General features: G+C 68.5%; 103 protein-coding genes, 1 tRNA gene and 5 pseudogenes (1 of these 109 only partly in view). 65 read left to right on the forward strand and 44 right to left on the reverse strand.

What is annotated here, in order from left to right; all coding sequences use genetic code 11:
• From MFF26_RS03280 to MFF26_RS03290, 3 genes and pseudogenes are all read right to left on the reverse strand, one after another.
• Window positions 1–283: pseudogene (locus MFF26_RS03280) on the reverse strand (polysaccharide biosynthesis/export family protein); the annotation flags it as partial.
• A gap of 185 nt (window positions 284–468) precedes the next feature.
• Entirely contained in the window at window positions 469–1,932 is a 1,464-nt protein-coding gene (locus MFF26_RS03285; protein ID WP_137828520.1) for an LTA synthase family protein, read from the reverse strand.
• 4 nt (window positions 1,933–1,936) lie between these two features.
• A complete protein-coding gene (locus MFF26_RS03290) occupies window positions 1,937–3,898 on the reverse strand; it encodes a capsular polysaccharide export protein, LipB/KpsS family (protein ID WP_238307461.1) in 1,962 nt (653 codons plus the stop codon).
• A 257-nt stretch (window positions 3,899–4,155) separates the two neighbouring features.
• Here MFF26_RS03290 and MFF26_RS03295 point away from each other — a divergent pair, with 257 nt between their 5' ends.
• The 3 genes from MFF26_RS03295 to MFF26_RS03305 are packed head-to-tail and all read left to right on the forward strand — an operon-like array spanning window position 4,156 to window position 7,137.
• Window positions 4,156–5,463, forward strand: coding sequence for a capsule polysaccharide biogenesis protein (locus MFF26_RS03295; protein ID WP_137828521.1), 1,308 nt, complete (start codon window positions 4,156–4,158; stop codon window positions 5,461–5,463).
• Between the two features lie 52 nt (window positions 5,464–5,515).
• Window positions 5,516–6,286, forward strand: a complete 771-nt coding sequence (locus MFF26_RS03300; RefSeq protein WP_137828522.1) for an SDR family NAD(P)-dependent oxidoreductase — start codon at window positions 5,516–5,518, stop codon at window positions 6,284–6,286.
• Window positions 6,286–7,137: a formyl transferase gene (locus MFF26_RS03305; RefSeq protein WP_137828523.1), complete on the forward strand. Its 852-nt coding sequence runs from the start codon at window positions 6,286–6,288 to the stop codon at window positions 7,135–7,137. The genes MFF26_RS03300 and MFF26_RS03305 overlap by 1 nt, the downstream gene beginning before the upstream one ends.
• On the opposite strand, the gene MFF26_RS03310 is transcribed toward MFF26_RS03305, so the two are convergent.
• Entirely contained in the window at window positions 7,126–8,406 is a 1,281-nt protein-coding gene (locus MFF26_RS03310) for an O-acetylhomoserine aminocarboxypropyltransferase (RefSeq protein WP_137828524.1), read from the reverse strand. The genes MFF26_RS03305 and MFF26_RS03310 overlap by 12 nt on opposite strands.
• Before the next feature lie 354 nt (window positions 8,407–8,760).
• On the opposite strand from MFF26_RS03310, the gene petA reads away from it, so the two are divergent.
• The 8 genes from petA to MFF26_RS03350 all read left to right on the forward strand — a co-directional run bounded on the left by petA (window position 8,761) and on the right by MFF26_RS03350 (window position 16,650).
• On the forward strand, window positions 8,761–9,330 hold the full coding sequence (gene petA, locus MFF26_RS03315; protein WP_137828525.1) for a ubiquinol-cytochrome c reductase iron-sulfur subunit: 570 nt from the start codon (window positions 8,761–8,763) through the stop codon (window positions 9,328–9,330).
• A 34-nt stretch (window positions 9,331–9,364) separates the two neighbouring features.
• A complete protein-coding gene (locus tag MFF26_RS03320) occupies window positions 9,365–10,657 on the forward strand; it encodes a cytochrome b (protein ID WP_137828526.1) in 1,293 nt (430 codons plus the stop codon).
• Between the two features lie 20 nt (window positions 10,658–10,677).
• Complete coding sequence (locus tag MFF26_RS03325; RefSeq protein WP_137828527.1) at window positions 10,678–11,571, forward strand: cytochrome c1; 894 nt, start codon at window positions 10,678–10,680, stop codon at window positions 11,569–11,571.
• A gap of 338 nt (window positions 11,572–11,909) precedes the next feature.
• Window positions 11,910–12,785 carry an S-methyl-5'-thioadenosine phosphorylase gene (locus tag MFF26_RS03330; protein WP_137828528.1) on the forward strand — a complete coding sequence of 292 codons (876 nt, stop codon included), beginning with the start codon at window positions 11,910–11,912 and terminating at the stop codon, window positions 12,783–12,785.
• 298 nt (window positions 12,786–13,083) lie between these two features.
• Window positions 13,084–14,217: a transglycosylase SLT domain-containing protein gene (locus tag MFF26_RS03335; RefSeq protein WP_137828596.1), complete on the forward strand. Its 1,134-nt coding sequence runs from the start codon at window positions 13,084–13,086 to the stop codon at window positions 14,215–14,217.
• A 200-nt stretch (window positions 14,218–14,417) separates the two neighbouring features.
• Window positions 14,418–14,939 carry a response regulator gene (locus MFF26_RS03340; protein WP_137828597.1) on the forward strand — a complete coding sequence of 174 codons (522 nt, stop codon included), beginning with the start codon at window positions 14,418–14,420 and terminating at the stop codon, window positions 14,937–14,939.
• A gap of 97 nt (window positions 14,940–15,036) precedes the next feature.
• Window positions 15,037–15,843 carry a transglutaminase-like domain-containing protein gene (locus tag MFF26_RS03345; protein WP_238307462.1) on the forward strand — a complete coding sequence of 269 codons (807 nt, stop codon included), beginning with the start codon at window positions 15,037–15,039 and terminating at the stop codon, window positions 15,841–15,843.
• Between the two features lie 138 nt (window positions 15,844–15,981).
• Entirely contained in the window at window positions 15,982–16,650 is a 669-nt protein-coding gene (locus MFF26_RS03350; RefSeq protein ID WP_137828530.1) for a L,D-transpeptidase, read from the forward strand.
• A 67-nt stretch (window positions 16,651–16,717) separates the two neighbouring features.
• Here the strand turns inward: MFF26_RS03350 and MFF26_RS03355 are convergent, their stop codons facing one another.
• Together MFF26_RS03355 and MFF26_RS03360 are read right to left on the reverse strand one after the other, a co-directional pair.
• Window positions 16,718–17,038 carry a hypothetical protein gene (locus MFF26_RS03355; protein WP_137828531.1) on the reverse strand — a complete coding sequence of 107 codons (321 nt, stop codon included), beginning with the start codon at window positions 17,036–17,038 and terminating at the stop codon, window positions 16,718–16,720.
• 174 nt (window positions 17,039–17,212) lie between these two features.
• Complete coding sequence (locus MFF26_RS03360) at window positions 17,213–17,698, reverse strand: phasin (RefSeq protein ID WP_238307463.1); 486 nt, start codon at window positions 17,696–17,698, stop codon at window positions 17,213–17,215.
• A gap of 370 nt (window positions 17,699–18,068) precedes the next feature.
• On the opposite strand from MFF26_RS03360, the gene MFF26_RS03365 reads away from it, so the two are divergent.
• The 4 genes from MFF26_RS03365 to MFF26_RS03380 all read left to right on the forward strand — a co-directional run bounded on the left by MFF26_RS03365 (window position 18,069) and on the right by MFF26_RS03380 (window position 25,107).
• Window positions 18,069–20,612, forward strand: coding sequence for a sensor histidine kinase (locus MFF26_RS03365; protein WP_308447726.1), 2,544 nt, complete (start codon window positions 18,069–18,071; stop codon window positions 20,610–20,612).
• Between the two features lie 250 nt (window positions 20,613–20,862).
• On the forward strand, window positions 20,863–22,815 hold the full coding sequence (gene acs, locus MFF26_RS03370) for an acetate--CoA ligase (RefSeq protein ID WP_137828534.1): 1,953 nt from the start codon (window positions 20,863–20,865) through the stop codon (window positions 22,813–22,815).
• Between the two features lie 220 nt (window positions 22,816–23,035).
• On the forward strand, window positions 23,036–23,422 hold the full coding sequence (locus MFF26_RS03375; RefSeq protein ID WP_137828535.1) for a DUF485 domain-containing protein: 387 nt from the start codon (window positions 23,036–23,038) through the stop codon (window positions 23,420–23,422).
• Complete coding sequence (locus MFF26_RS03380) at window positions 23,419–25,107, forward strand: cation acetate symporter (RefSeq protein ID WP_137828536.1); 1,689 nt, start codon at window positions 23,419–23,421, stop codon at window positions 25,105–25,107. Before MFF26_RS03375 ends, MFF26_RS03380 begins: the two co-directional genes overlap by 4 nt.
• 245 nt (window positions 25,108–25,352) lie before the next feature.
• Here the strand turns inward: MFF26_RS03380 and purH are convergent, their stop codons facing one another.
• The 3 genes from purH to sseA all read right to left on the reverse strand — a co-directional run bounded on the left by purH (window position 25,353) and on the right by sseA (window position 29,849).
• A complete protein-coding gene (purH, locus tag MFF26_RS03385) occupies window positions 25,353–26,951 on the reverse strand; it encodes a bifunctional phosphoribosylaminoimidazolecarboxamide formyltransferase/IMP cyclohydrolase (protein ID WP_137828537.1) in 1,599 nt (532 codons plus the stop codon).
• Between the two features lie 122 nt (window positions 26,952–27,073).
• Window positions 27,074–28,783 carry a heparinase II/III family protein gene (locus MFF26_RS03390; protein ID WP_137828538.1) on the reverse strand — a complete coding sequence of 570 codons (1,710 nt, stop codon included), beginning with the start codon at window positions 28,781–28,783 and terminating at the stop codon, window positions 27,074–27,076.
• Between the two features lie 214 nt (window positions 28,784–28,997).
• The gene (gene sseA / locus MFF26_RS03395) at window positions 28,998–29,849 is read right to left on the reverse strand and encodes a 3-mercaptopyruvate sulfurtransferase (protein WP_137828539.1); all 852 of its coding nucleotides are present in this window, start codon (window positions 29,847–29,849) and stop codon (window positions 28,998–29,000) included.
• 216 nt (window positions 29,850–30,065) lie between these two features.
• Between sseA and MFF26_RS03400 the strand changes: the two genes are divergently transcribed.
• The 8 genes from MFF26_RS03400 to gyrB all read left to right on the forward strand — a co-directional run bounded on the left by MFF26_RS03400 (window position 30,066) and on the right by gyrB (window position 36,942).
• The gene (locus MFF26_RS03400) at window positions 30,066–30,302 is read left to right on the forward strand and encodes a hypothetical protein (protein ID WP_137828540.1); all 237 of its coding nucleotides are present in this window, start codon (window positions 30,066–30,068) and stop codon (window positions 30,300–30,302) included.
• Window positions 30,303–30,549: 247 nt separating this feature from the next.
• Window positions 30,550–32,055, forward strand: coding sequence for a DEAD/DEAH box helicase (locus MFF26_RS03405; RefSeq protein WP_137828541.1), 1,506 nt, complete (start codon window positions 30,550–30,552; stop codon window positions 32,053–32,055).
• Window positions 32,056–32,127: 72 nt separating this feature from the next.
• On the forward strand, window positions 32,128–32,313 hold the full coding sequence (locus MFF26_RS03410) for a YegP family protein (protein ID WP_137828542.1): 186 nt from the start codon (window positions 32,128–32,130) through the stop codon (window positions 32,311–32,313).
• A 117-nt stretch (window positions 32,314–32,430) separates the two neighbouring features.
• Window positions 32,431–32,718 (forward strand): hypothetical protein, encoded by a 288-nt coding sequence (locus tag MFF26_RS03415; RefSeq protein ID WP_137828543.1) that lies wholly within the window; start codon window positions 32,431–32,433, stop codon window positions 32,716–32,718.
• Between the two features lie 181 nt (window positions 32,719–32,899).
• Window positions 32,900–33,043: a hypothetical protein gene (locus MFF26_RS03420; RefSeq protein ID WP_171015432.1), complete on the forward strand. Its 144-nt coding sequence runs from the start codon at window positions 32,900–32,902 to the stop codon at window positions 33,041–33,043.
• A 102-nt stretch (window positions 33,044–33,145) separates the two neighbouring features.
• Complete coding sequence (locus MFF26_RS03425; RefSeq protein ID WP_137828544.1) at window positions 33,146–33,550, forward strand: acyl-CoA thioesterase; 405 nt, start codon at window positions 33,146–33,148, stop codon at window positions 33,548–33,550.
• Window positions 33,551–33,622: 72 nt separating this feature from the next.
• Window positions 33,623–34,267 (forward strand): MBL fold metallo-hydrolase, encoded by a 645-nt coding sequence (locus MFF26_RS03430; protein ID WP_238307464.1) that lies wholly within the window; start codon window positions 33,623–33,625, stop codon window positions 34,265–34,267.
• A 227-nt stretch (window positions 34,268–34,494) separates the two neighbouring features.
• On the forward strand, window positions 34,495–36,942 hold the full coding sequence (gene gyrB, locus MFF26_RS03435) for a DNA topoisomerase (ATP-hydrolyzing) subunit B (protein WP_137828546.1): 2,448 nt from the start codon (window positions 34,495–34,497) through the stop codon (window positions 36,940–36,942).
• 196 nt (window positions 36,943–37,138) lie between these two features.
• Here gyrB and MFF26_RS03440 read toward each other — a convergent pair whose 3' ends face one another.
• Together MFF26_RS03440 and tam are read right to left on the reverse strand one after the other, a co-directional pair.
• Complete coding sequence (locus MFF26_RS03440; RefSeq protein WP_137828547.1) at window positions 37,139–37,846, reverse strand: sigma-70 family RNA polymerase sigma factor; 708 nt, start codon at window positions 37,844–37,846, stop codon at window positions 37,139–37,141.
• A gap of 412 nt (window positions 37,847–38,258) precedes the next feature.
• Window positions 38,259–39,038, reverse strand: a complete 780-nt coding sequence (gene tam / locus MFF26_RS03445) for a trans-aconitate 2-methyltransferase (RefSeq protein ID WP_137828548.1) — start codon at window positions 39,036–39,038, stop codon at window positions 38,259–38,261.
• A gap of 134 nt (window positions 39,039–39,172) precedes the next feature.
• On the opposite strand from tam, the gene mscL reads away from it, so the two are divergent.
• Window positions 39,173–39,604, forward strand: a complete 432-nt coding sequence (mscL, locus tag MFF26_RS03450; RefSeq protein ID WP_137828549.1) for a large conductance mechanosensitive channel protein MscL — start codon at window positions 39,173–39,175, stop codon at window positions 39,602–39,604.
• 17 nt (window positions 39,605–39,621) lie between these two features.
• Here the strand turns inward: mscL and MFF26_RS03455 are convergent, their stop codons facing one another.
• The 7 genes from MFF26_RS03455 to MFF26_RS03485 form a co-directional block, all read right to left on the reverse strand.
• Window positions 39,622–39,906, reverse strand: a complete 285-nt coding sequence (locus tag MFF26_RS03455) for a hypothetical protein (RefSeq protein ID WP_137828550.1) — start codon at window positions 39,904–39,906, stop codon at window positions 39,622–39,624.
• Window positions 39,907–40,119: 213 nt separating this feature from the next.
• Window positions 40,120–40,533, reverse strand: coding sequence for a DUF1236 domain-containing protein (locus tag MFF26_RS03460; RefSeq protein WP_137828551.1), 414 nt, complete (start codon window positions 40,531–40,533; stop codon window positions 40,120–40,122).
• Window positions 40,534–40,739: 206 nt separating this feature from the next.
• On the reverse strand, window positions 40,740–41,939 hold the full coding sequence (locus MFF26_RS03465; protein ID WP_137828552.1) for a pyridoxal phosphate-dependent aminotransferase: 1,200 nt from the start codon (window positions 41,937–41,939) through the stop codon (window positions 40,740–40,742).
• A gap of 63 nt (window positions 41,940–42,002) precedes the next feature.
• Window positions 42,003–42,194, reverse strand: coding sequence for a hypothetical protein (locus tag MFF26_RS03470; RefSeq protein ID WP_137828553.1), 192 nt, complete (start codon window positions 42,192–42,194; stop codon window positions 42,003–42,005).
• 170 nt (window positions 42,195–42,364) lie between these two features.
• Window positions 42,365–43,771 (reverse strand): ATP-binding protein, encoded by a 1,407-nt coding sequence (locus tag MFF26_RS03475; protein ID WP_373324342.1) that lies wholly within the window; start codon window positions 43,769–43,771, stop codon window positions 42,365–42,367.
• Between the two features lie 8 nt (window positions 43,772–43,779).
• Complete coding sequence (locus MFF26_RS03480; RefSeq protein WP_137828555.1) at window positions 43,780–44,520, reverse strand: response regulator; 741 nt, start codon at window positions 44,518–44,520, stop codon at window positions 43,780–43,782.
• Window positions 44,520–45,032, reverse strand: a complete 513-nt coding sequence (locus tag MFF26_RS03485; RefSeq protein ID WP_238307465.1) for a MarR family winged helix-turn-helix transcriptional regulator — start codon at window positions 45,030–45,032, stop codon at window positions 44,520–44,522. The genes MFF26_RS03480 and MFF26_RS03485 overlap by 1 nt, the downstream gene beginning before the upstream one ends.
• Window positions 45,033–45,286: 254 nt before the next feature.
• Here MFF26_RS03485 and MFF26_RS03490 point away from each other — a divergent pair, with 254 nt between their 5' ends.
• From MFF26_RS03490 to MFF26_RS03500, 3 genes are all read left to right on the forward strand, one after another.
• Complete coding sequence (locus MFF26_RS03490) at window positions 45,287–46,174, forward strand: branched-chain amino acid aminotransferase (protein ID WP_137828557.1); 888 nt, start codon at window positions 45,287–45,289, stop codon at window positions 46,172–46,174.
• 110 nt (window positions 46,175–46,284) lie between these two features.
• Window positions 46,285–46,530: a DUF3072 domain-containing protein gene (locus tag MFF26_RS03495; RefSeq protein WP_137828558.1), complete on the forward strand. Its 246-nt coding sequence runs from the start codon at window positions 46,285–46,287 to the stop codon at window positions 46,528–46,530.
• 288 nt (window positions 46,531–46,818) lie between these two features.
• Window positions 46,819–47,037, forward strand: a complete 219-nt coding sequence (locus MFF26_RS03500; RefSeq protein ID WP_137828559.1) for a Flp family type IVb pilin — start codon at window positions 46,819–46,821, stop codon at window positions 47,035–47,037.
• Between the two features lie 12 nt (window positions 47,038–47,049).
• Here MFF26_RS03500 and MFF26_RS03505 read toward each other — a convergent pair whose 3' ends face one another.
• The 3 genes from MFF26_RS03505 to MFF26_RS03515 form a co-directional block, all read right to left on the reverse strand.
• Entirely contained in the window at window positions 47,050–47,850 is an 801-nt protein-coding gene (locus MFF26_RS03505) for a DUF937 domain-containing protein (RefSeq protein WP_238307466.1), read from the reverse strand.
• 152 nt (window positions 47,851–48,002) lie between these two features.
• The gene (locus MFF26_RS03510; RefSeq protein WP_238307467.1) at window positions 48,003–49,454 is read right to left on the reverse strand and encodes an MATE family efflux transporter; all 1,452 of its coding nucleotides are present in this window, start codon (window positions 49,452–49,454) and stop codon (window positions 48,003–48,005) included.
• Complete coding sequence (locus tag MFF26_RS03515) at window positions 49,447–51,345, reverse strand: monovalent cation:proton antiporter-2 (CPA2) family protein (protein ID WP_137828562.1); 1,899 nt, start codon at window positions 51,343–51,345, stop codon at window positions 49,447–49,449. The genes MFF26_RS03510 and MFF26_RS03515 overlap by 8 nt, the downstream gene beginning before the upstream one ends.
• A 324-nt stretch (window positions 51,346–51,669) precedes the next feature.
• Between MFF26_RS03515 and ispH the strand changes: the two genes are divergently transcribed.
• On the forward strand, window positions 51,670–52,689 hold the full coding sequence (gene ispH, locus MFF26_RS03520; protein WP_137828563.1) for a 4-hydroxy-3-methylbut-2-enyl diphosphate reductase: 1,020 nt from the start codon (window positions 51,670–51,672) through the stop codon (window positions 52,687–52,689).
• Between the two features lie 89 nt (window positions 52,690–52,778).
• The gene (gene thrB / locus MFF26_RS03525) at window positions 52,779–53,744 is read left to right on the forward strand and encodes a homoserine kinase (protein ID WP_137828564.1); all 966 of its coding nucleotides are present in this window, start codon (window positions 52,779–52,781) and stop codon (window positions 53,742–53,744) included.
• A gap of 52 nt (window positions 53,745–53,796) precedes the next feature.
• Here the strand turns inward: thrB and MFF26_RS03530 are convergent, their stop codons facing one another.
• Window positions 53,797–54,279 (reverse strand): peroxiredoxin, encoded by a 483-nt coding sequence (locus MFF26_RS03530; protein WP_137828565.1) that lies wholly within the window; start codon window positions 54,277–54,279, stop codon window positions 53,797–53,799.
• Between the two features lie 155 nt (window positions 54,280–54,434).
• Between MFF26_RS03530 and MFF26_RS03535 the strand changes: the two genes are divergently transcribed.
• Window positions 54,435–55,043: a YqgE/AlgH family protein gene (locus tag MFF26_RS03535; protein WP_137828566.1), complete on the forward strand. Its 609-nt coding sequence runs from the start codon at window positions 54,435–54,437 to the stop codon at window positions 55,041–55,043.
• Between the two features lie 150 nt (window positions 55,044–55,193).
• Here MFF26_RS03535 and MFF26_RS03540 read toward each other — a convergent pair whose 3' ends face one another.
• The 5 genes from MFF26_RS03540 to MFF26_RS03560 all read right to left on the reverse strand — a co-directional run bounded on the left by MFF26_RS03540 (window position 55,194) and on the right by MFF26_RS03560 (window position 59,435).
• Window positions 55,194–56,237, reverse strand: coding sequence for a sulfate/molybdate ABC transporter ATP-binding protein (locus MFF26_RS03540; protein ID WP_137828598.1), 1,044 nt, complete (start codon window positions 56,235–56,237; stop codon window positions 55,194–55,196).
• 4 nt (window positions 56,238–56,241) lie between these two features.
• The gene (gene cysW, locus MFF26_RS03545; protein WP_137828567.1) at window positions 56,242–57,138 is read right to left on the reverse strand and encodes a sulfate ABC transporter permease subunit CysW; all 897 of its coding nucleotides are present in this window, start codon (window positions 57,136–57,138) and stop codon (window positions 56,242–56,244) included.
• Complete coding sequence (gene cysT / locus MFF26_RS03550) at window positions 57,131–57,985, reverse strand: sulfate ABC transporter permease subunit CysT (protein WP_137828568.1); 855 nt, start codon at window positions 57,983–57,985, stop codon at window positions 57,131–57,133. Before cysT ends, cysW begins: the two co-directional genes overlap by 8 nt.
• Before the next feature lie 4 nt (window positions 57,986–57,989).
• Window positions 57,990–59,033, reverse strand: a complete 1,044-nt coding sequence (locus MFF26_RS03555; protein WP_137828569.1) for a sulfate ABC transporter substrate-binding protein — start codon at window positions 59,031–59,033, stop codon at window positions 57,990–57,992.
• A gap of 255 nt (window positions 59,034–59,288) precedes the next feature.
• Window positions 59,289–59,435 (reverse strand): hypothetical protein, encoded by a 147-nt coding sequence (locus tag MFF26_RS03560; protein WP_171015433.1) that lies wholly within the window; start codon window positions 59,433–59,435, stop codon window positions 59,289–59,291.
• Window positions 59,436–59,705: 270 nt separating this feature from the next.
• Between MFF26_RS03560 and MFF26_RS03565 the strand changes: the two genes are divergently transcribed.
• Window positions 59,706–59,999: a hypothetical protein gene (locus MFF26_RS03565; protein WP_137828570.1), complete on the forward strand. Its 294-nt coding sequence runs from the start codon at window positions 59,706–59,708 to the stop codon at window positions 59,997–59,999.
• Window positions 60,000–60,314: 315 nt separating this feature from the next.
• Here the strand turns inward: MFF26_RS03565 and MFF26_RS03570 are convergent, their stop codons facing one another.
• The 4 genes from MFF26_RS03570 to MFF26_RS03585 form a co-directional block, all read right to left on the reverse strand.
• A complete protein-coding gene (locus MFF26_RS03570; protein WP_137828571.1) occupies window positions 60,315–60,518 on the reverse strand; it encodes a hypothetical protein in 204 nt (67 codons plus the stop codon).
• 190 nt (window positions 60,519–60,708) lie between these two features.
• Entirely contained in the window at window positions 60,709–61,335 is a 627-nt protein-coding gene (locus MFF26_RS03575) for a cyclic nucleotide-binding domain-containing protein (RefSeq protein WP_137828572.1), read from the reverse strand.
• Window positions 61,336–61,400: 65 nt separating this feature from the next.
• Window positions 61,401–62,723 (reverse strand): flavin monoamine oxidase family protein, encoded by a 1,323-nt coding sequence (locus tag MFF26_RS03580; protein ID WP_137828573.1) that lies wholly within the window; start codon window positions 62,721–62,723, stop codon window positions 61,401–61,403.
• A gap of 122 nt (window positions 62,724–62,845) precedes the next feature.
• The gene (locus tag MFF26_RS03585; protein WP_137828574.1) at window positions 62,846–63,799 is read right to left on the reverse strand and encodes a Kelch repeat-containing protein; all 954 of its coding nucleotides are present in this window, start codon (window positions 63,797–63,799) and stop codon (window positions 62,846–62,848) included.
• A gap of 145 nt (window positions 63,800–63,944) precedes the next feature.
• Here MFF26_RS03585 and MFF26_RS03590 point away from each other — a divergent pair, with 145 nt between their 5' ends.
• The gene (locus MFF26_RS03590; protein ID WP_137828575.1) at window positions 63,945–64,673 is read left to right on the forward strand and encodes a sulfate transporter family protein; all 729 of its coding nucleotides are present in this window, start codon (window positions 63,945–63,947) and stop codon (window positions 64,671–64,673) included.
• A 324-nt stretch (window positions 64,674–64,997) separates the two neighbouring features.
• On the forward strand, window positions 64,998–65,267 hold the full coding sequence (locus MFF26_RS03595; RefSeq protein ID WP_137828576.1) for a hypothetical protein: 270 nt from the start codon (window positions 64,998–65,000) through the stop codon (window positions 65,265–65,267).
• Between the two features lie 416 nt (window positions 65,268–65,683).
• On the opposite strand, the gene MFF26_RS03600 is transcribed toward MFF26_RS03595, so the two are convergent.
• The 3 genes from MFF26_RS03600 to MFF26_RS03610 all read right to left on the reverse strand — a co-directional run bounded on the left by MFF26_RS03600 (window position 65,684) and on the right by MFF26_RS03610 (window position 69,525).
• A complete protein-coding gene (locus tag MFF26_RS03600) occupies window positions 65,684–67,315 on the reverse strand; it encodes an ABC transporter permease (RefSeq protein WP_137828577.1) in 1,632 nt (543 codons plus the stop codon).
• 14 nt (window positions 67,316–67,329) lie between these two features.
• Window positions 67,330–68,355 carry an extracellular solute-binding protein gene (locus MFF26_RS03605; protein ID WP_137828578.1) on the reverse strand — a complete coding sequence of 342 codons (1,026 nt, stop codon included), beginning with the start codon at window positions 68,353–68,355 and terminating at the stop codon, window positions 67,330–67,332.
• Between the two features lie 96 nt (window positions 68,356–68,451).
• A complete protein-coding gene (locus MFF26_RS03610) occupies window positions 68,452–69,525 on the reverse strand; it encodes an ABC transporter ATP-binding protein (RefSeq protein WP_137828599.1) in 1,074 nt (357 codons plus the stop codon).
• A gap of 186 nt (window positions 69,526–69,711) precedes the next feature.
• Between MFF26_RS03610 and MFF26_RS03615 the strand changes: the two genes are divergently transcribed.
• Window positions 69,712–69,785: transfer RNA gene (locus tag MFF26_RS03615), tRNA-Gly, on the forward strand.
• A 511-nt stretch (window positions 69,786–70,296) separates the two neighbouring features.
• Here the strand turns inward: MFF26_RS03615 and MFF26_RS03620 are convergent.
• The 4 genes from MFF26_RS03620 to MFF26_RS03635 are packed head-to-tail and all read right to left on the reverse strand — an operon-like array spanning window position 70,297 to window position 71,672.
• The gene (locus MFF26_RS03620) at window positions 70,297–70,536 is read right to left on the reverse strand and encodes a hypothetical protein (RefSeq protein ID WP_238307468.1); all 240 of its coding nucleotides are present in this window, start codon (window positions 70,534–70,536) and stop codon (window positions 70,297–70,299) included.
• Window positions 70,533–70,769, reverse strand: a complete 237-nt coding sequence (locus MFF26_RS03625) for a hypothetical protein (protein ID WP_238307469.1) — start codon at window positions 70,767–70,769, stop codon at window positions 70,533–70,535. Before MFF26_RS03625 ends, MFF26_RS03620 begins: the two co-directional genes overlap by 4 nt.
• On the reverse strand, window positions 70,766–71,275 hold the full coding sequence (locus MFF26_RS03630) for a hypothetical protein (RefSeq protein WP_238307470.1): 510 nt from the start codon (window positions 71,273–71,275) through the stop codon (window positions 70,766–70,768). The genes MFF26_RS03625 and MFF26_RS03630 overlap by 4 nt, the downstream gene beginning before the upstream one ends.
• Window positions 71,265–71,672: a hypothetical protein gene (locus MFF26_RS03635; protein ID WP_238307471.1), complete on the reverse strand. Its 408-nt coding sequence runs from the start codon at window positions 71,670–71,672 to the stop codon at window positions 71,265–71,267. The genes MFF26_RS03630 and MFF26_RS03635 overlap by 11 nt, the downstream gene beginning before the upstream one ends.
• A 382-nt stretch (window positions 71,673–72,054) precedes the next feature.
• Here MFF26_RS03635 and MFF26_RS03640 point away from each other — a divergent pair, with 382 nt between their 5' ends.
• The 14 genes and pseudogenes from MFF26_RS03640 (at window position 72,055) to MFF26_RS03705 (ending at window position 89,595) form a co-directional block, all read left to right on the forward strand.
• Window positions 72,055–72,591, forward strand: a complete 537-nt coding sequence (locus MFF26_RS03640; RefSeq protein WP_238307472.1) for a hypothetical protein — start codon at window positions 72,055–72,057, stop codon at window positions 72,589–72,591.
• 98 nt (window positions 72,592–72,689) lie between these two features.
• Window positions 72,690–75,275, forward strand: a complete 2,586-nt coding sequence (locus MFF26_RS03645) for an AAA family ATPase (RefSeq protein WP_238307473.1) — start codon at window positions 72,690–72,692, stop codon at window positions 75,273–75,275.
• A gap of 13 nt (window positions 75,276–75,288) precedes the next feature.
• A complete protein-coding gene (locus MFF26_RS03650; RefSeq protein ID WP_238307474.1) occupies window positions 75,289–75,531 on the forward strand; it encodes a hypothetical protein in 243 nt (80 codons plus the stop codon).
• Between the two features lie 37 nt (window positions 75,532–75,568).
• Window positions 75,569–75,943, forward strand: coding sequence for a hypothetical protein (locus tag MFF26_RS03655; RefSeq protein WP_238307475.1), 375 nt, complete (start codon window positions 75,569–75,571; stop codon window positions 75,941–75,943).
• Between the two features lie 138 nt (window positions 75,944–76,081).
• Window positions 76,082–76,453, forward strand: coding sequence for a L5-gp82 domain-containing phage-derived protein (locus MFF26_RS03660; RefSeq protein ID WP_238307476.1), 372 nt, complete (start codon window positions 76,082–76,084; stop codon window positions 76,451–76,453).
• Complete coding sequence (locus tag MFF26_RS03665) at window positions 76,450–76,893, forward strand: hypothetical protein (protein WP_238307477.1); 444 nt, start codon at window positions 76,450–76,452, stop codon at window positions 76,891–76,893. The genes MFF26_RS03660 and MFF26_RS03665 overlap by 4 nt, the downstream gene beginning before the upstream one ends.
• Window positions 76,894–76,931: 38 nt before the next feature.
• A complete protein-coding gene (locus MFF26_RS03670; RefSeq protein WP_238307478.1) occupies window positions 76,932–77,282 on the forward strand; it encodes a RodZ family helix-turn-helix domain-containing protein in 351 nt (116 codons plus the stop codon).
• Between the two features lie 847 nt (window positions 77,283–78,129).
• Window positions 78,130–80,259 carry a hypothetical protein gene (locus MFF26_RS03675; RefSeq protein WP_238307479.1) on the forward strand — a complete coding sequence of 710 codons (2,130 nt, stop codon included), beginning with the start codon at window positions 78,130–78,132 and terminating at the stop codon, window positions 80,257–80,259.
• Window positions 80,260–80,300: 41 nt separating this feature from the next.
• Window positions 80,301–80,816: a hypothetical protein gene (locus MFF26_RS03680; protein ID WP_238307480.1), complete on the forward strand. Its 516-nt coding sequence runs from the start codon at window positions 80,301–80,303 to the stop codon at window positions 80,814–80,816.
• Between the two features lie 1,217 nt (window positions 80,817–82,033).
• Complete coding sequence (locus MFF26_RS03685; RefSeq protein WP_238307481.1) at window positions 82,034–85,039, forward strand: N-6 DNA methylase; 3,006 nt, start codon at window positions 82,034–82,036, stop codon at window positions 85,037–85,039.
• Window positions 85,039–85,698 carry a hypothetical protein gene (locus MFF26_RS03690; protein ID WP_238307482.1) on the forward strand — a complete coding sequence of 220 codons (660 nt, stop codon included), beginning with the start codon at window positions 85,039–85,041 and terminating at the stop codon, window positions 85,696–85,698. The genes MFF26_RS03685 and MFF26_RS03690 overlap by 1 nt, the downstream gene beginning before the upstream one ends.
• A gap of 632 nt (window positions 85,699–86,330) precedes the next feature.
• Complete coding sequence (locus MFF26_RS26695; protein ID WP_505744331.1) at window positions 86,331–88,682, forward strand: TerB N-terminal domain-containing protein; 2,352 nt, start codon at window positions 86,331–86,333, stop codon at window positions 88,680–88,682.
• Window positions 88,657–88,908: pseudogene (locus MFF26_RS03700) on the forward strand (TerB family tellurite resistance protein); the annotation flags it as partial. The gene MFF26_RS26695 and the pseudogene MFF26_RS03700, both read left to right, overlap by 26 nt.
• 36 nt (window positions 88,909–88,944) lie before the next feature.
• Window positions 88,945–89,595, forward strand: coding sequence for a tellurite resistance TerB C-terminal domain-containing protein (locus MFF26_RS03705; RefSeq protein ID WP_238307704.1), 651 nt, complete (start codon window positions 88,945–88,947; stop codon window positions 89,593–89,595).
• Here the strand turns inward: MFF26_RS03705 and MFF26_RS03710 are convergent.
• The 3 genes from MFF26_RS03710 to MFF26_RS03720 form a co-directional block, all read right to left on the reverse strand.
• The gene (locus MFF26_RS03710; protein ID WP_238307484.1) at window positions 89,552–90,904 is read right to left on the reverse strand and encodes an FUSC family protein; all 1,353 of its coding nucleotides are present in this window, start codon (window positions 90,902–90,904) and stop codon (window positions 89,552–89,554) included. The genes MFF26_RS03705 and MFF26_RS03710 overlap by 44 nt on opposite strands.
• Before the next feature lie 140 nt (window positions 90,905–91,044).
• A complete protein-coding gene (locus MFF26_RS03715; protein WP_238307485.1) occupies window positions 91,045–92,034 on the reverse strand; it encodes a zinc-dependent alcohol dehydrogenase family protein in 990 nt (329 codons plus the stop codon).
• An 89-nt stretch (window positions 92,035–92,123) separates the two neighbouring features.
• Window positions 92,124–92,759: an NADPH-dependent F420 reductase gene (locus tag MFF26_RS03720; protein ID WP_238307486.1), complete on the reverse strand. Its 636-nt coding sequence runs from the start codon at window positions 92,757–92,759 to the stop codon at window positions 92,124–92,126.
• Between the two features lie 116 nt (window positions 92,760–92,875).
• On the opposite strand from MFF26_RS03720, the gene MFF26_RS03725 reads away from it, so the two are divergent.
• Window positions 92,876–93,769, forward strand: coding sequence for a LysR family transcriptional regulator (locus MFF26_RS03725; protein ID WP_238307487.1), 894 nt, complete (start codon window positions 92,876–92,878; stop codon window positions 93,767–93,769).
• A 39-nt stretch (window positions 93,770–93,808) separates the two neighbouring features.
• Here MFF26_RS03725 and MFF26_RS03730 read toward each other — a convergent pair whose 3' ends face one another.
• Complete coding sequence (locus tag MFF26_RS03730; RefSeq protein ID WP_238307488.1) at window positions 93,809–94,966, reverse strand: NADH:flavin oxidoreductase/NADH oxidase; 1,158 nt, start codon at window positions 94,964–94,966, stop codon at window positions 93,809–93,811.
• Between the two features lie 170 nt (window positions 94,967–95,136).
• Here MFF26_RS03730 and MFF26_RS03735 point away from each other — a divergent pair, with 170 nt between their 5' ends.
• Window positions 95,137–95,787, forward strand: coding sequence for a TetR/AcrR family transcriptional regulator (locus tag MFF26_RS03735; RefSeq protein WP_238307489.1), 651 nt, complete (start codon window positions 95,137–95,139; stop codon window positions 95,785–95,787).
• A 43-nt stretch (window positions 95,788–95,830) separates the two neighbouring features.
• Window positions 95,831–96,538: a LysR family transcriptional regulator gene (locus MFF26_RS03740; protein WP_308447727.1), complete on the forward strand. Its 708-nt coding sequence runs from the start codon at window positions 95,831–95,833 to the stop codon at window positions 96,536–96,538.
• Here the strand turns inward: MFF26_RS03740 and MFF26_RS03745 are convergent.
• Window positions 96,521–97,501, reverse strand: coding sequence for a GlxA family transcriptional regulator (locus MFF26_RS03745; RefSeq protein WP_003601689.1), 981 nt, complete (start codon window positions 97,499–97,501; stop codon window positions 96,521–96,523). The genes MFF26_RS03740 and MFF26_RS03745 overlap by 18 nt on opposite strands.
• Window positions 97,502–97,621: 120 nt before the next feature.
• Between MFF26_RS03745 and MFF26_RS03750 the strand changes: the two genes are divergently transcribed.
• The 5 genes and pseudogenes from MFF26_RS03750 (at window position 97,622) to MFF26_RS03770 (ending at window position 101,654) form a co-directional block, all read left to right on the forward strand.
• Window positions 97,622–98,029 (forward strand): putative quinol monooxygenase, encoded by a 408-nt coding sequence (locus MFF26_RS03750; protein ID WP_444543613.1) that lies wholly within the window; start codon window positions 97,622–97,624, stop codon window positions 98,027–98,029.
• A 156-nt stretch (window positions 98,030–98,185) separates the two neighbouring features.
• Window positions 98,186–99,147, forward strand: a protein-coding gene (locus tag MFF26_RS03755) for an IS630 family transposase (protein WP_238307706.1) whose coding sequence is annotated in 2 segments (ribosomal slippage) — window positions 98,186–98,537 and window positions 98,537–99,147 — 963 coding nt in all. Because the reading frame shifts where the segments join, the coding sequence is not laid out codon by codon here.
• Window positions 99,148–99,195: 48 nt separating this feature from the next.
• On the forward strand, window positions 99,196–99,441 hold the full coding sequence (locus MFF26_RS03760; protein ID WP_283207390.1) for a MarR family winged helix-turn-helix transcriptional regulator: 246 nt from the start codon (window positions 99,196–99,198) through the stop codon (window positions 99,439–99,441).
• Between the two features lie 139 nt (window positions 99,442–99,580).
• Window positions 99,581–99,948: pseudogene (locus MFF26_RS03765) on the forward strand (antibiotic biosynthesis monooxygenase family protein).
• Window positions 99,949–99,977: 29 nt separating this feature from the next.
• Window positions 99,978–101,654: pseudogene (locus MFF26_RS03770) on the forward strand (FAD-dependent monooxygenase).
• A gap of 493 nt (window positions 101,655–102,147) precedes the next feature.
• Here the strand turns inward: MFF26_RS03770 and arsH are convergent.
• Complete coding sequence (gene arsH, locus MFF26_RS03775; protein ID WP_238307491.1) at window positions 102,148–102,894, reverse strand: arsenical resistance protein ArsH; 747 nt, start codon at window positions 102,892–102,894, stop codon at window positions 102,148–102,150.
• Window positions 102,895–102,944: 50 nt separating this feature from the next.
• Between arsH and MFF26_RS03780 the strand changes: the two genes are divergently transcribed.
• From MFF26_RS03780 to MFF26_RS03820, 9 genes and pseudogenes are all read left to right on the forward strand, one after another.
• Window positions 102,945–103,304, forward strand: coding sequence for an ArsR/SmtB family transcription factor (locus MFF26_RS03780; protein WP_238307492.1), 360 nt, complete (start codon window positions 102,945–102,947; stop codon window positions 103,302–103,304).
• Entirely contained in the window at window positions 103,297–103,734 is a 438-nt protein-coding gene (gene arsC, locus MFF26_RS03785; protein WP_238307493.1) for an arsenate reductase (glutaredoxin), read from the forward strand. Before MFF26_RS03780 ends, arsC begins: the two co-directional genes overlap by 8 nt.
• A gap of 7 nt (window positions 103,735–103,741) precedes the next feature.
• On the forward strand, window positions 103,742–104,809 hold the full coding sequence (gene arsB / locus MFF26_RS03790) for an ACR3 family arsenite efflux transporter (RefSeq protein ID WP_238307494.1): 1,068 nt from the start codon (window positions 103,742–103,744) through the stop codon (window positions 104,807–104,809).
• A pseudogene (locus MFF26_RS03795) lies at window positions 104,799–106,002 on the forward strand (MFS transporter). The gene arsB and the pseudogene MFF26_RS03795 overlap by 11 nt, the downstream one beginning before the upstream one ends.
• 77 nt (window positions 106,003–106,079) lie before the next feature.
• A complete protein-coding gene (locus MFF26_RS03800) occupies window positions 106,080–106,289 on the forward strand; it encodes a heavy-metal-associated domain-containing protein (RefSeq protein ID WP_091950456.1) in 210 nt (69 codons plus the stop codon).
• A gap of 92 nt (window positions 106,290–106,381) precedes the next feature.
• Window positions 106,382–106,840 carry a hypothetical protein gene (locus MFF26_RS03805; protein ID WP_238307495.1) on the forward strand — a complete coding sequence of 153 codons (459 nt, stop codon included), beginning with the start codon at window positions 106,382–106,384 and terminating at the stop codon, window positions 106,838–106,840.
• An 85-nt stretch (window positions 106,841–106,925) separates the two neighbouring features.
• Window positions 106,926–108,656: an efflux RND transporter periplasmic adaptor subunit gene (locus MFF26_RS03810; protein WP_238307496.1), complete on the forward strand. Its 1,731-nt coding sequence runs from the start codon at window positions 106,926–106,928 to the stop codon at window positions 108,654–108,656.
• 12 nt (window positions 108,657–108,668) lie between these two features.
• The gene (locus MFF26_RS03815; RefSeq protein WP_238307497.1) at window positions 108,669–111,818 is read left to right on the forward strand and encodes an efflux RND transporter permease subunit; all 3,150 of its coding nucleotides are present in this window, start codon (window positions 108,669–108,671) and stop codon (window positions 111,816–111,818) included.
• 21 nt (window positions 111,819–111,839) lie between these two features.
• Window positions 111,840–111,873, forward strand: the 5' end (the start) of a protein-coding gene (locus MFF26_RS03820) for a hypothetical protein (protein WP_238307498.1). Its footprint extends 332 nt past the window's final position; only the first 34 of its 366 coding nucleotides appear in the window; it begins with the start codon at window positions 111,840–111,842; its stop codon lies beyond the right edge, outside the window.

A 111,873-nucleotide genomic window follows, 5' to 3' on the forward strand; every position in this document is an offset into this window, starting at 1 on the left:
CGGCCACGGAATCGCCGACGCCGATGAGCGGCGTGGCGGCGGGGCGGTTGTCGCCGAAGGTGACGAGGAGGCTGTCGAGCGGGCGGGTGCGCAGGGCCTCGACGATGGCGGAGTCGACGTCGATGATCTCGTAGCGGGCCAGCACGCCCTCGGCGGTGGCGATGTCGGCGCCCCCGTCGATCGCCCGCGCCGTCGGCCCCGAGGTCGGAAGCACCGAGCACCCCGACACCGCGAACGCGGTCAGGATCGTGAGGGCGGTAGCGCGGGAAGCCGCACGGGTCATGGAACTCTCCATCCGGCTCTTGGCAGACCGGCTGCCCGGTTCCTGCCGACCGAGCTTGGCCGGAGATATGCTTCGATCCATTTAACGGTGCCTTGACCAGCCGCGTCGGCGCGCGGGGGCGCCGACGGCGGCGAGCGGTCCGGCACCAATGCGTCACCACCGTGGCACGGTTACGCTTGACGGTTTCATCCCGGTCGTTTTGCGGCGAGTGCGTCCCGCAGGAGACAGCCGAGCTGCGCCGCCGTGACGTCCACGCGCTCCGGCTGCCGGTCCGCCGCATTCGGGAAGCGGAACACGGCGTAATCGGTCGCGACAGGTCCCTCTGGACGGGGACGGCATTCGGGAAGCGAGGGAGCGTGGTCGCCGAACACGCAGAGGGTCGCGCGACGCCCTCTCAAACCGTCGATCAGGCGCTCGACCGCACGGCCCGTATCCGCGACATGGTGGAGGTATTGCGCAAGTCCCGGCGCGATCCCGGGCAGACGCCCCTCCGTCCAGGGACCGTGATTTTCCATCGTCACGGCGAAGACGAAGCGTCGCCCGCCGCCTTCCACTTCGGCGAGGATGCGCTCCGCAAGGGCCTCATCGGCGATGTAGGGGCCGATCCGAGGCGCGCCGGCGAAATCGTCTTCCATGATGAGACGACCGAAGCCGAGGCGGCGGAACACCCGCGCCCGGCTGAAGAAATCCCGATGGAAGGGGTGAACGAAGATCGTGGCGAAGCCGGCGGCGCGGGCGATCCGGGCCAAGCTCGTCGGCTCGTCGCCGCCGCGGGCGAGATAGGGATCGTAGCGGCCGAAGCCGAGGCTGTCCGGGTCGCGCCCCGTCAGCACCGCGTGCTCGGTCCGCATGGTGTAGGCGCCGTGGGCCGGCACCGCGAGCTGTCCGTACTGCGCCGCCTCCATGCGAATGCGGTTCATAAGGGGAAGGGCCGCACCGCCGAGACGCACGGGGTCGAGGAAGGATTCGAGCTGGACGACCACCAGAAGCTCGGTCTCCGTGTCGCCGGGGGCGAGGACGGGAATGGCCGGAGGCGGTTCAATGGCCTCGTCGGCCCGGCGCAGGGCGTAGCCCATCATCGTGGCGACGACCCCGTAGCGTGCCACGTCCGCCATCAGGTCGGGACGCGGAAACAGGGGGCGCAGGAAAGCGCGCCCGAGCGGCGTCCGGAATGCCGCCACCACGGCCAGGAACCCCATGGGCAGGGCCGCCGCCGCCGCGAGGGCGAGGACTCCATCCGGCAGGACGGTCGGTTCGAGGGCGTACCACGCCGCGATGACACCGAGCCCCAGGAGAAGGGGTACGGCCATGCGGGGATCGGTGGGGGAGCGCGTATAGTATAGCTCGGGATGACGCGGCACCTGCGCCAACAGGGCGAGATCGCTGAAAACCGGCGGCTCGCCGATCACCCGCCGCTTGAGCCGGTCCACGCCCGCCAGGATCGCGACGGTCAGAAGGCAGGAGGCGGCAGCGAGCCAGGGCCGCCACGAGAACTGGAACCAGAACACCGTCAGAAGGGCGTAGCCGAGACCGCGCACGGTGAGATCGCCGGGCCGCAGGCTCGGGCGACGCGCGCCGAACACGGCCTCCACGGTGAAGGAGGTGGCGATCGCGATGGCAAGCGGCACTAGCAGGGGGGCGAAACCCATCGCGTCAGCGCCCCGGCCCGACGCCGCGGCGGGCTCGCAGGCGGCGCAGGATCGGGTTGAGCAGAGCGTAGCGGGCCCGCATCATGGCATGGGGCAGGGCCTTGAGCGCGAGCGCCGTCGCGGGAGCCTGGGCGCGAGCCTCGCTCAGACGGTCGAGCAGCTGCTCCGGCGTGCACGGCTTCATCGCCACCGGATCGAGGTAGAGCGGATAGAGGATGAGCGCCCCGGCCACCAATGCGTCGAGGTCGAGTGTTCGGCCGCGATCCGCCCCCGGTGCGAGGTCTTCGGTCAGACCCCAGCCGGCATAGAATGGACGCCCATGCGTCGCCACGGTGAGGCCCCGGATCAGCGCCTCGAAGCCGGCCAGCGACGTCATGGTCTCGACATGGTGGACCCGGTCGAGGAGGTCGACGATCGACAGGCCGGTGACGACACGGTCGGCCAGCTTGCGCGTCTCGATTTCGGGGATCGCGCCCGGCCGGAAGCCCGCCTCGACATCGGGATGCGGCTTGTAGACCAGGAAGGCATCCGGGTTGCGGGCGCGGGCGACCTTGAGGAGCGCGAGGTTGCCACGCACCTCCGGCGAGCCGGTCAGCACCGAGGCGTCGTCCTCGACCTGGCCCGGCACCAGAACGATGCGCCGTCCTTCGGGAAAGCCGTCAGGGGCGGCAAGCCCGACATTGTACTTGCTCAAGCGCCGCGCCACGATCGCCGCGCGAAGCCTCGCCGCCCGTTCGACGAGGTCCGGCGCGAACACCGTCTGCTTGAGGAGATGCGCCAACCGGCTCTCGACCCGCGGATCGTAATAGATGCCGCGATCATCCACGACGATGGATGCGCCGGGTTTGAGGCTCGCCCCGAGGCCGACGGAGCGGAGGAAGCCGTCCTCGACGCGGGCAAAGGGCAGCCCGGCCTCGGCGCAGAGCTGCGGCAGGGTCTCCGGACAGCGCGTCGCCCAGGCCCAGACCGCGCCATCGTGGCGGCGGGCGAGGGCCACGGCCTCCTCCGCCCGCATGCTGTGCAGGGGCGGCCCACCGGGGCCTGCCGCGAAGCAGTCGAGGGCCTCCCGCTTCCAGCCCGAGACGCCGACGAGAACGACCCGGCGACCGTTTCCGCGAAAGCGCTCGCGCAGCCACGCAACGCGCTCGACCGCCTCGAGGAGGGGGATCGGCCGACGGGTCCACGGATCGAAGGCATGCACGCCGGGGCCGAAGCGAAGGGCGAGCGATCCGGCGGCATCCGCCGGGACCGGACCCGAAGCGGGATCGGTGCACAGGGTCGGGTAACCGCACAGATGCGCTTCGCAGGCGGCGGCCGTCGACGCGACGTGGATCCGTGCGGCGAGCGGAAACAGCGTGAATGGATCGACGGGGTCGGCGAGCACCGTGAGGCGCGGATCCTCGGGCAGGCCGGCGGGGGCACACCCTTCAGGACCGGCGGCGAGGAAGCGCTCGTCGGGGAACGCCTTCAGCAACCGCCCGACGAAGGTCGCCGCGCGGCGGGACGCGGCAAGATCGGGGTCGATCAACGCGAGGGATCGCGGAACGCCGTCTCCAAACAATCCGGCCGCCGCACCGGGCGGAAAGCGATTGAAGCCGCTCAGGCCCGCGCCACGCAGGGCATTCGCGAGATCCGGCGAGAGTGGACTCCCCCCGAGCGGGCGACCCCCAAAGCTCAGGCGCAGGCTCGCGAAGCCGGCGGCGGGGGAATCGTAGGGGCTGAGCAAGGGGCCCGGTGCAACGCGCAGAAGAGCGGTCCGGCGCGCGGAGGGGAAGGCTGTGCCAGGCGTCCAGAAAGCCGGGGCGCCGAGCCGGTCGAGGCGCAGCGCTAGACCCGTGCAGGCTTCGATCTCGGCGCCGAGGCGACGCAGCGGCCGGCCGAACGGCAGGAAGGAGCGGGGCAGGGCGGAAGCCCCGCGCGGCTCAGGATGGAGCGCATCGGCCATGGCGGGCTCGCCATAGCCCATGGGGTGCTCCGGCGCGAGGACCGATCGGAATTACGGGGATTGCGGGGATGCTCCTCGAATCGGACATAAGCGAGCCGCATTCGGGCGGGAGAGAGAAACGGTTCCGGCCGCGGATGTGGCGGGCCGGCAACGGAGACCGTGAATTGTGTTTGGGTCCCGGCGCCGCGGTTGCGGGCAGCCGAGACGACATGCGACGCGTCTGCTTTCAGACGCCGTCACCCCGCTGCCCCCCGCGATCAGGGACCCCGCGCCTCGGAATGACGCAGCCTCGCGCAGACGCTTCGGGCAGCCATGCTGCCACGTTCCTGTTCCTGCAGGGAATTGCGTCTCCGTTCTTCTCCGAGCTCGGTCGGGCCCTGCGCCAGCGCGGATACAATGTCCGCCGGATCAACTTCTCCGCCGGCGACTGGCTGTTCTGGCGTTTGCCGGCCGACCATTACCGCGGCAGTCGCGACGGCTGGGACGCTCACATCGAGACCTATATTCGCGAGCACGGCGTCACCGACATCGTGCTGTTCGGCGATTGCCGGCCCTATCATCAGGCGGCCATCCTCGTGGCCAAACCGATGGGCGTGCGCATCCATGTGTTCGAGGAGGGCTATATCCGTCCCTACTGGATCACCTGTGAGCAGGGTGGGGTGAACGGCAATTCCCCGATGCCCAAGACGGCCGAGGAGATCCGGGCCATCGCGCGCCGGCTGCCGCAGGCTGGGCGCGCGATGCCCCTGACCGGCGACATGGCCCGCCGCAGCCTCTGGGATATCGGCTTCAACATCGCCAATATCGGCTTTCCGTATCTCTATCCGGGCTTCCGCAGCCACCGGCCGAACCATATCGCCGCGGAATATGGCGGCTGGATCAAGAAGTTCGTCCGCCGCCAGCGCACCCGCCGCGAGGCGGCGCGCATCGGCGAGTCCTACGAGGCCATCAACGCCGACTATTTCCTCCTGCCGCTGCAACTCGACAGCGACTACCAGATCCGGGTCCATTCGCCGTTTCTCGGCGTCGAGGGCTTCATGGACCGGGTGATCGCTTCCTTCGCCCGACATTCGAGCGCGCCGACGCGCCTGCTGGTGAAGCTGCATCCGCTCGACAGCGGGATCATGAATTGGCGCAAGCGGGCCCGCCAATCCGCCAAGCGTCACGGCTGCAACGACCGCCTGGACTTCATCGACGGCGGCGACCTGCCCAAGCTCATCGACGGCAGCCGCGGCGTCGTGCTGGTGAATTCGACGGTCGGCATGCTGGCGCTGGAGCGTGGCCGCCCGACCCTGGCTTTCGGGCAGGCGGTCTACAACATGCCGGGCCTGACGCACCAAGGCGACATCGACACCTTCTGGGGAGACCCGAAGGCGCCCGACCGGGAGCTGATGGAGGATTTCCGTCGGGTCGTCATGCATCGAACCCAGATCAATGGCGGCTACTTCTCGCCCTCCGCCATCGAACGGGCCGTCGCCGGAGCGGTGCCGCGGCTCGAAGCGACCTTGCCGTCCGCATCGCTCGCCTATGCCCGCGACCGACGGGAGGGTTCCGACGAGGCCGGGCGGCTGTCGCCCGCCTACTGATCGCGAGCCCGGCGGGGTTTACAAGCGAGAACCGCCGCCTCATCCCCTCCCCATGCCCGTCATCCTCATCACCGGAGCCTCCAGCGGCATCGGCGCCGCCCTGGCGCGCTGTTACGCGCAGCGCCCCGAAACTCGCTTGATCCTGACCGGTCGCGATGGCGCACGCCTCGACGCGGTAGCCGCTGCGTGTCGGGGCTTTGGCGCGGACGTGCGCACCGGCCTGTTCGATGTGCGCGAGCGGGAGACGGTCGGCGCATGGCTGCGGGCGCTCGATGCCGAGAGCCCGCTCGACCTCGTGATCGTCAATGCGGCGGTCAATGGCGGCCATCCCTCCGGCGATCTCGAATCCGAAGAAACGGCGTTCGAGACCGCCGACATCAACTATGCCGGTGCCCTCAACATCATGCTCCCGAGCGTCACGGCGATGGCGCGGCGCGGACGCGGGCAGATCGCCCTGGTCTCCTCGCTCGCGGCCTACGCGCCGCTGCCGGACGCGCCGGCCTATAGTGGGGCGAAGGCCGCGCTCCTCGCGCATGGTCTGGCGCTGCGAGCCAAGCTCAGGCCGCTCGGCGTCTCGGTCAGCGTCGTGACGCCGGGCTATGTGAAGACGCCGATGGGCGGCGTGATCAAGGGGTGGCGCCCCCTGGAAATGAGCGCCGACGAGGCCGCTCGGCGCATCCTGCGGGGGCTGGAGCGCGACCGCGACGTGATCGCCTTTCCCTGGCCGCTGGCGGCGCTCGCCCGCGGAGCGCTGCTGGTGCCCGAACGCGTGCGCAGCCTCGGCCTGCACGGCCTGCGCTTCCGCAACCGGCCGCGACGCTGATGGGGCTGCCGCGGCTCGCCGTCTTCGCGCTGGAAGCGCTGCCGAACGCCCGGGCGCTCCGCCGTTTCGTGGCCGACCACGCCGACCACATTGCCTTCGTCGGTCTCTCTCACGCCGAGCGGCCTTCGGCTGGTGGCCTCGTCGCGCAGGTGCGCCGTCATCTGGTCCGCTCGGGGCCGCGCGTCCTGCCCTATCTCGCGGTCAATTTCGGCCTACCGGACCTCGTCAACGGCGCGGCAAGCAGGTTGGCGCGTCACGGTCCCCCGGAAGCGACGCCGCTCGCGCCGCTCTGTCGGCGGCTCGGCATTTCGGTAATGCGGGTCGATGACGTGAACGGACCGGAGATCGCCGCCGCCTTCGCGACGCATGCGCCCGATCTGATCGTCTCGTTCCACTTCGATCAGATCTTCTCACCGGTGACCCTCGGCCGGGCTCCCCTCGGCGGGGTCAACGTTCATCCGAGCCTGCTGCCGCTCCATCGCGGCCCGACCCCGACGCTGCACGCGCTCGCCGACGGGGAGGGGGCTTTCGGCGTCACCGTCCACCGGCTCGCCGCAGAGATCGACGCTGGGACGATCCTGGCGCAGGAGGCGGTGACCCTGCCGCCCGGAACCAGTGCCACCCGTGCCGCGCGATGGCTGCACGAGCGCGGGCGCCCTTTGCTCGAAGGCGTCCTCGCCGACATCGCCGTGCGGGGCGCCGTACCGGAGGGCCGGCGCGTGCCGGTCCTGCCCTATCGCGGCTTTCCCGACCGGCAGCAGCTCGCCCGGATGCATCGGGCGGGCCTTCGCCTCGTCGATGGCGGCGACTGGCGGGATGCGTTCCGCCTCGCCAGCCCCTCAGGCGCGTAGGGCGCCGTCGAGATCGTCGATCAGGTCCTGCGGGTCCTCGATGCCGACCGACAGGCGCACCACCTCGGGGCCGGCACCGGCGGCGGTCTTCTGCGCGTCGGTCAGCTGGCGGTGGGTGGTCGAAGCCGGGTGGATCACCAATGAGCGCGTGTCGCCGATATTGGCCAGATGGCTGAAGAGCTGCAGGTTCGAGACGAGCTTCACGCCCGCCTCGTAGCCGCCCTTCAGGCCGAAGGTGAACACCGCACCCGCGCCCTTCGGCGTGTAGCGCTGGGCCAGCGCATGATACTTGTCGGTCGGCAGGCCCGGATAGCTCACCCACTCGACCTGATCGTGGCCAGCGAGGAAGGTCGCGACCTTGAGCGCGTTGTCCGAGTGGCGCTGCATGCGCAGCGGCAGCGTCTCGATGCCGTTGAGGATCAGGAAGGCGTTGAAGGGCGACAGCGCCGGCCCGAGGTCGCGCAGCGACAGCACCCGCACCGCGATGGCGAAGCCGAAATTGCCGAAGGTCTCGGCGAGGACCATGCCGGCATATTCGGGACGGGGCTGCGAGAGCATCGGGTAGCGCTCGTCACCCTGCCACTGGAACGTGCCGCCGTCGACGATAAGGCCGCCGATGGAATTGCCGTGGCCGCCGAGGAACTTGGTGGCCGAGTGGACCACGATGTCGGCGCCGTGCTCGAACGGCCTGATCAGGTACGGGCTCGCCATCGTGTTGTCGACGATGAGCGGGATGTTGTGGCGCTTGGCGATGACGCTCAGCGCCGCGATGTCGGTGATGACGCCGCCCGGATTGGCGATGCTCTCACAGAAGATCGCCTTGGTGCGCGGCGTGATGGCCCGCTCGAACGAGTCCGGATCGTCGGTGTCGGCCCAGACGACCTGCCAGCCGAAGTTCTTGTAGGAATGATTGAATTGGTTGATCGAGCCGCCATAGAGCTTGTTGGCCGCCACGAACTCGTCACCGGGCTGCATGAGGGCGTGCAGCGTCAGGAACTCCGCCGCGTGGCCTGACGCGACGGCGACGGCCGCAGTGCCGCCCTCGAGTGCCGCGATGCGCTCCTCCAGCACCGCGTTGGTCGGGTTGGTGATGCGGGTATAGATGTTGCCGAAGGCTTGCAGCCCGAACAGCGAGGCGGCGTGATCGACGTCGTCGAACACGAAGCTCGTGGTCTGGTAGATCGGCGTCGCCCGCGCGCCCGTGGCCGGGTCGGGGGTCGCGCCCGCGTGGATCGCGAGGGTGTTGAACCCGGGCTGGCGGTCGGTCATCGCGGAAACTCCTCTGCGAGGCGTCGTTTACGCCCCCGGTCTCCGGCGGTGCAAGGGGTGGTCAGGGCGCACCCGAGCGGGGGTGAGGCGAGTGACGATCATGGGGGATCGTTGCCGCACCGCACCGCACGATAAGCTCTGCAGTCTGGACACGTTCGCATCTGACGTGTCAGAGAGCCCAACGAAACAAAGACGGCAATCCGGTGACGGCGGGTCGCATTGATTGCCGCCCTGCGATGGTGTCTGCCATTGCATCAGGTTCAAATTTGAAAGCCTCCAGGATCGTGCGCGGGGATCTACCCCGCAGCCCGGCATGAGAGGCTTCGGCGCGGCGACTGACGGGAGAGTTGCACCTTGGCGGACACGACAGCCACGCTCGCAACCGCGGGGACCGAGGGCACCAAGCGCGATTTCCTGTTTCTCGCGACCGGAGCAGGATTGGCCGTCGGAGCCGGCGCCGTGGCATGGCCCTTCGTCGCTTCCATGGCCCCCGACGCCGCGACCGTCGCGGCCGGCGCCCCGCTCGAAGTCGATCTCAGCCCGATCCAAGATGGGCAGATCGTCAACGTCTTCTGGCGCGGAAAGCTGATCTTCGTGCGCAAGCTCACGGAGAAGGAGATCACGGACATGAAGGCCGTGCCGCTCTCGCAGATGATCGACCCGGCGCCCTTTGCCGATCGGGTCAAGACCGGCCACGACCAATGGCTCGTCACCTACGGCAATTGCACCCATCTCGGCTGCGTGCCGATCGGCCATTCAGGCAATTTCGAGGGCTGGGCCTGCCCTTGCCACGGTTCGCAGTTCGACGCTGTCGGACGTGTTCGCCGCGGGCCCGCACCGACCAACCTGCCGCTGCCTCCTTACACCTTTGCGAGCGACACCAAGCTCACGATCGGTGAAGAGGGCGGCAAGGCGGCCGCGTGAGAAACAGGACACGAGAAGCCGGAGCGGGCACCCGATGAGCAGCGCACACGCGACTTCGACCTACGTCCCGAAGAGCCACATCGCGAAGTGGTTCGAGTCCCGCCTGCCGCTCGTCGGCCTGGTGCACTCGTCCTTCGTGGCCTTTCCGGTTCCGCGAAACCTCAACTACTTCTACACCTTCGGCGCGATCTTGATCGCGTTCCTCGGCATTCAGATTATCACCGGCGTCTGGCTGGCGATGCACTACGATCCGAGCGCCGCCAACGCGTTCGAGAGCGTCGAGCATATCATGCGCGACGTGAATTACGGCTGGCTGCTGCGCTACGCGCACGCCAACGGCGCGTCGATGTTCTTCGTGGCGGTCTACGTCCACATCTTCCGCAACCTCTATTACGGGTCGTACAAGGCCCCGCGTGAGGTGCTCTACCTGCTCGGCGTCATCATCTACCTGCTGATGATGGCCACCGCGTTCCTCGGCTACACCCTGCCGTGGGGCCAGATGAGCTTCTGGGGCGCCACCGTCATCACCAACATCCTGGCGGCGATCCCGGTCGTCGGCGACACCATCCAGAGCCTGCTCTGGGGCGGCTATTCGGTCGGCAATCCGACGGTCAACCGCTTCTTCTCGCTGCACTTCCTGTTGCCGTGGATGATCGCCGGCGTCGTGGTGCTCCACGTTTGGGCGCTGCACGTCACGGGTCAGAACAACCCGGCCGGCATCCCGATCAAGTCGAGCAAGGACGCGGTGCCGTTCACCCCCTACGCGACCATCAAGGACGTGTTCGCCGTGGTGGTGTTCATGATCCTGTTCGCGTGGTTCATCTTCTATCAGCCGAACTATCTCGGTCACGCCGACAACTACGTCCCGGCCAACCCGTCGGTGACGCCGGCGCACATCGTGCCCGAATGGTACTTCCTGCCGTTCTACGCGATCCTGCGTGCCGTGCCCGATAAGCTCGGCGGCGTGGTTCTGATGTTCGGCGCGGTGCTGATCCTGGCCTTCGCGCCTTGGCTCGACACCTCGCGGGTCCGTTCCTGCAACTACCGGCCGGTCTACCGGATCTTCTTCTGGGTGTTCACCGCCAACGCCATCATCCTCGGCTGGCTCGGCGCCAAGCCTCCGGAAGGTGGCTACGTGATCGCCTCGCAGATCTGCACCGCCTACTACTTCGCCCACTTCCTGATCGTGATGCCGCTGGTCGGCCTGTTCGAGACGCCGGACCGCCTTCCGGGTTCGATCCTCGAGACCGTGACCGGTCCGGGCAAGCAGCTGAGCGGATCGGGCATGCCCGCGGGCGCGGCGGCCGAACCGGCCAAGCGCGCTTAAGCGGATCGAGGAGACACGGTATGCGCATCGCCCTCCTCGCCGCCGCGGGCCTTCTCGCGGCGGCCCTCGGCTCCACCTCTCTTCGGGCCGAGGACGGCCACGCCCCGAACCCGCCCCGCGAGAAGTGGAGCTTCGCCGGCATGTTCGGCCGGTTCGATCAGGCGCAGCTCCAGCGCGGCTTCCAGGTCTACAAGGAAGTCTGCGCGAATTGCCACTCGATGCGCCTCGTCGCCTTCCGCAATCTCGCGGAAGCGGGTGGCCCCGGATTCTCCGCGGCGCAGGTCAAGGCGTTGGCCGAAACCTACAGCGTCAAGGAACTGGACGATTCGGGCAGCGAGAAGGAGCGTGCGGCCCGCCCGGCCGACCGCTTCCCGCCGCCCTTCCCGAACGACAAGGCCGCCGCCGCCGCCAATGGCGGAAAGGCGCCGCCTGACTTCTCGGTGCTCGCCAAGGCGCGCACCTACGAGCGCGGCTTCCCGTGGTTCGTCTTCGACGCGCTGCCCTTCACCGGCTACTCGGAACAGGGCGTGGACTACATCCACGCGCTGCTGACCGGCTACGAGGACGCGCCGAAGGGCTTCGAGATGCCCGGCAGCGGCTACTACAACAAGTATTATCCCGGCCACGTCATCGCGATGCCGAACCCCCTCAGCGAGGGGCAGATCACCTATCCGAAGAACGACAAGGGCGAGCCCGTCGTGCCGGAGACGGTGGAGCAGTACTCGCACGATGTGGCGGCCTTCATGGCCTGGGCGGCGGAGCCGCACATGATGGCCCGCAAGGCTCTCGGATTGCGGGTCATCCTGTTCCTGATCGTGTTGGCCGGTCTGCTCTACTATGTGAAGAAGCAGATCTGGAAGAAGGTCGGCGGCGAGGTCCACGGACTGCAGCCGGAACTGCACAAGACCTACTGACGGGCTTCGGCCCCGTCTTCCGGAACCTCTCGAACGGGCCCCTCGCGGGCCCGTTTGCTTGAGGGGAATGGGGTGGCTATGAAAGCCACGTGAGAGATCAGCCCCGCGCCGATGCGTTCGTCGCCGACCCGACGTTTCTCAAGGTGCCGGCCGATCGATAGACCCGTCAATGACGGCAAGGGGCCTCATGGCCCTGCCATGGGTAACGAGGCGGTCTTCTCGGCGCCGAACAGGCGTCACGAGGCGACGATCTCCCGGGCGGACCGTGCGCAGAACGCGGGCGCCCGATGGCGCGGAGACCGCGCAAAGACCATCACAGCACAAGGGATAAGAACCGCATGACGGCAGCGATACTCGGCGTAATCGGCGGCTCGGGCGTCTACGATCTCCCCGGTCTGGAGGACGTCCGCGAGGAGACCATCACCTCGCCCTGGGGCGAACCGTCCGACGCGCTGCGCATCGGCCGCATTGGCGAGACCACGGTGGTGTTTCTGCCCCGGCACGGCCGTGGGCACCGCCTCTCGCCCTCCGGGATCAACTATCGGGCCAATATCGACGTCCTGAAACGCGCGGGCGTGACCGATATCATCTCGCTCTCTGCCTGTGGCTCGTTCCGCAACGAGTTGCATCCCGGCCTGTTCGTGTTGGTCGATCAGTTCGTGGATCGGACGGTGGCGCGCGAGACGTCCTTCTTCGGCAACGGATGCGTCGCGCACGTGCCGTTCGCCCATCCGGTCGGTCCGCTGCTCCAGAAGCGCATCGCCGCAGCCGCCGAGGCCGAAGGCATCACCGTCCACAAGGGCGGCACCTATGTCTGCATGGAGGGACCGCAATTCTCGAGTCTCGCCGAATCGAAGTCGTACAAGGCTGCCAATTACGACGTGATCGGCATGACCAATCTGCCCGAGGCCAAGCTCGCCCGCGAGGCGGAGATCACCTACGCGACCATCGCCATGGTGACCGATTACGATTGCTGGCATCCCAATCACGACAGCGTCGATGTGGCCTCGGTGGTCGCGGTGGCCCGTGCCAATGCGGCCCGCGCTGCGCAACTTGTGGCCCGCGTCGCCCTCGACTTCCCGGCCGAGCGCGAGGAATGCCCGGCGGGCTCGCACCGGGCGCTGGACGGCGCCATCATGACGGCACCGTCCCATCGCGACCCGGCGCTCGTCGCCAAGCTCGACGCCGTGGCTGGCCGCGTACTCGGCATGTGATTTCGTGGCTCATGGGGCGGGGTTGTGCTGATCCAGCGTCTTCCCCGCGCCCATGCTCGGCCCTGTGACGTGCCAGCCACGGCAAAAGGCCAAGTTTCGTAACATCGCGCGCCGTTCGATCCGACGAGCCTGTGGAGGATTTCGGGGAAATTCGACCAAATGGCTTAGCTTGCCCGCAAATCGCCCGGACTTGCCCTGGGGATGCCACAACCTCGGCCGTGTTTGTGCCACATCCCAAGGCGTAACTGTTGCCCACACGCCGCTGACGGCACCGACGACAGGATGGGTGACGATACAGATGCAGGGCCGCACGATCGGATCGCCGCGCACCACCCGTGACGCTCGCAAGCCCGGGCGCCGCACCGCTTCCTCCGACGTCATCAGCGTCGCCGCCCGCCCGGGCCGCGACCACGGCAGCCGCCCCGCGCTCCTGCGCTCCGTTCTCACCATGACGCTGGTGGCCGGCGGATTGAGCGCCATCCTGCTCAATGCCGGCACCGATCTCGGACGGGCCGAGGCCTCCACCAAGGCGGCCGAACTGACGATGCCCAAGCCGCGGGTCCACCTGGTCTCGGTCGAGGCGCCGGTTCCGTCGGTGGTGGCGGCCTCCGCCAGCTTCCGCGCGGTCGATGGCCTCGATACCGATCTGACCGCCGGCACCGTCGACCGTGTCTCCTACGACTTCCTGCTGTCGCAGACCTCCACGGGCGACCCGAACGACATCCTCGAATTCGGGCCGATGAAGATCCGCCGCCACATCGTCCAGACGATCGTCAAGGCGGCCCAGGCGGTCGAGACCGATCCGGTCCTGCTGATGGCGGTGGCCGATAAGGAATCCAGCTTCATCACCGCCGTACAGGCCAAGACCTCTTCGGCCACTGGTCTGTATCAGTTCATCGAGCGCACCTGGCTCGGCGTGATCCGCGATTTCGGCTCGAAATACGGCCACGCTCAGGACGCCGCCCTGGTGGTCTCCGATGCCAACGACCGGCCGATGATCGTCGATCCGTCCGAGCGGGCCCGTATCCTCGACATGCGCCGCGACCCCTATCTCTCCGCCCTGATGGCGGGCGAGATGCTCAAGCGCGATGCCGCCCGCATCTCGCTCAAGATCGGCCGGGAATTGTCCCTCGGCGAAGTCTATCTCGCGCACTTCCTCGGGCCGGACGATGCCGAGAACTTCCTTTCGCAGGTCGTCGACAAGCCGACCTCGGCGGCGGCGGCTCTGCTGCCCGGCCCCGCTCGGGCCAACCGCTCGATCTTCTTCGCCGGCACCACCGGACGGGGCCGCCATCGCAAGCCCGCGAGCCTCTCGGTCGCGCAGGTTCATCAGAAGTTCGAGGCGATGATGAGCGCCCGCGGCGACCGCTACCGCGACGTGCGCAGTGTGGCCGGTCTCCTTCTCACCGCCGACGCCGACACGGTGCAGTAAGGCACCGATCCGCCCCGCGGTCGCCGGCCGCGCGGCCTCCAAATTTCATCCCTGGACGCAACTCACCGGCCTCCGCCCGCTTTGATGTGGTGTGCGGCCGATGGTGGCCGCCCCCTGGAAGAGGAGGGTTTTCGGCCTTGAAGGGTCCGTTTCGAGATCGGCCGTACGAGGGGCGAGGCGACGATCCGCTCCTGCCGGGCATGAAGCTCGACCAGATCGGGCAGGCCCTGGCTTCGTGCTACGACAACCTCGTGGCGGAGGGGTTGCCCGACCATCTCGCCGCCTTGGTGCGCCGGGTGGACCGAGCCGAGCGCGCGGCCCATGCCAAGGATCGTGCGCCGTCGAGCCGCGTCGCCCTCGTCGTCGAGGATGAGCAGGAAACCCGTGACCTCGCCGAGAGCGTGCTTGAGGAGACGGATCTGCGCGTCGTCGGATGCGACAATGCCGAGAAGGCGCTGAGCTATCTGCAAGACCACGGCGGCGACGTGGCCCTGGTCTTCGCCGACATTCGGCTGGCCGGTGCCATGGATGGCATGCAACTCGCTCGAGCCATAGCGACTCTCTGGCCCTGCACACGCCTCGTCGTCACCTCCGGCGTCGATCTCGATCCGGGGGACGATCTGCCGGAGGGCGCCGTCTTCATCCCCAAGCCGTGGCGCGCCTTCGACGTCCTGAAGGAAGCCGATCGGGCGACCCGCGACCCGACGCCGCCGGTCTCCTGACGCCCTCGGGTCGCCCGTCGGGCGCGCCTCTTGCAAATCTCCCTTCGGTTGCAATTCCGACCCGGCCGGGTCGGTTGGCGAAAGGTGGGTCGAGCTTATGAGAATTCGGACAGGCTTCGACATTGCCTTCGAGTCGTCACAGCCGACGCCGATGATTCTGATGCTCAATCTGCACCCATCCCGGGTGCCGGATCTGATCACGCCGGAGACCGTGACCTTCGATCCGCCGGTCCCGGTAAACCGCTACACCGACGGCTTCGGCAATCTCTGCACCCGCATCCTCGCCCCGGTCGGGCATCTCGCGATCGCCGCGGACTTCATCGTCGGCGATTCGGGTCTACCCGATCCGGTCGTCCCCTTCGCTCCCCAGGCCGCTGTGCAGGATCTGCCCGACGATGTCCTCGTCTTCCTCATGGGCAGCCGCTACTGCGACACCGACCGGCTCTCGGCCGTCGCCTGGGAGTTGTTCGGCCAGACGCCCCTGGGCTGGCCGCGCGTGCAGGCGATCGTCGACTACGTTCACCAGCGAATTCGATTCGACTACATGAGAGCCGACGCCACCCGTACGGCCCATGACGGATATACGCAGCAAGTCGGCGTCTGCCGCGACTTTGCCCATCTGGCCATCACGCTCTGCCGGTGCATGAACATTCCGGCCCGCTACTGCACCGGCTATCTCGGCGATATCGGCGTTCCGGCCGTGCCCGATCCGATGGATTTCTCCGCGTGGTTCGAGGCCTATCTCGACGGTCGCTGGTACACTTTCGACGCGCGCCACAACAAACCGCGCATCGGCCGTATCGTCATGGCGCGGGGGCGCGACGCCACCGATTGCGCGCTGACCACGAATTTCGGATTTCAGCAACTCGTGCATTTCGCCGTTCACACCGACGAAGTCACCTGAGACTGGATCCTCAGTGCCGGTCACGCCTCCTGTGCACCGCCACACGGTCAACCTGTGCAAAATCTGCGAATGACGTGGAACCAGAAAACCACAGTCACGCTTTAAATGGCAAAGGTTACTGCACAGGTAGGCCCCTCGATGAACACCTTGGCATCTGTTGTCGCCGGCGCCGTCGGCATGTGTGTTCTTGCCGTCGGCTCGGCTCACGCCGCGCCTTACGACCCCTTCAGTTCAGAGTACGCGGATTTGGATACCGAGCAGTCGTCCCAGAGCGGCTGGCCGGTCTATGATCCGTATGGCAGCCAGCGCAGCTCGTCCGCGCAGGGAAGCTACGGATACGGTTCTGCCGGCGCCCAGGCCCAGGTCGAGCGCATTCCGCGCGAGGTCGTGGGGTATAACGGCCGCTACGCTCCGGGCACCATCGTGGTCTCGACCGCCGAGCGGCGTCTCTATCTCGTCCTCGGCAATGGCCAAGCCCTGCGCTACGGCGTCGGAGTCGGCCGCCCGGGCTTCACCTGGAGCGGTGTGAACAAGATCACGGCCAAGCGCGAATGGCCGAGCTGGACCCCGCCCGCCGCGATGATCGCCCGTCGCCCCGACCTGCCGCGTTACATGGCCGGCGGTGTCGAGAACCCGCTCGGGGCCCGCGCGATGTATATCGGCAGCTCCGAGTACCGTATTCACGGTTCCAACGAACCGGATACGATCGGACAAGCGGTTTCGTCGGGCTGTATCCGCATGACCAACGAGGATGTGACGGACCTGTATTCTCGTGTGAAGGTCGGCGCGACGGTCATCGTCAACTGATCGTCCCATCTTCTGAAACGATCTTGGTGAGCCGCGCCGGAGACAAGTTCCGGCGCGGCTTTTTCTTTCAAGGCGATACGCGGCCGACCGCGGTCTGCGGACCGTTGAGGAAGGAAATCGGCATGTCGCAGAAGCAGCGCGCGCCGAGGGGACGCGGACCCGGAAGCGGGCAGGAATAGGGCTGCGTGCCGCTGATGCCGTTCTGCACCGCGTCGCAATTCAAGCCCATCGGTCGGGGCGGGGGGCGACCGTAATCGGGCTCCCGATAGATCCGGCGCGGCGGCGGACGGTCGTAGCCGTCATCGTAATACTGGGCATGGGCGGGGGCGAGGCTGCCGGCCGCGAAAAGGGCCAGGGCGGCGAGGCCGAGGCGACGGACGGGACGCATGGGATAGGCACTCCGGATTGGGCGCTTCGCGGCTTCCAGCCGATGGCGCGTCGATGAGGCCTAGGACCCTGGCGTCCTCGGACGGCGAAAAAGCGGCATCCTTCACGCCCAAACGAAACGGCCCGCGCCGGGGGCGCGGGCCGTCGATGGAGTCGAGGCGAGGCCCCGACGGCATCACTGATGGTTGTTGGCAGCCTTCTGAGCGTCGTTCGCGTTCTCGCGGGCGGTCTCGACGCCCTGCTCGTAGGCGGAGCGCGCCTCGTTGGCACCCTGCTGCATCGCGCTCTTGGCGTTCTCGGCGCTCTGCTGGAAGGCGCTCTGAGCGAGGCCACCGAACTCCTTGGCCTGGGCCTGGATCGCGGCGAATTGCGAGCGAACGTACTCGGCCTGATGCTGCATCGCCTCCTGCACGTCGCGCGAGCGCACGAGCTTCTGCGCCAGGTCGAAGGCGGCGTTCACGTTCTGCTCGGCGAATTCGAAGCCGCGGGTCGACAGGTTGGACGCGTTGGTCCGGGCGAGATCGGTCGAGCCCTGCACGGTGTCGGCGGTGCGGCGCGCGGCGCCAATGAACGAATCGAACGCCTTGCGAGCCTGCTCGACGCTCTTCTCGGCGAAGTCGCGCATCTCGGTCGGGACTTCGTAATTCGGGGTATTGGCCACGTTTCGTCTCCTCTATCGATTCGTTGCATTCGCGCGTTGTGCACTGCACAATAGCGCGTAGGTGGCACTTTTGCCAGCCCCGCGCTGCGCATTAGGGTTACCAGTTGATAAACGTGTGTCGGTAGGCTTCGGTGTCTATGTCCGGGACATATTAAGTTGCAGAAGCGGCCGGGAGGACCCAGTGGGGTGCGTCTCGCGGACGGCTCTCGCTGCGCCGCCGGGCCTGAAACGCGATGTCCGAATGGTTCGGGCGTCTTGATGTGAGGCACTCTTGACCAGGGTTCGGATGTCGGACCGCGCCGTTCAGGGACCCGTCTCGGACAGTGAAGCGACCGTCCGCCGCGCGATCGAGCGCTGGCGGAGCGATGTCATGACGGCACATCTCACGCGAGAGGGTGCCGCCTTCCTCGTGTTCGACCCGCGCGCCGAACGCCTCCTGCACGCGGCCGGGTCGGCCGCGGCGTACGGCGCGGGCATCGCGGCGATGGACGGCGTCGTGATGCCTGCCCTGCGTCTGGCCGATCAGGTTCAGCGTGCGGGTTCCCTCGGACCGCGCCCGCGCATGGTGCGCCTGCGCCTCGATCCCCGCGGCGTCGCCCCACCGGTCGTCGTCCTGCTGGCCCGCGCCATGCTCGACGAGGCGCGCGAAGCTCTCTTGCTTTCTCCCCTCGGAGCCTTGCCGGTTCTGCGGCCGGCGGAGGCGCCTTCGGAGTCGCATGGGCCGATTCCGTCCGATCTCGGATCCGAGGCATCGCCCGTCGCCGACGAGGCCGTGGGACGCCATGAGGAAGCGGCTCATGCGGAGGCGGCCCATGAGGCAGCCGCAGATCCGGGTCTGACGCCGATTGGGAAGGTCGCCGAGGATGAGGCAGCGTCCCGGCCTTCTTCCTCGCCGTCAGCCATCTCCGAGCCGCCGATCCGCTTCGTCTGGCGCAGCGACGGGGATGGGGTGCTGACTCATGTCTCGAGCACCCATCCTGATCTTGCCGCGGTGATCACCGGTCGTGCCTGGTCCGATCTCGCGGCGGACGGAATCGTCGAAGGCGCAGGTCTTGAGCCGCTGCTCCAACCGATTCAGCGCACGTTTCGGAGTCTGCCGCTCGTGGTGCGGGGACGCGCCTACGAACACGAGATCGAGATTAGCGGCGCCCCGATGGGTCGTCCGGGGCGCGAGGAAGCGGGTCTCGGTGGCTTCGCGTTGCTGCGTGGCCGTCATCCGCGACCCGAGGACGTGAGTGGGCCGCCGGACCTCGATCTGACCCGTGCGCCGCCGGAGGCGACCTCTCTCTCGGTCAACGAGCATGCGGCCTTCCGCGAGGTCGCACGTCTGCTGGGCCTCCGCTTCGCCCCGGACGAAACGACCGATCTGGGCGAGGTGTCGGACACCGAGCGGGTGGACGGTGTGTCCGGCGGTTCGGTCACGCCGTTTCCGACACCGCCGGCGCGCGCCGCCGAAGCGGAGGCTCGTGCCCGCGCCGCGATGGCCGAACTCCTCGAGCAACTGCCCGCCGGGGTACTGATCTATCGTGACGATGCCGTCCTGTTCGCGAGCCGCGCCTTCCTCGCGCTGACCGGCTACGCTGACCTTGCGGCCCTGCGAGAGGCTGGCCTGCGCCACCTGTTCCGTGGACTGCCACCGGACGAGCGGGGCGGCGCCTCGGGTTCGCCCATCCCCTTCGCGCGGGGCGATGGCGGTACCGCCGCTTTGACGGTGGATCACGCGCGGCTCGACTGGGATGGGGCGCCAGCCGCGGTTTGCCTCGCGCGCGCTATCGAGACCGAGAGGGCCGCCCCTCCGATTACGCCGAACGATGCGCGGCTGCGGGCCGAGAAGGTCTTGGACAGCCTCGAGGAGGGCGTCGTCACCCTCGACGCGGAGGGACGCGTGGTCGGGCTCAATCCGAGCGCGGCCGAACTGATTCATGCCCATCCGAAGGAGGTCGTCGGCGGGCGCTTCTCCGATCTGTTCGCCCCGGAGAGCCTGCCGGCGCTGGAAGCCGCCGTCACCGACTCGCGCCGTTCCGGCGCCAGCGAGCTTCGCGGCGTGACCGTGCGCTCGGGCGCAGCGGCCTTGCGGCTGCGCATCGCCCGGTTGTTCGGCGAGGACGCGCCCGGCTACTGCGCTTCCCTGAGGGAGATCCGCGACGAGGAGGTCGTGACCGCAGCGCAGCCCGCCCTGCCTCCCGCCGCGGTGCTTCCGGTCGCGTCGGAGCGCGAGGGTGCGGCGGATGCCTGGAAAGCCCGGGCGCTGGCCAGGGTCGGACGCGAGATACGGCCGTCACTCACCGCGATCCTTTCCCTGACGGACATGATGCTGTCGGACCGGTTCGACCGGGCCGATGGCGAGCGTCTGGAGGCGTATCTGCGCGAGGTGCGCCAATCCGGCGGCCGCATCGCTGCCATCCTGGACGATCTGCGAGACTTGGCGGCCCTCCAGGCCGGGCTCCATTTGAGCTTCACGCGGATCGGTCTCAACGACCTCGTTTCCGGCTGCATCGGCGCCATGCAGGCTCAGGCCGCCCGCGACCGGATCGTTGTGCGCACCAGCCTTGGCCCGGACCTGCCGCCCCTCCTCGCCGACGAGCGCTCCATCCGTCAGGCCGCCCTATCCGTGATCGGCAATGCCATCCGGGTCTCGGAGGCGGGCGGCCAAGTCATCGTCTCGACGACCCTGGCAGATCCCGGCGAGATCGCCCTGCGGGTCCGCGATACCGGCCCCGGAATGTCCCCGGCGGCGCTCAACGGTGCCCTCGAACCCTTCCGCGAAGGGGGCGATCCGGTTCCGGAGGCCGAGGGCGGCGGTTTCGGCCTGACACTCACTAAGGCGCTCGTCGAGGCCAATCGTGGCCGGTTCCGCATCGGCAGCCGCAAGGACGAGGGCACCCTCGTGGAGATGATTTTCCCGGCCGCCTGACCCTTGCCCTTCGGCACGATCTACTCCGTTGAGAGCAATCGGCATTCGCGGCGAACCTGCCCTGAGCAAGGTTCGCCCACGCTATTAAGTCGTCCATAAGAAAATTTTGTACAACTTGATTGCACAAAATCCCCGAACTCGACTTTTTGGCGCTTGCCGGCCCTCTTCACATGCGATTAAGAGTTTCTTGGAAGCCCCGGCTGCGTGCACCGGCACGATACGATCGGGCACCGTTCAGGGAAGAAACGACATGAGCGAGAAGGTCATCGACGTTCAGGATGCTTGGCGCGAGCGGGCACTGATCGACGACGCCAAGTACAAGGATATGTACACCGCGTCCGTCTCCGATCCCGATGCATTCTGGGCCGAACACGGCAAGCGCATCGATTGGTCGACGCCCTTCACCAAGGTCAAGAATACCAGCTTCGCTCCGGGTAATATCTCGATCAAGTGGTTCGAGGACGGGAAGACCAACGTCGCCCTGAACTGTATCGATCGGCACCTCGAGACCCGCGGTGATCAGACCGCGATCATCTGGGAAGGCGACGATCCGAACGAGTCCAAGCACATCACCTATCGGCAGCTTCACGCGGAAGTGTGCCGGATGGCCAACGTCCTGCGCAATCGCGGCGTCGGCAAGGGCGACCGCGTCACGCTGTATCTTCCGATGATCCCCGAGGCCGCCTACGCGATGCTGGCCTGCGCCCGTCTCGGCGCCATCCACGCCATCGTTTTCGGCGGCTTCTCGCCGGACTCGTTGGCGAGCCGCATCAATGGCTGCGGCTCGAAGGTCGTCATCACGGCGGATGAGGGTCTGCGCGGCGGTCGCAAGGTGCCGCTCAAGGCCAATGTCGACGAGGCGATCAAGCGGGTCGAGAAGGACCTGGTCGAACACGTCATCGTCGTGCAGCGCACCGGTGGCAACGTCGCCATGGAGCCCGGCCGTGACGTCTATTACCACGAGGCGGCCGAGCAGGTCACGGACGATTGCCCGGCCGAGGCGGTCGATGCCGAGCACCCGCTCTTCATCCTCTACACGTCAGGCTCGACCGGCCAGCCGAAGGGCGTGGTGCACACCACCGGCGGCTATCTCGTCTACGCTTCGATGACCCACCAATACGTGTTCGATTATCACGATGGTGACGTCTACTGGTGCACGGCGGATGTCGGCTGGGTCACGGGGCACAGCTACATCGTCTACGGTCCCCTCGCGAACGGCGCGACCACGCTGATGTTCGAGGGCATCCCGACCTATCCGTCGAACTCCCGTTTCTGGGAGGTGGTCGACAAGCACAACGTCAACATCTTCTACACGGCGCCGACGGCGATCCGCTCGCTGATGGGTGGTGGCGAAGGCCCGGTGAAGAAGACCTCGCGCAAGTCCCTGCGCGTGCTGGGTTCGGTCGGCGAGCCGATCAATCCAGAAGCTTGGGAATGGTACTACAACGTGGTCGGCGAGCAGCGCTGCTCCATCGTCGATACTTGGTGGCAGACCGAGACCGGCGGCATCCTGATCACCCCGCTGCCCGGTGCCACCAAGCTCAAGCCCGGCTCGGCAACCCGTCCGTTCTTCGGCGTGCAGCCGGTCATGGTCGACGCCGAGGGCAAGGAACTCGAGGGCAAGTGCGAGGGCAACCTCTGCATCAAGGATTCATGGCCCGGCCAGATGCGCACCGTTTACGGTGACCACGAGCGCTTCGAGCAGACCTACTTCTCGACCTACAAGAACCTCTACTTCACCGGCGATGGCGCGCGCCGCGACGACGACGGCTATTACTGGATCACCGGCCGGGTCGACGACGTCATCAACGTGTCCGGCCACCGCATGGGCACGGCCGAGGTCGAATCCTCGCTGGTCGCTCATCCGAAGGTGTCGGAGGCCGCCGTCGTGGGCTACCCGCACAACGTCAAGGGTCAGGGCATCTACGCCTACGTCACCCTCAACGAGGGCCTGGAGGGCGACGACACCCTTCGCAAGGAACTCGTGACCTGGGTGCGCAAGGATATCGGCCCGATCGCCTCGCCGGATCTGATCCAGTTCGCACCGGGCCTGCCCAAGACCCGCTCGGGCAAGATCATGCGCCGCATCCTGCGCAAGATCGCCGAGGACGATTTCGGCTCGCTCGGCGATACCTCGACCCTCGCCGAGCCGGCGGTGGTCGATGACCTGATCGAGAACCGTCAGAACCGCGCCAAGGCCTGAGGCGGGACCCGGACGAGGCACCTGAGACAAACGTCCTCCTCCCCCTCTCCGGGGAGGAGTTTGAGGTGGGGAGGCAGTGCTACGCCACGCTGCCGAACCCGACCCTTCCGCCCTTCCGAGGAAGGGAACGCGGCGCTGCGCCGCCACTTTCAACCGAAACCATAAAAGTAACCAACCGCCGGCCCGCGCGACGGGGCGGAAACGGATGGGAGGAGATTCCATGAGCGTTGTTCACACGGCAGGTCCGCCCGCGACCTCCGATGCCCGCACCTTGCACGGTGCCGGCGCCCTCGACATGCCCGAGCCCGATCACCGGCTCGACCGGGTGTCGCAGCATCCGATTTTTCAGACGCTGGTCCAGGAACGCAACCGCTACGCCTGGGTGCTGACCGGCCTGATGCTGTTCGTCTATTTCGGCTTCATCGGTCTGATCGCCTTCGACAAGGCTCTGCTCGCCACCAAGGTCGGCGGCACCGCCTCGCTCGGCTTCTACATGGGCATGTTCGTGATCGTCTTCGCGTTCATCCTCACCGGCATCTACGTCGCCCGCGCCAACACCCGTTTCGACCGGCTCTCGGCCGACCTCGCCCGGAGCCTCGCGAAATGATCCGTCTTCTCTCCCTCCTCGCCGCCGGCCTCGCGCTCGGCGCGGCTCCGGCGCTCGCCGCCGGGCCGGATCTGGGCCAGGTCCAGCAATCGGCCACGAACTGGCCGGCCATCGGCATGTTCCTGTTCTTCGTGCTGTTCACGCTCGGCATCACCTATCGAGCCGCGAAGGGCTCGAAATCGGCGGCCGATTTCTATGCCGCGGGCGGCGGCATCTCGGCGGGCACGAATTCTCTGGCGATCGCCGGCGACTACATGTCCGCGGCGTCCTTCCTCGGAATTTCCGGCCTCGTCTACACCTCGGGCTTCGACGGGCTGATTTACTCGACCGGCTTCCTCGTCGGCTGGCCGATCGTGCTATTCCTCATCGCCGAGCGCCTGCGCAATCTCGGCAAGTTCACCTTCGCGGACGTGGCGAGCTTCCGCCTCGACCAGACCTCGATCCGCATCATCTCGGCGACCGGCACGCTCGTCGTCGTGGCCTTCTACCTGATCGCTCAGATGGTCGGCGCGGGTAAGCTGATCCAGCTCCTGTTCGGTCTGCCCTACCTCTACGCTGTGGTGCTCGTCGGCGCGCTGATGATCATCTACGTCGCCTTCGGCGGCATGAAGGCGACGACCTGGGTGCAGGTCATCAAGGCCTGCCTGCTCCTCGGAGGGGCGACCTTCATGGCCGGCGCCGTGCTCTATCGGTACGGCTTCAGCCCGGAGAAGCTGTTCGCCACGGCGGTGCAGACGCATCCCAAGGGCGATTCCATCATGGCGCCCGGCGGCCTCGTGACGAACCCGATCGACTCGATCTCGCTCGGCGTCGGCCTGATGTTCGGTACCGCCGGCCTGCCGCACATCCTGATGCGCTTCTTCACGGTCTCTGACGCTCAGGCCGCCCGCAAGTCGGTGTTCTACGCCACCGGCCTCATCGGCTACTTCTACATCCTCACCTTCATCATTGGCTTCGGCGGCATCGCCCTGCTGATGTCGGATCCGAGCTACTTCAAGCTCGGTGCCGACGGCACGACCTACGACAAGATCAAGGACATGATCGGCGGCACCAACATGGTCGCGGTCAATCTCGCCAATGCCATCGGCGGTCCGTACTTCCTCGGCTTCATCTCGGCGGTGGCCTTCGCGACCATCCTCGCGGTGGTGGCGGGCCTGACGCTGGCCGGCGCCTCGGCGATCAGCCACGATCTCTACGCTCAGGTCTTCGCCCGTGGGCGGACGACGGAGAAGGCCGAGGTGAACCTGTCGAAGGCCTCCGCCGTCGGCATCGGTATCGTCGCGATCGTCCTCGGCTACATCTTCGAGAATCAGAACGTCGCCTTCATGGTCGGCCTCGCCTTCTCCGTGGCGGCGAGCTGCAACTTCCCGGTTCTCGCCATGTCGATCCTGTGGCGCGGCACGACCACCTGGGGGGCGCTGATCGGCGGTCTCGTCGGGCTCGTGGCGGCGGTGACCATGGTCGTGCTGTCCGACGCCGTCTGGGTGAAGACCTTCGGTCATCCGGTGGCGCTCTTCCCCTACGCCAATCCGGCCCTGTTCTCGATGCCGCTCGCTTTCGTGACGATCTGGGTGGTTTCGACGATCGACCGGACCCGCCGCGGCAACCGCGAGCGCGCCGCCTTCGACGCCCAGTACGTGCGCTCGGAGACCGGCATCGGCGCTGCGGAAGCGCACGCGCACTGATTGGCGCGCAGGGATCGAAACGAAGAAGAGCCCCGCCTCATGGCGGGGCCCTTCTTCGTTTGACTGAGGTTCCAGGGGCCAAGAGTTCGTTTGGGCGGGTCACCTGAGGGCACCTAGCAAGTTCGGCGAGTCGTCGCGCGTTCCCAGGAAAGGATCATCTCCTCGGAAGCCCGGATCCTCCCTTCGAACGGGCGCTCTCCGCATCGGACCGAAAACGGACCATGGGCCGTCAAAGAACCGGGGCACTAGTGCCGGAAGTGGCGCACCCCGGTGAACACCATCGCGAGACCCGCCTCGTCGGCGGCTCGGATCACGTCGTCGTCGCGCATCGAGCCGCCCGGCTGGATGACCGCCGTGGCACCGGCCTCCGCCGCGGCGAGCAGGCCGTCAGGGAAGGGGAAGAAGGCGTCGGAGGCGACCGCCGAGCCCTTGGCGAGGCTCTCGGCCAAGCCGAGACTTTTGGCGGCTTCGGCCGCCTTGCGGGCGGCGGTGATCGAGGAATCGACCCGGGACATCTGACCGGCGCCGATGCCGACCGTTGCACCGTTCTTCGCGTAGACGATGGCGTTCGACTTGACGTGTTTGGCCACGCGATAGGCGAAGATCATGTCGGCGCGTTCGGCCTCGCTCGGCTGGCGCCGGGTCACGACCTTCAGGGCCATGTCGTCGACGACCGACGCGTCGCGTCCCTGCACGAGGAAGCCGCCCGCCACCGTGCGGACGGTCTCGCCGGCCGCACGCGGATCGGGCAGGCCGTCGGCCAGCAGCAGCCGCAGGTTCTTCTTGGCGCCGATGATGGCCTTCGCCTCGTCCGATGCGTCGGGGGCGATGATGACCTCGGTGAAGATCTCCACGATCCTGCGCGCGGCCTCGGCATCGAGAGGGCGGTTCAGGGCGACGATGCCGCCGAAGGCTGACGTCGGATCGCAGGCCAGCGCCCGCTCGTAGGCCGTGAGGAGATCGGCACCCTCCGCCACGCCGCAGGGATTGGCGTGCTTGATGATCGCCACCGCCGCCGTACGGGCCGGGTCGAACTCGGCGACGCATTCATAGGCCGCGTCGGTATCGTTGAGGTTGTTGTAGGACAGTTCCTTGCCCTGGACTTGTCGCGCGGTGGCGATGCCGGGGCGCAGCGTGCCGGGCAGACGGTAGAAGGCCGCCGCTTGGTGCGGATTCTCGCCGTAGCGCAGGCTCTGGCCGAGGCGACCGCCCAGGGCGCGAAAGGCGGGGGCCTCCTGGGTCGGCACCTCTGCGGCGAGCCAATTGGCGATGGCGGCGTCGTAGGACGCCGTGCGGGAGAAGGCCTTCTGCGCCAACCGGCGACGGGTTGCGGCGCTGATGCCGCCTTCGCCCGCCCGCATCTCGTCGAGCAGGGCGGAGTAATCGGCCACGTCGACCACCACCGCCACGTCGGCGTGGTTCTTGGCCGCCGCGCGGATCATCGCCGGCCCGCCGACATCGATGTTCTCGACGCAGTCGTCGTAGGCCCGCCCCGCCTTCAGGGTCTCCTCGAACGGGTAGAGATTGACGACGAGCAGGTCGATGGCGCCGATGCCGTGAGCGGCGAGCGCTGCCTGATGCTCGGGATTGTCGCGGACGGCGAGCAGACCGCCATGGACTGCCGGGTGCAGGGTCTTCACCCGCCCGTCCATCATCTCGGGGAAGCGCGTCAGCTCAGCGACCTCGGTCACGGTGAGCCCGGCCTCGGACAGCGCCCGGTGGGTGCCGCCCGTCGAGACCAGCTCGACCCCGAGGCCGGCGAGGGCGGTCGCGAATTCGACGAGACCCGTCTTGTCCGAAACGGAGAGGAGGGCGCGGGTCACCCGGATGTGGTCGCGCGGCATCGTGGTCGCCTGTGTCGCAGAGGAAATTTTTCGCGCGGTAGCACGATGTGGGCGGGGCGGCCAGTTGCGCTGCGGCAAGTGCCAACAGGTCCACACCGGTTTGGCCCGAGTTGCCGAGCGTCTCAGAGCCGCCCGATCCGCCAGCGCACCCGCGCCTCATCCGTCACCGTCAGGTGGAGCACGATCTGCGCCGTCCGTCGGGCGCCGACCACGCCCGCGAAGTAGACGCTCTCCTCGATCACGAGGTCCGCTCCCTCGGCCGTAAAAAGCCAGGTCTCGCCGGTCGGCAGGGTCAGCGTGATCCCACCCGCCTCTTCCGCGCGGGCATCGACGGCCGAATGCAGGTGGAACCGCACCGCCACGGCACGGGGCCGTCCGCCGTGGCGGCCTTCCCGGAGGAAGGCATCCTCCCCGTCGAGACAGTCCGGATCGGACGCGAGGCGCCAGCGCCGCTCATGGATCACGCCGAAATCGGCGAGGTAGCCGTCATGGCGGGCCGCGAGCACCGAGGCCCCCGGCTCGGTCCGCCGCTCGACCGTTACGGGGCCCGGCCCGCCCAACACCACCGGTCCGCGCCGGGCGAGCAGCCAAGCGGTGGCCAAGCGTCCCCCGAAGGGGCCCGACGTCTCACCGAGGAAGCGGCAGGACGAAGCATCGGCCACCGTCGCGGTCGAATGGGCGGCGGTGCTGCGGGCCATGCGGCGCAGCTCGGCCCCGCTCGCCGGCATGCCGCAATTGACGACGATGCGCTGCGCACCGCTCGACAATTCGAAGGAAAGACAGCCTGCACAGGCATTGCGTGACTGCGACAGGGGCGGCGGCGCACCGACGTCGCAGACGACCACGATGCGGCCCGTCTCCAGCCGGGCGTAGCCCGAATGCGGCCCGTGCATCAGGGGCTCGGTGCCGGCCCCGTCATAGACGAGAAGCGTGGCGAGATGGTCCGCGGCGGTCACGCCCATCCCGTTGAAATGGCTCAGAGAGGCGTCGCCGTGGCGCAGCAGGCGCAGGGCGGGCAGCATCCGGTCGACGGCGCGCAGCAGCGCCTCCGGAGGATCGACGCTGCGGCTGAGGAAGCTCTGGCGCAGGGGAAGCAGGTCGAGGAGAAGCTCCATGGCGAAGCGCGGATCACGGGAGCGATGGCCGCCATCGGGCAGGATCTGCCGGTCGAGCTCGCGCACGAGGATCCGCGTGGCCCGGCGCAGGATCGCCTCGATTCCCTCGCAGCAGAGTCCCGCATAGGTCAGAGCCACCGCCGCCAGCAGCCGAGATTGCGGCGGAGCCGAGCGACGCAGCGAGATCTCCAGATCCCGCGCGCCGCGCCCGACGGTCTTGAGGAAGGCTTGGTAGAAGGCGTGATCGGCCCCCTCCAGCACGAGGGGGGATTGGCACAGGAAGGAGATCAGCCGTCGCGCGGCCACCGGCACCGGACTGGCGCGGGCGGCATCGCCCCGGCCGCTCATGAAATCCGAGACGAAGGCCCGGGCATTGGCGCGGGCGAGCGCGGTGTCGGCGGCGCGCAGGTGGCGCAGCCAGCCGAAGCCGTAGAGCGCGTCCGCCCATTCGGGGGAGGGAGGATCGTAGTCGAAGGGCGAGCGCCCGCTCACCACCAGGGATCGGCCGGCGAAGACGAACAAGCCCGCATAGATGTCGTCCGCCAGAGAGGCGTCGCTCGTGCGCAGATCGTGAGGGGCGATGACGAGACCGGTCACTCGGGCGCGCGGGAGGATCTCCGGCCGCGCGGTGAGGCGCCCGAACCGGTTTCGGGTGGCGCGCCGGATTTCCTGCCCGACCAAGCGATAGAGCTGCAAGCGATGGGGCCGTCTGGCCAAGCCGTCCCCTCCCGACCGCTGTCGCGGGCTGCCGATCCCTCTGCGCGGCGCGCGGCCGAGCTTAGGGCGACCCTCTTAACCGGTCGTTAAGCCTGTGTCGCGCCGCTGTGAGGGCGCTCGCTTTTCCGCTTGTTGGTAACCACGACCGCGGCGACCGAGAGCGAGACGAGGCTCGTTTCCGTCCCGCGCGGCGCATCTTCGATGCAGCGGAGGCTCAGCGCGTCGGCCCCGTCTCGACCGGGCGCTGCTGGTCCGAGCCCCATTCCGACCACGAGCCGTCATAGAGGGCGCGGGGCGGGCGACCCAAAGTCTCCAGGGCGAGGGAGACGATCGCGGCGGTCACGCCCGAGCCGCAGGTGGTGATGACCGGCTGGTCGAGATCGACGCCCGCCTCGGCCATGGCGGCGCGCAGGGACGTCTCGTCCCGGAGCCGGCCGTTGGCCTGCAGAGCTGCGTAGTGGAGGTTCTTCGCACCCGGCATATGACCGGGGCGGACGCCGGGGCGGGGCTCGGCCTCCTCACCGCGGAAGCGGGGACCGGAGCGGGCATCGACGAGTTGCGCGCCCCCATCCGCCAGCGCCCGGGCTACGTCGTCCGCATCGGCGACGGCGCTCCCGTCCAACCGGGCGGTGAAATGACGCCGATCGCGCGGGCGACCTTCCCCCTCTTCCGTCGGGTATCCCGCCGCCAGCCAAGCGGGCAGACCGCCTTCGAGGAGCACCACGTCGCGCATGCCGTAGGTGCGCAGCATCCATCGGACCCGCGGCGCCGAGAACAGGCCCATGCCGTCATAGACGACGACCTGGGCTCCGTCGCCGACGCCGAGCGCCCGCATTTTCGACGCGAAGACTTCGGGCCGCGCCAGCATATGGGGCAGGGGGGATTCGGTATCGCTCATTGCATCGAGATCGAAGCGGATCGCGCCGGGGATATGGGCTGCGCGGTATTCCGCCTTGGCGTCACGGCCTTGGGCCGGCAGATACCAAGAGGCGTCGAGCACCACGATATCGGGTGCGCTGAGGTGCTGGTACAGCCAGTCCGGCGTGACGAAGGGCGATGTCGCCATGATGTCCTCGCTTGCGCACGAGCCCGCGGATATGCCTCACCCGCTCCGTCATCGCCTGGGGATGCGGCGGCGTTGCGGGCGCTTTAAGAGGCACGCGACATCACCACATCCGGCATCGGCGCGCATTCGGCAAGGCCGGCATGAGGTTTCCCGCCGCGTCACGGCGCCCGTTCGGGCGTTTCCCGCGGCCCCGTCATTCCGAGGATCGAAGTTCGCGTGCGAGAGACCTACCACATCGAGGTGCTCGGCCCCGAGGAAGACGGGGCGCCGGGCGGCGTCCAGCAGCGGATGACGGTGCGAACCGACACGCCGGACGGCGCGGCCGAGCGCGCCCGCCGCCTCTTCGCGCGGGCGCGGGTGCCGCAACGCTCGGGCCCGGCGGCGGAGGCGGTACGGGTCCTCGACGGCGCGGGTACGGAAGTCTTCCGAATGAGCCGTTACGACGAGGGCTAGCCTTCGCCCGCATTGACTTCGCACCCGCAGCATCGCATATCGCGTCTGCAGCGTCAGCGGCTCCGAGCCGCTTGAGGGGGCTGCGTGACGGTTCGCGCCGCTTGAAGGTGCGCCCCGGCCCCTCTCTTCAACGTGCATGCACCCCGGATCGCCCCATCACGCGGGCAATCCCTCGCACCATCGGACCCGATACCTCGTCCGCGCGCATCGCCGGGCCGCGGGTTCCGCTGCATTGAGAAGTACCGACTTGACCCAATTCACCGATTTCGGCCTCGCCCAGCCCGTTCTCCGGGCTCTCGCGGAGGCCGGCTACACGGCGCCGACGCCGATCCAGGCACAGGCCATCCCGCCGGCCATGGAAGGCCGCGACCTGTGCGGCATCGCCCAGACCGGCACCGGCAAGACGGCGGCCTTCGCGCTGCCGATCCTGCATCGCCTCTCGCTCTCGACCCGGCGGGCCCCGCGCCGCGGCTGCCGCGTGCTCGTGCTCTCGCCGACCCGTGAGCTCGCCAGCCAGATCGCCGAGTCGTTCTCGGATTACGGCCGGCATCTGCCCTACACCAACACCGTCGTGTTCGGCGGCGTGAATATCGGCCGCCAGGAGCGGGCGGTGGCGCCGGGCGTCGACATCCTCGTCGCGACGCCGGGCCGGCTGATCGACCTCGTCGACCGCCGCGCGCTGACGCTGGAGGGCGTCGAGATCCTCGTCCTCGACGAGGCGGACCAGATGCTCGATCTCGGCTTCATCCATGCGCTGAAGCGCATCGTGAAGATGCTGCCGCGGGAGCGTCAGAGCCTGTTCTTCTCGGCCACCATGCCGAAGAACATCGCCGGACTCGCCGATCAATACCTGTCGAGCCCGGTGCAGGTCGCCGTCACGCCGGTCGCGACGACGGCCGAGCGCGTCGAGCAGCAGGTCATCTTCTGTCACACCGGCGCCAAGCAGGCGCTGCTGGGCCACATCCTGCGCGATCCCAAGATCGAGCGCGTGCTGGTCTTCACCCGTACCAAGCACGGCGCCGACCGTGTCGTGCGCGGCCTCGACAAGGTCGGGATCGCGGGCGCGGCGATCCACGGCAACAAGAGTCAGCCCCAGCGCGAGCGGGCGCTCGCCGCCTTCCGTGACGGCTCATGCCGGGTGCTGGTGGCGACCGACATTGCCGCCCGCGGCATCGACGTCGAGGGCGTGACGCATGTGGTGAACTACGATCTGCCGAACGTGCCGGAATCCTACGTCCATCGCATCGGTCGCACCGCGCGCGCCGGGGCGGAAGGTCTCGCCATCTCGTTCTGCAACGACGAGGAGCGCGCCTATCTGCGCGATATCGAGCGGATCACCCGTCAGAAGGTGCCGGTCGTCGGCTTCCCCGAGGGGTTCGTTCCGCCGTCCCGTCAGGAGGCGGCCGAGACCGCTGCGGCGGAGGAGCGGCGTCCGCCGCGTCAGCCCCAGGGCCGTCCCGGCCAGCGTCAGGGCCACGGTCGCCCCGGCGGCGGTCGCGGCCAGGAGGCCCGTGGCGGTGGCCGTCCCGGCGGTCAGCCCGGTCGCGACCAGCGGGCCGAGCCGCGCCAGGACGGACGCGGCGGCCAGCCTCACCGCGGCAACCAGCCCCGCCCCGAGCGGATCGCGGAGGGCGGCCAGCGGCGGCCCGACGGGCGTCCCGGCAACCGCCAGGGCCAGCAGCGTCCGGCCCGTCCGGGCGGCGGCGAGGGGGGACGGTCCATCGGTTGGCTCGATCGCTCGCCGCGCTCGTAACCTTCCCATGATCTTGCCCTAGATCTCACCGGGCCGGGGCATCGCTCCGGCCCGACGTTTTTGGAGGTCTCAATGCGGTTCGAACTCTACCGGGATGCCGCCGGCGAGTGGCGTTGGCGCCTGCGGGTGCAGAATGGCAACGTCATCGCCGATTCCGGCGAAGGGTACGTGCGTCGCGAAGATTGCGAGCACGCGATCGCGCTGGTGAAACGCAGCGGTGAGGCCTCCACCGTCGATATGACGACGAAGATCGCCTGACCGAATCGGTGGAAAAGTCCCGGCGGGACGAAACCGTCCGGCTTCCTGTGACGTTCCAGCCCGCGCGGGTGACGCAGAGATGCGCCCACTCGCGCCTGTCGCAGAGGGAACGTCGACTTGATCAGGACATTGTTGCTCGCCGCGCTGATGGCGCTCGGCCTCGCTGTCGCCGCCCCGCAGGGCGCATCCGCCGCACCGGTCGGCCCCTCGGCCGCCCTGCTCGCCGAAACCGCGCCGGCCACGGTCGAAAAGGCGCAGTACTACTACCGCCGTCGCGGTTGGGGTCCGCGCCCCTATTACGGCCGCCGCTTCTACGGACCGCGCCCGTTCTACCGCCGTCCTTACTACGGCCGCCGCTTCTATGGCCCGCGCCGGTTCTATGGCCCGCGTCGGTTCTACTACTAAGATCTGACAGCCCCGTGCCGTCGAGAACCCGGAGCCGTGCGGCTCCGGGTTTTTTCGTGACACGTGCTCTGCATCATGATGCCGTTTCAACTGGTCTCCCTATAGTTCCGAGCCGTTTCGCGGTAGGATCCTGCCGATGTGAGACGGGCCGCGTCAGTTGGGCCGCTCCGGAGGAAGCCCGATGAACGATCTCGTGGCGCGTCTGCGGCGCGCCGAGGCGCAGCCTCGCGCGTGGTCCTGGCAGGACATTCCCCTCGAAGTGCTGATGTGCGCCGCTGCGATCTTCCTGGCGGCCGGTCTGAAGCTTGCGGGGCTCACTCCGTGACGTCCTGGCGCTGGACGACCCCTAGTGCGACCGCGAAGGGCGTGCTTGGCTTACGTTTGAGCGACGGCAGCGGTGAGCGGACTGGCGCGGGGGAGGGGAGCGATGACGCAAGCGAGCGAGGCGACCGAGGAGCAGCCCACAGGTGATCTAACGGTGCGCACCATCGCGATGCCCGCCGACACCAACGCCAACGGCGATATTTTCGGCGGATGGGTGCTGTCGCAGATGGATCAGGCGGGCGGGATCGCCGGCGTCGAGCGGGCCCAGGGTCGGGTCGTCACCGTCGCCGTCGAGGCCATGACGTTCATCCGACCGGTTCGCGTGGGCGACGTGCTCTGCGTCTACACGCGGGTCGACAAGGTCGGACGCACCTCGATGAAGATCCATCTCGAAGCCTGGGCGCGTCGGTTCCGGACGCAGCTGCGCGAGAAGGTCACCGAGGCAACCTTCACCTTCGTGGCGATCGACGATGAGGGCCGCCCGCGACCGATCCCCTTGGAGGGCTAAGCTGCGTTTGGCGCCGGGCCTTCGAGCGGGCTAGAACAGGCATCCGTTCCGAGACACATCCGAAGAGCCCGCATGTCCGCCACGCCCCGCGCCGCGATCATTCCGGTGACGCCGTTCCAGCAGAACTGCACCCTGATCTGGGACGACGCGACCAAGGTCGGCGCCGTCGTCGATCCCGGCGGCGATCTCGACCGGATCGAAGCCGCGATCCGTGGACAGGGTGTGACGGTCGAGAAGATCCTGCTGACCCACGGCCATATCGACCATGCCGGAGGCGCCGCGGAGCTGAAGGAGCGTCTCGGCGTGCCGGTCGAGGGGCCGCACGAGGCCGACCGCTTCCTGCTCGATTCATTGCCCGACACCGGAGCGAATTACGGGATCGACGGCGCCCGCGCCATCACACCCGACCGCTGGCTGAACGAGGGCGACAGCGTGACCGTCGGCGGCCTGACCTTCGCCATTCTGCATGCCCCCGGCCACTCGCCCGGCAGCGTCGTATTCGTCAGCCGCGATGCGCGCTTCGCCCTGGTGGGCGACGTGGTGTTCCAGGGTTCCGTCGGGCGCACCGATCTGCCCGGTGGTAATCACGAGCAACTGATCAAGGCGATCAAGGACAAAGTCCTCCCGCTCGGCGACGACGTCGCTTTCATTCCGGGGCATGGGCCGACCGGTACGCTCGGCCAGGAGCGTCTGACGAACCCGTTCCTGCAGGGTTGAGGGAGGATGTCGGCCCGCTCGCCCTTCCGGCGACGGGCCTCTGCGATCCTAACTGACGCTTAACGGAAAAGGGGCAGAAAAGTCGGGTGCAACGCCACCAATGCGGCGCAAAAAACGATGCAAAATCAGGGGGGAACGCCTATATGAATCCGGCACGGACATAGCAGGCACGCCCGGCCCGGCCGGGTTTGAAAATAGGCTCACGAGCCGCCTGCCCGAGGAATTTGATGGCTGACTCCCCGAATACCGATCACGCCGACAGCTACGGCGCGGAATCGATCCGCGTGCTCAAGGGCCTGGATGCCGTCCGCAAGCGGCCCGGCATGTATATCGGCGATACCGACGACGGCTCAGGCCTTCACCACATGATCTACGAGGTGGTGGACAACGCCATCGACGAGGCGCTCGCGGGCCACGCGGACCTCGTGACCGTCACGCTCAATGCCGACGGCTCCGTGACCGTTTCGGATAACGGGCGCGGCATCCCCACCGACATCCACAAGGAGGAGGGGGTCTCGGCGGCCGAGGTCATCATGACCCAGCTGCATGCGGGCGGTAAGTTCGACCAGAATTCCTACAAGGTCTCGGGCGGCCTGCACGGCGTCGGCGTTTCCGTCGTCAACGCGCTCTCGGTCAGCCTCAAGCTGCGGATCTGGCGGGCCGGCAAGGAGCACCGCATGGAGTTCCGCCACGGCGACGCGGTCGCGCCGTTGGAAGTGGTGGGCCCGGCGGGTGATCGGCGCGGCACCGAGGTGACGTTCACGCCCTCGCCCGAAACCTTCACGATGGTCGAGTTCGACTATCCGACCCTCGAGAAGCGGCTTCGGGAACTCGCCTTCCTGAATTCCGGCGTCCGCATCGTCCTCACCGACGCGCGCCACGCCGAGCACAAGCGCGAGGAGCTCTGCTACGAGGGCGGCGTCGAGGCGTTCGTGCGCTATCTCGACCGCTCCCGCAAATCCGTCGAGGGCATGGCCAAACCCGTCACCGTGCTCGGCGAGCGCGACGGCATCCGCGTCGAGGTGGCGTTCTGGTGGAACGACTCGTTCAACGAGACGGTGCTGCCGTTCACCAACAACATCCCGCAGCGCGACGGCGGCACCCATATGGCGGGGTTCCGTGCGGCGCTCACGCGCCAGATCACCGGCTACGCCGAATCGTCGGGCATCGCCAAGAAGGAGAAGGTCTCGCTCACCGGCGACGATTGCCGCGAGGGCTTGACCGCGGTCATCTCCGTGCAGGTGCCGGATCCGAAATTCTCGTCGCAGACCAAGGACAAGCTCGTCTCCTCCGAGGTGCGTCCGGCGGTCGAGAACATCCTCAATGAGGGCCTCTCGACCTGGCTTGAGGAGAACCCGTCCCAAGCTCGCTCGGTGATGGCCAAGGTGGTGCTGGCGGCCGCGGCCCGCGAGGCTGCCCGTAAGGCGCGTGAGACCATTACCCGTAAGGGCGCGCTCGACATCGCCTCGCTGCCGGGCAAGCTGGCGGATTGCCAGGAGCGCGATCCGACCAAGTGCGAATTGCTTCTGGTGGAGGGCGATTCCGCCGGCGGTTCGGCCAAGCAGGGGCGCGATCGGACCTTCCAGGCGGTTCTCCCGCTGCGCGGCAAGATCCTGAACGTCGAGCGTGTGCGCGCCGACCGGATGCTGTCCTCGGCCGAGATCGGCACGCTGATCACTGCGCTGGGCGCCGGTATTGGCCGCTCATCGACCGACCGTGAAGGCTTCAACCCGGACAAGCTGCGCTATCACCGCATCATCATCATGACCGATGCGGACGTGGACGGTTCGCACATCCGGACGCTGCTGCTGACGTTCTTCTTCCGCCAGATGCCGGAACTGATCGAGCGCGGCCACCTCTACATCGCCCAACCGCCGCTCTATAAAGCTGAGCGCAGCCGCAAAGTCCTCTACCTCAAGGACGAGCGGGCGCTCGAAGATTACCTGATGGATCAGGGCGTCGAGGGCGCCGTGCTGCGGCTCGCCTCCGGCACCGAGTTCGGCGGTGCACAGCTCAAGACCCTGGTCGAGGAGGCCCGCTCCTTCCGCGGCATCCTGCACGGGCTCCACACCCGCTACGATCGTGCCGTGGTGGAGCAGGCGGTCCTGGCCGGAGCCTTCGATCGTGAGGCGGCGGAGAATCCCGGCGAAGCGGAGGTCCTGGCCGACCGCACCGTGAAGCGCCTCGACGCCATCGCCGACGAGATCGAGAAGGGTTGGACCGGGGAGGCTTCGGAGGGGGGCTACGTCTTCAGCCGGACTTTGCGCAGCGTCAAACAGGTCGCCGCTCTCGATGCCTCACTCATCGCGTCGCAGGAAGCACGCCGCTTCGCGGAGCGGGCCGAGGCACTCCGGGAGATCTACGCCGAGCCGGTGACGCTCGCCCGCAAGGGCGACGAGACGGTGCTGCACGGTCCCGTCGGCCTGTTCGAGGCCGTGATGGCCTTCGGCCGCAAGGGCCTTCAGCTCCAGCGCTACAAGGGCCTCGGCGAGATGACGGCCCAGCAGCTCTGGGAAACGACGCTCGACCGCGACGTGCGCTCGCTTCTGCAGGTGAAGGTCAAGGACACGACCGACGCCGACGATCTGTTCGTGAAGCTGATGGGCGACGTGGTAGAGCCGCGGCGCGAATTCATCCAGGAGAACGCCCTGAGCGTCGCCAATCTCGACGTCTGATCGAGGATGCGGCGGCGCGCGACAGCCGCGCCGTCATCGCGAGGCGGAGCCGACGCCATCAAGGGCTCCGCAGCTTACGGTGAAGTCAGAACCGTTCTTGGGGCGAGCCGCCCTTGTCGGCCGAGTCGCGCTCGGATTCGTTTCGGCTCTGCCTCGCTTGGACGGCCTTGGGTAGAGACCGAGGCCGTCCGCTCCTTCAGGCTCGCGCCGATGCCAATCCGTTCGGGAGACCTTCGAAGGATTCCGTCAGGAAGGCACGGGCCCGGCTGACCCGGCTCTTGACCGTGCCGACTTGGCAGCCGAGACGCTCGGCCGCTTCCTCGTACGTAAAGCCTTCGGCGCCGACGAGCAGCAAGGCCTGACGCTGCGGAAGGGGCAGGGTTCCGATCAAATTCATCACCATCCGCAGGCCGGCGGCATGTTCCTGATCGGCCTGTGTGGTCAGCGTACCGGCATGGGTGCCGTCGGCGTCCTCGACCTCGCGGCGGCCCTTGCGAACCTCCGTGTAGAACTGGTTGCGCAGGATCGTGAACAGCCACGCGGTGAAGTTGGTGCCCGGCGTGAACCGCTCCCGGTTGGCCCAGGCCTTCACCATCGTTTCCTGAACGAGATCGTCGGCGCGGCTCGGATTGGCCGTCAGCGAGATCGCGAAGGTACGCAGCATCGGCAGGGCCTTCACGAGATCGTCGCGAAAGACCGTCTCCATCCGCCCGCCATGGGCGGCCAAGGCGATCTCGACGCGAGCCATCAGCTCACCGAGTCGACCGGGGAGGGGGGCCTGCGCGGCGACGGCGAAGTAGTCGCGCAGCGCCATTGCCAGATGGCCGGGTACGGCCTTCGTGGCATCCTGTCGATCTGCCGCGAGCAGATCTTCGCCCTCGGCGTGCGTCGGTCGGTCAGTCATCCTGGCTTTGGCCTCGACTACGGCTTAGCTTGCTAGAAGAATTCCAAGTTCGATACCAATCAAAAAATGAACTGATGCTAAACGAAGCCGTAACGGTACAGATACTTATCCCTCCTGCTGGTCGCCGGCACCTGCGCAGCTTCGCGGTATAGCGGGCAAACTTGCGGCCGAGCTTACTGTTGACGCTCCAAGCGGGGCGGTAATCCCTGCTGTCCGAGGAGGGTCGATGTCAGCCAGCGCTCCCAAGGCGGGCGGAGCCCGCCGTCGATCGGCATGTCCGCGAATGCGGTTGGGCGTTCAATGAATCGGATTGGGCTCTCCGCCTGACAACGCAACGGCTCTGCACCGGACATCGATCATCCGCGATGGAACATCTGCCGGGTAAGCCGTCGAGCAAAGCGAGCCGCCCGCGTCAGGCGGTCCGCTGAGCGATTAGAAAGAGCCGCGGGAAGGCGAGGAGGACGCGTCCGTCGTTCCGCGTCGGATAGGCCTCACACAGGGCCTGCTCATAGCTGGTGAGGAAGCCGGCGCGATGCTCGGCCGAGAGCGGCGCCAGGAACGGGCGGAGGCCGGTTCCCTGGAGCCAAGCGACGATGGCGCCCGCACCGGCGAGGGGATGGAAATAGGTCGTGCGCCAGAGATCGACGGTGCTGCACCCGGCCCCGCGCAGCAGGTCGTCATAGGCGTCGACCGCGAGGATCGGGGTGCGCGCGGCAGCCGGGTCGCCGATCGATGCGGCCCATGGACCGTTCGCGGCGACCTCCCGCATCAGCCGATGCGAAGGCTCGTCGAGATTGTCCGGCATCTGCAGGGCCAAGCAGCCGCCGGGGCGCAGCTGCCGGACCAGACGCGGCAGCAGCGTCGCGTGATCCGGTAGCCATTGCAGGACGGCATTGGCGAAGATCAGATCGGGCGGAGCCTCGGCGTGAAAATCCCGGATGTCCGCCGCGACGAAGCGCAATCCGGGAAGGTCGCGGCGCGCCTGTGCCAGCATATCGGGCGCGCTGTCGACGCCAACGATATCGGCTTTGGGAAAGCGCTGCGCCAGGAGCGCCGTACTGTTCCCCGGCCCACAACCGAGATCGATCACCCGATCCGCCGTACCGAGGGGCACGTGAGCGAGGAGATCCGCCGCGGGTCGGGTGCGTTCCTGGGCGAAGCGAAGATACTGGGCCGCGTTCCAGTCCGACATGCTCGCCTCCGAAGCAGGCGCGGTGTGTCGTGACAGATTACACAGTGGACGGGCGAACGCAGCCACTTGGCGGGGCGGCACGGTCTTGTCAGCCTCCAACGCGATTGCAGCCGGATACAACCGGGAGAGAGAACATGCTTGAGGAATTCAAGAAATTCGCCTTGCGCGGCAACGTGGTCGATCTCGCCGTCGGCGTCATCATCGGCGCAGCCTTCGGCGCCATCGTGAATTCGTTGGTGCAGGACGTGATCATGCCAATCATCGGCGCGGTGACGGGCGGCCTCGATTTCTCGAACTACTACATCCCGCTCTCGTCGAAGGTGCAATCGGGGATGGCCTATGCCGACGCCAAGAAGGTCGGCGCGGTGATTGGCTACGGACAGTTCCTCACACTCGCCGTCAACTTTACGATCGTGGCCTTCGTGCTGTTCATGGTGATTCGCGCAATGAACGCGCTGAAGTCACGGGAAGAGGCGAAGCCCGAACCGGTCGCGGAGCTGCCCGCGGACGTGAAGCTGCTGGGAGAAATCCGCGATCTCCTGGCTGAGCGCCGGTCGAACCCCTGAGGGTCTGAGAACAGAGGCTATTCCGGCCGGCGTGGCTTGTCTTCGGGAAGGGCCACGCCGAACGCATCGAGGATGCGCTCAAGAGCCTGCTCGACGGCTTCGGTGCCTTCCTCGTGGGTCTTGAGACGCGTCTCAAGGCGCTTGATCTGCGGTTCGAACTTCACTGGCACTTCGGGTTCGTCGCCGAGGAAGCGCGGGCCGGGCGTTTCGACCGTATAGACGGTGCGCAATTCATGGCCGAGATGATCACGAACGGATTCCGGCAGCGGGGCTGCATCGGATCTCTCGTCGGGGGCGCTCATCGTCTGTCCTGCTAGGGTTTGGCCGGCCTTGCACCTGTCAACGGACGAAAACGGATAAGCGTTGCGTGCTTGTGGGACCGAGCTTCGTTTGAAGATCGGCTTCGATGATGGGACGAAGGAGCCGATTATCTCGGCGCAAAAGAAAACGGCCCCGGCGCAGGAGCGCCGGGGCCGGTCAGCGGCGCTGCCTCTCGGCAGCGCACTTGAGACGTCTTACTCGATGACTTCGATGATGCGGTGACGGCCGTCGACCAGCACCGGACGGTCGTTGACGACGGTGTAGCGGGTGCCGCGGGCCACGCTGTACTCGCCGGGGACGTCGTAATAGGTCACGCCCGAGTTCGGCAGCACGGTGCCGACGGCAACGCGGCCATCGTAATCGTAGGAGCGGACGTTGCGCTCACGAACGTAGGAGCGGAAGCGCGGACGATCCTCGACACCGAGAATGCCGCCGATCGTGCCGGTGGCCGCGCCGACCGCACCGCCGACGATCGCGCCGACCGGGCCGGCCGCATCCGCGCCGTCCTGCGCACCGCGCTCGGCACCGCGCAGCGTGCCCTGGGCCTGAGCGGCCATCGGCAGCGCGAGAGCAAAAGCCGAAACGGCCAGAAGGGTCTTGATCTTCATTCGTGCATCTCCGTCCTAGTGACGTCCGCCGCCTGTCGTCTGCAGCGAAGCATGGCCGGACAACGCCGCACCCGGCGATTGGGATGCATGAAAAATCGAGAAAGGCTGAGATTATCCCCTGCTGCGCGATTTGGGGGCAGTTCTTTCAAGGACTCTCGGCGGCAGAACGAAAACTGTTGGTATCACGCCGACGATGGTCACGAGCCTCATCGGCTGGTTGAGGATTTATGCCCGCTCGTCCGTGCCAGGAACGTCTTCATCCGCTCCAAAGCCCGTGTGATATTCTCGGGTGAGTTGGCGTAGGACAGGCGGAGATAACCCTCGCCGTACACGCCGAAATCGGGTCCACCGATCACCGCGACCCCCGCCTCCTCCAGAAGGGCCTTAGCCAGCGTCTTGGCTCGCCAACCGGTCTCGGTGATGTTCGGGAAGGCGTAGAATGCGCCCTTCGGCGTGATGCACGAAACGTTCGGCAGCGCGTTCAACCCCTCGACCACGAGGCTGCGACGCCGGTCGAATTCGGCGACCATCGCGGCAACGCAGTCCTGCGGTCCGTCCAGCGCCGCGATCCCGGCCCATTGCGTGGCAGCGTTCACGCAGGAATGCGAATTGACCGCGAGCTTGCGCGCCGCATCGTAGAAGGGCTTGGGCCAAACCGACCAGCCGAGCCGCCAGCCGGTCATCGCATAGGTCTTCGAGGCGCCGTCGAGATAGATCAGCCGATCGCGGATTCCTTCGTAGGCCAGCAGCGAATGATGGGCCTGCCCGTCATAGGTCATGGTGCCGTAGATCTCGTCGGACAGAACGGCGATGTCCGGATAAGCGGCCAGTCCCTCGACCAGGGCGTCGATCTCGGCTTTCGGCGTGACGCCGCCGGTCGGATTGGCCGGTGAATTCACGATGAGAAGACGCGTGCGCTCCGTGACGAGCGAGAGGGTTTCCTCGGCGGAGAACGCGAATCCGTTCTCTTCCCGGATCGGCACGGGCACCGGAGTCGCCCCCGTGAACGCGATCATGGATCGGTAGATCGGGAATCCGGGATCGGGATAGAGGATCTCAACGCCGGGCGCGCCGAACATCAGGATCGCCATGAACATGGTGACCTTGCCGCCCGGTACGATCATCACCGAATCCGGTGAGACCTCGACGCGGTGGCGGCGCTGGATGTCGCGCGCGACTGCCTCGCGCAGGGGCGTGATGCCGATGGCCGGCGTGTAGCCGTGATGCCCGTCGCGCAGCGCCTTGATGCCCGCCTCGACGATATGGGGCGGTGTCGGCATATCCGGCTGGCCAATGCCGAGATTGACGATGTCACGGCCCTGCTCGGCCAGCGCGCTGGCGCGAGCCAGAACGGCGAAGGCGTTCTCCTCGCCGATCCGTTCGAAGGAGGGAACGACCTGCGGCATGGCCTCTCTCCTTCACCCATTGACCCGCGCAGCGCCTCATCCGGAGCGGCGCGGAGACGATGCTCAGGCGTTCGAGCGATCGGCCAGCTTGCTCGCGGCGAAGGACATCGCACCACCGACCACGAACAGGATCGCGAAGGTCTTCACCGCGTCCTTGAACAGCAGGGGCTCGATGCCGGTATCCGTGAACAGCACGGCGAGCACCGCGCCGATCGGCAGGAGCAGGAGAGCCGAGAGCGGCACCAGCGGGTTCATTCCACAACACTCACGTTGGCGGGGCGGCGCAGCGACCCGGATCGAAACAGATTGCGTGACGGTCTTTAGCACCCCCTCTCCGGCCAAGGAAACTCCCGCCAAGCCGGATTTCGTCGACAAGCGGAAAGGACGCGCCGGAACGAGGCTGCGTCGGACCCACGACGACGTCGTTAGGCCGGAATGCGCACCTGCGCCCGGAGGCCTCCGAGCGGACCGTCATGTAGCGTGACGTCGCCGCCATGGGCCCGCGCGATATCGCGGGCGATGGCGAGGCCGAGCCCCGATCCGCCGGCATCCTGGCGCGCATCGTCGAGGCGCACGAACGGCTTGAACACGTCCTCGCGGCTCTCCACCGGGATGCCCGGACCGTCGTCGTCGATGCAGACGAGGAACGAACGGTGCTCGCGCTTGCCCGAGATCGCCACCGCCTCGCCGTAGCGCGCGGCGTTGGCCGCGAGGTTGAACAGGCAGCGCCGCATGGCGTCCGGCCGGACGGTGACGAGGGGGCTGCCCTCCAGTTCGACGGCGTCGACATGGGCGCCGAGGCGCTCCACATCGCTGCGCAGATCCTCCAGCATCACCCGCATGTCGGTGACGCCCGCCGTCTCCGCGAGATCGCCCCGGGCGAAGGCGAGGTAGCCTTCGAGCATGCGGCTCATCTCGTCCACGTCCCGGCGCAGATCCTCGACCTCCGGGGTCTGCTCCACCAGTTCGAGGGAGAGCTTGAAGCGGGTGATGATCGTGCGCAGGTCGTGGGACACGCCGTTGAGCATCGTCGTGCGCTGCTCCATCGCCCGCTCGATGCGCCGCTTCATCTCGATGAAGGCGTGACCGGCCTGGCGCACCTCGCGTGCGCCGCGAGGCTTGAACTCGATCTCGCGGCCCTTGCCGAAGCCCTCGGCTACCGCGGAGAGCCGGAGAATCGGCTTGATCTGGTTGCGCAGAAACAGGATCGCGACGCCGAGCAGCACCAGCGACGAGCCGATCATCCACAGCAGGAAGATGTGCGAGTTCGACGCGTAGGCCTGGCTGCGCCGGGCGACGATCCGCATCACCCCGTCGGGGATCGCGACCCGGATCTCGATCAGATTCGAGCGCCCGACCGTATCGATCCAGTAAGGCCGCTTGATCTGGCGCTTGATCTCGTCCGAGAGGGCCTCGTCGAGAATGGAGAAGAACGGCCGCGGACCGGGCGTCGGAAGCTTGGCGTCTTTCAAGATGTCGAGGTCGAGGTTCAGCCGCTCACCCGCGATGCGGGTGATGGTCTCGGCGTTCCGATCCTGGGGATAGGTCTCGTAGATGTCGATCAGGGCGGCGATGTCGGCGGTGACGGAGGCCGAGAGACGGCGCGTCACGAGCTGCCAGTGCCGCTCCATGAAGGTGTAGGCGATCACCGACTGGAGCAGGACGACGGGGGCGATGATGATGATGAGCGAGCGGGCGTAGAGACCTTTGGGCAGCACGTCCCCGATCCGCCGCCCGAGGCGACGCCACGCCCGGTAGACCGGGCCCCAGGCACCGCCGAGCGCGCCCGGCCGGTGGGCTGGGGCCGGAAGAGGATCGACGGGCCCCGCCACGGGCGGCTTCAATCGACGACGAGGCGGTAGCCGACGCCGCGCACCGTTTGGAGGAAGCTCGGATTGGCCGGGTCCGGCTCGATCTTGCGGCGCAGCCGGTTGATCTGAACGTCGAGGGTGCGCTCGGCGGCAAAGCCGCCATTGCCCGCGAGCGTCTCGCGATCGACGTTGCCGCCGCGGGCCTGGGATAGGATCGTCAGGATCTCGCGCTCGCGCTCGGCGATCCGCACGGTCTCGGAATCGCGCTTCAGCTCGCCGCGGTCGGGGCGAAAGGTGAAGGGGCCGAAGATCACCGCACCCTCGCCCTCCGGGCGCGGCTCGGGCGCCGCGGCATGGCGGCGGATGATGTTGTTGAGCCGCAGGATCAGTTCGCGCGGCTCGAACGGCTTGGGCAGGTAATCGTCAGCGCCGATCTCCAGGCCGGTCACCCGGTCATTGGGATTGGAACGCGCCGTCAGCATCAGGATCGGCACCCGCGAGGTCTCGCGGACGGAGCGCGCATAGTCGAAGCCGCTCTCGCCGGGCATCATCACGTCGAGGACGAGGGCGTCGAATACGAAGCATTGCGCCCGCGTCCGCGCCTCCGCCGCGCTCGCGGCAGCGGTGACGCGAAATCCCTGCTCCGACAGGAAGCGAGCGAGCAATTCGCGCAGGCGCCGGTCGTCATCGACGATCAGGATATGGGGGGCGTGATCGGGAAGCTCCGCCCGGGCTTTCGCAGCGGTCCCTTCGACGGGTGCGACCGACATCAGGCCCGCATCCCGGCGCGGCGCGCCATGAGGCGACGCACGGCGGGGCGGTCGCCCGGCTCGATCATCGCGAGCAGGAAGCCCTGGGCGGAGGCGATCCGGGCCTCCCGGCCGTTCCTACCTTCGGCCTCCGCCGGCTCCTCGATGGCGCGGGCGACGCGGCGCACCTGGACCCGGGTCAGATCGGCGGTGAGGCTGCGCCCCGTCGGCGTGCAGAACAACAGGCGCTGGCGCCGGTCGCTGGTGCCGGTGCGCTGCTCGACATAGCCTTGATCGATCAGGTCCTTGAGCACGCGGTTCAGGCTCTGCTTGGTGATCCGGAGGATGTCGAGCAGTTCGGCGATGGTGAGGCCCGGATAGCGATCGACGAAATGAAGGACCCGGTGATGGGCCCGCCCGAAACCGTATTCGGCCAGGATCCGATCGGGATCACCGACGAAATCGCGATAGGCGAAGAACAGGAGCTCGATCAAATCATCGCTGTCGCGGGCAGGGGCTGCCTCAATACGCATCTCCGCCTCGCGTACGGTTTCTGTGCCTCTCGTCATCACGCGGGTCACGTCGTCGAAGCCTTCCGTCGGAGCGCGGGGCGGACGGCCCGGGCCAGATAAGTCAGTGTTGTTGACATATCTCAGCCTCGTTGCTACCCGTCAACCCGCCCGGCACCCGTCACCCCCGCCGTATTCCTGCGGTCGTGCGCCGGTCCCAGCCTTGAATCATGCGACCTCGCGGCCCGCGCGCGGCCGCGCAGAGGAATGTTTCAGCGATGTCCGTCATCCCGTTCGACGAGCGCGAGGGCACGATCTGGTTCGATGGCGCCATGGTGCCGTGGCGCGAGGCGAAGATCCACGTGCTGAGTCACGGCCTCCATTACGGATCGGCGGTGTTCGAGGGTGAACGGGCCTATGGCGGGCGTATCTTCAAGAGCCGCGAGCATTCCGAGCGCCTGCGCCGCTCGGCTCAGCTTCTTGATTTCGAGATTCCCTACTCGGTCGATCAGATCGAGGCGGCCAAGGCCCAAGTGCTCGCCACGTCCGGCCTGCAGGACGCCTATCTTCGCCCCGTGGCATGGCGCGGCTCCGAAATGATGGGTGTGGCCGCGCAGAAGAACACGATCCATCTCGCCATCGCGGCCTGGGAATGGCCGAGCTATTTCGATCCGGCGACCAAGATGAAGGGCATTCGCCTCGATCTCGCCGATTACCGGCGGCCCGATCCCCGCACCGCGCCCTCGACCTCGAAGGCGGCGGGTCTCTACATGATCTGCACGATCTCGAAGCATCGGGCCGAGAACAAGGGCTATGCCGACGCGCTGATGCTCGACTGGGAGGACAACGTCGCCGAATGCACTGGCGCCAACGTGTTCTTCGTTCAGGACGGCGCGATCCACACGCCCCAGGCCGATCGCTTCCTGAATGGCATCACCCGCCAGACCGTGATCGAACTCGCCAAGCGCCGCGGCATCCGCGTGATCGAGCGCCGCATCCGGCCCGAGGAGATGACCGGCTTCACCGAGTGCTTCATCACCGGCTCGGCGGCGGAGGTGACTCCCGTTTCCGAGATCGGCCCTTACCGCTTCACGCCGGCCGAGCTGACCAAGACGCTGATGGACGATTACAGCGCCGAGGTGCAGCCCCGCGCAGCGGCCGCCTGATGATCCTGTGGAGGGCGCACGATGCTGCGCCCTCCCGCCGGAACCCTGCTCGAAGCCCTGCGTTTCCCCGACAGTCCCATGGAACATTCCATGAACAAGAAGGGTGTCGCATGACGCGCAAGACCGAAGAGACTCAGGCCGAGAATCCGAAGGTCGATCCGACCGACGAGTCCAACCGGATCAAGGATCCGGACGAATGGACCACCGGCGGCGAGCCGATGACGGGAGCTCAGGCGTCCTACCTCAAGACGCTGTCCGAGCAGGCCAAATCCCCGGAGGCGTTCGAGCCCGATCTCGGTAAGGCCGAAGCCTCGAAGCGCATTGACGCGCTGAGGCAGGAGACGGGAAAGGCGTGACCACCGCCTCCGTTTTGAGCGCCCGGTTCCTCTGACGCGCATCCGAGCATGGCGCTGTCATGACTTGGCAGAGTGCTGGATCGATCCTCGCGATGGCAGATACGAAACGTATCATGCCATCGCAAAGCCAGCGGTGAGGTTGCCGGAGGCTGTCCGGATCGTATGATTTGAATCGTTGCACCGAACCATTTTCAGAAGCGCCGCCGTGAGTTCAGCGGTCATCTTAAGTTCGTCGCAACGTTGACCCGATAGGCTGCCAAAACTGTCACGCCTTCGGACCGATTCGCCGTGCGTCTGATCTCGACCGAGCGCGCTGCTCTCCTTGCCGTCCGGCTGCGTGCCGGTGTCGCCCGGCTCGCGCGGGAGACCGATGGCGCGACGATGATCGAGTATTCCCTGCTCACCGCCGTCATGGCCGCCAGCGTGGTCACCTGCATGACCCTCTTCGGCAAGGCGATGGGCGACATGTTCGATTCGATCGTGAAATACTACACGCTCGCCCAGTAGCGACCTGCGGGCTCAGTTGCGCGCCCCTGGCTTGCGCCGGCCGGACGAGTTGGTGGGCGAGTTCGGTTTGGGCGCGGCCTCCGAGGCCGGTTTCGGCTGTGCGTCGCCCGGGGCGGCGGAGCCCTCTTTCGGACTCCAGAAGGCGTCGAAGACATCGCGCATGGCCTTGACGTTCTGCTCCTGGACCTCCGCACCGGTCTGCAACATCTGCGAAATCACCTCCATCGACGCTTTGGTGGCGTCCGTCTGCGAATTCACACTCGGTTTCGGCTCCTGGCGCAGCTGCGGGCGGGCTGGCGCTGGCCGGGGCGTCGGAGGCGTGGGTGCAGCTTGAGCCGAGGCTGCCGCGGTCAGCCCGTTCAGCCAATCGGCCCAGAGATTGCCGAAGTTCGGCGGGGTCTGCGCCGGCTCCGCCGCCGGGCTGGCGGGCGGGTTGAGAACGAGGTGGACGATCCCCGCCACGATCATCCCGGCCATCATCGGCAACATCTGACGCAAGGCCTGTGCGCCGACGCCGCTCGCGGTCGCGGCCTGTTGGATCACCGCTTGCGCCAGCATCGGTGAACCGAACATCCCCGACATCAGGTCCGGAGGTGTGGAGGGTCGGGATGCGGCGCCCGGCATACCGAGGCCGAACAGGGGACCGAACCCCATCGGATCCGCTCCCGCCTGGCTCTGGAGGCCGAGGGTCAGGGCGGGCATCAAGGCCTCCATGGCGCGCCGGGTCTGGTCCGGTGACAGCCCGAATTGCTGGCCGAACGCGCGCACGTTCGCATCGCTCTGGCCCTGGAGGATATCGAACATCGTGTACATGGTCGGGACGCCTCACGCCGCCTCGCGAAGAGGCCCGGCGGGCCGCATTCGCAGGGAAGTGTGTCGCATCGGATCGACCCTGACCAGCCGCCGACCGTTTTCCGTGTCGATTTCGGCTAGGAAAGCCCCTCTCGTGTGACCAAATCGGCCCGTTAGATCGGCATTCCGCTCGAGGGCGCGGGAGAAGAGCCTGCCGTATCGGGTGTCGATGCCTCTCTCGGTTTCGGCTCTCGTGCGGGCCTTTCACCGCGCTCCAGCCTTCGAACGGTCCGGAAGGCGAGGGCGAGGCCGGCGAGTCCGAAGGCGATGGAGCCGAGCCCGGTCCCGGCGATCACCCCTTTCGGCCCGTAATACGCGGCGCCCACGAGGGCGGGCGGCATCGTGCCGAGGGTCGCCCGACCCCAATTCAGCAGGGTCGAGACGAAGGGCGAGCCGAGATTGTTGAACGACGCATTCGCGAGGAACAGGAGCCCGTTGAAGAACCAGACCGGCCCGGCCACCAGGCAGAAGAAGCCGAACAGGTCGGCGGCGATCCCGGTCAGTTCGAAGGCGCGGGCCAGGGGCGCCCGGGCGAGCGCCAAGAGCAGCCAGACGAGAACGATGTAGAGGGCCGTCACCAGAGCGCCCTGCAGGAGCACGCCGCGCATCCGGTCGAACCGGCCGGCACCCCAGTTCTGGCCGAGGATCGGGCCGATCGAGCCCGACATGGCGAACAATCCGCAGAACGCGACCGGGGCCAAGCGGTCGATCACCACATTGCCGGCGATTGCCTCCGGGCCGAACCCGGACAGGGCATGGGCCACGAAGGCGCTGGCGACCGAGGGTGCGAGGTTGGTCAGCACGGCCGGCAGCGCGATGCGCACCACCTCCGGTAGGTCACCGAGGATCCCCGACAGGCGCGGCCGCTCCAGCAGGCGGTGGCGCCGCAAGGCGTTTGCGCCGATCGCCACGAAGGTGAGCCGCGCCACGCAGACGGCGATGGCCGCTCCGTCGACTCCGAGAGCGAGACCGAAGATCAGGGCCGGATCGAGGAAGACGGTGACGATGGCCCCACCGAGCGTGACCGACATCGCGTCCCGCGCCGCGCCGACGGCTCGCAGGAGGCCTGTCGCCAGCATGCCGGGGCCGAGCAGAAGGTTCGACGGGAGGCTGATCCAGAGATAGCGCTTGGCCACGTCCAGCGTGTGCCCCTCCGCGCCGATTGCCCGCAGCAGCGGATCGAGCACCGCGAGGAGACCCAGCACGAGGAGACCCGAGACGATCAGGACATGAACGTTGACCGAGGTCGCGATCCGCCGCGCGCCGGCCGGATCACCCCGACCGATCGCCCGCGAGACCAGGGCGCCTGCCGCGATCATCAGGCCGATATTGATCGCGATGGCGAAGAACTGGACGATCGAGGCGAAGCCGACGGCGGCGGTGAGTGACGGATCCCCGAGCTTCGACACGTAGAACAGCGAGAGGAGGTCGACGGCGAAGATCGCCATCAGGCCGACCGAGCCGGTGCCGCTCATCACGACGACGTGGCGCAGGATCGAGCCCGTGACGAAGCGCGCCGGGCTCCCGCTCCCGGCCGTCGTCGCCCCGGATGTCGCCTCAGGCATCCCGTTCGGAATCCTCGGGCTCCAGCACGCGGGTGGCCGCCTCGTGGCGCTTCGTCTCGATCAAGCCGCGGGTTTCGGCGGAAAGGGCCCGCGAGGGCCGTGTCGGGGCGGTGAGCGGCTCGGGCCGCACCTCGGGAGCGCCCCGCATCCAGCCGCTGCCGTCCGGCATGGCCCCGGCCTGCTGCAGCACGAGGCGCGCGACGTCGCGCTTGCGCACATCCTCGACCCGGCGCGCGGCGGCCTCCGCCGAGAGGCCGAGGCCTTCCAGCGTCGCACGGCCGAAGCCGAGGGCGGATTCGACGGTCTCGCGGAGTTGGAAATCGACGTCGCGGTTCATCAGCTCGATGGCGTGGGTGCGGTCGTAGGCACGCACATAGGTGCGGACGTCGGCGAATTCCTCGTGGACGATGTCGACGATCTTGAGCGCGGCCTCCGCGTCGTCGATGCAGATGCAGATCAGGTCCGCCTTGGCGAGGCCGGAGGCCCGCAACACGTCCAGGCGGGTGCCGTCGCCGTAATAGATGCGGAACCCGAAACTCGTCGCCGCCCGGATCTGCCCGACATCCTTGTCGATGACCGTGATGCTGATACCCTCCGCCAGCAGGACCTGTGCGAGGATCTGACCGAACCGGCCGAAACCGACGACGAGGACCCGGGTCTCTCCCGATTCCGCGACATCGCCGACATCCGTCGGCGGTACGGCCTCGCCCGAACGGCGGGCGAAGGCCGCGTCGAGGCCCTTGGCGATGATCGGCCCGACCAGCATCGTCAGCGCCGCCAGCGCCACGCAGAAGCGAGGGACGTCGCCTTCGAGGATGCGCAGATCCGCGGCCGCCGGAAGGATCACGAAGGCGAACTCGCCCGCCGGGGCTAGAACGGCCGCACCGCGCACGGCGTCGAGCCAGGGCGAGCCGAACAGCCGGAACAGGCCCGCCACCAGCACGACCTTGACCGCGATGGCGGCCAGGGTCGCCGCGATCAGCGCCACCCAATGGTTGGCCAGCAGCCCGCCATCGATCGACATGCCGACGCTCATGAAGAACAGGCCGAGCAGCATGCCGCGGAACGGCTCGATATCGGCCTCGAGCTGATGGCGGAAATTCGATTCGGCGAGCATCACGCCGGCCAGGAACGCCCCCATCGCCATGGAGAGGCCGGCCTTCTCCATCACCATGGCGGTGCCGAGCACGACGAGGAGGGCCGCCGCCGTCATCACCTCGCGACCACCGGCGGCGGCCAGAAGCCGGAAGAACGGGTTGAGGCCGTAGCGGCCGACGACCACCACGCCCGCGACCGCGGCGGCGGCCCGCGCCGTCGAGCGCAGGCCCTCGTCGAGCCACCCGTCCTTCGGCGTCGCGCCGGCCGAGGCGAGAAGCGGCAGCAGGGCGAGGATCGCCACCACCGAGATGTCCTGCAACAGCAGCACCGCGAAGGATCGGCCGCCATAGGCGCTGCCGAGATCGCCCCGCTCCTCGAGGAGCTGCAGCGCCACCGCCGTCGCCGAGAGCGCCAGCGCGATGCCGACCACGGTCGCCGCGGCGGGCGTCAGGCCGAAGGCGAGGCCGGCGCCCGCCAGCGCCAGAGAACACAGAGCGAGCTGCGCGGTGCCGAGGCCGAAGATATCGCGGCGCATCGAGACGAGGCGGGAGATTTCCAGCTCCAACCCGACGATGAACAGCAGCAGCACGACGCCGATCTCGGCGACGCTCGCCGCGGTTTCCGGCTCGGCAATCAGCGAGAGCCCGGCCGGGCCGATCACGACTCCGGCGACGAGGTAGCCCAGCACCGCGCTCTGCCCGAGCAGACGCACGATCGGCACGCCGATCACCGCCGCCGACAGGAAGGTCAGGACCGGCGGCAGGAAGCTGGCATGGGTCGCGGCACTCGCCATGGACGCCTGGGATCAAATCCTTGGATCGAAGCCTTGGATCGCTTCGCGGGGACCGGGAAGATCCTTCCCCTTATCCCGCGAGGACCATTGTCGCGAGGCCGATTCGCGTGTCGTTCGTCACACGCCGCCTCATACCGGGCCCGCCCGAGGACCTTTTCGGCCCGGGACGCGTCCTGGGGCGATCAGCTGTTTTCCGGGTGGGGCTCACGCCGGGAGCCGGATGTGTTATGGGGTTTGCAACGGACAGGCCTTCTCATCCTGTCGCGGCTTTCGGGCTGGCCGCTGTTGACAGACCCTGCCACCCCTCTCCACATCCGCGAGATCATGAGCGCCGATACCATCAACCTCACCGCCGACCCCAACCGGGTCCCGCATCCGGCCGTGACGGGGGAGAAGCCACCCCTGGAGATCCTGCTCTGCGCACCGCGCGGCTTCTGCGCCGGCGTGGTACGGGCCATCGACGTGGTGGAGCGGGCGCTCGCGCTCTACGGGGCGCCGGTCTATGTCCGGCACGAGATCGTCCACAACAAATACGTGGTCGAAACGCTCAAGCGGAAGGGCGCGGTGTTCGTCCGCGAATTGGACGAGGTGCCCGATAGCGGCGCACCGGTCATCTTCTCGGCCCACGGCGTCGCCAAGACGGTGCCGCAGAACGCCGTCTCGCGCGGTCTCACCACCATCGACGCGACCTGCCCGCTGGTCACCAAGGTCCACCGCGAGGCCGAGATCCATCACAAGCGTGGGCGCCACGTGCTCCTGGTCGGCCATTCGGGCCATCCGGAAGTGGTGGGCACCATGGGCCAGCTGCCGAAGGGCTCGATCACCCTGGTCGAGGACATCGAGCAGATCGACGCCCTGAACCCCCCGCCCGAGCAGGCCCTCGCCTGGGTGACGCAGACGACCCTGTCGATCGACGACACCAAGCACATCGTCGAGGCGCTCAAGGCCAAGTTCCCGGGCATCCACGGTCCCCACAAGGACGACATCTGCTATGCCACCACCAACCGCCAGGAAGCGGTGAAGGAGGTCGCGCCGCGGGTCGATGCCCTGATCGTGGTCGGCTCGTCCAATTCCTCGAACTCGCAGCGTCTCCGCGAAGTCGCCGAGCGCGCCGGATGCCCGATCACCCGTCTCGTCCTGCGGGCCGAGGAAATCGATTGGGACGCCTTCAAGGATGTGCGCCGCCTCGGCCTCACCGCGGGCGCCTCGGCCCCCGAGGTGCTGGTGGAAGAGATCATCGACGCCTTTGCCGCCCGCTTCGACGTGACGGTGGATCAGGTCTCGGTGACGATCGAGGACATGTCCTTCCCGCTGCCGCGCGAGCTGCGCAGCGAGGCGGCGTAGTCGTCCTCTCGCTGTCTGCCGGGGCATCCGGCAACGACCCAGGGGCGCCCACGGCGCCCCTTTCCTTTGTGTGAACGGGCAAGCGATCCGTGGCGGTCTACACCGACGTTTCCGACGAGGCGCTGCGCGCCTTCCTCGCCGACTACGAGATCGGCGATCTGCTCGCGTGCAAGGGCATCGCGGAGGGCGTCGAGAACTCGAACTTCTTTCTCCACACGGAGGCCGGCAACTTCATCCTGACCCTCTACGAGAAGCGGGTGCGGGAAGAGGATCTTCCGTTCTTCATCAACCTGATGGGGCATCTTGCCCGGGCCGGGCTCGCCTGCCCGCAACCGGTACGCAACCGGTCGGGGACGGCGTTGGGGCGCCTCTGCGGCCGACCCGCCGCCATCGTGACCTTCCTCGACGGCGTCTCGCTCAGTCGCCCGAACGCGGAGCATTGCCGCGCGCTCGGCGCCGCCCTCGCCGGGCTCCACCAAGCCGGCCGCGACTTCTCCATGCGCCGTGAGAACAACCTCTCGGTCGGGGCATGGCGCCCATTGTTCCTGCAGGCGGAGGGCCAGGCTGATACGGTGGCGCCCGGCCTCGCCGCACGGACGCGGGCCGATCTCGACGTGCTCGAAGCCTCCTGGCCGGAGGGGCTGCCGTCCGGCGTGATCCACGCCGACCTGTTCACCGACAACGTGTTCTTCATCGGCGACGAGGTGTCGGGACTCATCGACTTCTATTTCGCCTGCACCGACGCCTTCGCTTACGATCTCGCCATCAGCCTCAACGCATGGTGCTTCGACGCGGACGGCACCTTCCACCGCGACAAGGCGGGGGCCATGATCGCCGGCTACGATGCCGTGCGGAGGCTGGAGCCGGCCGAGGTCGCGGCGCTTCCGATGCTGGCGCGGGGCGCGGCGATGCGCTTCATGCTGACCCGGCTGGTCGATTGGCTCAACGTACCGCCGGGCGCCCTGGTGCAGCCGAAGGATCCGCTCGAGTACGACCGGCGGCTGGCGTTCCATCGCCGCGCGAGCGATGCGCGGGATTACGGGTGGGTGGGATAGCGCCCGCGCTCTTCCCCTCTCCCGTGGGGGAGAGGGGCCGCGATCGGCTCGTTCAGATGACCTTGAGCAGCGCTTCCGCGCCGGAAATCTCCGCCTTCGACGGCGTATCCTCGACATTCAGCACCCGCACGACGCCGTCGTCCACCAGCATGGCGTAGCGCTGCGAGCGCGTACCGAGGCCGAAGCCCGTGCCGTCCATCTCGAGGCCGGTCGCCTTGGCGAACTCGGCATTGCCGTCGGCCAAGAACTCGATGCCCTCGGCGCCGCTCTGCTGCTGCCACGCGTTCAGCACGAACACATCGTTGACCGAGGTGACCGCGATGGCGTCGATGCCGCGCGACAGGATCGCGTCGCGGTTGGCGACGTAGCCCGGCAGGTGATTGCGATGGCAGGCGGGGGTGAAGGCGCCGGGAACGCCGATCAGGACGACGCGGCGGCCCTTGAACAGGTCGTCGGTGGTCTTGGCTTGCGGGCCGTCGGGGCCGTTCACCCGGAAGGTGACCTGGGGCAGGTGATCGCCGACCTGAATCGTCATCCGTGCTCTCCTCGCATCCTGTCGGGCAGGATTTCCACTTGTGCCCAGCCAGCGTTAGACGGGGGCCGGGTCCCTGTCGAGGCGCCGGGGCGGATCACGATCAAGAGCCTGTTTGCCTTATGGATCAACGGCCGCGAGCGGATTAGCATGGGGCCATGCAGAGCCCCGCATCCTCCCTCAAAGATCCGGCTTATCTCGACGGCCAGTTCCTGGTCGCCATGCCCGGCATTGGCGACGAGCGCTTCGCCCGCTCCGTGATCTATCTCTGTGCCCACTCGGCGGACGGGGCGATGGGCATCATCGTCAACAAGCCGGTGGCCGATCTCAGCATGCCGGATCTGCTGATCCAGCTCGACATCGCCAGCGAGTCCGACGCGATCCGCCTGCGCGAGCGGGTCGGGCATATGCCGGTTCTGATGGGCGGGCCGGTCGATGCCAAGCGGGGCTTTGTCCTGCACACCGCCGACTTCCACATCGACCAGTCGACCCTCCAGATCGACGAGGGGGTGTGCCTGACCGCGACGGTGGAGATCCTCCGCGCCATCGCCGACGGGCGCGGCCCCTCCAACGCCGTCCTGGCGCTCGGCTATGCCGGCTGGCAGGCGGGCCAGCTCGAGAACGAGATCCTGGCGAATGGCTGGCTCAATTGCCCGGCCGACCCGGACCTGATCTTCGGAGCCGGCCTCGGCACCAAATACGATCAAGCCCTGCGCGGCATCGGGATCGATCCGCTGATGCTGTCGGCGGATGCCGGGCGCGCGTGAGACGGGCCTCTCCCCGCCCACATCCTCATCCTGACGTGCGGAGCGAAGCCTCGAAGGAGGGCTCCGGGGATCGCGCGGCTGGCTGGAGCCCTCCTTCGAGGCTGCTTCGCAGCACCTCAGAATGAGGGGATAGGGGGCGGGTGCGTCCGGCTACGGGAACACCCAACCTCCGACGATCCGCAGCCCGACCTCGCGGCCCTGAGCGAGCCGGGCGGTGTCGGAGGCTTCGACCACGACGGTCTTGGCGCCCTCCCGGTCGACTTCGATGCGTTGCCGACCCTGCGTCCGGTAGGAGGACCGCACGGTGCCGTGGAGATGGGCCGTATCGGCCTCGGCGAATTGGAGCTGCCAGGGCCGGGCATAGAGCTTGACCGGACCGGACAGGCCCTGCGGGGCCGTGAGCGGCGTGGGGCGACCCTGAACCAGTACCTGCCCGTTCTGCGCGATCGCCTCGACCTCGATCGTGTCGCCGAGGAACTTCAGCACCGTCGGGGAGACCGGGCGCTCCTGCACCTCGTCGGGCGTACCGACCTGCTCCAGTCGGCCACGATCGAGCACCGCCACGCGGTCGGACAGCTCCAGCGCCTCATCCTGATCGTGCGTGACGAAGATCGTGGTCTGGCCGGTCCGGTCGTGGATCTCCCGCAGCCAGCGGCGCAGGTCCTTGCGCACCTGGGCGTCGAGGGCGCCGAACGGCTCGTCGAGGAGCAACACCCGCGGCTCGACGGCGAGCGCGCGGGCCAGGGCGATGCGCTGACGCTGGCCGCCGGAAAGCTGCGACGGATAGCGGTCGGCGAAGCCCGACAGCTTGATCAGGTCGAGGAGATTGCCGACCCGGCGCTTGATCTCGGCCTTCTCGGGACGCTCGGAGCGGCGCCGGGCATTGAGGCCGTAGGCGATGTTCTGCGCCACCGTCATGTGCTTGAACAGGGCGTAGTGTTGGAACACGAAGCCGACCGCGCGCTGCTGCACCGGTACGCGCGTGGCGTCGTCGCCGCCGAAGATGATCCGGCCGCGATCGGGGAAGTCGAGCCCGGCGATGATGCGCAGGAGCGTCGTCTTGCCGGAGCCCGAGGGGCCCAGCAGCGCCAGCAATTCGCCCGCCCGGACGTCCAGGTTGAAATCGTGCAGGACCGCCGCCGTCTCGAAGGTCTTCGACAGATCCTCGATGCGGATCGCGGTGGCCTGGCCGATCCGATCAGTGACGCCGTGTGCCCGCCGCGATGTCGTCGGCGTAGCGCCACTCGAGGAGGGATTTGATGACGAGGGTGACAAGAGCGAGGCCGGCAAGGAGGGAGGCGACGGCGAAAGAGGCAACGAAGTTGTACTCATTGTAGAGGATCTCCACGTGCAGCGGCAGCGTGTTGGTGAGGCCCCGGATGTGGCCGGACACCACCGAGACCGCGCCGAACTCGCCCATCGCCCGGGCATTGCAGAGCAGGACCGCGTAGAGCAGGCCCCAACGGATATTCGGCAGCGTCACCGTCCGGAAGGCGTGCCAGCCGGAGGCTCCGAGCGTCAGCGCGGCTTCCTCCTCGGTGGTTCCCTGTTCCTGCATCAGCGGGATCAACTGACGCGCGACGAAGGGGAAAGTAACGAAGACCGTCGCCAACACGATGCCCGGCACCGCGAAGATGATCTGGATGTCGTGTTCGAGCAGCACCGGCCCGAACAGCCCGCGCGAGCCGAATACCAGCACGTAGATCAGGCCCGACACGACGGGCGAGACCGAGAACGGCAGGTCGATCAGGGTCACGAGCAGGTTCTTGCCGCGGAACTCGAACTTGGCGATGGCCCAGGCCGCAGCCACGCCGAAGACGAGGTTGAACGGCACCGCGATGGCCGCCACCGTCAGCGTCAGGCGGATCGCCGATTGCGCGTCCGGCTCCGTGAAGGCGGCGAGATACGCGCCCCAGCCCTTCGCCAGCGCCTGCGCGAACACCGTGATCAGCGGCAGAACGAGGAACAGCGCGAGGAAGGTCAGGGCAACCGCGATCAGCAGCCAGCGGATCCAGGGACGCTCGGTCACCACGCTCTGGGCCGGACGGATGGTGCCGTCCGGTGAATCGGGGAGGGAGGCGACGGCGTCAGACATAGCCGAATCTCCGCCGGCTCCAGGCCTGGATCAGGTTGATGGCGAGCAGGGTCACGAAGGAGATCGCCAGCATGATCACCGCGATGGCGCTGGCCCCCTCGTAGTCGAACTCGGAGAGTTTGATGACGATCAGCAGCGGGGCGATCTCGGAGACGTAGGGCAGGTTGCCCGCGATGAAGATAATCGAGCCGTACTCGCCGACCCCCCGGGCGAAGGCGAGGGCGAAGCCCGTCAGCACCGCCGGAATGAGCGGCGGCAGCACGACCCGGGTGAGGGTCGCGATCCGCGAAGCGCCCAGGATCGCGCTCGCCTCTTCGACTTCCTTGTCGATCTCGGCGATGAGCGGCTGCACCGTGCGCACGGCGAAGGGCAGGCCGATGAACACCATCGCGATGAAGATGCCGACCGGCGTGTAGGCCGCCTCGATGCCGATCTTGGCAAGCTGCGAGCCCACCGCCCCGTTGGGGGCGTAGAGCGAGGCTAGCGCGATGCCGGCGACCGCCGTCGGCAGGGCGAAGGGGAGATCGACGACGGCGTCGGCGAGCTTGCGGCCCGGAAAATCGTAGCGCGTCAGCACCCAGGCGACGATGCCGCCGAAGATCGAGGCGGTGAGCGCGGCGAGCAGCGACACGCCGAAGCTGACGCGCAGGGCGCTCGCCACCCGCGGATCGGTGGCGACCGCCCAGATGCCCGCCGGTCCGAGCCCCGCAGCCTTGGCGACCAGGGTGGCGAGCGGCAGCAGCACGATCACCCCGAGGCAGGTGAGCGTGTAGCCGAGCGTGAGCCCGAAGCCGGGAATCACGGTCCGCTGTCGGAATCGCCGCTTTGGACGGGGAGCCTCGCTCATGAACTCAGCGCCCGGCCTTGCTCAACTGATCGAACAGGCCGCCATTGTCGAAATTGGCCTTCTGGATATCGTCCCAGGACCCCAGGACGTCCTCGATCTTGAACAGCTTGATCTCGGGCAGGAGGGCGAGATCCTCCGCCTTGGCGGCCTCGCGCTTGATCGGCCGATAATGGTGCTTGGCGAAGATCGCCTGCGCCTTGTCGCTGTAGAGGAACTGCAGATAGGCCTCGGCCTGCTTGCGCGTGCCCTTCTTGTCGACATTGGCATCGACGAGCGCCACCGGCGGCTCGGCGTAGATCGAGGTCGGCGGAACGACGATGTCGAATTTGTCCTTGCCGAACTCCTCCAGCACGAGGAAGGCCTCGTTTTCCCAGGTGGGGAGGACGTCGCCGAGACCGCGCTGGGCGAAGGTCACGGTCGAGCCGCGGGCGCCGGTGTCGAGAACGGGTACGTTCTTGTAGAAGCTGCCGACGAAGGCGTTGGCCTTCTCCTTGTCCTTGCCTTCCTTCTCGTAGGCGTAGCCCCAGGCGGCGAGGAAGTTCCAGCGCCCGCCCGCCGACGTCTTCGGGTTCGGGGTGATCACCTTCACGTCGGGCTTGGCGAGGTCGGCCCAATCCTTGACCGCCTTCGGATTGCCCTTGCGGACGAGGAACACGACCGTCGAGGTGTAGGGCAGGCCCTCGTTGGGAAGCTTGGTGCGCCAGTCCGCCGGGATCTTCTTCGAGATCTTGGAGATTGCGTCGATGTCGGAGGGGATGCCGAGCGTCACCACATCGGCCGGGATACCGTCGATGACGGTGCGGGCCTGCGCTCCCGATCCGCCATGGGCAGCGCGGACCGTGATGGTCTCGCCGGTTTTGGCCTTCCATTCCTCGGCGAAGACCGCGTTGATCTCGCGATAGAGCTCGCGGGTCGGATCGTAGGAGACGTTGAGGATTTCGCTCTGCGCCCGGGCGCCGCCGGTGACGCCCAGCGTCAGCGCCAAGCCGAGGAACGCTGCCCGTCCGATGGGGGCGAGGGCGGTTCGGGTCGGTTTGCCTGAGATCACGTCGTCTCACCTCCGCGGGGCAGGCGCGGCCTGCCGATCGACGAAGGAAGTGTTCTTTTAAACGAACGATGTCAAGCGAGCGCTGGTGCGCTTGGAAATGCTGAATTCGGCTTGGTGGTCCTTCAACAACCGATCGAGTAGGGCGGAAAGGGGTAGTTTAGAAAAAATTGCTCCTCAGCGGAGCTTTGGTAGGAGGCGCTCCTCCTACCGCCATGTTCTATAGAAAGAACGTTTGTGGATAGTGAATGGGGCTGATCAGGCCGCTGCCCACTCGATGGCGAGCCACAGGCCTCGGGCGACGATGAACCACCACGTCATCGTCAAGGCCAATGCGCAGAACAGTCCCAGCATGGCGAAGCGGCGATGGACGAGGCGGCGGATCGGGTCGGTGACAAGCTGCATCGGGTTTCCAGTTCGACGAAGGGGCTCGGTGTCGGAACGGGTCGGGCGTGCCGCCCCGATCCTCCTCCCGTCCCGTTTCGGGACATTCGCGTCCGGGCAGAGGAGGATTCGTTTAACCACCGCAACCCGTGGACCAGCCGGCACCGACCCTCGACATCCTTGTTTCCGCTGCGGAATTCGATCGCGCCTGCGACGGCGAGCGGACGCGACGGCGCCTGGGCTTCCGTCTTGCAGTGCAGCGCGAAAGGCTCCGCCGCGGCGGGGACGCCCTTGATCGCTCGCTTCAGGCTGCCAATGTCCGCCTCCGAATACCCCGACACCGCATCGCGCCCGGCGCCCGTCCTCGGCCTGTTTTCAGACGGTTTCGCTGCCCGGCGCGGCCCGTATCCCGCTGTCCTGCCCTTCACCCATGCCTGCGATCCGACGCATCGCTTCGCCTTCTCGGTGGCGGACGATTGGTATGGGCGCTGGAACGTTCTTCCGTGGCGCCCCCCGGCCGCGGCCATTCCGGAAGCAGCCATCGTCTCGCTGTCCCGTCCGCAGGATCGCGTACTGCATAGCTGAGCATTCCCCGGGCATCGGCCCTCATGAAGAGTGCCGATGCCCGGAGACAGACCGACGCGGCGCAAAGAGAGCACGTCGCCTCACAACCCACTACCGGGGCAGCCGGCTCGTTCTTGGGATCTGCCAGGATTGCGGCGACGTGTGCGACCTGGAGCGGCTTTCCCGCAGGCTCCGGCTTCGCTTAAGCTCGTCGAATGGAAGAGAATCAGCTCCGCGAATCCCGTGCGGCCCTCATCTTGATGGCGGTGGCGGTGTTCGCCGTGCTGGCCTTCGGCGCCGTGACCTTGATCGTCCAGGCGGGCTGAGAAGGGCGCGTCAGCTGGAGAGCTGCCGCAACTGGCGGTCGATCGCTTCGAGGGCACGCGCCTGATCGGGATCGGGCTCCGGACCGCTGACATAGGCGAGCGTCACGCGGGCGATGCGCAGGGCGGTCGCGAGGTCGCGACCTTCGCGGCGCGCCTGCTCGATCACGGTGGCGACATCCGCCATGACCTGAGCCTTCGCCTCGTATCCCCTCATGGCGCAAAGCCGCCTGTAAGCCCCGAGCCACCTCGACGGCGGCCACGATCGTAGCATTGCCGGGAATGGCGATAAAACATGTCGGCGCGACCCATGATGTTTTCCACCGGCAAAGGCAACATCGCCGCTCAACGAGGCGGAAGAGCGACTTCGGCCCTTGTTATGGAGTTCGGCTGATTAACGTTGCCCGTTAGAGCACCTCCGTGCCGGCATTCTCCGGCCGCAGCGTTTCGGCTGCACCTTGAAACAGGCGTTCACTCGTCAGTTTGAGGAAGTAGAAGCCGAATTCCGGGTTCTGGTAATAGAGCTGCTTGACCTCCGAATAGCTGAGGCAGAGGGCCGTGCCGGCCTCGACGCAGGCCAGCGAGCCGGTGCGCAGATTGCCCGGCGAGAGCATGCCCAACTCGCCGACGATATCGCCGGCCTTCACGTCGAGGCCGTGTTCGGCGATGCGGAAGCGCCCGCTCTCGATCAGATACATCTCCTCGGCCTTATCGCCCTTCAGGAAGAGCACGTCGCCGGCCCGGAAGCGCCGGGACGTGCCGAAGGGTTTCAACCAGTCCAGAGAGAGATCGCCGGAAGCCGCCTTCTCGGTGTCGCGGACGAGGCGGACCATCTGGTAGAGCCGCCACGCGTTGAAGGGGATCTGGATCATCTCGGTCAGGACGACCGGCGCGCTGCCGATCAGGAAACCGTAGGTGATGACGGCACAACTGGCGCAGAGGGCCACGATCCGCAGCGGGATCATTGTGCTCATCGCTGTCGAGGCAATCGTCAGCCCCGTCCCAAGATAGCCGATTACCTCGATCCAGTTCATCGCCGCCCCCGCGTCGTCGTTACGGTCGCGGTTCGCACCGATCGTGCCCGAAATGCAAGATCAGCTTAGGTATCGGCGCGCTGATCCGGTGGCGACAAGCGTTCCGCAACAGAATCGGCGGTGCGGGTTCCCTCCTCGAAGGCGCCCCCCGCCGTGCCCCATTGCAGGCGGGAATTGGCCTCCCCGGCGAACCAGATCCGATCAGCCACCGGATCACTGAGGATGGCCCGCGCAGGCGCGTGGCCCGGCGGCACGACCGCCCAGGATCCGCGCGACCACGGATCGTGGCGCCAACCGGTGACCACGGGCACGGCGAGATCGCCCAGGGCGCGGTGGCCGAAATGTTCGGCCAGGACGGCGCGGGCGAAGCGGCGTTCCGCGTCCGGCCCGACGCGGCGTGCGTCGGCGGCTTCCGCCGAGGCTGCGTCGAGTTCGAAGTAGTGGAACGGCGTGTCGTCGATGCGGGTGAGCATTCCAGGCGGCTTGTGGCGGCCGCCGACGATGCTGGCGAGCCGGTCACGCCCGTGAAACGGCGCCGAGGGCCAGTGCAGCACGACATGCTCGTAGGTGCCGGAAAGGAAGCCGTCGATCGCGGCGCGGCTGCGGGCCGGGAGGGGCGGATCGAAGCGTATCGTGCGCTGAAGTACCGGGATCGGTACGGTGACGATCGCCGCCCTGGCCGCGAGCGTTCCGCCGTCGTCCAGGCGGATCGTCACGCCCGGACCGGTGAGATCGATGCCGGAGATCGCGGCGCCGAGGCGGATCGGCAGGCCGAGGGCGAGGCGGGCGAGATAGGCGCCGTAGCCACCGGCGATGAAGAAGTTGTCGCCGTATTCGAGGCTCGGCCAATCGTGCAGCGACACCTCGGTCAGCCTTCGGCCGGAAACGAGGGCATGAACCAGACTGATCCGCTCCCGCCACGGCCCGAGGCTCGGCGGGACCGATCGCGCGGCCGGCCCATCCGCCTGCCGGCCGGCGGCAAGTGTCATCGCGCGGTCGGCGACGTCGAAGGCGCGGGAGAAGGCGGCCTGTTCGGAGGCCCGCCCGCGCCGATTCCTGACCCAAAGATGCCCGTCCTGGGCCGCCCGCCGCAGCGGCTCGCCGCGGGCATGGCCGAGCGCGACGAGCGGGTTGACCGGACCGGCATGGAACCAGTGCGCTCCGAGATCGATCGGGCGGCCGCGTAAGGAGGCGGTGAAGGCGCGACCGCCGACCCGGTCGCGCGCCTCCAGCACGGCGACCGACACCCCGCGCGCCACCAATCGCCGGGCCGCCGCGATTCCGGCCGCGCCCGCACCGATCACCGCCACGTCCGGCGCGGCGGGCAGGGGGGAGAAGCGCGCGGGGGTGGTCGAGCGTAAGCGGACGTGTTCAGGGGCGAGGGGCATGCGTTCCGTCTGTGTGGCGGAGGGCGCCCGTCATGTCGGATGCGCCCCCGCTCGCAACAAGCAGTGCTCGGTCGCGTCCACCAGAAGAAAATCGAAGACGAAAGGGGTCACGGCTCGCTTCCTCAGCGTCCCGGTGCGGACCCCTTCGGATCGAGCACTTCCACCGTCCCGGATCGGTCGCCCCCCGGTCGCGGGCTGCCGGTCAGGGTGTAGATGCGCCCGCCATAGGTCACGGCGCCGAAGCCGTGGCGGGCCGTCGGGAGGCGGGCGAGGGCGCGCCAGAGATTGGCCGGCAGGTCGAAGGCCTCGACCTCGTCGTAGGTCTTCACCTTGGACTCGCCACCGATCACGAAGACTTCGCGGCCGAGCACCGCCGATGCGACGCCGCTGCGCGCCGTCGGCAAGGGAGCGGCATCGCTCCAGCGGTCGGTGGCGGGATCATAGACCTGATTGATCGTGAGATTCCGGCTCGAATCGCCGTCGATCCGTCCACCCGTCGCGATGATGCGGCCCTCGACCGTTTGAACCGCCAAGTGATCGCGCGGTGCCGGGAGCGGTGCGGCCCTGGCCCAGGAATCAGTTGCCGGATCATAGATCTCGTGGGTCGCGACGTTGATTCGGCCCGAGCCGCTGCCACCGACGACATGGATCTTGTCGCCCAGCGGCGTCGCGCCGCCCGCCGCCCGCGGCGTCGGCAGATCCGCGCGCCGTTCCCAGACATTCTTGCGTGGATCGTAGGACCAAGCCTTCTCGCTGGCCTCCCAGCCGTTCACGTAGCCTCCGAATACGAAGATTTTGCCGTCGCGCTCCGCCGCCATGGTGTGGTGGACCGGATAGGGGAAAGCCGCGCCCTTGCTCCATGCGTCGGTGGCTAGGTCGTAGATCAGCAGTTCCGTGGCGCCATTGTAGTCGCCGATCACGTAAGCCTTGCCGTCCAGGGCCGCGACGGCGACCTCCGAGCGCTCGGCGGGGGCCGAACTGGCACCGGCCCAGGCGCCGACTTCATGGGCGGTCACCGGGCTCGCGGCCGAGAGGAGACCGAGCAGGATCAGGCAGGGGAGGGGGCGTCGGGTCATGTCGGGTCTCCGGCGTCTGTGCCGCAACAACGCGGCAAAGGGCCGGAGAGGGCCGGGCATTGTCGGGGCTTGCGCCAGCGGGCCGTTGCGGCGAGAAACCCGGCGAGGCGGGCACGGGTCAGTGGATCGGGGGACTTTCGGCGCGATGCTCATTAAGGCCGCTGCCGCGGCTCTGCGCCAGGTGCTTTCCCCTGCGCTGCGCGGCATCCTCCTCAAGTCCTTGGCGCTCACGATCGGGCTGCTGATCGCGGTGTGGTTCGGACTCACCCGCCTGATCCAGGCCTTCCAGGCGAGCCACCACATCTCGGCGGATTATCCCTTCCTCGACACGCTGGCCTATTTCCTGGCCGGCGCCGGACTGTTCGTGGCCCTCGCCTATGTCATGCCCGCGGTCTCGATCCTCGTGGCAGGCTTCTTCCTCGACGATGTAGCCGAGATCGTCGAGCGGACCGATTTCCCAAGCGAGCCGACCGGTCGCGCGCTGCCCTTCGGCGCCGCGATGTGGTCGGCGGCGCGCTTTGCCGGGCTCGCCCTCGCGGTGAACCTCGTCGCGCTGATCCTCGTCTTCGTACCGGGGGTGAATCTCATCGCGTTCTTCGGCGCCAATGCCTACCTGCTGGGCCGCGAGTATTTCGAACTCGCCGCAGGCCGCTTCCGGCCTCTGCCCGAGGCGCGGTCCATGCGCGAGCATTTCAGCGTCACGGTGATCCTCGCTGGCTGCCTGCTCGCCGGGTTGATGGTGGTCCCGATCGTCAACCTCGTCACCCCGCTCTTCGGCGTGGCGCTGATGGTCCATCTCCACAAGGGACTCGAGCGCAAGACGCTCCTCTCCGGTCCGGCCGGTCCGAACGCTCGCCTTCCCCACGGACCCTGAGCGCCCGGTCCGTCCGGCGGTGCCATCATTCGGGATGCGATGGTCGGAGCGCGGCGCCGGTCTCGCGGCGGACGGCGATCGATTCTCGCAATCACGATCCACCGAGTGGGAAGCCACAAGGTGAGATCCGCGACGTTGTTGCCAGCCTTCGAGGCAGCGCGGCGTCTCGTGAACAATTGTGCTGAAGATCGCTCGCACCTTTAATCCGATTGGTTGCGTGCGTGTCGACACATCCAAGATGGATGTCGATCCCTATATTCTGTTTCAGCAGAGAGAAACAGACCCGATACGAGGGATGTGCTTCAGAAGGAGTATGAACACCCTATGAAGACGCGAGTCACCGCCGTCGTTGCCGCCGTTTTGCTCGGCGTTACCGCTCCGGTCTCCTCCGCCTTGGCCATGGGCACGATCGCTCCGCTGGAGCGAAAGGTGCCCGTCACGATTTTCCATCCGGAAGTGACGGGGTCGCTGGGTGTTCACGACGACCCGAAGTTCACCCGTTGCCCGATGAGTTCGGCCGCGGAGGGCAATGCCAATCAGCAGCACTTTCCGGTCAAACAGTATGGCCAGACTTCGGGCGGTACGCGCTGCTGACCCCGACGGCGCGCTTGATCAAAGCGGGCCGATAGGGACGAAAAATACTGCAAGATTGTGGTTTCGGCTGGCGTTATATTAGCCGAAATCACTCCGCAAGAGGAACTGATCTTCCGAAATTTCCCCGGTTCACCGGGTTGATCCGATGTCACGGCGTTGTGATGGATCGAACCCTGTGGCGGCCCGCATTGTGCCTCAGGACCAAGGGCCGTCCGGCTCGGGTCCAGAGCGATCTGCGGACGCCATCGAAACCCAGAAACCCGATCTCGAGAATCCAGGAGTCGATCGAAGATGCAGCTGAAGCCCATTTCCTACGCCATGATCGCCGTGTTCGCCTGTGGCCTCATCGTGACGGCCATCGGTTCGGTCAGCGTGCTGATGGGCCTCTGATCGGGCGCATCACGGCCACTGGCCGGTCATCCCCGGCGGAAGACCGCATCGCGGTCGAGCCGAAGCAGGAGGATGACCGGTAGAAGACCGATCCCCACGATCAGGAGCGCGGCGGCGGCACCGTCTTCGTAGGTGCCGCGCGCCGCCTCTCCATAGAGATGCGTGCTCAAGGTTTCGACATTCAGCGGACGCAGGAGCAATGTCAGCGGCAGCTCCTTGGCGATATCCACGAAGGCCAGCAAGGCTCCGCTCAGGAGCGCGGGCCAAGCCAGCGGCATCTGCACGGTGAGAAGCGTGGCAATCGGCCCCCGTCCAAGGACTCGGGCCGCATCGGGAATCGTGCGCGGGATGCGCGCGAGCCCAGCCTCCGTCGCCCCCACCGATACGGTCAGGAACCGCATCCCGTAACCGAGCACCAGGGCGCCGCCCGTCCCGAGCCCGACGAGGGCCAAGGGGGAGCCCGTCAGGGCCGCCATTCCGGAATCGAGCAGCGCCAGGGGCGTGAGCAGGCCGACCGCGAGCACGGTGCCCGGCATGGCATAGCCGAGAGCCGCGATGCGGATCATTGCGGCCCCCGATCGGCGCCCCAGCAGGCCGGGTGCCGCCGCGATCAGCAGGCCGGCGACGACGGTCAGCAGCGTGGCGGCGCTTGCATACAAGACGGTGTTGCCGGCCTCCGCCAGAAGCGTGTCGGGCAATCCCGCGCCTCGGATGCGTTGCCACGCCGAGACCACGAGATGGCCTGCGGGCAGCAGGAAGCCAGCGAGCACGGGGAGGCCTCCGAGCATGAGGGCCGCGATGGCTCGACCGCCCCGGAGCCGCCGCCGCGCCGACATCCGCTCCCGCTGTCCCGAACCGGCAAAGCCGCGCCCGCCGCGGGCGAGCCGTTCCAGGCCGACGAGCAGCAGGACGCCGGTCAGCATCACCAGGGCGATCTGCGCTGCACCGGGCAGGTCGGATCGATTCACCCAGGTCGCGTAGACCTGCACCGTCAACGTGCGGACACCCAGGAATTCCGCGGCGCCGACATCGTTGAGGGCCTCCATCAGGGCGAGCCCGGTGCCGAGCGCCACGGCCGGCCGGGCGAGCGGAAGCGCCACGCGCAGGAAGGTGCGGCCCGGCCCGGCGCCGAGCATGCGCGCCGCCTCGAGCAGGCTGCCGGCCCGCATCAGGAACAGGGCCCGCGTCGGCAGATAGACGTAGGGATAGAGGACGAACCCGAGGAGCAGGATGCAGCCGGGCAGGGAGCGTAGATCCGGCAGAACGAGGTCGCGCGGGCTGGCAAGTCCCAGCATGGCCCGCAAGCCGCTCTGTATCGGGCCGAGCGGATGCATCAGGTCGAGATAGGCGTAGGCCACGACATAGGTCGGCACCGCCAGGGGCAGCAGCAGCGCGGCATCGAGCCAGCGCCGACCGGGAAACTCGAAGGCCGAGACGAGCCACGCCGTCCCCGTGCCGAGGCCGATCACGAGGAGGCCGACGCCCCCGAGAACAAGAGCCGTATCCCGGATCGCCTGCGGCAGCACGTAGGCGGCGAGATGCGGCCAGAGTTCGCCCGTGCCGTCGACCGCCGTCGCCATCAGCGAGAGGACGGGCGACAGCAGGAGCGCTGCGAGCGCCAGGGCTGCCGCCCAGCCCAAGCCGCGCGCGGCCGACATCGTGGAAGCGGGGTTCAGTTGTCGAAACCCACCTTGTCGACGAGAAGGCTCGCCGCCTTGCGGTTCCGGGCGATCTCGACCAGCGACGTCGTGTCGATGCTGAGCGTCCCGAACGCGGACAGCAGCGGATCCACCGCGGCCCCGGGCTTCACGGGGTACTCGTAATCCGTCTTGGCATAGAGCGCCTGGGCTTCGTCCGAGACGAGATATTCCAGAAGCTTGACCGCTTCCTCGCGGTTCGGCGCATGCTTGGCGACGATGGCGCCCGAGACGTTGACGTGGGTACCGCCGTTCTCGAAGGTCGGTAGCACGACCTTGATCGCGTCTCCCCATTTCTGCTGATCAGGCCCGCCGCGGCCGGAGCGCATCAGTCCGACATAGTAGGAATTGGCGAGGCCGACCTCGCAGAGATCGGCGGCGATGTCGCGGGCGACATCCCGATCCCCGCCCGTGGCCTTGCGCGCAAGATTGGCCTTCACGCCTCTGAGCCAAGCTTCCGTCTTGTCCGGGCCATGGCGGAGCAGGAAGGCGGAGATCAACGCGGTGTTGTAGGGGTGCTGACCGGGGCGGATGCAGATCTTGCCCTTCCAGGCCGGATCGGCGAGCGATTCGTAGGTGGCGGCTTTGAGATCCGCCAAGTCCTTGTCGGCGTAGAGCACGCGCGCGCGCATGGAGAGGCCGAACCAGCGTCCCTCCGCGTCGCGAAGGGTCGCCGGCACCGCCGATTCGAGGGTCGCGGAACGGACCGGCTGGGCGAGATCACGGTCGACCAGCTCGATCAGATTGCCGATATCGACGGTCATGACGACGTCGGCGCTGGACCGGGGGCCCTCCGCCGCGACGCGCTCGGCCAAGCCCTTCTCGACGAACACCGTGTTGACCTTCACCCCGCTCTTCGCGGTGTAGGCGTCGAGCAACGGTCGGATCAGGCCCGGTTCGCGGGTCGTATAGAGATTGACCTCTGCAGCCTGCGCGGCGCCGGCGAGCATCATTGCCCAACCTATGCAGGCAAAACATCCGGCATTATGCAGGCGCGACATGTAAAGATTTCCCCGGTTCGTCGAGACGAGCCGGGTGTTATACATGGATTGACTATCCGGCAAGGCGGGTTTGTTTATATTTATTCTAAATATACTTTAGGCATCGTCGGCTCTGGCCCGATCGCCAAACACCAGGGTTCTGTCCGCCACGAGGCTGATGCCGACGATGTCCGTCGGCTCGGCATCGGCCGGTAGGGTGACCAGCAGCGATCGATCGAGGCCTTCGACGGCGAGCTCCAGGCGCAGGTTCGAACCGGCGAAGGTCCGGCGCAGGACCCGGGACGGACGGCCCTCGCCGACGGGCCCGATTCGGATCGCCTCCGGCCGCAGGCAGACGCGCACGGCGCCTTCGCCGATCCGGGAGGGCCGGGGCAGGGAGCCGAGGGGCGTCTCGATACCGCCCCCGACGGCGTGACCCGAAATCTCGACGATGGCGCCGAGCGCGCGCGCGGCGGCAGGGCTTTCGGGAGAGCGGTAGAGCGTCTCCGCCGTTCCACACTGGAGCAGGCGACCCCGGCGCATCAGGGCGATGCGGTCGGCCACCTCGACCGCCTCCGCCGCATCGTGCGTCACCAGGATGGCGCTTGCCCCCGCCTGCCGGAGAACCAACACGGTGTCGGCCCGGACCCGATCGCGGGTCCCCGCATCGAGATTCGAGAACGGCTCGTCGAGAAGGAGAACCCGCGGGCGCGGCGCGAGTGCGCGGGCCAGCGCCACCCGCTGCGCCTCTCCACCGGACAGGGTGCCCGGATAACACTCCGCCTTATCGGCCAGACCGACTTCGGCAAGCCGCTCCAGGGCGACACGCCGCCCCTCGGCGCGGTCGAGGCGGCGCAGGCCGAAGCGAACATTGGCCAGGACGGTGAGATGAGGAAACAGGGCGTAGTCCTGAAACATCAGCCCGACGCCGCGCGCCTCCGGCGGCACCGAGCGACCACGCCCGGCAACAGGGTGGCCATCGATCCTGATCTCGCCCGCATCCGGTTCATCGAGACCAGCGATCAGCCGCAACAGAGTGCTCTTGCCGCATCCGGAATCACCGAGCACGGCGAGGATCTCGCCGGCATCGAGTGTCAGGGAGATGCCGTTGAGCGCGACGGCGCGGCCATAGCGTCGGCTCACCGCCTCCACGGCCAATCGCGGTGTCCCGAGAGCCCGCTCCTCCGTCATACCGCGACCGGACAATCCGACACTCCGCTGGACATCGTGCGCCCCGGTCGTGCCGCGACTTTACGGAGAACGCCCCAACCCGCCTCCGTCATCCCGACGCGTATGTGCGAGGGGAGGCGAATGGGTCGAAGACGGAGCGGGGGCGATCTTCTCAAAGCCCGCGCCCCGTGATATCCGGCCGCTCATGCGGGTGTAGCTCAATGGTAGAGCAGCAGCCTTCCAAGCTGAATACGAGGGTTCGATTCCCTTCACCCGCTCCACCCCTCCCATCGCCGTTTCCTGAAGCCTGGACAGTTGCTTAGGCGCGGTCCCCGCACAGCTTCGGCTCGGGTCTGAACCCTCCCGATACAACATCGATACAACGCGCAGCCCAGGCTTCTGCGCACTCATGATTCGTGGGGATAGCTCGTCGGACCCCGTCGGCGGCGCCCCTTGCGGCGCACCGATTCGAGGGCGATCTTCCCCCTCGACTGCCGAGGCAAGGCTCTGCTCTTCTAACCGCAAGAAGCCGTCACGCGTGGCGCTGACGGAAATCCGGGGAGGCCAAGTTCCCGGGTGGAGCACCGTAGAACCGGATAGGTTCGTCAGGTGGCATCAAGGGGCTCGGGGCAACCCAGGCCCCTTCGCTTACGTCAGCCGGACCCCGGGCGTGGGAGAGCCGGCGCCATCGGGCCTACGGGCACGGTCCCCGGAAGGGGTCAGGGTATCCCCCGAGAGCTTCGCCCCGAGGCCGCTAGGCCGGACGGCCCCCGAAAGGGGGCCGCTCTCGTTTCAGGATTGCTGCGCGAACGCCTTCCGCCAGTCGATGGGACGCTCGCCGGCAGGCTCCGTGCCGAAGGCGGCGCGACGCGCCCATCGGTGAACGGCGCGATCCTGCTCCGGCGTGAGCGTGGCCGCGTTCGCCGCCTCCCACTTGGCCGTGAACGCCCTGGATGCCTCCGCCTTCGCGTCCCCGGGAAGCGTCAGGGGCGGCGCGTTCGTGAAGATGCGCCCGGCCCATGCGTCGATCATGCCTGTCCTCCCCGCTCCGCCGACACGTCCCCCAGGGTGGCGAAATAGCCGCGCGCCAGATCCTCCAGGTCGAACGAGGGTGGCGTAGGGACATCCCAGTCGACCAGTAGCGTGACCGTGGTAGCCGGGGCGGACACGATCTGCGACGAGAACGGGTGGGGCACGAGCCGCATGCCCCCGGTCGGCAGGTTCGCCAGGGCCGCATCGGCGGCCGCCTTCTCCCGCTCGCTCATGCTGCCTCCTTCGCCGGAACCGGCGTGCGACGGACGACCGAGGCGTCCCATTCGGGGTAGCCCCCGATCAGGTCGATGTGGCCGAACATGATGCCGTCCTTCTCGTCCTCGTCGACCGCGAGGTCGCCCTGCAGGGCGGTGCAGTCGATGGTGCGGACGGGGCGCTCCTCGTCGAGTGACATCAGGCGGGCCCGGCAACCGACGCTGCCCCATCCCATCAGCGTGTTGCGGCCAGGCGCCCCGTAGGGCCACTCCCACGGCTCGATCACGAGGTTGTCCGGGGAGATGATGTTGTCGATGTAGTCGAGCTCGCCGACGTCGTAGAAGAACGTCACCGACCACCCTTCGCGCGCCGCGAAGGTCCGATGGGATGGGCTGTCCTCAACCGTGTTCTCGGGCGGGTCGGCGCTCTCGACGATGTCGAGGAGCGTCCAGACGTCCGGCAGGCGCCCGCGGATGGCCTCGAACGCGATGGCCTTGTCGAGCTCGGTCGTCTCACGCCACATGGCTCTCTCCCACCCCCATCAGCATCTCCCGCACCTGGTCGCCGAGCCCGTGCTGTTCGGCTTCCGCGATCAACCTCGCCCGTTCCCGGGGCACGTAGTCCGGGTGCAGGTATTCCGGCACGGGAGCGGCCGGTCGGGACGGGAAGTGCAGCGGCGCCGTCTGGACGAGGATCTCCCCGGGGCGCAGGTCGCCGGTGAGAGACACCCAGGAGGTGATCGACGCCTCGAAGGCGTCGAAGTCCGACATCGCCCGCAGCGCGGCGATGCGTGCCATCTCGGCCTCGGCCCGGCGTCGATGCCGGAGCTCCCGGACCGCCTCGTCGAGGCGCCCGGCATCCTCGTCCCCGAGCGCGGCGACGGCGCGCGCGAGCTGGTCCAGTCCCGTGTCCGTGAGCATGTCCCGGTCCCTTCCCACGGGGATTCTACGGGGATCCCCGGATTCGTACAGGGACGCGCCACAGGGGTTAACGGGATCGCAGAAAGCGCTCTTGGAATGTCCTCTATAGACGACACGAAATCCGAGCCCCCTCGGGACCCGAAAACGAGTGTCTTCTACAGACGACATTTTCGGGCTCGGCCGGGCGGCCATTCGTTAACGCGCTCCCGACCGGCAACTCGTTTACGAGTTACCCGGACGGGCGCCCCCGCCGCCCTTGCCTCGGCGGATCGGCCTCGGGCGCACCCCGCCGGCGGGGGCAACTCGCATACGAGTTAGTCGCCCCCGCCGGTGACCCTCGACGTTAACCACGTTCGCCGCGGTCCCGTGCTATCCCGGGGCCATGGAGATCACCCTTCAATACGTGTCGCCGGAGCTCTGGCCCCGCCCCGAGGGCTGGACCGCCGTCGGGCTGATCGGGCGCCAGGCACTCGCCTACGACCCGGAGCGGCGCCCGTTCCTCGTCGGCGAAGGGGAGCCGCAGCCGCTCGACGGCGACGAGGTCAATGCATCCCTCTACCCCGCCATCGAGGCGGCCGCGTCCAGGCTGTGGCCTAGCGGATGGGCGGCACCCCTGTCCGACGTCTTCAAGCTCGACCGACGCGCCGTGACGCCGAGCCGGATCGGGAAGAAGGGCCTGCCCCCGCGCGTGTTGCGCGCCCTCGCCAGCCTGGCCGACGACGACGAAGCCGCCAGCCGGGGCTATCTCATCGTGGCGCTGGCCCGCTACGTCGACCGCTATTCCTATCCGCGCCAGGGCCTGGAGGAGAGCCGCGAGGACGTGCGCCGCGACGTCGACGCCTGCATGGATGCGCTGCTCGACGCACGGAGGCGTGGACCGATCTTCCCGTCCCGGCGGACGGAGGCCGACGAGGAGTGACGCGGTAACGCTTTCGAAAGGTTTGTCGGTCTAGTCCTTGGGATGAACGGTTGGTTTTGACCAGCCGTCACTCGGATAGGTCCTAGGAGACCAGACTGATGACGAAGCCCCCCTCGAAGGGTGCGGCGCCGCTTGAGCACGTCCTGGCCGGGAAGGCCGGACTGCATCGCGGCCGCATCCCCAGCGACCTCTCAGCCCGCATCCTCGCCATCGCGCCCTCGACGGCGCGCCGCAACCGTGCCGCCGTCCTGCGCGAGTGCGGTGGCGACGCGTTCCTCGCCGCCCTCTGCCTATCCCTGCACGCGACTTGCCTGGACACGCTCGCCTCGCCTGCCGGGACCGGTGACGAGGCCATGCTGGAACCCCTGTCCCTCGCCTGGGGCTCGCTCCACCGTACCGAGGCCCAGTGGCGCACGGTTGGGCTCTGGACGCCGGAGATCCCCGGCGTGAACGCCCCGGCGCGTGCCGTCCTGCATGACGCCCTGACGCTGTATCTCCACGCCCTCTGCTACGCCGCGGCGACGCCGGTCCTCGTCGACACGCTGTGGGCCTACGCCCGGGCCGGGGGCGAGCTCGCCCCCGCCTTCGTCCTGCGCGCGTCCGGAACGGCGCTGCTCGACGAGGGGGGCGACGACGCGTTGCCGGAGATTGTCCCCTTCTACGACCCGACGGACCCGCTTGGCATCGCCGAGGTCCACGCCAAGACGTTCCTGCGGTCGACGAACGCGGCGGCCCTGCCGGCGCGCCCGACGCACGCCGAGGAGATGGATGACGACCGTGCGGGCGTGAACCGCGAGGAGGCGTCGGACCCGGACGCGACCGACGAGACCTTCTCCCCGGTCGAGCTCGTCGTCCTCCATCAGCTCGCCCGCACGCTCGACGCGGTCCCGGGGCTGCGGCAGGCGCTCGCGGAACGGGACGTCGTCGTCACGGTCGACGTCCCGGAGGCCCTGTCGCTCCTCGCCCTGGACGGCAGGCCGAGCGCGATGCTCGACCTGCCGCTCGGGCTGCGGAAGCACCTCGTCAAGGACGCGCCCAAGGGGAGCGACCGGGACCGGCGGGCGCGCGAGTTCCTGGCCCTGCTTCGGCATCCGGGCGCGATCCTGTGCCTTTCGCCTGACGCGGCGTCCCATCTGCCGGTTGCGGCGCTGCTGGCGGCGGAGCACCGCCTGACGCTGGCCCCCATCGACGCGTCCGACGTCGCCGCCGCGATCCGCTCGACGACGGGCGCCGCCTGCTCCCCGCGGGACCGGCGCGCGCTCGACGGGCTGCGCGTCTCCGCGGAGCACCTGGCGGTGTCGGTCCGCCCCGGGCGGGCGCCGGCGGACTGCGTCGCCCACCTGGTCCGCCTGGCGGCCCCGCCGGTGCCGACGGGCCGCGGGCGGGACATCACGCTGGACGAGCTCCACGGCTGCCGTGAGGTCGTGGCATACGGCCGTGAGGTCATCCGCGACCTCCAGGCATGGAGGGACGGTGCACCCTGGTCTTCGGTCGCAAGCGGCGCGCTTCTGTCCGGGCCACCCGGGACGGGCAAGACCCTGGGCGCCCAGGCCATCGCCGCCAGCGCGGGGATTCCCCTCCTGGCCGCGTCGCTGGCGCAGTGGCAGTCCGAGGACCAGGCGCATCTCGGGACGACGCTGCGGGCGATGAGGCGCTTCTTCGCCGAGGCCAAGGCGCTGGCGGCCGGGAAGCGCGGATGCCTGGTCCTTGTCGACGAGTGCGACGTTTTCGTCGACCGTCGTACCGTCAGGCACGCGCACGCCGACTACGTCCTGGAGATCATCAACGCGTTTCTCGAATGCCTGGACGGCGTGGGCGGCCGGGAAGGCGTCATCGTCGTCGGGACGACCAACGACGCCAACCGCATCGACCCGGCCATCCGTCGCCCGGGACGGCTTGGGCGCCACATCGAGATCGGGCTGCCGGACGCCGGGGAGCGCGTCGAGATGCTGCGCGTGCGCCTCGGCGACGACCTGCCCGGCGCCGACCTGATGCCGGTCGCGTACCGGACCAAGCGCTACACCGGGGCCATGATCGAGGCCCTCGTCGAGGACGCCCGCCGCCGGGCAAGGCATGCCGGGCGCCCGCTGGCCCTCGACGACCTGCTCGCGGTGGCGGGCACGGGCGACGAGGCGACCCCGGCCGCCGTCCTCGACCGGATCGCCGTCCACGAGGCCGGTCACGCCCTGCTGGCTTACCTGGAGGAGCCCGGACGGGAGATGGTCCTGGCCCTGCAGACGCGCGGCGAAGAGCGCGGATGGATGGCGGCCAAGGACCCGCACCAGGGCATCTGGACGCGCGCCGCCGTCGAGGAGCACGTCCGGATCATGCTGGGCGGGCGGGCGGCCGAGGAGACGCTCCTCGACAGCGTGAGCTCCGGGGCGCGCCAGGACCTCCTGACGGCGACCCGCATGGCCGTCGGCCTGATCGGCGAGTGGGGGATGGGCGGCCGCGGCCTCGTCGCCGTCGAGCAGGAGCCATCGATGGCGCTGGCGACGGATCCCCTTCTGCGTCGGGACGTGCAGGAGCTCCTCGACCGGCTCTACGGCGAGACCCTGGCCACGGTCCGCCGGCACGCCGGCGCGGTCCGCCGCGTCGCCGACGCCCTGGTCGAGCGGCGCAGGCTCGACGGCGACGAGGTGGCCCGGCTCGTCGCCGAGCCCGCCGCGGCCCTGGTCCGCTAGGGGGGCCATCGTCGTGACGCTCCTCCAGCCTCCCAGCGACGCGGGCCAGCTCCGCGTCAGCAGCCTGCTGCTCGTCTCGGCGCTCTCCCGCGCCGGCGACGACGCCCTCCTCGCCGACGGCGTCCGCGTCGTCGCCGACATGATGGCCCGCGTGGCCTCCGGCGAGCTCGACGCAAAGGCGGCCGCCGCCGACGCGGGCCGCCTCGCCCGCATCCTGTTGCGGACCGGATCGCGCCGCGACCCGGCCTGCCACTGACCCCCCCCCCCCCGTCCCACCCGAAGGAGAGACCACGATGTCAGAACCAGCCAACACCGACGTCCACCCGTCTAACCGGGCCGATGCCCGCGAGGTCCTGCGGGCGGTCTTCGCCGCCCACTCCGGCGTCGTGCTCCGCATCGAGGCAGCCGCGGAGGCCGGCGAGATCTGCGAGCTCCTGGCAGACGCCTACTGCCAACGTGCGGATCGCGCGGCCCAGCGGGCCATCCGCGGGCAGATGTCGCCAGAGGAAGCCTCGCTAGTCATCGCGCGGGCAGAGTTCGAGGCGTTCGCCACGCCCCCGCTGCAGGCCGAGGACCGCAGCATCGATCCTGTCGTGCGCTGGTTCGACGTCGTCCGGAAGCCTCGGTCCGAGCCCGTGGACGCGCCCGGAGGCTCCGATGCCGCCTGACGCCATAGCCACCCCGGCCGCGCGAATACCGCGGCCCACCCCGCGGGCGCCGATGGGCGCCCGACCCGGCCAGGCCGGCATGCCCCATCCCGGCGCGTCCCCCCGCGCCGCCGTCCCCCAGCTTCCGGAGCGCCCCCCATGACCGAGCCATCCCCCGTCCACGTCTACTGGAACCGGACCGTCAAGGTCTGGAGCATCCGCCGCGACGGCATCGTCGTCGACCGCCGCCCGTCCCTCGCCCTGGCCGGGTGCGCCCTCCACGCCGGCGAGAGCGCCCGTCTGCGGTGCGAGCGTACCGGCCAGCGCGATGTCCATGCCTGGATCAAGGGCACCCTGGCCGACGGCGCGAAGCCCGCCGACGCGGTGCGGATCGGCTACCGGCCGGCCGAGCCCGGCTTCCGCCGCCGCGACACGAACGAAGTCGTCACCGCCGCCCGCCACGTCTGGTTCGAGCCGGATGGCACCGCCTGGGCGCTCGCCCCCATCCCTTCCCCGGAGACCTGCCAATGACCGTCGCCCGCGTCCTCGCCCTCGCCGCCGTCCTGCTCGCCGCCAGCGTCCCGGTCGAGGCGGCCCGCCAGGCCCAGCCTGTGCCGGAGCCGCCGCCATTCCCTCAGGCCGGGGACAGGTTCTACCTGTTCGTGCGGGGGCCTGCCGCCGGCGGCCGCGCGGGATTCGCGCGGGTTTACGCCGACCCTGTGGGCGACGCCTGGGCCGTCCAGGTCACGTGCGGGACGGTCGATCTGAAGACCGGCAAGGAGCGCATCGAGCTCCAGGCCATCGGCAAGGGCGGCCGGGACCGCTGGGGCAGCCTGGCGTGGACGTGGACGCTCGTCGGCGGGGGCGTCACGGGCGGCGGCGGGCTCCTGCGCGAGAACGGCGTGACGCCAACCGTTCACATGGCGCCGCCGTGCCCGTCGGGCGTCGGCGAGCTCTCGTCTGGTGACTAGCCAGGCCGGGGCGTAGCCTCGACCGGAGGAGACACGTCATGCGCCGCAGCGAGTACGACGACGAGACGACGGACGGCCCCGAGATCTCGGTCCAGGATCACGCGACCGCCGAGGCCGCACGGCGCCGGTGCGACGTCGGCGAGGCCGTCCGCGGCGTTCGCCTCGCGCGCCGCATGCCGGTTCGGCGCCTGTCCGCCGTCACCGGCATCCCGGAGCGCACCATCGACGACCTGGAGGCGGGGCGGCCGGTCGACGTCGGCACCGCCATCCTCGTCGCGGAAGCGGTGGGATTCGATGCCGTGTCGGTCATGACACGCCTCGCGCGAAACCCGACCGAGGCCGCCCCGCAGGCCGACGAGGACGCCCGCCTACCGTCCCCGCTGGACTAGCGCCCCGGCCGAGATCCGCGATCATCCCCGGCGGAGGACCTCGCCATGGACCGGACGTGCGCGACGACATGGGCGATCTGCGCCCTCGGGCTAGCGGTGGCCGGATGGGCTGCCGTGAGCACGCCGCGGCCCGCGGTGAGCACTTCCGAGCATCGCGGCGACATCCCGCGGGTGCGGGGGGCATCGCACAAGCCCGAAATCGACCCGGCGGTCACATTCTTCGTCACCCGGGCTGCGACATCCGCGCGCTAGGCCCAACGATTTCACCAATGAAAGGGAATGCTTCGCGAAAGGGCGCACCGGTGCATGGACGGGCGACGCTGTCCTTGCCGGGGCGGTGATGGCGGGCGGACGGTCAGGGCTGGCCCGGGATCAGCCCTCCGTCCGAGGGTACGTGACAACCAGAACCGGGGGTCTGTCGAGGGGAAACGGGCGTCCCATGCGGATGGACGGGTATAAGGATCGGGGGGAGGTCTGACCGGCTCGGGTCCCACGGTCCGGGTCCCCATCCCTAAGGTCTCGTCGGGCTGCGCGGGAGGGGTCTCGGCAGTCGGCGTGACAACTCGAACGGGGGGTCTGTCGAGGGGAACGGGACGGTCTCATGCGGATGGACGGGTATAAGGGTCGGGGGGAAAGTCATGGCCGGTCGGGCTTCCACGGTCCGGGATCTCCCCGGCGGGTCTCGTCAAGGCCTGTGGCGGGGGCTTCCGGCGAACCGGCGTGACAATCCGGAACCGCGAAAAACCTGCCCTTCGCATAGACGAAATGCGCGATTAAGCGTTGCGGTATGCGGATGCCCTCATATAATGGTCGGTGGGGAATAGGTCTCCGGAGCTTCGCCCTCTCCGTGTCAGCGTCGACCGAGATCTTCGATGCGCTCGCCCCCCAGGCCCGGGCCTATACGCGCCATGTCCATCGGACGACCGGCGCCCCGGTCACGGCGGAGGCCATGGGGACGTTCCTCGGTCAGGCGGTGGCGCGGTACGTGGCCGGCGGCGGGGTCGGCGAACTCACGGACGCGGTCGTCGAGGATACCTGCCGGTCGGTGACGCGGTTCTGCGTCGCCATGCCGGTGCGGGGCTACAGCGACGCCAGGCAGCGCCTGTTCCGGGCCATGGCCCCCAAGGCGAAGGAGTGGGCGAAGGCGGACCGCCGGGCCCGGCGCGCGCTCGTCGACCGCGACCGGCTCAGGGCCCACCTCCATCGCGAGGCCGCGGCCTTCGTGGCGGTGCCCGGGCAGGCGTGCCGGGACGAGGAGCGGGAAGCGGTCGTCGAGGCCCTGACCAGGTTCTTCGGGCGCATGAAGGCCGTCAAGCCCCCGGTCGTCCGACCGAACCGGACCAAGGACGGGATGCAGGAGACCGACTTCCAGGTCGGGTCGGTGCTGGGCTACGAGAAGTCGGTGGCGGAGGATGAGGGGCGCGAGGCTCGCCATCTCTCCATCGACGTCATCCACGCCCGTCTGCGGACGGAGCACGTCGTCCTGACGGACGGCCGGACGTCGAAGGGCCTGAAGGGCGTGACGCGGGCCTCGGTCCGCGGCGCCGTCGAGCGCCTCCAGGGCCAGCCGCGGCGCGCCGGCAGCATCGACCGCCTGTCCCCGACCGCGCGCGACCTCGTCGGCGCCATCGAGGCCGAGCTCCGACAGGGGCGCATCAGCGTCGTCGAGACGGACGCGGTCTGCCGGAAGCTCTGGGCCCCGGCGAGGACGCCCGAGGGCCGGCGCCAGCACGTCCGCCGCCTGCGCGTGGCCGCCGAGGCCATCGAGGCCGCGGACATCGGGCTGCACCTCGCCGTGGTCGGGTCGCACGTCGTCGTCGGGCGCGGCCGCCGGCTCCCCGAGGGCGAGAGGCTGCAGGCCACCGTCGACGCCGCCGTCTCGCCCCGGCGCGGAAGGAAGCGCGTCTCCGTCCTGACCAGCGGCCTCGTGCCGTCCCGCAAGGGTCTATGGGGGACGCACGAGGGACAGGTCGCGCAAGCGGTGTGCCGGGTCGCCGCCAGTCAAGCGGGCCACGACGACGTCTGGGTGGCGCTTGTCGAGGTCGGGCAGACCGGGGCCGCGGAGGACTTCTCGGCGGTCTGGGACGGGGCCGGCGAGCCCGTCCAGCACGACACGCTCGCCCTCGCCGACGCGGTCGAGCAGGCGGCCGTCAGCCAGGCCTACGGGCGCCTCTCGGGGCAGGCCTCGTCCGGCGTCGCCCTTGTCCGAACCGTCGTCGAGCGCGCCCGGGACGCCGGGCTCGACCAGGCGTGGGCCGCCTACGTCTCGAAGGGCGACCTCGCCGACCGTCTCCGCCGCAGCACGACCGGCGCCCGGGAGCGTGTCCGGCGCATCGGGGCGGCCCTGTCTCGGGCCACGTGCCCGGAGGCCTGGGAGGCGGCGGTGCTCATGGATGCCTATTCCGTCCGCCCCGGCCGCCGCCACTCGCACCCGGTCGTTACGATGCCCCGCGCGCCCAAGCCCGTCGTCGCCCCGGCGCCAGCCCCGGAGCCGCAGTTCTACCCGACGCACGTCGCGGACGCGGTGCTCTCGAAGGACATGGTCGAGGAGATCTTGGCGCACTGGAGCGTCAACGCGGTGCGGCCGGCGATGCAGGCCATGCGGGCCATCTACCTCGGCTACGACATTGAGGACGCGAAGCAGTTCGACCTCGACGAACTCGCGGTCCCGGCGACCGTGGATGAAGTCGCGGAGGGACTTCGGCGCGTCTTGAGGTGGTGGAAGACGCCGGAGCTCGCGATGGTCGCGAGCCTCGACGAGGAACTGAGGGGCGCGCTGCGCCAGGCCATCGTCAACGCGGGCGTCGCCCTGCGCGAGCACGGCAGCCTGGCGTTCCGCTACGCCGCCGGCGTTGTCCTGGTCATCGCGGCCTATGCCGGTTCGGTCGACGGTGCGCGCAGCCTGCCCCGTCGCCTCGCCGAGGCGGACGAGCGGTTCCGGTGGGGGATCACGCGCATGGCGGACGCAGCCGCCTGACGCCCTAGTGGGATGCATGGTCGAGGGGCACGATGCTCTCCATGACCGAGCCCCGCACCCCCGAACGCGAGATGTCCGCCGCCGCCCGCCGCCGCGCCGCCGCCGCCGACCGCGCCCGCCGGTGGCGCGAGGAGCAGCGCGAGGCCGAGCTCGCCCGCGAGGCCGAGAACGCCGCCCTGCGGACCGAGATCACCGCGCTGCGGGCCGAGTGCCAGGCCGCCGCAGTCCGCGAGGATAAGGCCGCCCGGCTGCGTGCGGAGCACTACACTCTGCGCGCCGAGCGTGACCGGCTCTGGACGCACTTCGACCGTCTGGCCAAGGCCGACACCGTCGACGAGGACGTCATCAGGGCCCTCATCAAGATGGGCGCGATCCGCCGCTCGCCGGCCGGTCCGCTCGCCATCGGCCGGCCCACGGTCTCGGTAAGCGACGTCATCAACGTGGCGGGCCTGGTTCGGTGCGGCGGACAGGAAGCAGGGCAGGCAGCGTACGACGCGGCTCGCGCCCATGTCCTTGAGCGCGTCGCCATGCTCGTCCCGACGTCCTACGATGCGTAGGGGCACCGCCTGCGTCGCGCGGAGGCGTGGGAGGGTGTCACCGAGATCAAGAGCCGCTTCCATCTTGGTGGAGCCGGCATCGGCGTTTGGACAGCTTTCCACCGCGCGGTCATTAGGTTGGCTCGCGCAACTCCAAGGATGCGGGCCAGCTCCTCGCCAGGCGGGCGAACACGCCGGCATCGGCCCAGGCCGGGCGGGACCCGACCACGTAGAGGTTCTCCTGGGCCCGGGTCGCGGCGACGTTGAGGATGTTGGGCGCCTCTCCCGCCTATCCCCGAGTACCCCGCTGGGCTGGCATCGGGGTCCCAAGGACGAGAATCACGCTGTCGGCCTCGCGGCCCTGAACGGTATAGACGGTGCCGATCCGCTCGCGCTTCCAGCGGTAAGTGTCCTGGGTCCACTTCGACAGGACGCCCTATGCCAAGATGCGTTCGCGAAGGCGCCGGGCCACAATGAAGAAGGGACTAATCACGTGGAGGTCGAGGTCCGGCAACCCGGCATCGGAGACGCGGCGCAGCATGTCGAGACCACGGCCCCTCGGCGTCCGACCACTTGTCCTCGGTGTGCCCGCCGGCCAAGTCGAGCCATTGGGAAGGTCCCAGGACGTCGCGGATGGCGGAGGCCCGGCTTGGCGTCGCCCGGGCACGCTCAAGAAGAAGATGGGCGTTCGGGTCGCGTTCGGGCGCTGTTTCGAACCCTGCGATGAGGGCCGCTACGCTCGCCGGGCCCGCTGAGGACGGGAGGCCCGGACGGCCCGGGCGCTTCCGGTTCAGGCCATGCCTTGAGGATGCGGGCTTGGGGCGAAAGCCACACGCCAGGGCCCCTGCGGCATCGGCCGAACGCGGGACAGATGCGCCCTCTCCGTGCAGAAGGCTCGCCGGCGCCGGGGTGGCGCGGCCCCGATGCTGTGAATCGTCAAGCCTGGACCCATAATGGCGTCGGCCCCTCGATCCGTTCACTCCATCGCAAACCCGACGCCTTACACTCAAGCTTCCCCGGCCGGCGCAAGCCGTCCCATCCCCTCGTGCCCCGCCTTTCATGCAGAGCCACGCCACCTCTCCCAGACGCCGGGACGACCGTGCCGCGATCTCACTCGGGCAGGCGGTGTGGGAAGGCGTCGCGCCCGTCGTCCGCATCCGCAGCCCGGCCGGCGCGGCCGGCCGCCGCGGCGGCGACGTAGCAGGCGCCAGGAAAGCCGCCCTTTTGGGAGGGTCGTCATGAGCGACCTCCTCGAACGCGTCCTGTCGCGGACCGGCTTCGTCGATGCCGGCCGCGGCGACATGCCGGGGCTCCGCCGGCATGCGGTCGGCAACCCGCACCTCGAAGCGGCCTTCTCCCCCAGGGCTGGCCTCCAGGCGGACGCGGTCTACGAGACCGATGACGGCGCCAAGCTGATCGTGAAGGAGACCGGCGCCGGCGAGGCCGGGGAGATGCACGAGCGGGCCTGGAACCTCGGCTTGGCCCCGCTCCTCTGGATCGTTACGCCTTACGAGGTCCGGGTCTACGACGCGTTCCGCGGCGTTGGGACCGAGGAGGACCGGGGGCCGGTCGCGACCTATCGTACGGACGTCAAGGCCGAGATGGCGGCCCTCGACGAGTTCTGCGGCCGCTTCTCGCTGGACACCGGGACCTTCTGGGCCTCCGACCTGGCGAAGAGCATCCATCGCGCAGGCAAGGTCGACCAGGTCCTGCTCCAGGAGATCCAGTCCCTCGAACAGCACTTGGTGGAAGTCTCGGTGGCCCAGCCGGGAGGCATGGGCATGGCGGCGGCCCGGGGCGCCTGCCAGGAGCTTGTGACTGCGACCTTGTTCGCGAGCTACGTCACGGACAGGGGCGACATCGCGACGCCCTTCGACGGGTCCCATCGCCTCGGGGATGTGGGCCTGGCCGAGCTCTTCCGCTCGCGGTCGTCGGCCCTAGCGCTGTTCGACTGGCTGCACGAGACCTTCAATGGCGACGTGTTCCCGCAGGGCATGGGGGAAAGCCTGCGGGACGAGCACCTGCCGCTGCTCGAAGACTTCGCCCGGGGTACGAGCCTCAGGAAGCGCGACGCGGGGCAGATGCGGCTCTTCCGCTTCCGGTTTGACACGGTCCCCATTGAGCTTATCAGCGCGGTCTATGAGGCGTTCGCCCGGCGGGCGGCGTCGGATATGGCGCGCGAGCTGGGGCTTCACTACACCCCGGTCGAGCTCGTCCACATGGCGCTCGACCCCGTCTTCGAGGACCTCGACGGCACGGCGCGCATTCTCGATCCCACTTGCGGCTCGGGCCTCTTCCTCGTGCAGTCCCTGCGACGCTTGGCATGGAAGTGCTGCGGCGACGGCCCGAGGCCGCGTTCCGTGGTGCGCAACATCCTTTACCAACAGGTGCACGGCATCGACATCCAGAGGGCGGCGCTGCGGATCGCGGCCTTCAGCCTCTACCTGGCCGCCTTGGAACTGGAGACTACGGCCGATCCCGGGGAGAGTATCCGGTTCGAGCCGCTCATCGGCCGCACCCTGCACGAGATGGACTTCCTCTCCGCCGCGGCGTGCGACCTCGCGCGCGGGCTCGGCGTCGACGCGGTCGTCGGCAACCCGCCCTGGACGCACGCCGCCAAGGGCGGGGACGAGGGACGCACCAGGAAGGCCAGGGCCAAGGACGACGACGGCGGCTCGGGCCGCTCGCCCGACCATCGATTCCTACTGGCTGCGGTCGACGTCGTCGGTCGGGGTGGGCGCATCGCGATGTACCTGAAGGCCACGCCCTTCATGTCGAGGATGTGGTCGGCTCGGCTCTTCCTGGAGCGGCTGCTGAATGGCCTCGACCGGGTCGCCCTCATCAACATGTCGCCCCTGCGCATGTCGGGGCTGTTCTCGGAGGCCAAGGCCCCGGGCCTGTTCCTCTGCGCCAATTGCGGGAACCTGCCGCCGTCCGACAGGATCCTCGTTGGAACGTTCCCTTGGACGGATGACTTCGAGCGGAGCGGCGCGCTCGCCCTGTCCTCCGCAGACATCGCCGAGGCCGGGAAGGCCGATGTCATCGCGAACCCTTCGTACCTCAAGGCGTCGTCGCTGGGCACGCCGCGCGACATCGCACTGATCGAGCGGTTCGAGCACGAACTCGTGCCCCTCGGGTCCTTCCTCTCGGAGGCGGGCGTCGTCTCCGGGCAGGGCTTCCAGGTCAAGGGCGAGGCCCGCGACAAGCCCAAGGCCGTGCCGGAGGCCATCCTGGACCTGCCATCCGTCAAGCCCGAGGATTACGCACCCCTGAGCCTGGAAGGGCGGCCCAAGCCGAGCCTGCGCCAACGCGGGCACCTGGAGCTCCTGCATGCCCGGAGCCGTGATCTGTACCGCGCGCCGCTAGTGGTGTTCCCGAAGTCCGCGCACAGGCTCGCCCTCCATCCCGGCAGGACCAGCGCCGCGCTCTCCGGTGAGGACCTCGCCTTCTCGCACGGCTTCTACGGGTTCTCGTTCGCCGAGGCCGACCCAAGGCTGCCGGCCATCGTCTGCGCCCTGCTAAACTCGGCGATGCCGAGCTACCAGTTCCTCCTAGGGGCCGGTCCCATCGGCATGGAGCGACCGAACGTACTGCTGCAGGACCTCCGGGCCCTGCGCATCCCGCGGTTCGTCCCGACTGATGCCCTGGCGGAGAAGGCGGGACGCGCCCTGGCGAGCGCCCGATACGATGGCTGTGAGGCCGTCGACGCTCTCGTCGCTGACCTCTACAGCCTGAGGGGCGACGAACGCGCGCTCGTCCGCGACGCAGTGGCCCGCGGGCGCTCGACGCTCCTTGGGACCGCCTTGGCGCGCCTCCAAGACGTTGAGCCCCCGGAGAGGCTGCAAATCATCGATTACGCCGCCGCCGCGTGCCGCACGGTGAACGCCGTCCTCAGGATCTCCGGCCGCCAGCACCTCGTCGCCGAGGTCGCGCCCGGCTCGAAGCTGGGCGACGACCGGCTCGACCGGTTCGCCACCGTCCGGTTCCGGACCGAGCCGGGGCACGCCCCAGCGGACGTGGTGTCAGCGATGCCGGACACGGAGGCCGGGCGGCTTCTCCACGACCTCCGCCACCATCTCCTGCGGTCGCCGACCCCCTACCTGCGGGAACGCCGCTCGGTCCGCATCTACGACGGGGCGCAGGTCACCATGGTCAAACCGGCACAGCGACGTTACTGGACGGTCGCCGCCGGGTTGCAGGACGGCGACGCCATCCTCGCGGACCATGCTCCGGGGCGCGCCTGATGCCGTTCCAGCGACACGGCGTCCGGCTGGTGGGGCGCGGCGACCTCGGCATCTCGGGCGACAACCTAGTCCTGATCGTCCAACTGATCGTGCAGGCGGCCAGGCGCACGCGCCGGCGCCTGTACGCGAGCGGCGTGGCTTTCGACGAGAACAAGATCACCATCGAGCTGCACAAAGAGATCGTCCGCATCATACGGCGGCGCGGCTTCTACCACCTCGCGTTCATGCTGGAGGCGAGCCTGAACAACCCGGACGGCGAACTCGGCAAGGTGGACGGCCGGATCGACCTGCAGGTCGTATTCGCGGAGTGGCTGCGGCCGGAGGAGTATTACTTCGGCGTAGAGTGCAAGAGGCTGCGGCCGGGGGATTCCGGCACGTTCCGGTACTACGTCGACGCGGGCGTGGGGAAATTCGCTGACGGGACCTACGCCCCGGGCCATCCCGCGGGGATGCTCGTGGGCTACCTCATGGCCAACGCCGAGGGGGCCGTGACGGATGAGCTCTCGCGCAGGGTGTCCTCAGAGTATCCCGGGGCTGTCCCGCTGAACGGCTGGCCGGACAAGTCGTACCGCGATGCCGACATCGTCGCCGGGGATGTGCCCCGCGCCGCCGGGCAGCCCATCAACATCCTGCACACCGTCGTGCGGATGCACGGCTGAGGCGGTTGGACCAGCGGAGGGTTCAAGCCCTCCTGTCGCGGGCCACTGTCGACTTTGCTGGGATGCGTAACACCTTCGAGCGGGAGAGTCGAAATAGTAGGGCAGCAGTTCGCCAACCGCTTGTTCAGCTATGCGCCACTTCCGGACCTTCGAATATGGCTTCCGGAATGCCCGCCCTTGTCCCGCAAGCTGTCACTGCACGGAATAGTCAAGCCGGGTGACACTCCTATCCGGCATGCTCAAGGCTACGAACGGGCTGAAGCCGATCAAGGGCGGGATGGAGTGGATCTGACGAACTGGTACCTGCCTCCTCGTGCAGGCTGGATGCCGGCCTGCTCAGGCTATCGGGCCGCGGGCCGGCAAACGGCAGGCAGGCACGACTGGATGGACGAAGCATCGGCTTACCGACGGTCGCCAGCGTGAACCCTCGCCAGGCGTCCCTTCGCATGAGTCCAGGAGTGAGGAGGTAATGATTCTCATAGGTTGCAGATAAGGCCTTGGTTTGGCCCAGCAACTTAGAATACAGTCGGGTGGAAGGGCGCAGGACCGGGGATCGGACGGCTGCGAGTGGGGGCGCGACCTACGAGGCCAAGGCAATGCGAACCGCGCCGCGGTGGCTGCTCCTCTGCGGAATGACAGCCCTCGCGGGGAGCAGTTCCATCCAGTCGCCGGCTTCGGCACAGCAAGGTGGGCCGGTTGCGCCTGCGCGCACCGTACAGGCCGACCTTCAAGCACTCGGCTTCGATCCCGGCGTCATCGACGGACGATGGGGTCGCCAGTCACTTCAAGCCCTTCTCCGCTTTCAGCGAAAGGAAGGCCTGCCTCCAAGCGGACGCGCCGACTCCGTTACCGTAGCCCGCTTGCGAGAGCGGAGGCAGGCCGTTGTTGCCCCGCCGGGTGGGATCGAGACGGCCACCCCTTCCGTATCGGCACCCACTTTGCCGACCTCCAGCGCACCCCCGCCACCGGCCCTTCCGGCTACTGTGGCGGCAACAGCCGACGGTACGGCCCAGGGAGGGATCGAGTCCCTCACCACTCCCGGGGGCGGAGCCGCAATTTCGGACCCGGCGCCGCAAGCGCCGCTCGTCACCGACCCTGCCACCGCCCCGGCCGCCAACGCCGCGCCCAACCTTACAAGGGCGTTCACGGATGCCAGTGAAACCGAAGGGGAAGCCTCGGCCCGTTCCGGCCCAGGCCGGTCGGATGCGATGCCGCGTTGGGCGCTTGGGCTCCTGGCCGGCGGCCTCCTGGCGTTCTGGGGCATGCGGCGGCGTTCCCGGGCTGCGTCGGGCGGGGCCGGCGCCTCCGGGAACGACCCCGACAAGACTTCGGAGCGGCTTGGCGACGCCCAAGGCGGGCCGGTCCCGCCACCCGCGACCGTTCCCGGGGACCCCGACAGCACGGTCCACCAGCCACCGGTAGGCGCACCGCTCGTTCCGGCAGCCCAGCCTGTTAGCCCATACCCCGTCGTCCCGCCTGTAGCGCTCGTTCAAGCCGACGGTGCGCCCCCTACCACCCCGCAGAGTACCCCGACCGAGCTGCGGGCGACATTCGGCACAAGTGGCTTGCCTCCTCAGTTGTCGGCGAGCGCGGAAGCGCCGCCTCCGCGTCCCTCGGGCCGCCCGGACCGCGAGGCGGCGACGCCAAAGCCGCCGGCGAAACCATCGCCGTCGCCACACAGGACTGCCGGTGACAAAGCATGGATACCCGCGGGAGCTAGGACGACGGTCGCCGGCTTCGCAATCCCCGGCTTGGTCTACGTCGGCCGGATCCTGGCGCCCGCCGAAGGCTACGGCCGCAACGACAACTGCCTCGTCGATTCGGGCCTGGCCGTCTCCAAGAGCAACGCCGATACCGTCGGCCAGCACATGGACTACTGGCCGGCCTACGAGAGCATGCGACCGTCCTCGCGACGCGCGTTCCTTGAATGGCTGTCGGGCGACCGCTCCGGACCCGACACGTACATCGGCTACGTCTTCGTCTACCTCTATGGCTTGGAGCGGCGCGCAGTGTTGGAGCGATCCGTCGAGGACCGCCCAGCCATCCGCGCCGAGGTGGAGCGTCTGCTCGCCTTATACGGCCACCACGGCTCGTTCCGTCGCTACGCCGGCGACTTTCTCGCGGTCCTCGACATCCTCGACCTCGCGCCCGGGCAGGATCCAGCGCCCGTCTTCTTCCCGAGCAGCGGGGACCTCCCACCCGCGATCCGCATCGGGGTCGGGGCTCGCATCTGGGACGGGCGGCCGGTCGATGCGGACTGGCTGCTGGCGTGGACGATGTCGCATCCCGAAACGCGGGTCCGGACCCCTGCACGTCGCGCCTTCGAGCATCTCAGGTCCGAGTTCGCCACTGAATTCGGTCGCAGGAATCCGTCCGGGGGCCTGCCCCTGAAGGTTCGCAAGGGCGGAACCTCGCCTATCTGGTACCGCGCCGCGAGCGGAACCTTCAGCGCCGACCTAGGTCCGACCGGCGTGGAGGGCTTGCCTGACCTGGCACGCTACCCCGAGGCGCTCGCCACCGGCCGCGAGTTGCTGGAGCTGTGTACCGAGCGACTCGACGCATATAGCCGGCACCTCGGAAGAGGTGGCGGCTCGGCCGGCGAGACCCTGCAAGCCCTGGCGCTGCTGCCGCCGGGCCGGCGCAGGAGCGTGTCGCGCGAGGCCGCGGGCGACGGCCTCGCCTGGCTGGCGGCGCGCGGCCGCGGGCGCACTCGTGCCCTTCCAGGACGTGTGCGCGCGGGTAGGTGGGCAGGCCCAGGAGAAGGCCACGCCGGCAAGGCTCCGCTACCTCGCGGACACGCTCTGCCGCTTCGGGCTGGGGCTCATCCCCGACCCGCGCTTCCCCGTGCGCGCGCCCTCCTCGTCGGCCGTGCTGCTCTTCCCTCTGGACGCCCCGAGCGAGTCGGTCGACCCGCCGTCGGACATCTACAAGGCGGCGTTCCTGACCTTGTCGGTGGGCATGCTGGTGGCGAAGGCCAACGGTGAGGTCACCGACGATGAGCGCTCCACCTTGAACGAATTGGTGGCAACGACGCCTGGCCTCGCCCCTGACGAGCGACGCCGCTTGGCTGCAGACGCATGCTGGCTCGAAGCCCATCTCGCCGAGCTGCCGTCGTTGCGCTCCCGACTTTCCGAGCTTGATACCGGGCAAAGGCAATCCATCGGCGACGCACTTGTGCGAGTTGCCTCCAGTGACGGCAGCCATCACCGGGCGGAAATCGCGCTCCTCGAAAAGGCGTTCAGGCAGATGGGCCTCGATCAAGACCGCCTCTACGCGGCGCTGCACCGGGCAGGTCCCGGCCCCGATGCGGCGCGGGCCGCCGAGGCTCCCGACGACTTGGTCCGCGTCGCGCTCGGAATGGGCAGCGAGAGAACCTACGCCATCCCCGGCGCCCCGGCGCCCATCGCCGCGCCCCGCCCCTCGGCGGCGGCCGCGCGACAGGCGTCGGTCACGGACACATCGAGCGTTCAGGGCGGGCGCACGGTAGCCGCCGAGGCGGCGGACCAGGTCGATGCCGAGCGCCTGATGGCGATCAGAGCCGAGATGTTCGCGATCAGCGCCGTCCTCGCCGGCGTCTTCGATACCGAGCCGGAGGCGGCGAACGCCGGATCTACCGGGGCCGCACGAGCCGAGGAGGACGCAGCGGAAGCTGGCGGCGCCTTCGCCGGCCTCGACCCCCGCCACGCCCGCCTCATGCGCGAGTTGATCGCGCGACCGGCTTGGCCACGGGCCGAGTTCGACCGCCTAGCGCGCGAGTTCGGCCTGATGCCGGGCGCCGCCATGGAAGACCTGAACGCGTGGGCCTACGACTGCTTCGACGACGTCCTCGTCGTAGAGGGCGATCCCGTCCACGTCAACCTGCACCTGCTCCCCGAGACCCTGTCGGAAGCCGCATGACCGTTCCCGGGACCAAATCCGCGCCCCCCATCAAGCCCCGAGACCGGGACACCGTCATCAACGCCTTGCGGGCCGGCGTCGTCCCTCGCCTCAGCCTCCAGCCGATGCCCGCAAGCACGCCGAGCACGATCCGTCGGATCATCGCGGCCCCGAGCTCGTTCGCCGAGAGCAAGGTCACGAAGACGCAGGTGCCCAGCAGCATGAGCGAGCCGGCGGCCCAGCCGGTCACGAGCCACGCGAGGCCCATGGGCAAGATGCACAGTGCCGTCCGGGTCGCGGCACGCACCGCCCCCTGCCAATCCAAGGGCGTTTCGAGGCGGGCGGGTCCATTCCCCACGACCGGCGCCCGCTCAAGGTCCCGGAGATCCGCGAGGGCCGCGGTCAGGGCGGCTCGGGTGTCGGCGAGGGGGCCGGCCACGGCTGGTTGGCCATCGGCGGACGCGAGAGGGGTCGACCCGGGAGAGTCCTTATACCGGAATCGGAGGGCGGCTTGATCCAGGAGGGCTTTCAGTTCCGGCGGCGCCTGCGCCTGTACCGGATCGTCGGACCGCGCGAGCGCCCGGGTACGCGAGGCCACGAGGAGGAGCGAGGCCAGGAGGTTGCGCAGGCGTCGCTTGCGCCAGCGGGCGCCCGGAGCGCCGTCGAGGACTTCGTCGGCCTCCGCGTCGAGGTCGCCGAGCCGGGCTACGACGGCCAGCAGCGCGCCCTGGTCCGCTGCGCCCAGGGAACCCGTGAGCAGACCTGAGCAGCGCTCCAGAAGCTCGGCGCCCGACTGCCGTGCGCGGTCGAGGAGCGAGCGCCGACCCGAGGGCGGCATCAGCAGGCCGGTGACGGCGGTGGCCGCGAGAACGCCGATGACGGTGCAGGCGATGCGGCCGAAGGCGATGTGCTGGACCGAGGCCGGATGGTCGAAGTCGATCAGGGCGACGATGGCACAGGTATAGCCGGCCAGCACCGCCCCGTAGCTGCGGAAGTGCCGGACGAGGGCGGACATGCCCGCGCAGCACGCAAGCCAAGCCGTCAAGCCGACGAGCGCCGCCGCCGGTTGGGTCGCGAAGGCGGCGAGCAGGCCGATGCCCACCAGCGCGCCCGCGGTCGTGCCGACGAGGCGCCAGAGGCACTTCTCGAAGAGCAGCCCTCGGGTCGGCTGCGAGACCGTGAGCACGGTCACGCCGGCCCAGTGCCCGTTCGGCAGGTCGAGCGCAGCCGCAAGGACGATAGCGAGCCACGCCGCGGCCACCGTGGCGAGGCCCAACCGCAGGCGCGGCGGGTCGCGCTCCAGGAAACTCCGGAGGCCGGTCGGGAGCATGGTCGGTGTTTACCCTGGACCCCGGGACCGGGCGAAGTCGCCGATGTCTTCCGTATCCGCTCGCGTCCGGTCGACCTATGAAGCGGACGCGGGGCAGCCCATGCGTATCCCGCCGGGCCTGTCCCCTCGGCGCCTCCCGCTCAGGCGGTGACGACGATCTTGCCGACCTGCTCATTGCTCTCCATGAATCGGTGCGCCTCAACGATCTGGTCGAGCGTGAAGGTCTTGGCGACCACCGGCTTCAGCGCGCCCGAGGCAAGCCCTTTCACGATGTAGTCCTTGGCCCTCTCCAAGCGCGCCGGGTCCTTGGTGATCTCGAAGAGCTGGTAGCCGCGCACCGTCAGGTCCTTGCCGAGCAGCGGCATGACCGGGACCGCCAACGGCGTCGTGTCGAGGGCGCCGTACTGGAAGAAGATGCCAAGGTAGCCGAGCGCGTCGAGGATCTTGGCAACCTCCGGGCCGCCGACAGGGTCGAAGGCGACGTTGGCCCCCTTGCCCTCGGTGATGCGGTTCACCTCGGCGACGAGGTCCTGCTCCTCGGTGGCGATGACGTGGGCCGCCCCGTGCTTCAGGAGTTCGTCACGCTTGGCGCTCCGACGGGTCAGGGCGACCGGGGTGGCCCCGAGGGCGTTGACGATCTGGATGGCGGCCAAGCCCACGCTGCTGGAGGCGGCGCGGATCAGCACGGTCTGGCCGGCCTGGACGTTCGCGATGTCGACGAGCGCGCCGTAGGCGGTCACGAACATCATCCAGGTGGCCGCAGCCTCCTCCCAGGACAGGTTCTCCGGGTGCTTCACCACGCCGAAGGCCGGGGCGTTCACGAGCTCGCCGTGCAGACCGTAGTCGCCGAGCATGAAGCAGGGCACGACGCTGACCGCATCGCCGACCGCGAAGCCGGCGACGTCGGGCCCGACGGCCTCGACGGTGCCGGCGGCCTCGTAGCCTAGGATGGCCGGGAAGGTCGGCCGGGTGACGTACTGGCCGGTGCGGAACATGACCTCGGCCCGGTTCAGGCCCATGGCCTTCACCCGGATCTGGACCTCGCCGGCCTTGGGCGCGGGGACCGCGACGTCCTCGACCTTGAGGACCTCGGGACCGCCGGTCTCGTGGAAGCGTACGATGCGGCTCATGGTCGTTCTCCTCGATTGCGTGCGCCCGGGAAGGGCGCGGAAACCTCCCGCCGGGGATGCCCGGCGGGAGGACGTCTGGACGGGAGCCCTCAGGCGGCGGCCTTGATCCACGCGGGGGCGGCGCTCGTGCCCCAGCCCAGGAAGAAGCCGAAGTGGATGTTGATCTCGCTCAGCGGCTCAAGGAAGCGGGCGTTGCTCAGGGGGCCCGACTCGACGGGCTGGAACCCGCCCTTGGCCACGAGGTCGGACACCGTCTTCTTGGCGGCCTCGTCGTCGCCCGCGACGAAGACCTGCACCGGGTCGCGGCCCTCGCGCGCCTCCGCCGGCAGCAACTGCGCGAAGATCGTGTTGAACGCCTTCACCACCTTCGCCTCGGGCGCGAGCTTCTGGAGTTCCTCGGCGGCCGAGGTGGTGTGCCCGACGCGCAGGTCCTTGTAGTCCTCCGTGATGGGGTTCGAGATGCCGACGAGCACCTTGCCGGCGAAGCCGCCGGCCTCGCGGACCGCCTCGCCCGCCTGCGGGTAGTTCACCGCGAAGATCACCACGTCGGCGAGCTTGGCGGCCGCGGCGATGCCGCCGCCCTCGGCGCCCGCCCCGATCTCCTCGGCGAGCTTCGCCGCCTTGGCCGGGTCGCGCGACCCGATGACGACCCACTCGCCCTTCGAGGCCAGCAGCCGGGCGATGCCGGCACCCATGTTCCCGGTTCCGATGACTGCGACGGTCATGACTGCTCTCCTCGTTCGCGAGCCGGCGCCGCCGGCCTCGACGGGAGGTATGGACTTCGTCCTGTCCGTGATAAATCGTGGTTTGATCGCGACACTCGCAACCATTGGTCAGGAATATGGACCGTCTCGCCAGCATGGAGGTGTTCGCCAAGGTCGCCGACCTCGGCTCGTTCGCGGCGGCCGCGGACGCCGCGGACATCTCCGCGGCGATGGTCGGCAAGCACGTCCGGCAATTGGAGGAGCACCTGGGTGTGCGCCTGCTGAACCGGACAACCCGTAGGCAGAGCCTGACCGACGCCGGGCGCGACTTCCTCGACCGCACGCGCATCGTGCTGGCGGAACTGGAGGCGGCCGAAGCCATCGCGGCCGACGGCCGGGCGAGGCCACGGGGCGAGTTGCGGATCAACGCGCCGGTCTCGTTCGGCACATACAGCCTGTCGCCGCTGCTTCCCGCGTACATGGCTGAGAACCCTGAGGTCACGGTACGGCTCACCCTCAGCGACCGTGTGGTGGACCTGATCGACGAGGGCTACGACTGCGTATTCCGCGCAGGCCCGCTGCACGACAGCAGCCTGATCGCGCGGGGCCTGCGTCCCCTGAACCTGATCCCGTGCGCGTCTCCGGCTTACCTGGAGCGGCACGGGCGGCCTCGGCACCCGAGCGACCTCGCCCGGCATGCATGCCTCGGCTTCTCCGGCTCGGCGCTGGAGGAACGCTGGACGTTCCACGGCGACGAGGGCGAGGTCGTCGTGCCCATCGGGTCGCGGTTCTCCGCCAACAGCGGCCACGCCCTGCGGCAGGCAGCCTTGGCCGGGATGGGCGTGATCCATCATGCCGAGGAGCTCCTCGCGGACGACCTCGCATCCGGCCGGCTGATCCGCGTCCTGGCGGAATGGCGCTCGGAACGGCCCCTCCATATCCTGTACGCGCCGGACCGCCGCATCACGCCGAAGCTCCGCTCGTTCCTCGACTTCACGACGTCCCGGTTCAGCCGTGAACGCGGGTCCTGAGGCGGGGGCAGCCGTCACGGTGCGTCCCCGCCCGGAGGCTCAAGCCGCCACGTCCTCGCCGTTCGACCAGGCGCCGAGCCGGCGGAGCTTCCGTTCGCGCCCGTTCAGCCACCAGCCGAGTTGGGGCACCCAGCTCTCGTACGGCGCATCCTGCGGGGCGGCCCCGAGCGCCTGCTCGGCGTCGAGCGCGAAGTTCGGGTTGCGCAGCGCCTCGCGGCCGATGGCGACGAGGTCGGCGTGCCCCTCGGCCACGACCTGCTCGGCCTGGAACGGGTCGACGATCAGGCCGACCGCCATGGTCTTGAGGCCAGTGTCACGCCTGACCCGCTCGGCGTAGGGCACCTGGTGGCCGTAGCCGCTCGGGTGCTCGTAGGTGACGCCGACGCCTCCCGAGGAGACGTCGACCACGTCGACGCCGACCGCCTTCAGGGCCTCGGCGAAGGCGACCGTGTCCTCGATGGTCACGCCCGTCTTCAAGCCGTCGACCGCCGAGACCCGCACGAACAACGGCTTGTCGACCGGCCAGATCGCGCGCAGTTCCCGGGCGATCTCCAGCGGCAGCCGGAAGCGGTTCTCGCGGCTCCCGCCGTAGGCGTCCGTGCGGTGGTTGGTCAGCGGCGAGAGGAAGGAGTTTAGCAGGTAGCCGTGGGCGCAGTGCAGCTCCACGACCTCGAAGCCGGCCTTCAGGGCGCGCCGGGCGGCGGCGGCGAAGTCCGCCTTCACCTTATCGACGCCGGCGGCGTCGAGCGCCTCCGGGACCAGCCAGCCCTGGTCGACGGCCCGGGCGCTTGCGGACACGATGGCCCAGGGCCGATCGCCGCGGGCGATGTCGGCCTCGTTCAGGGGACCGTCGCCGTGGTAGGGGCGCTGCATGCTGGCCTTCGGACCCGCGTGGGCGAGTTGGATGCCGGGTACCGCACCCTGCGCCTTCATGAAGGCCGCGATGCCGGCGAGCCCCTCGACCTGCTCGTCCCGCCAGAGGCCCACGTCACCGTGGGTGATGCGCGCCTCCGGCGAGACGGCGGTCGCCTCGACGATGACGAGGCCGAAGCCGCCGAGCGCGAGCTTTCCGTAGTGCACGGTATGGTAGGTCGTCACGAACCCGTCTTCGGCCTGGTACTGGCACATGGGCGGGACGGCGAGGCGGTTGCGCAGGTTCACGTCGCGCAGGGTCACGGGCTCGAAAAGCTTGGCCATCGGGCAAGGGTCTCCGTTGCGCCGGACCGGTGGTCACGACGCTGACATCGTCTCGGAATCGATTATTGTAACGGGCGTTACTGACGTTATATCTGTAACGGGCGTTACACGCCGTCAACCCGCAGCGGGCCCGTCCGAGGGCTCATGTGCGCCAGCACACCGAGGATGCGATGACCGCGATCACGTCGCACAGGAGCAAGGGACGGCCGCGCACCTTCGACCGGGCCCAGGCCCTGCACAGCGCACTGGAGGTGTTCTGGAAGCGTGGCTACGAGCCGGCGACCATGGGCGAGCTCTGCTCCGCCATGGGGATCAATCCGCCGAGCCTCTATGCGGCCTTCGGCAACAAGGCCTCCCTCTTCATGGAGGCGGTCGAGCATTACGAGACCACCTATTGGGCGGCCCCCTGGAGGCTCCTCGACGAGGAGCCGAACCTTCGCGTCGCGTTGGGGAGGTTCATGACCGAGGCGGCCGCCGTGTTGACCTCCCTCGATGCGCCCTGCGGCTGCATGGTCGTCCTGGGCACGGCGAACGTCTCGCCCGAGGCACAGGACGTCCACGACGCCTTGAGGGCGTTGCGGGAGGTCAGCCGAACCAACTTCCGCAAGCGCTTCGAGCGGGCCCTCGACGCCGGCGACCTGCCGCTCGGGACCGACGTCGCGACGCTGGCCTCGACCTTCAACACGCTGCTGCAGGGCCTGTCGGTCCAGGCGCGGGACGGTGCCGCGCGGGCGGAGCTTGAGCGCATCGCCGAGGCGTCCCTCGCGCTGTTGCCTTATGCCGACTCGGGCGCCCCTGCCGATGGGCGCGGGCGACCATGACGGTCAAGCATCGCGACCTCGCTGGGATCGACCTCACCTGCTCGTGGCCCTCGACGCGCTCCTGACCGAGCGCAGCGTCACCCGTGCGGCGGGCCACCTGAACGTCGGCCAGTCGGCCATGAGCAGCAGCCTCGGCCGACTGAGGAAGCTGCTCGGCGACGAGTTGCTGACGCGGGCCCCGGACGGCATGCGGCTGACCCCGCGGGCGGTCGCCCTGGTCGAGCCCGTCCGGTCGGCGGTCCGCCAGTTCCAGTGCATCGTCCTCCGCGAGGATTCCTTCGATCCTGCCACGGTCGAGCGCGGTTTCACCCTCGCGGTGCCGGGCAGCGTCGAGGCGTATCTCATCCCCCGGTTGCTGGCCCTCCTGAGACGCGAGGCGCCCGGCATCAGCCTCAGGCTGCGCGCCCTCGACTACGGCAGCGTGCTGGGGGAGCTCGATGCGGACAAAGTCGACCTGGCGGTCGGGGTCCTGACGGAGGGCCAGGCGCATCACAAGGTCCGCGCCCTCTACCGCTTCGGCTACCTGTGCCTGTTCAACCCGGAGCTGCTCGGGGTCGCGCCGCCGCTCTCGCTCGCCGATTACCTGCGCTTCCCGCACATCATGACGAGCATAACCGGCGCGGATCACGGGGTGGTCGACATAAATCGACGGACAAAGGTGAAGGCATCGCCATCCTCCTTCACCCCTCAACGTCCCGACCCTCCAGCCGTCCCAAACCGCTCGGGCACGGCTCTAATCCTGCACTCCTAAATGGTTCGTCCGGCGAATTTCTGAGGCGGTGCGGCCAGTCTTACGACGTAGCAGAGTGCGGAGAGTGGCTGCATTATCATAGCCGGTGCGGGCTGCGATCTCATCCATTCCCAATTTGGTCGTCCTCAGGAGATAAGCCGCTCGTTCAACGCGCAGGCTCTGGAAATAAGACAATGGAGAGCGGCCCAGCACCATATTGATTCTGCGGGACAGAGTTCGTTCACTTGTCCCGACAAAGGCCGCGGCTTGCTCCAAGGAAAAGCCCGTATCGAGGTTTTCACGCGCCCACTTCTCGAAGAGCATCACCAAGTGGTCGGCGTGGCGCAAATGATCCGGGATGGCATAGGTGGCTTGAGGCGAGCGAGGATCGAGCATTAGGTAGCGAGCGACGGTGTCGGCCAGTTCGGGGCTCCGCTGACGAACGAACCAGAGCGCCAAATCGAAATGTGCGAGCACCGCGCCTGCGGTAACGACCCTATCGTTACCCACCAGCGCACGGCTGTCATCGAGTGCAACGCTGGGATACCGGGCTCTAAAGAAAGGTGCGAGCCACCAACTGGTGGCGGCCTCTTGTTTGTCTAACAATCCCGTCTCGGCGAGGACGAATGTCCCCGTACAAGCAGCAGCGATAGTCGCACCATTTGCCTGCCAGGTTCGCAGTAGTTCGACAGCTCGCTTTACATCGGGATGAGCAAGGGCGTCGGCAATGCCTTCCTCCGTCTTCGCTCCCAATGCCGGCACGAAGACAAAGCCGGGAGTCGGGAGGGCGTCGGCCCGAACCGTAGGGATTGCGAGGCCGTGCGCTGTACGTGTTGCGCGACGAATGCTGGAAACCGACGAGTTCAAACTTTCACGCAAGGCGGGGGGCGCCAAGTCGCGCGCCGTCGCTAAGGTGTCCTGAAACGCCGCAAGCCCAGTATCGAACACCCCATCAAGCGCTAAAATTGTCGTGGCTGTGCTCATGGCGAGAATGGTATCAGGTTTGTCAATTCTGCCAAGCGCTAACGCTCCGCTGCGATGATAGTCTAGCGACGCGGCCGACGATGGCGCGATCAAATAGGGAACAAAATAAGGACTATTAAAGTGTTCCTGCTTACGGCGGCCCTCGTTGTCGCCACCATCGCGACAAGCGCAATGGCGGATACGATAGGCAGCTCGAAGTCAACCCAACCACACCCAAAGATGGAGACGATGAAGATGACACATATGGGCTTATTCGTGCGGCTCGACGCCAAGCCTGGCAAAGAAGCGGCTTTGGAAAAGTTTCTGAAGGACGCGCTGCCGTTGGCACAAGCCGAAACAAGTACTCCGGTCTGGTATGCTGTAAAGTTCGGACCAAGCAGTTTCGCGATCTTTGACGCCTTTCAGAATGATGGCGCCAGAACCGCACATCTCAACGGTCCGATCGCGGCAGCACTCATGCAGAACGCCGATGAGCTTCTGGCCACGCCGCCGGTCATCGAGCGCTGGGATGTTCTCGCGGTCAAGTAAGCTAGACAGAGCGGTATGTGGCATCGCTGCGACCGCTCTGCCGCCATCGTCGTGGTGAGTTTCTTCTTGCACGTAAACGATGTCGCGCAAGAGCCGTGCCCGAGCGGTTTGGGGCGGCTGGAGGGTCGGGACGTTGAGGGGTGAAGGAGGATGGCGATGCCTTCACCTTTGTCCGTCGATTTACGCGAGCGTGTCGTGTCGGCCGTAGCCGCGGGCGCGTCCTGTCATCAGGCTGCAGCCCGGTTTGGGGTCAGCGTGTCCAGCGCCAGCCGCTGGTCGGATCGGTTTCGCCAGGAGCGACAGCTTGCACCCAAGCCGTCGGGCGGCGATCATGCCTCGCACCGGATCGAGGCGCAGGCCGACCTAATCCTGACGATCTACGAGGCGCGGCCGGCGATCTTTCTGCGCGAACTGCGTGACGCTTTGGCCGAGCGCGGCCTGCAGACCAGCACGAGCAGCCTATCCCGCTTCTTCGCCCGGCGTGGCATCACCCGTAAAAAGGGGCGATCCACGCCGCCGAGCAGGCGCGCGAGGACGTAAGGGCAGCCCGCGAGGCTTGGTTCGAGAACCAGGACGCCCTCGATCCCGACAGGCTGGTTTTCCTCGACGAAACTGCCGCGGCCACCAACATGGCACGCCGCGACAGACGGGCTCCGCGAGGCGAGCGCTGCCGGCTGGCTGTCCCGCACGGGCACTACAAGACCACCACGATCACCGCCGCCCTGCGCAGCGATGGCCTGTGCGCCACTTCCCTGTTCGACGGCGCCACCAACGGCGCACGCTTCCGGGCCTACGTCGCCGACACGCTTGTGCCCGCGCTCAAGCCCGGTGACACCGTCATCCTCGACAACCTGCAGGCCCACAAGGTGGCAGGTGTGCGTGAGACCATCGAGGCCGCCGGGGCGAGGCTGCTCTACCTCCCGCCCTACAGCCCGGACTTCAATCCCATCGAGCAGATCTTCGCCAAGCTGAAGGCTCTGCTCCGGACAGCGGCGGCCCGCACCGTCCCTGATCTGTGGCACGCCATCCGGCAGGCTTTGGCTCGCTTCACGGCAGATGAGTGCCGAAACTCCCTTGCTGCCGCCGGCTACGATACCGACTTGGCCGTCGCTACGTGACCGGGCACGGCTCTAGCCGCCGGTGACACGCTCGTCGGCGATCTCGGTCTGACGAGCGCCCGGTGGCAGGTGTTGGGAGCCATCGCGCACTCGCCCGTGCCGCTGCCGGTCGCCCATATCGCCCGCAACATGGGCCTGACGCGGCAGGCAGTGCAGCGCTTGGTCGACGAGATGCGGGCGGACGGCCTCGTCCGCCTGGAGCCGAACCCCCATCACCGGCGGGCCATGCTGGTCGTAGCGACGGAGCGCGGTGAGGCCGCCTATCTCGTCGCCATCGAGCGGCAGGAGCGCTGAACCGATACCCTCGCCGCCGGCCTATCGCCCGAGGCGTTCGAAGCTGCCAGCACCCTGCTGCGCGAGATGCGGGAACGGATCGAAAGGTCCGAGCCGGCGGCCGCCATCGGAACCCGAACCCAGACGCAAGGAGCCTGACATGCCCAAGTTCATTGAGATGGACCAGACCGTCACCCTGGCGGACCAACTGAAGGACGAGGGCGGCGCGGTCGTCCTGATCAACACCTTCGTGGCCCGGCCCGCCGATGCCGACCGGCTGCTCTCCGCCTGGACGGCCGACGCCGAGGTCATGAAGCGGCAGCCCGGTTCGTATCGACCCAGCTGCACCGCGGCATCGCCGGCAGCGGCGTGTTCCTGAACTACGCCGTCTGGGACAGCGTCTCTGACTTCCGGGCCGCCTTCACCAACCCGGAGTTCCGCGCCCGCCTGTCGGACTACCCCGAGACCGCGACGGTGAGCCCGCACCTGTTCCGGAAGGTCGACGTACCCGGCATCTGCGCGGCGTGAGCCCATCCGTTCTCCAGCCCGAGGCTCCCATGCCATCTGAAGCGACCAATGAGCCCTTCGACGCCGAGGTCATCGTCGTGGGCGCCGGTCCCGTCGGCCTGACCACGGGGTGCGCAATGCGCCACTACGGGGTCGATTGTCTGATCCTGGAGGAGAGGACCGAGGTCCGGGCGTATTCCCGGGCCAACAACCTCTGGGCGCGGCCGCAGGAACTCCTGGCCTCCATCGGGCTGCGCGACGCCATCGCGGAGCGCGCCTACCCGGTCCGGTTGGTGAACTTCTTCATGAACGGCACGCCGACGACGCCGATCCAGATCGACGACGTCACCAGTCCCCACCCGCAGGTCCTTTACAGCGGGCAGGACGTCATCGAGACGACCTTGATCGAAACCTACGAAGGGCGCGGCGGACGGATGCAGCGCGGCGGCAAGGTCGTGGCCGTCGCTTAAGACGGCGATGGCGTGACCGTCACGGTGAGGCGCGGAGACGACGGGCCTGAGGAGCGCCTGCGCTGCCGCTACCTCGTCGCCGCCGACGGCGCCAAGAGCACGGTGCGCGACCGGTTGGGCCTGAGCTTCGAGCCCGAGCGGTTCGAGGGCCGGATGAACCGTCAGGTCAACGCCAAGCTGTCCTGGCGGCGTTCGCTTGAGCCCGACCAGCTCTGGTGCTTCTATTACGAGCGCGGCTTCTGCGGCGTGATGCCGGTCTGGGGCGGCTATCACCGGCTGTTCTTCCTTGCCGACGACACGGGGGTGCCGGACCGCGATCCGACGCTGGACGAGATCCAGGCGGTGGCCCGCGAGGTCACGGGCGACGAGACCCTGACGCTGACCGACCCGCAATGGCTGCCCCACAGCCGCTTCCAGTACGGTGTCTCGCCGGGATACGCTCGCGGCCGGGTGTTCCTGGCCGGCGATGCCGGGCACCTGTCCCTGCCCATCGGCGGCCAGGGCATGAACGCCGGCTTGCATGATGCCGTCGAGATCGCGTGGCGGCTCGCGGCGGTGCTCCGCGGGCAGGCAGCCTCCGTCGTTCTGGAATCCTACGATACCGAGCGTGGCGGCGAGCACGCCAGGCTCAGCGCGCAACAGGCGAAGGGCTTCCGCCGGACTGTCTACCGGGGACCCGTCACGGACGTGGCCCTCGGGCTGGCAGCCAAGGTGGTGCCCGGCATCGGCGCCCTGCTCCAGGGCACGGACGACCTGCAGCAGCTCTCGGTCAGCTATCCGAAGAGCCCGCTCAACGAGGATCATCTCTCGGGGGTGACCCATCTCCTTCGACGCGGACCGGAGGCTGGCGAGCCGGCTCCTGAGGCCGAGGTGACCGCCGACGGCTGGACGACGTCGCTGTTCCCGTTCATCTACAATCCGGACGGCGTGACGACGGGTTGGACCTTGCTGTGCTTCGACGGGCGGTCCCCGGAAGCCGGCGCTTCGCTGCGCGCCGCCATCGAGGCCGTCGCCCCGTGGGGCTGGGTGCGGCCGCGCCTTATCCTGGCGGGCCCCGCCATTGAGGCGGGACGAGTACCTGTGCTGTCGGACCTCGACGGCACGGCGCACGGCGCCTACGGCCTCGAAGGCCAGCCGTCGACTGTCCTCGTCCGGCCCGACGGCCATATCGCCTATCGCGACGCGGCCGACCGGCCGGAGCGCTTGGCTGCGTACTGCCGAAGGATCTTCGCCAGCGCTAGCAAGCCCACGGCCTGATCTCGATGCCGGTGAGGGTCGCGGCCCCGAAGAAGGCGGCGGTACCGCGGAAGGCAGGCGCGAGCGTCGGCAGTTGGAACCGACGAATTCGGTCGACACGCAGCCGGTCCGATCAGGGCTGCCGTTACGGAGCGGCAGCCCTGATTTACTCTAGGTTTATTCGATGCGGAACTTTGGTGTCCGAGATCGCAACACAGGTTCCGCTATCATCATTCGGCTATCAGTAGGCACGGTCAGCCGCAGAAAGGCGGTGATGTTGGTGATCTTGGTCGCAGGGTTCGCTGCACGCGCTGCATCCGCCCCACTAGCGGGCCCCTGAGGACTGCTGCGACTTCTGCGACGTCCGCTTCCTGCGTCGAAGCGGACGATAAAGGCCGTGGTGTCAACGGGCCGCTATGGGTCAGGAGTTAGCATGCCGCTTGTTCTGCTGTGCGCCACAAGCAGGGATTCATCTTCAATCAATCAAGCGTCCGCTTACGGTGCGAGAGCAGACCTACCGCTTCACGAACCCGATGTCGGCGGCGACGCCATTGAGTTGCTCGGGCTCGCGCTCCTTCCGCTCGGAGTAGCGGTCGACGAGGTAATCGGCACGCCCGCGGGTCAGCAGCGTGAACTTCATCAATTCCTCGCAGACGTCCACGACACGGTCGTAGAGCGGCCCGGGCTTCATGCGGCCGGCATCGTCGAACTCCTTGTAAGCCAGCGGCACCGACGACTGGTTCGGGATGGTGATCATCTGCATCCAGCGCCCCAGCACCCGCAGGCTGTTCACGGCGTTGAAGCTCTGCGAACCGCCCGAGACCTGCATGACGGCCAGGGTGAGGCCCTGCGTCGGGCGGACCGAGCCCTCGCTCAGCGGCAGCCAGTCGATCTGGCTCTTCATCACCCCGGTCATGTTGCCGTGCCGCTCGGGGCTGACCCAGACCTGTCCCTCCGACCAGATCGAGAGCTGCCGTAGGTCCCGCACCTTCGGGTGGTCGGCAGTGCCGTCGTCCGGCAGCGGCAGCCCGTCCGCGTTGAAGATGCGGACCTCGCCGCCCATCGCCTCCAGCAGTCGCGCGGTCTCGTAGGCAAGGAACCGGCTGAACGACCGCTCCCGGAGCGACCCGTAGAGCACGAGGAACTGAGGCGCATGGTCGAGCGGTGTCGGCGTCGCCATCTGCTCCTCGGTCGGCACCTCGAAATGCGCCTCGGAGAGGTTCGGCATCCCGTCAGCGAACGGCTGCTGAGGCTTGTCCAATGCGCTTCTTTCCTCTACGTTTCAACGATAGTTGATATGTAGGTCATTCGATGGACGAACGGCAAGCCCTCGCCGCCTTCGCCGCCCTCGGCCAGGAGCATCGGCTCCGGGTCGTGCGCGCCCTGGTCACCGCCGGCCCGGACGGGCTCGCCGCCGGCGTCCTCGCCGAGACGGTGAACGTCGCCGGCAACAACCTGTCCTTCCACCTTAAGGAGCTCTCCCACGCCGGGCTGATCACATCCCGGCGCGAGGGCAAGTCAGTCATCTACAGCGCCGCCTACGCCGGCCTGTCCGACCTCGTCCAGTTCCTCATGCGCGACTGCTGCCAGGGCCACCCGGAGGTCTGCGCCCCAGCGGTCGGCGCACTCGCCGCCTGCGATTGCACCACCGAAGAAACCGCCCATGCCTGAGCCGTTCGATGTCGTGATCTACCACAACCCGGAGTGCGGCACGTCCCGCAACACGCTCGCGATGATCCGCAACGCCGGGGTCGAGCCGCACGTGGTTGAGTACCTCAAGACCCCGCCGAGCTGGGCGCTCCTCAAGCAACTGCTCGCCCGCGCTGGGCTCTCGGTCCAGGACGCGCTGCGCGAGAAGGGCACGCCCTATGGCGAGCTCGGGCTCGGCGACCCGGCGCTCACCGACGAGCAGTTGCTCGACGCCATCGAGGTCCATCCGATCCTGCTGAACCGCCCGCTCGTGGTCAGCCCGAAGGGCGTGCGCCTCTGCCGTCCCTCCGAGGCGGTGCTCGACCTCCTGCCGGACCAGCAGGGGGAGTTCGTGAAGGAGGACGGCGAGCGTGTCGTCGACGAGCGCGGCCGCCGCGTCGCCACCGCCTGAGAACACCATGAGCACCTTCGAACGCTACCTGACCCTCTGGGTCGCCCTCTGCATCCTGGCCGGCATCGCGCTCGGCCACGTCATGCCGGGCTTCTTCCACGCCGTCGGCGACGCCGAGGTCGCCAAGGTGAACCTGCCGGTGGCCGCCCTGATCTGGCTCATGGTTATCCCCATGCTGCTCAAGATCGACTTCGCCTCGCTGCGCCACGTCGGCCGGCACTGGCGCGGCATCGGCGTGACGCTGTTCATCAACTGGGCGGTGAAGCCGTTCTCGATGGCGCTGCTGGGCTGGCTGTTCATCGGGTACCTGTTCAGACCCTACCTGCCCGCCGACCAAGTCGACAGCTACATCGCCGGGCTCATCATCCTGGCGGCAGCGCCCTGCACCGCGATGGTGTTCGTCTGGTCGAACCTGACGAAGGGCGAGCCACACTTCACCCTGAGCCAGGTGGCGCTCAACGACACCATCATGGTGGTGGCCTTCGCCCCAATCGTCGGCCTGCTGCTCGGGCTCTCGGCGATCACGGTGCCCTGGGGCACGCTGGTGCTGTCGGTGATCCTCTACATCGTAATCCCGGTTGTGATCGCGCAGGTGGTTCGCCGAAGCGTGCTGGCCACCGGCGGCCAAGCCTCCCTCGACCGGCTGCTCGGCAAGCTTGGGCCGGTGTCGCTCGTCGCCCTCCTGGCCACCCTCGTGCTGCTGTTCGGCTTCCAGGGCGAGCAGATCCTGGCGCAGCCGGCGGTCATCGGCCTGCTGGCGGTACCCATCCTCATCCAGGTCTACCTGAACTCGGGATTGGCCTACCTCCTGAACCGCGCCGCGGGCGAGCAGCACTGCGTAGCCGGCCCCTCGGCGCTGATCGGCGCTTCCAACTTCTTCGAGCTCGCGGTGGCCGCCGCCATCAGCCTGTTCGGCTTCAACTCGGGCGCGGCGCTCGCCACCGTGGTCGGCGTGCTCATCGAGGTGCCGGTTATGTTGTCGGTGGTGTGGATCGTGAACCGCTCGCAGGGTTGGTACGAGCGTGGGGCGGCAGGCAAGGGAGCGGCGCTCAAGCCCGCCTCCCGTGAGGTCTGAGGCCCGCAGCCGCCTCGTCGTCATTTCCGCCCTGGGCGTGGTGGAGATCCTCGCCTGGGGCTCGTCCTTCTACCTGCCAGCGGTGCTCGCCGGGCCCATCGCGGCGGATACCGGATGGCCCCTGGCCTGGGTGGTCGGCGGCCTGTCCATCGGCTTGCTGGTGGCGGCCTTGGCCTCGCCCCGGGTCGGAATCGCCATCCACCGGCACGGGGGTCGCCCGGTCCTGGCATGCGCTGCCCTGCTGCTGGCGGCGGGCCACGTCGTGCTCGGCCTGGCGCCGAGCCTGCCGGTGTTCCTCGCCGGTTGGCTTCTCCTCGGCCTTGGCATGGGCTGCGGCCTCTACGATCCCGCCTTCGCCACCCTCGGCCGGCTCTACGGCGCCGAGGCACGTCCGGCCATCACCACCCTGACGCTCTGGGGCGGGTTCGCTAGCACCGTCTGCTGGCCGCTCTCGGCCGCCCTCGTGGAGCAGGTCGGCTGGCGCCACGCCTGCGTCGCCTATGCCGGGTTGCACCTCGTCGTGACCCTGCCACTGGTACTGGGCCTGATCCCGAAGGCACCTGCCCGGAAGCCCGCAACAGGTGAGGAGCACCACGCGGACGGTCCTCTGACATCCCGCGAACGCCGGGCCTACCGGCTGATGGCCAGCGTGCTCGTGCTGGGCGGCACCGTGATGACGCTGGTCTCGGTGCACCTGATCGCTCTGCTGCAGGCCCGTGGCGTCGCGCTGGCCGCGGCCGTCTCCTATGGCGCGCTGATCGGGCCGGCCCAGGTCGGGGCCCGCATCGTCGAGATGGCGAACAAGGGCCGGCACCACCCGCTCTGGACCCTGACCGTGGCCATGGCGCTGGTGGTCCTGGGGCTGGTCATCTTGGCGGCGGGCGTGCCGGCGGTCGGCCTCGCCCTGGTGCTCTACGGCGCGGGCAACGGGATCTACTCCATCGCCCGGGGCACGGTGCCGCTGGCCCTGTTCGGCCCGGTCCGCTACCCGGTTCTTGTGGGGGCGCCTGGCCCGGCCGGGCCTGATCGCACAGGCCGTGGCACCCTCCCTTGGAGCGGTGGCGCTTACCTACGGCGGCGCCGACGCCGCCTACGGCCTGCTGGCGGCGCTCGCGCTGTTGAACCTGGGGCTGGCAATAGCCTTGTGGGGCGCACGGCCGAACGCCGTCGAAGGGAGCGGCGGGCTTAGCTGAGCGGAGCCTAAGTGGCCCTTGACCTTCCCATCATGGAAAACCCCATCTGGGTGAGACGTTACCCATGGGAGAGCGCCATGCAACGCTTCAAGTCCGAGAAGATGGGCTGCGGTGGCTGCGCCAAGTTGGTGACCCGCGCCGTCCAGGACATCGAGCCGAACGCCCGGGTCGAGGTCGACCTCGGTGCGAAGCTCGTCACGGTGGCGGGTGCGACCGTCCCGGACGACCAGATCGCCCAGGCTATCGCGAATGCCGGCTTCCCCGCCGCGCCGTTGGCCGCGGCCTGAACCGGAACGGCGGCAACCATAAGCCTCGATCCGGCATTCTCGTCCCACCCGTGGGCATAGTCCCGCCACCCGAAACGGTGTAAGCCAGACCCATGTGCCTCGACCGGCAAATCGCGCGCCTGATGGCGGCGATGATCCTCGCGATCATCGCCTACGTCGCGCCGTCCGCCGTTCAGGCTCACGAGGGCCACTCGCACCACGGCCACCACGTGGCCGCGCCCCAGCACAAGGCCGTCCCCGCGACGACCGATGCGGCGGTGACTACCCCCGCCAAGCCGGCGATCCGGTCCGAGGCCCCGACCTTGTCCAAGGTCGCGCTCCCGGCTATCGCGCCGGCGCGCATCGAACCCGTACAGGACGATTGCTGCCGGCCCGGTTGCCAAACCCGCTGCTGCGGGACGATGGCCTGCTGCGCTACCGGCGTCCTATCCGGATCCTCGGTCCTATCCCCGTCGCTGTTCCGGACCGTCACGCTGATCCCGCGCGACGTCGTCGGCCGCTCGGGCGCCGGCCCCGAGGCCCTGCCCAAGCCCCCACGAACCCTCGCGTGAAGTAGGGCGCGCCCGAGGCGCGCGACGCCCGGATTGCGCCCGCGAACGGCGCCGTCCGGACTTCCCGACGCGAGGATTCCCTTTCATGCCGATCCGTCTTGCCGCCGCCTTTGGCGCGGTGGCGCTGCTTGCCGCCGTCCTGGCGGGGCCCGTGCGCGCCCACGAGGGGCACGACCACGGCGCCGCCCCGCCGCCCGTCTCGAAGACCATCGCCCCTCGCGGCGAGGCGCTCTCTGATGCCTTCGAGCTCGTCGCCATCCCGCGCGACGGCACCCTGACGCTGTTCCTCGACCGCTTCCGGACGAACGAGCCGGTGCCCGGCGCGACCATCGAGGTCGAGACGCCGGATGGCCCCAAGGTAGCGACCGCCACGGCCGACGGCGGCTACGCGCTATCGGCCCCGTGGCTGTCGAAGCCGGGCCGCCACGAGCTCGTCGCGACCGTCACCGCGGGCGACGCCGTGGACGTGCTCACCCTCGCGGTCACCGTGCCCGACCCGAAGGTTTCCGCGGCGGCCACCGCCAAGCCGGCTCCGGCGAAGGCGGCCCTGGCGCGGGTGTCCGAGGTCGCCCACGGCGTCACGGATCGCCTGAGCGCCAAGGACCCGACCCTCGTGGCCGCGGTCGCCGTCGCCTTCCTGCTCGGCGTCCTCGTGACGGCGCTCGCCCGCGGACGCCGGGCCGCTCCGGTCCTGGCCGTGGTCGCCATCGGCATCACCCTCGTCCTCGGCACCGCCGCCTTCGCGCATGGCGACGAGGACCATGGCGCGCCCGTGCAGGGGGCGGCGCTGATCGAGCCCCGGGGCCCGGGCTCCTCCGACCTCGCGCAGCGCCTGCCTGACGGCTCCGTCTTCGTGCCGAAGCCCACGCAGCGGCTCCTCGTCCTGCGCACCACCATGACCGAGCAGGGCAGCTTCCACCGTTCGGTCGAGCTCCCGGGCCGCATCATCCCGGACCCGAACGCCAGCGGCGTCGTGCAGTCCTCGGTCGGCGGTCGGCTCTCGCCCCCGCCCTCCGGGCTGTTCCCCCGCCTCGGCACCAAGGTGCGCAAGGGCGACGTGCTCGCCACCGTGACCCCGCCGGTTCAGGCCATCGACGTCTCCGACATGCGCCAGCGCCAGGGCGAACTCGATCAGCAAATCGCCATCGTCGAGCGCCGGGTCGAGCGCTTCAAGCGCCTCGCCATCTCGGGCGCTGTCGCCCGGACCCAGCTCGACGACGCCCAGGCCGAGCTAGACGGCCTGCACGACCGCCGCGCCGCCCTCGACAAGATCAGGCAACAGCCCGAGACCCTCGTCTCGCCGGTGGACGGGGTCGTGGCGCAGGCCACCGCGGTCGCCGGCCAGATGGCGGCGCCCGGCGCCATGGTCTTCCAGATCGTCGACCCGAACCGACTTTGGGTCGAGGCGCTGAGCTTCGACGCCCTGACCGCGGCGCAGGACGCTACGGCGCGGCTCGCCGACGGACGCACCCTGAGGCTCGCCTACCAGGGCACGGGCCTCGCCGACCGCAACCAGGCCATCCCGGTCCAGTTCGCGGTGCAGGGCGACGCCACCGGCCTGCGGGTCGGGCAATTCGTGACCGTGCTGGCCGGAACCGACACCGAGCAGTCCGGCTTGGCGCTGCCGCGCGCCGCCGTCGTGCGCGCCGGCAACGGGCAGGACGTCGTCTACGAGCACACCACCGCCGAGCGCTTCGAGGCCCGGCCGGTGCGGGTCGAGCCGCTCGACGGCGGCCGCGTGCTGGTCGCCGAGGGGATCGGACCTGGAAAGCGGGTGGTGACCCAGGGCGCCGAACTCCTCGACCAGGTTCGCTGAGAAGACCGCCCGATGTTCACCTTCCTCGTCAGCCAGTCGGTCCGCAACCGCCTGCTCGTCCTCGCGATGGCCACGGTGCTAGTGCTCTTCGGCGCCTTCACCGCGACCAAGCTGCCCGTCGACGTCTTCCCCGACCTCAACAAACCCACCGTCACCATCATGACGGAGGCGGAGGGCTACGCCCCCCAGGAGGTCGAGCAGCTCGTCACCTATCCCATCGAGACCCGGATGAACGGGTTGCCGGGGGTGACCCGGGTGCGCTCGGTCTCGGGCATCGGCCTGTCGGTCACCTACGTCGAGTTCGACTGGGGCACCGATATCTACCGCAACCGCCAGCAGGTCGCCGAGCGCCTCGCCATGGTGCAGGACCAGCTGCCGCGGGGCGTCACCCCGGTGATGGGGCCCGTCTCGTCCATCATGGGGCAGATCCTGCTGGTGGCGGTCACCGGCGAGGCCGCGACCCCCATGCAAGTCCGCGAGGTCGCCGACTTCACCATTAGGCCGCGGCTCCTGACCATCCCGGGCGTGGCGCAGGTCATCCCCATCGGCGGCGAGGTGCGCCAGTTCCGGGTCAGCCCGAACCCGGCCGCCATGCGCTCGCTCGGGGTGACGAACGCCCAGCTTGAGACGGCGCTCGCCCAGTTCGGCACCAATGCCGGCGGCGGCTTCACCGACCAGCATTCCCGCGAGTACCTCATCCGCAGCATCGGCCGGACCATGAGCCTCGACGACCTGCGCAACCTCGTGGTCGCCACGGTCGCCGATACGCCGGTCCACCTGCGCCAAGTCGCCGAGGTGTCCTTCGGCGCGAAGGTCAAACGCGGAGACGCCGGCTACACGGCCAAGCCCGCGGTCATCGTCTCGGTCGAGAAGCAGCCCGACGTCGACACGGTGCGGCTGACCCGCAGCATCGAGACCGCCCTGAGGGAGATGTCGCCGACCCTGCCGGCCGGCATCCGGGCCGACCAGGTCCTGTTCCGGCAGGCCGACTTCATCGAGACCTCGATCCGCAACGTCGAGCGCGTCCTAGTCGAGGCCGTGCTGGTGGTGGCGGTGGTGCTGTTCGCCTTCCTGCTGAACGTGCGCACCACCGCGATCTCGCTACTCGCCATCCCGGTGTCGATCCTGACCACCGCAGTGGTGTTCCACCTGTTCGGGCTGTCGATCAACACGATGACGCTAGGCGGGATCGCCATCGCTATCGGCGAACTCGTCGACGACGCCGTGGTCGACGTCGAGAACATCTACCGGCGCCTCGGCGAAAACCGGCGGGAGGGCAACCCCAAGGGCGTGTTCCAGGTGGTGGTCGAGGCCTCGAACGAGGTGCGCTCCGGCATCGTCTACGCGACGCTCATCATCATCCTGGTGTTCGTGCCGCTGTTCGCACTCTCGGGCATCGAGGGCCGGCTCTTCGCCCCCCTTGGGCAGGCCTACATCATTTCGATCCTGGCGAGCCTGCTGACATCCATCACCCTGACGCCTGTCCAGGCGTCCCTGCTGCTGCCGGGCCTGAGGAACCTGGAGGAGCACGACAGCCGCCTCCTCAAGCTGCTCAAGCGCGGCAACGCCGCCCTGCTCCGGGTCGCCTTTCGGCACCAGGGCCTACTCGTCGGCAGCGTCGCGGTGGCGGTGGTGGCCGCGGGCGTCGCCGCCTGGAACCTGCCGCGGGCCTTCCTGCCGCCGTTCAACGAGGGCTCGTTCACGGTCAACATGACCTTCAACCCGGGCATCTCGCTCGGCGAGAGCAACCGGGTCGGGCTGATCGCCGAGAAGCTGCTCTTGGACATCCCGGGCGTGAAGGCGGTCGGCCGCCGCACCGGACGGGCCGAACTCGACGAGCACGCGGAGGGTGTTCACTCCTCGGAGATCGAGGTGGCGCTCGACGAAGACCAGAAGCGCCCGAAGGAGGCGCTCGTCGCCGACATGCGCGGGCGCCTCGCGTCCCTGCCGCTGGCGGTGAACGTCGGCCAGCCCATCTCGCACCGGCTCGACCACATGCTGTCCGGCGTGCGGGCGGAGATCGCGCTCAAGGTGTTCGGCGAGGATCTCGACGCCCTGCGCCGGGTCGCCAACTCCCTGCGCGACCGGATGGCCGCGATTCCGGGTCTCGTCGACCTGCAGGTCGAGCGGCAGGTGCGCATCCCGCAGCTTGAGGTGCGCGTCGACTACACCCGGGCCGCCCTCTACGGCGTGCAGCCGGCCGCGGTCGTCGAGCAGATCAGCCGCCTATCGAACGGACGGGTGGTCTCGACGGTCGTTGACGGCGTGCGCCGCTTCGACGTGGTCCTGCGCCTCTCCGAGAACCACCGGACGACCACGGGGCTGGGCGACCTGCTGCTGGAGACGCCCTCGGGCTGGGTGCCGGCGAAGCAGGTGGCCGACATCCGCGAGACGGACGGGCCGAACCAGATCCTGCGCGAGAACGCCCGCCGCCGCATCGTGGTGCAGGCCAACACCGACGGCGCGAGCGACATGGCGACCGTGGTGGCGGCCATCCGCGAGGCCTTGGCGAAGGAGCCGCTTCCGCCCGGCTTCTTCACCAGCCTGGAGGGCACCTTCCAGGCGCAGGAGGAGGCGAGCCGGACCATCGCGGCGCTGTCCGCGCTGTCCTTGGCGCTGATCTTCGCTGTCCTGTTCAGCCGCTATCGGTCGGCCGCCCTCGCGCTGATCATCATCGGCAACGTGCCGCTGGCGTTGATCGGGTCGGTCGCTGCGCTGCGGCTCGTCGGGCAGCCGCTCTCGGTGGCGTCGATGATCGGCTTTATCACGCTGACCGGCATCGCCGCCCGCAACGGCATCCTCAAGATCAGCCACTACCTGAACCTGTCGCTGCACGAGGGCGTGCCGTTCGGGCCGGACCTCGTGGTGTGCGGCAGCCTGGAGCGGCTGACCCCGGTGCTGATGACGGCCCTGTCGGCCGGCGTGGCCCTGGTGCCGCTGCTCTACGACGCCGCGAGCCCCGGCAAGGAGATCCTGCACCCGGTCGCGGTGACGATCTTCGGCGGCCTCGTCAGCGCAACCCTGCTCGACACCTTCCTGACCCCCGTCCTGTTCCTGCGCTTCGGACGCAAGCCGCTGGAGCGGTTGCGCGCCCTCCACGCCGAGGCGCCGGCGAAACCATCCCCGGACGGCGCGCGCCCGCGCCCGGCCGAGGCCTACTGACCCACAAGAGGAGACGAGAGCGTGATCCTACTCAGAGTGACCCTGGTCGCCGGCC

This window comes from Methylorubrum suomiense, assembly GCF_022179765.1.
GTDB classification, from domain to species: domain Bacteria; phylum Pseudomonadota; class Alphaproteobacteria; order Rhizobiales; family Beijerinckiaceae; genus Methylobacterium; species Methylobacterium suomiense.

Excerpts from the sequence above, each read along its gene's own strand:
- MFF26_RS03730 (WP_238307488.1), bottom strand. The coding sequence starts at position 94,966 with ATGGCCAAGCTTTTCGAGCCCGTGACCCTGCGCGACGTGAACCTGCGC.
- tam (WP_137828548.1), bottom strand. The coding sequence starts at position 39,038 with ATGTCGGACTGGAACGCGGCCCAGTATCTTCGCTTCGCCCAGGAACGC.
- MFF26_RS03305 (WP_137828523.1), top strand. The coding sequence starts at position 6,286 with ATGGGGCTGCCGCGGCTCGCCGTCTTCGCGCTGGAAGCGCTGCCGAAC.
- MFF26_RS03655 (WP_238307475.1), top strand. The coding sequence starts at position 75,569 with ATGTCAGAACCAGCCAACACCGACGTCCACCCGTCTAACCGGGCCGAT.
- MFF26_RS03595 (WP_137828576.1), top strand. The coding sequence starts at position 64,998 with ATGAAGACGCGAGTCACCGCCGTCGTTGCCGCCGTTTTGCTCGGCGTT.
- MFF26_RS03420 (WP_171015432.1), top strand. The coding sequence starts at position 32,900 with ATGAACGATCTCGTGGCGCGTCTGCGGCGCGCCGAGGCGCAGCCTCGC.
- cysT (WP_137828568.1), bottom strand. The coding sequence starts at position 57,985 with ATGAGCGAGGCTCCCCGTCCAAAGCGGCGATTCCGACAGCGGACCGTG.
- MFF26_RS03510 (WP_238307467.1), bottom strand. The coding sequence starts at position 49,454 with ATGCCTGAGGCGACATCCGGGGCGACGACGGCCGGGAGCGGGAGCCCG.
- MFF26_RS03285 (WP_137828520.1), bottom strand. The coding sequence starts at position 1,932 with ATGGGTTTCGCCCCCCTGCTAGTGCCGCTTGCCATCGCGATCGCCACC.
- MFF26_RS03375 (WP_137828535.1), top strand. The coding sequence starts at position 23,036 with ATGAGCGTTGTTCACACGGCAGGTCCGCCCGCGACCTCCGATGCCCGC.
- MFF26_RS03610 (WP_137828599.1), bottom strand. The coding sequence starts at position 69,525 with ATGACGGAGGAGCGGGCTCTCGGGACACCGCGATTGGCCGTGGAGGCG.
- MFF26_RS03560 (WP_171015433.1), bottom strand. The coding sequence starts at position 59,435 with ATGCAGCTTGTCACCGACCCGATCCGCCGCCTCGTCCATCGCCGCTTC.
- MFF26_RS03660 (WP_238307476.1), top strand. The coding sequence starts at position 76,082 with ATGACCGAGCCATCCCCCGTCCACGTCTACTGGAACCGGACCGTCAAG.
- MFF26_RS03290 (WP_238307461.1), bottom strand. The coding sequence starts at position 3,898 with ATGGGCTATGGCGAGCCCGCCATGGCCGATGCGCTCCATCCTGAGCCG.
- MFF26_RS03645 (WP_238307473.1), top strand. The coding sequence starts at position 72,690 with ATGACGAAGCCCCCCTCGAAGGGTGCGGCGCCGCTTGAGCACGTCCTG.
- cysW (WP_137828567.1), bottom strand. The coding sequence starts at position 57,138 with ATGTCTGACGCCGTCGCCTCCCTCCCCGATTCACCGGACGGCACCATC.
- MFF26_RS03575 (WP_137828572.1), bottom strand. The coding sequence starts at position 61,335 with ATGAACTGGATCGAGGTAATCGGCTATCTTGGGACGGGGCTGACGATT.
- MFF26_RS03465 (WP_137828552.1), bottom strand. The coding sequence starts at position 41,939 with ATGCCGCAGGTCGTTCCCTCCTTCGAACGGATCGGCGAGGAGAACGCC.
- MFF26_RS03310 (WP_137828524.1), bottom strand. The coding sequence starts at position 8,406 with ATGACCGACCGCCAGCCCGGGTTCAACACCCTCGCGATCCACGCGGGC.
- ispH (WP_137828563.1), top strand. The coding sequence starts at position 51,670 with ATGAGCGCCGATACCATCAACCTCACCGCCGACCCCAACCGGGTCCCG.
- MFF26_RS03485 (WP_238307465.1), bottom strand. The coding sequence starts at position 45,032 with ATGCGTATTGAGGCAGCCCCTGCCCGCGACAGCGATGATTTGATCGAG.
- MFF26_RS03335 (WP_137828596.1), top strand. The coding sequence starts at position 13,084 with ATGCAGGGCCGCACGATCGGATCGCCGCGCACCACCCGTGACGCTCGC.
- MFF26_RS03805 (WP_238307495.1), top strand. The coding sequence starts at position 106,382 with ATGTGCCTCGACCGGCAAATCGCGCGCCTGATGGCGGCGATGATCCTC.
- MFF26_RS03635 (WP_238307471.1), bottom strand. The coding sequence starts at position 71,672 with ATGCTCACGGACACGGGACTGGACCAGCTCGCGCGCGCCGTCGCCGCG.
- MFF26_RS03325 (WP_137828527.1), top strand. The coding sequence starts at position 10,678 with ATGCGCATCGCCCTCCTCGCCGCCGCGGGCCTTCTCGCGGCGGCCCTC.
- MFF26_RS03570 (WP_137828571.1), bottom strand. The coding sequence starts at position 60,518 with ATGAGGGGATACGAGGCGAAGGCTCAGGTCATGGCGGATGTCGCCACC.
- purH (WP_137828537.1), bottom strand. The coding sequence starts at position 26,951 with ATGCCGCGCGACCACATCCGGGTGACCCGCGCCCTCCTCTCCGTTTCG.
- MFF26_RS03735 (WP_238307489.1), top strand. The coding sequence starts at position 95,137 with ATGACCGCGATCACGTCGCACAGGAGCAAGGGACGGCCGCGCACCTTC.
- MFF26_RS03690 (WP_238307482.1), top strand. The coding sequence starts at position 85,039 with ATGCCGTTCCAGCGACACGGCGTCCGGCTGGTGGGGCGCGGCGACCTC.
- arsB (WP_238307494.1), top strand. The coding sequence starts at position 103,742 with ATGAGCACCTTCGAACGCTACCTGACCCTCTGGGTCGCCCTCTGCATC.
- arsC (WP_238307493.1), top strand. The coding sequence starts at position 103,297 with ATGCCTGAGCCGTTCGATGTCGTGATCTACCACAACCCGGAGTGCGGC.
- MFF26_RS03630 (WP_238307470.1), bottom strand. The coding sequence starts at position 71,275 with ATGTGGCGTGAGACGACCGAGCTCGACAAGGCCATCGCGTTCGAGGCC.
- MFF26_RS03340 (WP_137828597.1), top strand. The coding sequence starts at position 14,418 with ATGAAGCTCGACCAGATCGGGCAGGCCCTGGCTTCGTGCTACGACAAC.
- MFF26_RS03330 (WP_137828528.1), top strand. The coding sequence starts at position 11,910 with ATGACGGCAGCGATACTCGGCGTAATCGGCGGCTCGGGCGTCTACGAT.
- MFF26_RS03380 (WP_137828536.1), top strand. The coding sequence starts at position 23,419 with ATGATCCGTCTTCTCTCCCTCCTCGCCGCCGGCCTCGCGCTCGGCGCG.
- MFF26_RS03410 (WP_137828542.1), top strand. The coding sequence starts at position 32,128 with ATGCGGTTCGAACTCTACCGGGATGCCGCCGGCGAGTGGCGTTGGCGC.
- MFF26_RS03350 (WP_137828530.1), top strand. The coding sequence starts at position 15,982 with ATGAACACCTTGGCATCTGTTGTCGCCGGCGCCGTCGGCATGTGTGTT.
- MFF26_RS03780 (WP_238307492.1), top strand. The coding sequence starts at position 102,945 with ATGGACGAACGGCAAGCCCTCGCCGCCTTCGCCGCCCTCGGCCAGGAG.
- MFF26_RS03640 (WP_238307472.1), top strand. The coding sequence starts at position 72,055 with ATGGAGATCACCCTTCAATACGTGTCGCCGGAGCTCTGGCCCCGCCCC.
- MFF26_RS03625 (WP_238307469.1), bottom strand. The coding sequence starts at position 70,769 with ATGAGCGAGCGGGAGAAGGCGGCCGCCGATGCGGCCCTGGCGAACCTG.
- MFF26_RS03800 (WP_091950456.1), top strand. The coding sequence starts at position 106,080 with ATGCAACGCTTCAAGTCCGAGAAGATGGGCTGCGGTGGCTGCGCCAAG.
- MFF26_RS03600 (WP_137828577.1), bottom strand. The coding sequence starts at position 67,315 with ATGTCGGCCGCGCGCGGCTTGGGCTGGGCGGCAGCCCTGGCGCTCGCA.
- MFF26_RS03300 (WP_137828522.1), top strand. The coding sequence starts at position 5,516 with ATGCCCGTCATCCTCATCACCGGAGCCTCCAGCGGCATCGGCGCCGCC.
- MFF26_RS03480 (WP_137828555.1), bottom strand. The coding sequence starts at position 44,520 with ATGTCGGTCGCACCCGTCGAAGGGACCGCTGCGAAAGCCCGGGCGGAG.
- MFF26_RS03365 (WP_308447726.1), top strand. The coding sequence starts at position 18,069 with ATGACGGCACATCTCACGCGAGAGGGTGCCGCCTTCCTCGTGTTCGAC.
- MFF26_RS03355 (WP_137828531.1), bottom strand. The coding sequence starts at position 17,038 with ATGCGTCCCGTCCGTCGCCTCGGCCTCGCCGCCCTGGCCCTTTTCGCG.
- MFF26_RS03490 (WP_137828557.1), top strand. The coding sequence starts at position 45,287 with ATGTCCGTCATCCCGTTCGACGAGCGCGAGGGCACGATCTGGTTCGAT.
- MFF26_RS03515 (WP_137828562.1), bottom strand. The coding sequence starts at position 51,345 with ATGGCGAGTGCCGCGACCCATGCCAGCTTCCTGCCGCCGGTCCTGACC.
- MFF26_RS03605 (WP_137828578.1), bottom strand. The coding sequence starts at position 68,355 with ATGTCGCGCCTGCATAATGCCGGATGTTTTGCCTGCATAGGTTGGGCA.
- MFF26_RS03705 (WP_238307704.1), top strand. The coding sequence starts at position 88,945 with ATGGGCCTCGATCAAGACCGCCTCTACGCGGCGCTGCACCGGGCAGGT.
- MFF26_RS03670 (WP_238307478.1), top strand. The coding sequence starts at position 76,932 with ATGCGCCGCAGCGAGTACGACGACGAGACGACGGACGGCCCCGAGATC.
- MFF26_RS03665 (WP_238307477.1), top strand. The coding sequence starts at position 76,450 with ATGACCGTCGCCCGCGTCCTCGCCCTCGCCGCCGTCCTGCTCGCCGCC.
- MFF26_RS03580 (WP_137828573.1), bottom strand. The coding sequence starts at position 62,723 with ATGCCCCTCGCCCCTGAACACGTCCGCTTACGCTCGACCACCCCCGCG.
- MFF26_RS03530 (WP_137828565.1), bottom strand. The coding sequence starts at position 54,279 with ATGACGATTCAGGTCGGCGATCACCTGCCCCAGGTCACCTTCCGGGTG.
- MFF26_RS03710 (WP_238307484.1), bottom strand. The coding sequence starts at position 90,904 with ATGCTCCCGACCGGCCTCCGGAGTTTCCTGGAGCGCGACCCGCCGCGC.
- MFF26_RS03495 (WP_137828558.1), top strand. The coding sequence starts at position 46,285 with ATGACGCGCAAGACCGAAGAGACTCAGGCCGAGAATCCGAAGGTCGAT.
- MFF26_RS03460 (WP_137828551.1), bottom strand. The coding sequence starts at position 40,533 with ATGAAGATCAAGACCCTTCTGGCCGTTTCGGCTTTTGCTCTCGCGCTG.
- MFF26_RS03425 (WP_137828544.1), top strand. The coding sequence starts at position 33,146 with ATGACGCAAGCGAGCGAGGCGACCGAGGAGCAGCCCACAGGTGATCTA.
- MFF26_RS03745 (WP_003601689.1), bottom strand. The coding sequence starts at position 97,501 with ATGAGCACAGCCACGACAATTTTAGCGCTTGATGGGGTGTTCGATACT.
- MFF26_RS03715 (WP_238307485.1), bottom strand. The coding sequence starts at position 92,034 with ATGAGCCGCATCGTACGCTTCCACGAGACCGGCGGTCCCGAGGTCCTC.
- sseA (WP_137828539.1), bottom strand. The coding sequence starts at position 29,849 with ATGGCGACATCGCCCTTCGTCACGCCGGACTGGCTGTACCAGCACCTC.
- MFF26_RS03725 (WP_238307487.1), top strand. The coding sequence starts at position 92,876 with ATGGACCGTCTCGCCAGCATGGAGGTGTTCGCCAAGGTCGCCGACCTC.
- MFF26_RS26695 (WP_505744331.1), top strand. The coding sequence starts at position 86,331 with ATGACAGCCCTCGCGGGGAGCAGTTCCATCCAGTCGCCGGCTTCGGCA.
- MFF26_RS03535 (WP_137828566.1), top strand. The coding sequence starts at position 54,435 with ATGCAGAGCCCCGCATCCTCCCTCAAAGATCCGGCTTATCTCGACGGC.
- MFF26_RS03320 (WP_137828526.1), top strand. The coding sequence starts at position 9,365 with ATGAGCAGCGCACACGCGACTTCGACCTACGTCCCGAAGAGCCACATC.
- MFF26_RS03810 (WP_238307496.1), top strand. The coding sequence starts at position 106,926 with ATGCCGATCCGTCTTGCCGCCGCCTTTGGCGCGGTGGCGCTGCTTGCC.
- MFF26_RS03440 (WP_137828547.1), bottom strand. The coding sequence starts at position 37,846 with ATGACTGACCGACCGACGCACGCCGAGGGCGAAGATCTGCTCGCGGCA.
- MFF26_RS03590 (WP_137828575.1), top strand. The coding sequence starts at position 63,945 with ATGCTCATTAAGGCCGCTGCCGCGGCTCTGCGCCAGGTGCTTTCCCCT.
- MFF26_RS03295 (WP_137828521.1), top strand. The coding sequence starts at position 4,156 with ATGACGCAGCCTCGCGCAGACGCTTCGGGCAGCCATGCTGCCACGTTC.
- MFF26_RS03585 (WP_137828574.1), bottom strand. The coding sequence starts at position 63,799 with ATGACCCGACGCCCCCTCCCCTGCCTGATCCTGCTCGGTCTCCTCTCG.
- gyrB (WP_137828546.1), top strand. The coding sequence starts at position 34,495 with ATGGCTGACTCCCCGAATACCGATCACGCCGACAGCTACGGCGCGGAA.
- acs (WP_137828534.1), top strand. The coding sequence starts at position 20,863 with ATGAGCGAGAAGGTCATCGACGTTCAGGATGCTTGGCGCGAGCGGGCA.
- MFF26_RS03430 (WP_238307464.1), top strand. The coding sequence starts at position 33,623 with ATGTCCGCCACGCCCCGCGCCGCGATCATTCCGGTGACGCCGTTCCAG.
- MFF26_RS03470 (WP_137828553.1), bottom strand. The coding sequence starts at position 42,194 with ATGAACCCGCTGGTGCCGCTCTCGGCTCTCCTGCTCCTGCCGATCGGC.
- MFF26_RS03680 (WP_238307480.1), top strand. The coding sequence starts at position 80,301 with ATGACCGAGCCCCGCACCCCCGAACGCGAGATGTCCGCCGCCGCCCGC.
- MFF26_RS03815 (WP_238307497.1), top strand. The coding sequence starts at position 108,669 with ATGTTCACCTTCCTCGTCAGCCAGTCGGTCCGCAACCGCCTGCTCGTC.
- MFF26_RS03685 (WP_238307481.1), top strand. The coding sequence starts at position 82,034 with ATGAGCGACCTCCTCGAACGCGTCCTGTCGCGGACCGGCTTCGTCGAT.
- MFF26_RS03345 (WP_238307462.1), top strand. The coding sequence starts at position 15,037 with ATGAGAATTCGGACAGGCTTCGACATTGCCTTCGAGTCGTCACAGCCG.
- mscL (WP_137828549.1), top strand. The coding sequence starts at position 39,173 with ATGCTTGAGGAATTCAAGAAATTCGCCTTGCGCGGCAACGTGGTCGAT.
- MFF26_RS03620 (WP_238307468.1), bottom strand. The coding sequence starts at position 70,536 with ATGATCGACGCATGGGCCGGGCGCATCTTCACGAACGCGCCGCCCCTG.
- MFF26_RS03720 (WP_238307486.1), bottom strand. The coding sequence starts at position 92,759 with ATGACCGTCGCAGTCATCGGAACCGGGAACATGGGTGCCGGCATCGCC.
- MFF26_RS03505 (WP_238307466.1), bottom strand. The coding sequence starts at position 47,850 with ATGTACACGATGTTCGATATCCTCCAGGGCCAGAGCGATGCGAACGTG.
- MFF26_RS03455 (WP_137828550.1), bottom strand. The coding sequence starts at position 39,906 with ATGAGCGCCCCCGACGAGAGATCCGATGCAGCCCCGCTGCCGGAATCC.